This is a genomic window from Agrobacterium sp. CNPSo 2736 (assembly GCF_004005385.1).
Taxonomy (GTDB): Bacteria; Pseudomonadota; Alphaproteobacteria; order Rhizobiales; family Rhizobiaceae; genus Agrobacterium; species Agrobacterium leguminum.
On sequence record NZ_RZTX01000013.1, the window covers coordinates 1 to 115,343 of the forward strand.

The 115,343-nt window shown below is 61.1% G+C and carries 104 protein-coding genes and 1 tRNA gene (1 of these 105 running past the window's edge); 52 read left to right on the forward strand and 53 right to left on the reverse strand.

Going from position 1 to position 115,343, the window contains the following annotated elements; translation table 11 throughout:
• Positions 1-2 precede the first annotated feature (2 nt).
• Positions 3-857: an RNA methyltransferase gene (locus tag EM858_RS19230; protein WP_127757655.1), complete on the reverse strand. Its 855-nt coding sequence runs from the start codon at positions 855-857 to the stop codon at positions 3-5.
• Complete coding sequence (locus EM858_RS19235) at positions 847-1,239, reverse strand: hypothetical protein (protein WP_035228055.1); 393 nt, start codon at positions 1,237-1,239, stop codon at positions 847-849. Before EM858_RS19235 ends, EM858_RS19230 begins: the two co-directional genes overlap by 11 nt.
• Positions 1,240-1,277: 38 nt before the next feature.
• Here EM858_RS19235 and EM858_RS19240 point away from each other — a divergent pair, with 38 nt between their 5' ends.
• The 3 genes from EM858_RS19240 to rpoH all read left to right on the forward strand — a co-directional run bounded on the left by EM858_RS19240 (position 1,278) and on the right by rpoH (position 4,468).
• Positions 1,278-2,300 (forward strand): RluA family pseudouridine synthase, encoded by a 1,023-nt coding sequence (locus tag EM858_RS19240; protein WP_127757656.1) that lies wholly within the window; start codon positions 1,278-1,280, stop codon positions 2,298-2,300.
• Between the two features lie 274 nt (positions 2,301-2,574).
• Complete coding sequence (locus EM858_RS19245; RefSeq protein WP_127757657.1) at positions 2,575-3,399, forward strand: class I SAM-dependent methyltransferase; 825 nt, start codon at positions 2,575-2,577, stop codon at positions 3,397-3,399.
• Between the two features lie 166 nt (positions 3,400-3,565).
• On the forward strand, positions 3,566-4,468 hold the full coding sequence (gene rpoH, locus EM858_RS19250) for an RNA polymerase sigma factor RpoH (RefSeq protein WP_003522581.1): 903 nt from the start codon (positions 3,566-3,568) through the stop codon (positions 4,466-4,468).
• Positions 4,469-4,909: 441 nt separating this feature from the next.
• On the opposite strand, the gene EM858_RS19260 is transcribed toward rpoH, so the two are convergent.
• Together EM858_RS19260 and EM858_RS19265 are read right to left on the reverse strand one after the other, a co-directional pair.
• Complete coding sequence (locus EM858_RS19260; protein WP_164865489.1) at positions 4,910-7,204, reverse strand: hypothetical protein; 2,295 nt, start codon at positions 7,202-7,204, stop codon at positions 4,910-4,912.
• A gap of 70 nt (positions 7,205-7,274) precedes the next feature.
• The gene (locus tag EM858_RS19265; RefSeq protein ID WP_065114076.1) at positions 7,275-8,573 is read right to left on the reverse strand and encodes an adenylosuccinate synthase; all 1,299 of its coding nucleotides are present in this window, start codon (positions 8,571-8,573) and stop codon (positions 7,275-7,277) included.
• Positions 8,574-8,813: 240 nt separating this feature from the next.
• Here EM858_RS19265 and EM858_RS19270 point away from each other — a divergent pair, with 240 nt between their 5' ends.
• Complete coding sequence (locus EM858_RS19270) at positions 8,814-9,701, forward strand: DMT family transporter (RefSeq protein ID WP_164865490.1); 888 nt, start codon at positions 8,814-8,816, stop codon at positions 9,699-9,701.
• Between the two features lie 52 nt (positions 9,702-9,753).
• On the opposite strand, the gene EM858_RS19275 is transcribed toward EM858_RS19270, so the two are convergent.
• Positions 9,754-10,287, reverse strand: coding sequence for a transglutaminase-like cysteine peptidase (locus tag EM858_RS19275; RefSeq protein ID WP_080850964.1), 534 nt, complete (start codon positions 10,285-10,287; stop codon positions 9,754-9,756).
• Positions 10,288-10,947: 660 nt separating this feature from the next.
• On the opposite strand from EM858_RS19275, the gene EM858_RS19285 reads away from it, so the two are divergent.
• Entirely contained in the window at positions 10,948-11,532 is a 585-nt protein-coding gene (locus tag EM858_RS19285; protein ID WP_003522586.1) for a transglycosylase SLT domain-containing protein, read from the forward strand.
• A 189-nt stretch (positions 11,533-11,721) separates the two neighbouring features.
• Here the strand turns inward: EM858_RS19285 and EM858_RS19290 are convergent, their stop codons facing one another.
• The 5 genes from EM858_RS19290 to EM858_RS19310 form a co-directional block, all read right to left on the reverse strand.
• A complete protein-coding gene (locus EM858_RS19290; protein WP_127757661.1) occupies positions 11,722-12,336 on the reverse strand; it encodes an alpha/beta hydrolase in 615 nt (204 codons plus the stop codon).
• Between the two features lie 242 nt (positions 12,337-12,578).
• On the reverse strand, positions 12,579-13,523 hold the full coding sequence (locus EM858_RS19295) for a VOC family protein (RefSeq protein ID WP_127757662.1): 945 nt from the start codon (positions 13,521-13,523) through the stop codon (positions 12,579-12,581).
• A gap of 163 nt (positions 13,524-13,686) precedes the next feature.
• On the reverse strand, positions 13,687-14,763 hold the full coding sequence (locus EM858_RS19300) for a DUF2218 domain-containing protein (RefSeq protein ID WP_127757663.1): 1,077 nt from the start codon (positions 14,761-14,763) through the stop codon (positions 13,687-13,689).
• A gap of 71 nt (positions 14,764-14,834) precedes the next feature.
• Positions 14,835-15,548: a uracil-DNA glycosylase gene (gene ung, locus EM858_RS19305; RefSeq protein WP_127757664.1), complete on the reverse strand. Its 714-nt coding sequence runs from the start codon at positions 15,546-15,548 to the stop codon at positions 14,835-14,837.
• An 18-nt stretch (positions 15,549-15,566) separates the two neighbouring features.
• Positions 15,567-15,962 carry a VOC family protein gene (locus tag EM858_RS19310; protein WP_080815914.1) on the reverse strand — a complete coding sequence of 132 codons (396 nt, stop codon included), beginning with the start codon at positions 15,960-15,962 and terminating at the stop codon, positions 15,567-15,569.
• Between the two features lie 257 nt (positions 15,963-16,219).
• On the opposite strand from EM858_RS19310, the gene EM858_RS19315 reads away from it, so the two are divergent.
• On the forward strand, positions 16,220-16,576 hold the full coding sequence (locus EM858_RS19315) for a YbaN family protein (RefSeq protein ID WP_059754575.1): 357 nt from the start codon (positions 16,220-16,222) through the stop codon (positions 16,574-16,576).
• 16 nt (positions 16,577-16,592) lie between these two features.
• On the opposite strand, the gene EM858_RS19320 is transcribed toward EM858_RS19315, so the two are convergent.
• Genes EM858_RS19320 through EM858_RS19330 form a run of 3 tightly spaced genes read right to left on the reverse strand, consistent with a single transcriptional unit; the run spans position 16,593 to position 19,350 of the window.
• Positions 16,593-17,375: a heme ABC transporter ATP-binding protein gene (locus EM858_RS19320; RefSeq protein WP_080815912.1), complete on the reverse strand. Its 783-nt coding sequence runs from the start codon at positions 17,373-17,375 to the stop codon at positions 16,593-16,595.
• On the reverse strand, positions 17,372-18,460 hold the full coding sequence (locus tag EM858_RS19325; RefSeq protein ID WP_127757665.1) for an iron ABC transporter permease: 1,089 nt from the start codon (positions 18,458-18,460) through the stop codon (positions 17,372-17,374). Before EM858_RS19325 ends, EM858_RS19320 begins: the two co-directional genes overlap by 4 nt.
• On the reverse strand, positions 18,457-19,350 hold the full coding sequence (locus EM858_RS19330) for a hemin ABC transporter substrate-binding protein (protein WP_080818616.1): 894 nt from the start codon (positions 19,348-19,350) through the stop codon (positions 18,457-18,459). The genes EM858_RS19325 and EM858_RS19330 overlap by 4 nt, the downstream gene beginning before the upstream one ends.
• A 187-nt stretch (positions 19,351-19,537) precedes the next feature.
• On the opposite strand from EM858_RS19330, the gene EM858_RS19335 reads away from it, so the two are divergent.
• The 4 genes from EM858_RS19335 to purU all read left to right on the forward strand — a co-directional run bounded on the left by EM858_RS19335 (position 19,538) and on the right by purU (position 22,463).
• Positions 19,538-19,885 carry an antibiotic biosynthesis monooxygenase gene (locus EM858_RS19335; RefSeq protein WP_003522597.1) on the forward strand — a complete coding sequence of 116 codons (348 nt, stop codon included), beginning with the start codon at positions 19,538-19,540 and terminating at the stop codon, positions 19,883-19,885.
• Between the two features lie 9 nt (positions 19,886-19,894).
• A complete protein-coding gene (gene hutX, locus EM858_RS19340) occupies positions 19,895-20,419 on the forward strand; it encodes a heme utilization cystosolic carrier protein HutX (protein WP_127757666.1) in 525 nt (174 codons plus the stop codon).
• Between the two features lie 176 nt (positions 20,420-20,595).
• On the forward strand, positions 20,596-21,372 hold the full coding sequence (locus EM858_RS19345) for a YbaY family lipoprotein (RefSeq protein ID WP_127757667.1): 777 nt from the start codon (positions 20,596-20,598) through the stop codon (positions 21,370-21,372).
• 206 nt (positions 21,373-21,578) lie between these two features.
• Entirely contained in the window at positions 21,579-22,463 is an 885-nt protein-coding gene (gene purU / locus EM858_RS19355) for a formyltetrahydrofolate deformylase (protein ID WP_035259300.1), read from the forward strand.
• Between the two features lie 27 nt (positions 22,464-22,490).
• Here purU and EM858_RS19360 read toward each other — a convergent pair whose 3' ends face one another.
• On the reverse strand, positions 22,491-23,882 hold the full coding sequence (locus EM858_RS19360) for a sensor histidine kinase (protein WP_127757668.1): 1,392 nt from the start codon (positions 23,880-23,882) through the stop codon (positions 22,491-22,493).
• The gene (locus tag EM858_RS19365; RefSeq protein ID WP_127757669.1) at positions 23,879-24,559 is read right to left on the reverse strand and encodes a response regulator transcription factor; all 681 of its coding nucleotides are present in this window, start codon (positions 24,557-24,559) and stop codon (positions 23,879-23,881) included. The genes EM858_RS19360 and EM858_RS19365 overlap by 4 nt, the downstream gene beginning before the upstream one ends.
• A gap of 82 nt (positions 24,560-24,641) precedes the next feature.
• On the opposite strand from EM858_RS19365, the gene EM858_RS19370 reads away from it, so the two are divergent.
• From EM858_RS19370 to dps, 10 genes are all read left to right on the forward strand, one after another.
• Positions 24,642-25,709: an ABC transporter substrate-binding protein gene (locus EM858_RS19370; RefSeq protein ID WP_233284711.1), complete on the forward strand. Its 1,068-nt coding sequence runs from the start codon at positions 24,642-24,644 to the stop codon at positions 25,707-25,709.
• A gap of 423 nt (positions 25,710-26,132) precedes the next feature.
• Positions 26,133-27,077 carry a tripartite tricarboxylate transporter substrate binding protein gene (locus EM858_RS19375; protein ID WP_078051664.1) on the forward strand — a complete coding sequence of 315 codons (945 nt, stop codon included), beginning with the start codon at positions 26,133-26,135 and terminating at the stop codon, positions 27,075-27,077.
• Positions 27,074-27,568, forward strand: a complete 495-nt coding sequence (locus EM858_RS19380) for a tripartite tricarboxylate transporter TctB family protein (protein WP_003491894.1) — start codon at positions 27,074-27,076, stop codon at positions 27,566-27,568. The genes EM858_RS19375 and EM858_RS19380 overlap by 4 nt, the downstream gene beginning before the upstream one ends.
• Before the next feature lie 106 nt (positions 27,569-27,674).
• On the forward strand, positions 27,675-29,192 hold the full coding sequence (locus EM858_RS19385; RefSeq protein ID WP_020809148.1) for a tripartite tricarboxylate transporter permease: 1,518 nt from the start codon (positions 27,675-27,677) through the stop codon (positions 29,190-29,192).
• Positions 29,193-29,319: 127 nt separating this feature from the next.
• Positions 29,320-29,577: a hypothetical protein gene (locus EM858_RS19390; protein WP_003522606.1), complete on the forward strand. Its 258-nt coding sequence runs from the start codon at positions 29,320-29,322 to the stop codon at positions 29,575-29,577.
• Positions 29,578-29,871: 294 nt separating this feature from the next.
• Entirely contained in the window at positions 29,872-30,807 is a 936-nt protein-coding gene (locus EM858_RS19395; RefSeq protein WP_127757670.1) for a siderophore ABC transporter substrate-binding protein, read from the forward strand.
• Between the two features lie 76 nt (positions 30,808-30,883).
• The gene (locus tag EM858_RS19400) at positions 30,884-31,849 is read left to right on the forward strand and encodes an ABC transporter permease (RefSeq protein ID WP_080815896.1); all 966 of its coding nucleotides are present in this window, start codon (positions 30,884-30,886) and stop codon (positions 31,847-31,849) included.
• Complete coding sequence (locus EM858_RS19405) at positions 31,842-32,810, forward strand: iron chelate uptake ABC transporter family permease subunit (protein WP_127757671.1); 969 nt, start codon at positions 31,842-31,844, stop codon at positions 32,808-32,810. The genes EM858_RS19400 and EM858_RS19405 overlap by 8 nt, the downstream gene beginning before the upstream one ends.
• Positions 32,807-33,565 (forward strand): ABC transporter ATP-binding protein, encoded by a 759-nt coding sequence (locus EM858_RS19410; protein WP_080815891.1) that lies wholly within the window; start codon positions 32,807-32,809, stop codon positions 33,563-33,565. Before EM858_RS19405 ends, EM858_RS19410 begins: the two co-directional genes overlap by 4 nt.
• Before the next feature lie 122 nt (positions 33,566-33,687).
• A complete protein-coding gene (gene dps, locus EM858_RS19415) occupies positions 33,688-34,176 on the forward strand; it encodes a DNA starvation/stationary phase protection protein Dps (RefSeq protein ID WP_003522611.1) in 489 nt (162 codons plus the stop codon).
• Positions 34,177-34,254: 78 nt separating this feature from the next.
• On the opposite strand, the gene EM858_RS19420 is transcribed toward dps, so the two are convergent.
• Positions 34,255-34,476: a hypothetical protein gene (locus tag EM858_RS19420; RefSeq protein WP_003522612.1), complete on the reverse strand. Its 222-nt coding sequence runs from the start codon at positions 34,474-34,476 to the stop codon at positions 34,255-34,257.
• 384 nt (positions 34,477-34,860) lie between these two features.
• Between EM858_RS19420 and EM858_RS19430 the strand changes: the two genes are divergently transcribed.
• Positions 34,861-34,935, forward strand: a tRNA-Gly gene (locus EM858_RS19430).
• Between the two features lie 137 nt (positions 34,936-35,072).
• On the opposite strand, the gene EM858_RS19435 is transcribed toward EM858_RS19430, so the two are convergent.
• Complete coding sequence (locus EM858_RS19435; RefSeq protein ID WP_127757673.1) at positions 35,073-35,906, reverse strand: aldo/keto reductase; 834 nt, start codon at positions 35,904-35,906, stop codon at positions 35,073-35,075.
• 61 nt (positions 35,907-35,967) lie between these two features.
• Positions 35,968-37,149 (reverse strand): MFS transporter, encoded by a 1,182-nt coding sequence (locus tag EM858_RS19440; RefSeq protein ID WP_127757674.1) that lies wholly within the window; start codon positions 37,147-37,149, stop codon positions 35,968-35,970.
• Positions 37,150-37,310: 161 nt separating this feature from the next.
• Here EM858_RS19440 and EM858_RS19445 point away from each other — a divergent pair, with 161 nt between their 5' ends.
• Positions 37,311-38,210: a LysR family transcriptional regulator gene (locus tag EM858_RS19445; protein ID WP_127757675.1), complete on the forward strand. Its 900-nt coding sequence runs from the start codon at positions 37,311-37,313 to the stop codon at positions 38,208-38,210.
• A gap of 9 nt (positions 38,211-38,219) precedes the next feature.
• Here the strand turns inward: EM858_RS19445 and EM858_RS19450 are convergent, their stop codons facing one another.
• Positions 38,220-39,119: a LysR family transcriptional regulator gene (locus EM858_RS19450; protein WP_003522616.1), complete on the reverse strand. Its 900-nt coding sequence runs from the start codon at positions 39,117-39,119 to the stop codon at positions 38,220-38,222.
• A gap of 247 nt (positions 39,120-39,366) precedes the next feature.
• Here EM858_RS19450 and EM858_RS19455 point away from each other — a divergent pair, with 247 nt between their 5' ends.
• The 4 genes from EM858_RS19455 to EM858_RS19470 all read left to right on the forward strand — a co-directional run bounded on the left by EM858_RS19455 (position 39,367) and on the right by EM858_RS19470 (position 45,227).
• Positions 39,367-40,173: an alpha/beta hydrolase gene (locus EM858_RS19455; protein ID WP_080815883.1), complete on the forward strand. Its 807-nt coding sequence runs from the start codon at positions 39,367-39,369 to the stop codon at positions 40,171-40,173.
• Between the two features lie 56 nt (positions 40,174-40,229).
• On the forward strand, positions 40,230-41,417 hold the full coding sequence (locus tag EM858_RS19460; RefSeq protein ID WP_127757676.1) for an efflux RND transporter periplasmic adaptor subunit: 1,188 nt from the start codon (positions 40,230-40,232) through the stop codon (positions 41,415-41,417).
• Between the two features lie 130 nt (positions 41,418-41,547).
• Positions 41,548-44,742, forward strand: coding sequence for a multidrug efflux RND transporter permease subunit (locus tag EM858_RS19465; protein WP_127757677.1), 3,195 nt, complete (start codon positions 41,548-41,550; stop codon positions 44,740-44,742).
• A 290-nt stretch (positions 44,743-45,032) separates the two neighbouring features.
• Positions 45,033-45,227 carry a hypothetical protein gene (locus EM858_RS19470; RefSeq protein WP_003522620.1) on the forward strand — a complete coding sequence of 65 codons (195 nt, stop codon included), beginning with the start codon at positions 45,033-45,035 and terminating at the stop codon, positions 45,225-45,227.
• Positions 45,228-45,285: 58 nt separating this feature from the next.
• Here EM858_RS19470 and EM858_RS19475 read toward each other — a convergent pair whose 3' ends face one another.
• Positions 45,286-46,131 (reverse strand): endonuclease/exonuclease/phosphatase family protein, encoded by an 846-nt coding sequence (locus tag EM858_RS19475; RefSeq protein ID WP_080815877.1) that lies wholly within the window; start codon positions 46,129-46,131, stop codon positions 45,286-45,288.
• Between the two features lie 49 nt (positions 46,132-46,180).
• A complete protein-coding gene (locus tag EM858_RS19480; RefSeq protein ID WP_127757747.1) occupies positions 46,181-47,641 on the reverse strand; it encodes a phosphatidylserine/phosphatidylglycerophosphate/cardiolipin synthase family protein in 1,461 nt (486 codons plus the stop codon).
• Between the two features lie 225 nt (positions 47,642-47,866).
• Between EM858_RS19480 and pdxY the strand changes: the two genes are divergently transcribed.
• Both pdxY and EM858_RS19490 read left to right on the forward strand, forming a co-directional pair.
• The gene (pdxY, locus tag EM858_RS19485; protein ID WP_065655569.1) at positions 47,867-48,742 is read left to right on the forward strand and encodes a pyridoxal kinase PdxY; all 876 of its coding nucleotides are present in this window, start codon (positions 47,867-47,869) and stop codon (positions 48,740-48,742) included.
• 175 nt (positions 48,743-48,917) lie between these two features.
• Positions 48,918-49,559, forward strand: a complete 642-nt coding sequence (locus EM858_RS19490) for a carbonic anhydrase (protein WP_006312112.1) — start codon at positions 48,918-48,920, stop codon at positions 49,557-49,559.
• Positions 49,560-49,715: 156 nt separating this feature from the next.
• On the opposite strand, the gene EM858_RS19495 is transcribed toward EM858_RS19490, so the two are convergent.
• Positions 49,716-50,531, reverse strand: coding sequence for a lytic transglycosylase domain-containing protein (locus tag EM858_RS19495; protein WP_080815871.1), 816 nt, complete (start codon positions 50,529-50,531; stop codon positions 49,716-49,718).
• A gap of 214 nt (positions 50,532-50,745) precedes the next feature.
• Entirely contained in the window at positions 50,746-51,780 is a 1,035-nt protein-coding gene (locus EM858_RS19500) for an aspartate-semialdehyde dehydrogenase (protein WP_003522626.1), read from the reverse strand.
• 508 nt (positions 51,781-52,288) lie between these two features.
• On the opposite strand from EM858_RS19500, the gene EM858_RS19510 reads away from it, so the two are divergent.
• The 3 genes from EM858_RS19510 (at position 52,289) to EM858_RS19520 (ending at position 57,409) form a co-directional block, all read left to right on the forward strand.
• Positions 52,289-54,172, forward strand: coding sequence for an MFS transporter (locus tag EM858_RS19510; RefSeq protein ID WP_164865491.1), 1,884 nt, complete (start codon positions 52,289-52,291; stop codon positions 54,170-54,172).
• Between the two features lie 197 nt (positions 54,173-54,369).
• Complete coding sequence (locus tag EM858_RS19515) at positions 54,370-55,944, forward strand: Re/Si-specific NAD(P)(+) transhydrogenase subunit alpha (RefSeq protein WP_127757678.1); 1,575 nt, start codon at positions 54,370-54,372, stop codon at positions 55,942-55,944.
• Positions 55,945-55,963: 19 nt separating this feature from the next.
• Positions 55,964-57,409: an NAD(P)(+) transhydrogenase (Re/Si-specific) subunit beta gene (locus tag EM858_RS19520; RefSeq protein ID WP_080815868.1), complete on the forward strand. Its 1,446-nt coding sequence runs from the start codon at positions 55,964-55,966 to the stop codon at positions 57,407-57,409.
• A gap of 272 nt (positions 57,410-57,681) precedes the next feature.
• On the opposite strand, the gene rutF is transcribed toward EM858_RS19520, so the two are convergent.
• The 7 genes from rutF to EM858_RS19555 form a co-directional block, all read right to left on the reverse strand.
• Entirely contained in the window at positions 57,682-58,206 is a 525-nt protein-coding gene (gene rutF, locus EM858_RS19525) for an NADH-dependent FMN reductase RutF (protein WP_080789835.1), read from the reverse strand.
• 26 nt (positions 58,207-58,232) lie between these two features.
• Complete coding sequence (locus EM858_RS19530; RefSeq protein WP_020810327.1) at positions 58,233-58,823, reverse strand: malonic semialdehyde reductase; 591 nt, start codon at positions 58,821-58,823, stop codon at positions 58,233-58,235.
• A gap of 16 nt (positions 58,824-58,839) precedes the next feature.
• The gene (gene rutD / locus EM858_RS19535; RefSeq protein WP_164865492.1) at positions 58,840-59,631 is read right to left on the reverse strand and encodes a pyrimidine utilization protein D; all 792 of its coding nucleotides are present in this window, start codon (positions 59,629-59,631) and stop codon (positions 58,840-58,842) included.
• A gap of 13 nt (positions 59,632-59,644) precedes the next feature.
• Positions 59,645-60,031 (reverse strand): pyrimidine utilization protein C, encoded by a 387-nt coding sequence (gene rutC, locus EM858_RS19540; RefSeq protein ID WP_003492069.1) that lies wholly within the window; start codon positions 60,029-60,031, stop codon positions 59,645-59,647.
• A 25-nt stretch (positions 60,032-60,056) separates the two neighbouring features.
• Positions 60,057-60,797 (reverse strand): pyrimidine utilization protein B, encoded by a 741-nt coding sequence (rutB, locus tag EM858_RS19545; protein ID WP_003492071.1) that lies wholly within the window; start codon positions 60,795-60,797, stop codon positions 60,057-60,059.
• Positions 60,794-61,885 carry a pyrimidine utilization protein A gene (gene rutA, locus EM858_RS19550; protein WP_127757679.1) on the reverse strand — a complete coding sequence of 364 codons (1,092 nt, stop codon included), beginning with the start codon at positions 61,883-61,885 and terminating at the stop codon, positions 60,794-60,796. The genes rutB and rutA overlap by 4 nt, the downstream gene beginning before the upstream one ends.
• Before the next feature lie 461 nt (positions 61,886-62,346).
• A complete protein-coding gene (locus EM858_RS19555; protein WP_127757680.1) occupies positions 62,347-62,958 on the reverse strand; it encodes a biliverdin-producing heme oxygenase in 612 nt (203 codons plus the stop codon).
• A gap of 306 nt (positions 62,959-63,264) precedes the next feature.
• On the opposite strand from EM858_RS19555, the gene EM858_RS19560 reads away from it, so the two are divergent.
• From EM858_RS19560 to EM858_RS19600, 9 genes are all read left to right on the forward strand, one after another.
• A complete protein-coding gene (locus tag EM858_RS19560; protein ID WP_020810166.1) occupies positions 63,265-64,149 on the forward strand; it encodes a dihydrodipicolinate synthase family protein in 885 nt (294 codons plus the stop codon).
• Between the two features lie 21 nt (positions 64,150-64,170).
• A complete protein-coding gene (locus EM858_RS19565) occupies positions 64,171-64,827 on the forward strand; it encodes a GntR family transcriptional regulator (protein WP_020810165.1) in 657 nt (218 codons plus the stop codon).
• Between the two features lie 105 nt (positions 64,828-64,932).
• Entirely contained in the window at positions 64,933-66,264 is a 1,332-nt protein-coding gene (locus EM858_RS19570; protein WP_065114123.1) for a sugar ABC transporter substrate-binding protein, read from the forward strand.
• Positions 66,264-67,202 (forward strand): sugar ABC transporter permease, encoded by a 939-nt coding sequence (locus EM858_RS19575; protein ID WP_127757681.1) that lies wholly within the window; start codon positions 66,264-66,266, stop codon positions 67,200-67,202. Before EM858_RS19570 ends, EM858_RS19575 begins: the two co-directional genes overlap by 1 nt.
• A gap of 14 nt (positions 67,203-67,216) precedes the next feature.
• Complete coding sequence (locus EM858_RS19580) at positions 67,217-68,038, forward strand: carbohydrate ABC transporter permease (RefSeq protein ID WP_170985890.1); 822 nt, start codon at positions 67,217-67,219, stop codon at positions 68,036-68,038.
• A 27-nt stretch (positions 68,039-68,065) separates the two neighbouring features.
• On the forward strand, positions 68,066-69,124 hold the full coding sequence (gene ugpC, locus EM858_RS19585; protein WP_127757682.1) for a sn-glycerol-3-phosphate ABC transporter ATP-binding protein UgpC: 1,059 nt from the start codon (positions 68,066-68,068) through the stop codon (positions 69,122-69,124).
• A 20-nt stretch (positions 69,125-69,144) separates the two neighbouring features.
• The gene (locus tag EM858_RS19590) at positions 69,145-70,104 is read left to right on the forward strand and encodes a sugar kinase (protein ID WP_127757683.1); all 960 of its coding nucleotides are present in this window, start codon (positions 69,145-69,147) and stop codon (positions 70,102-70,104) included.
• A gap of 143 nt (positions 70,105-70,247) precedes the next feature.
• On the forward strand, positions 70,248-71,306 hold the full coding sequence (locus tag EM858_RS19595) for a P1 family peptidase (protein ID WP_127757684.1): 1,059 nt from the start codon (positions 70,248-70,250) through the stop codon (positions 71,304-71,306).
• 20 nt (positions 71,307-71,326) lie between these two features.
• Positions 71,327-72,193: a D-amino-acid transaminase gene (locus tag EM858_RS19600; RefSeq protein ID WP_065114128.1), complete on the forward strand. Its 867-nt coding sequence runs from the start codon at positions 71,327-71,329 to the stop codon at positions 72,191-72,193.
• A 65-nt stretch (positions 72,194-72,258) separates the two neighbouring features.
• On the opposite strand, the gene EM858_RS19605 is transcribed toward EM858_RS19600, so the two are convergent.
• The 7 genes from EM858_RS19605 to EM858_RS19635 all read right to left on the reverse strand — a co-directional run bounded on the left by EM858_RS19605 (position 72,259) and on the right by EM858_RS19635 (position 80,054).
• Positions 72,259-73,155, reverse strand: coding sequence for a LysR substrate-binding domain-containing protein (locus EM858_RS19605; RefSeq protein ID WP_127757685.1), 897 nt, complete (start codon positions 73,153-73,155; stop codon positions 72,259-72,261).
• An 87-nt stretch (positions 73,156-73,242) separates the two neighbouring features.
• Positions 73,243-74,754, reverse strand: a complete 1,512-nt coding sequence (locus tag EM858_RS19610) for a serine hydrolase domain-containing protein (RefSeq protein WP_127757686.1) — start codon at positions 74,752-74,754, stop codon at positions 73,243-73,245.
• Between the two features lie 218 nt (positions 74,755-74,972).
• Positions 74,973-75,713 carry an ABC transporter ATP-binding protein gene (locus EM858_RS19615; protein ID WP_127757687.1) on the reverse strand — a complete coding sequence of 247 codons (741 nt, stop codon included), beginning with the start codon at positions 75,711-75,713 and terminating at the stop codon, positions 74,973-74,975.
• Complete coding sequence (locus EM858_RS19620) at positions 75,710-76,540, reverse strand: ABC transporter ATP-binding protein (RefSeq protein WP_004433197.1); 831 nt, start codon at positions 76,538-76,540, stop codon at positions 75,710-75,712. The genes EM858_RS19615 and EM858_RS19620 overlap by 4 nt, the downstream gene beginning before the upstream one ends.
• A 3-nt stretch (positions 76,541-76,543) precedes the next feature.
• On the reverse strand, positions 76,544-77,446 hold the full coding sequence (nikC, locus tag EM858_RS19625; RefSeq protein WP_004433196.1) for a nickel transporter permease: 903 nt from the start codon (positions 77,444-77,446) through the stop codon (positions 76,544-76,546).
• Positions 77,443-78,456, reverse strand: coding sequence for an ABC transporter permease (locus EM858_RS19630; protein ID WP_164865497.1), 1,014 nt, complete (start codon positions 78,454-78,456; stop codon positions 77,443-77,445). Before EM858_RS19630 ends, nikC begins: the two co-directional genes overlap by 4 nt.
• Positions 78,457-78,458: 2 nt before the next feature.
• Positions 78,459-80,054, reverse strand: coding sequence for an ABC transporter substrate-binding protein (locus EM858_RS19635; protein WP_127757689.1), 1,596 nt, complete (start codon positions 80,052-80,054; stop codon positions 78,459-78,461).
• Positions 80,055-80,289: 235 nt separating this feature from the next.
• On the opposite strand from EM858_RS19635, the gene EM858_RS19640 reads away from it, so the two are divergent.
• Positions 80,290-81,330: a dipeptidase gene (locus EM858_RS19640; protein ID WP_127757690.1), complete on the forward strand. Its 1,041-nt coding sequence runs from the start codon at positions 80,290-80,292 to the stop codon at positions 81,328-81,330.
• A 55-nt stretch (positions 81,331-81,385) separates the two neighbouring features.
• Here the strand turns inward: EM858_RS19640 and EM858_RS19645 are convergent, their stop codons facing one another.
• Positions 81,386-81,679 carry a hypothetical protein gene (locus EM858_RS19645; protein ID WP_127757691.1) on the reverse strand — a complete coding sequence of 98 codons (294 nt, stop codon included), beginning with the start codon at positions 81,677-81,679 and terminating at the stop codon, positions 81,386-81,388.
• A 275-nt stretch (positions 81,680-81,954) separates the two neighbouring features.
• Between EM858_RS19645 and mprF the strand changes: the two genes are divergently transcribed.
• The 3 genes from mprF (at position 81,955) to EM858_RS19660 (ending at position 87,487) form a co-directional block, all read left to right on the forward strand.
• Positions 81,955-84,555, forward strand: a complete 2,601-nt coding sequence (gene mprF / locus EM858_RS19650) for a bifunctional lysylphosphatidylglycerol flippase/synthetase MprF (RefSeq protein WP_059755123.1) — start codon at positions 81,955-81,957, stop codon at positions 84,553-84,555.
• 11 nt (positions 84,556-84,566) lie between these two features.
• Entirely contained in the window at positions 84,567-85,937 is a 1,371-nt protein-coding gene (locus EM858_RS19655; protein ID WP_127757750.1) for a virulence factor family protein, read from the forward strand.
• 221 nt (positions 85,938-86,158) lie between these two features.
• Entirely contained in the window at positions 86,159-87,487 is a 1,329-nt protein-coding gene (locus tag EM858_RS19660; RefSeq protein WP_127757692.1) for a telomere resolvase, read from the forward strand.
• 99 nt (positions 87,488-87,586) lie between these two features.
• Here the strand turns inward: EM858_RS19660 and EM858_RS19665 are convergent, their stop codons facing one another.
• The 7 genes from EM858_RS19665 to graD all read right to left on the reverse strand — a co-directional run bounded on the left by EM858_RS19665 (position 87,587) and on the right by graD (position 94,268).
• Positions 87,587-88,873, reverse strand: coding sequence for an aromatic acid/H+ symport family MFS transporter (locus EM858_RS19665; protein ID WP_162935813.1), 1,287 nt, complete (start codon positions 88,871-88,873; stop codon positions 87,587-87,589).
• 219 nt (positions 88,874-89,092) lie between these two features.
• A complete protein-coding gene (locus tag EM858_RS19670) occupies positions 89,093-89,431 on the reverse strand; it encodes a YciI family protein (RefSeq protein WP_080815835.1) in 339 nt (112 codons plus the stop codon).
• On the reverse strand, positions 89,428-90,315 hold the full coding sequence (gene graB / locus EM858_RS19675; RefSeq protein WP_127757693.1) for a hydroxyquinol 1,2-dioxygenase: 888 nt from the start codon (positions 90,313-90,315) through the stop codon (positions 89,428-89,430). The genes EM858_RS19670 and graB overlap by 4 nt, the downstream gene beginning before the upstream one ends.
• Positions 90,316-90,330: 15 nt before the next feature.
• Positions 90,331-91,386, reverse strand: coding sequence for a maleylacetate reductase (graC, locus tag EM858_RS19680; RefSeq protein ID WP_127757694.1), 1,056 nt, complete (start codon positions 91,384-91,386; stop codon positions 90,331-90,333).
• Between the two features lie 3 nt (positions 91,387-91,389).
• On the reverse strand, positions 91,390-92,373 hold the full coding sequence (gene tsdA / locus EM858_RS19685; protein ID WP_080815830.1) for a gamma-resorcylate decarboxylase: 984 nt from the start codon (positions 92,371-92,373) through the stop codon (positions 91,390-91,392).
• Between the two features lie 46 nt (positions 92,374-92,419).
• Positions 92,420-93,649 (reverse strand): FADH(2)-dependent resorcinol hydroxylase oxygenase component, encoded by a 1,230-nt coding sequence (gene graA / locus EM858_RS19690; RefSeq protein WP_127757695.1) that lies wholly within the window; start codon positions 93,647-93,649, stop codon positions 92,420-92,422.
• A gap of 79 nt (positions 93,650-93,728) precedes the next feature.
• The gene (gene graD / locus EM858_RS19695) at positions 93,729-94,268 is read right to left on the reverse strand and encodes an FADH(2)-dependent resorcinol hydroxylase reductase component (protein ID WP_127757696.1); all 540 of its coding nucleotides are present in this window, start codon (positions 94,266-94,268) and stop codon (positions 93,729-93,731) included.
• Positions 94,269-94,474: 206 nt separating this feature from the next.
• Between graD and EM858_RS19700 the strand changes: the two genes are divergently transcribed.
• Together EM858_RS19700 and EM858_RS19705 are read left to right on the forward strand one after the other, a co-directional pair.
• Entirely contained in the window at positions 94,475-94,906 is a 432-nt protein-coding gene (locus EM858_RS19700; RefSeq protein WP_004433168.1) for a MarR family transcriptional regulator, read from the forward strand.
• Between the two features lie 132 nt (positions 94,907-95,038).
• Positions 95,039-95,428, forward strand: coding sequence for a hypothetical protein (locus tag EM858_RS19705; protein ID WP_020810134.1), 390 nt, complete (start codon positions 95,039-95,041; stop codon positions 95,426-95,428).
• A 132-nt stretch (positions 95,429-95,560) separates the two neighbouring features.
• Here the strand turns inward: EM858_RS19705 and EM858_RS19710 are convergent, their stop codons facing one another.
• The 7 genes from EM858_RS19710 to EM858_RS19740 all read right to left on the reverse strand — a co-directional run bounded on the left by EM858_RS19710 (position 95,561) and on the right by EM858_RS19740 (position 104,419).
• The gene (locus EM858_RS19710) at positions 95,561-96,190 is read right to left on the reverse strand and encodes an outer membrane protein (protein WP_127757697.1); all 630 of its coding nucleotides are present in this window, start codon (positions 96,188-96,190) and stop codon (positions 95,561-95,563) included.
• 253 nt (positions 96,191-96,443) lie between these two features.
• A complete protein-coding gene (locus tag EM858_RS19715; protein WP_183232578.1) occupies positions 96,444-97,838 on the reverse strand; it encodes a HAMP domain-containing sensor histidine kinase in 1,395 nt (464 codons plus the stop codon).
• Between the two features lie 35 nt (positions 97,839-97,873).
• Positions 97,874-98,548 (reverse strand): response regulator transcription factor, encoded by a 675-nt coding sequence (locus EM858_RS19720; RefSeq protein WP_080815821.1) that lies wholly within the window; start codon positions 98,546-98,548, stop codon positions 97,874-97,876.
• Between the two features lie 344 nt (positions 98,549-98,892).
• Positions 98,893-99,954 (reverse strand): ABC transporter ATP-binding protein, encoded by a 1,062-nt coding sequence (locus EM858_RS19725; RefSeq protein ID WP_127757699.1) that lies wholly within the window; start codon positions 99,952-99,954, stop codon positions 98,893-98,895.
• Positions 99,951-102,182: an iron ABC transporter permease gene (locus EM858_RS19730; protein WP_127757700.1), complete on the reverse strand. Its 2,232-nt coding sequence runs from the start codon at positions 102,180-102,182 to the stop codon at positions 99,951-99,953. The genes EM858_RS19725 and EM858_RS19730 overlap by 4 nt, the downstream gene beginning before the upstream one ends.
• A 98-nt stretch (positions 102,183-102,280) precedes the next feature.
• Positions 102,281-103,306, reverse strand: a complete 1,026-nt coding sequence (locus EM858_RS19735; RefSeq protein WP_003503939.1) for an ABC transporter substrate-binding protein — start codon at positions 103,304-103,306, stop codon at positions 102,281-102,283.
• Between the two features lie 114 nt (positions 103,307-103,420).
• Entirely contained in the window at positions 103,421-104,419 is a 999-nt protein-coding gene (locus EM858_RS19740) for an ABC transporter substrate-binding protein (RefSeq protein WP_127757751.1), read from the reverse strand.
• 238 nt (positions 104,420-104,657) lie between these two features.
• Between EM858_RS19740 and EM858_RS19745 the strand changes: the two genes are divergently transcribed.
• Both EM858_RS19745 and EM858_RS19750 read left to right on the forward strand, forming a co-directional pair.
• On the forward strand, positions 104,658-105,392 hold the full coding sequence (locus EM858_RS19745; protein WP_080856758.1) for a response regulator transcription factor: 735 nt from the start codon (positions 104,658-104,660) through the stop codon (positions 105,390-105,392).
• Positions 105,389-107,494 (forward strand): ATP-binding protein, encoded by a 2,106-nt coding sequence (locus tag EM858_RS19750; protein ID WP_127757701.1) that lies wholly within the window; start codon positions 105,389-105,391, stop codon positions 107,492-107,494. Before EM858_RS19745 ends, EM858_RS19750 begins: the two co-directional genes overlap by 4 nt.
• On the opposite strand, the gene EM858_RS19755 is transcribed toward EM858_RS19750, so the two are convergent.
• Positions 107,491-108,825: an aspartate aminotransferase family protein gene (locus tag EM858_RS19755; RefSeq protein ID WP_080815810.1), complete on the reverse strand. Its 1,335-nt coding sequence runs from the start codon at positions 108,823-108,825 to the stop codon at positions 107,491-107,493. The genes EM858_RS19750 and EM858_RS19755 overlap by 4 nt on opposite strands.
• A gap of 103 nt (positions 108,826-108,928) precedes the next feature.
• Here EM858_RS19755 and EM858_RS19760 point away from each other — a divergent pair, with 103 nt between their 5' ends.
• The 4 genes from EM858_RS19760 to EM858_RS19775 form a co-directional block, all read left to right on the forward strand.
• Complete coding sequence (locus EM858_RS19760; RefSeq protein ID WP_127757702.1) at positions 108,929-109,777, forward strand: LysR family transcriptional regulator; 849 nt, start codon at positions 108,929-108,931, stop codon at positions 109,775-109,777.
• Between the two features lie 497 nt (positions 109,778-110,274).
• Positions 110,275-110,637 (forward strand): DUF6527 family protein, encoded by a 363-nt coding sequence (locus EM858_RS19765; RefSeq protein ID WP_245483026.1) that lies wholly within the window; start codon positions 110,275-110,277, stop codon positions 110,635-110,637.
• A gap of 180 nt (positions 110,638-110,817) precedes the next feature.
• Entirely contained in the window at positions 110,818-113,472 is a 2,655-nt protein-coding gene (locus EM858_RS19770; RefSeq protein WP_127757704.1) for a PD-(D/E)XK nuclease family protein, read from the forward strand.
• On the forward strand, positions 113,472-115,343 hold the 5' portion of the coding sequence (locus tag EM858_RS19775; protein ID WP_127757705.1) for a UvrD-helicase domain-containing protein. 1,527 nt of this gene lie beyond the right edge of the window; 1,872 of the gene's 3,399 nt are visible here — the first part of the coding sequence; it begins with the start codon at positions 113,472-113,474; its stop codon lies off the right edge, out of view. Before EM858_RS19770 ends, EM858_RS19775 begins: the two co-directional genes overlap by 1 nt.

Consider the following 115,343-nt stretch of genomic DNA (forward strand, 5'->3'; position numbering starts at 1 on the left):
CCCTAAACCCGCCCCATAACCCCCGCCATCTGATAAAGCGCCAGCCCCGAAGCCGTCCCCGCATTCAGGCTATCCAGCTGCGGCGACTGCGCAATCCGCGCCGTATGGAACCGCGAGAGCACCGATTGCGGCAACCCCTCGCCTTCCGTGCCAATCACCAGCGCCATGAGCTCGGACCGGGGAATATCGCGGATCTCGGTCTCGCCACCCGGCGAAAGGCTCCAGATAGCAAAACCGGCCTCGGAAAGCCGCTCCAGCATCTCCACCGCCCCGCCGCCGCGATGCCAGGGAACCGAAAGCACCGAGCCGACGGAAACGCGCAGCGCCTTGCGATAAAGCGGATCGCATGAGGTCTCGTCCAGCAACACCGCATCGGCATAAAACGCCGCCGCATTGCGGAACATCGCCCCCAGATTATCGTGATTGGAAATGCCGCAGCCGACAAGCACCAGCGACGAGGCGGGAAGTGCCGCCGTCATCTCTTCCAGTCCGCGATCCTGAACCCGTCGCCCAAGCGCCAGAATGCCGCGATGCAGGTGGAACCCGACGATGCCATCCAGCACCGGCGCTTCCGCCACATAAACCGGCACATCCGGCGGGAAATCGGCAAGGATATCCGCGACGCCCGAAAGCCGGTTTCTGAGGATGAGGATGCTCTCGGCCGCAAAGGCGGCGCCCGCTTTATGGGCGGCGGCCAGCATGCGCAGCACCACCGTGCCTTCCGCAATGAAGCGGCCCTGCCGCCCGGTCAGGTCGCGCTCGCGAATATCGCGAAAGGCGGCGATGCGCGGATCGGCCGGATCTTCGACCGGGATCAATGCTCGCCCGTCCAGCAGCTTATTGGCCTCACTGGCCATCGACCGTCACATCGGCAAGGAACCGGCCGGCCGCGACGTTGAAGACCAGCGCCTTGCGGGTGCCGTTGGCGAGCCGGCCGTAAAACAGCATGTCGCCGCCAGAATAGCTGACATTGTCGATCGTGAAGCCCTGCGGCAGGCTGGCGGTGACGGCCAGTGGTCCGTTGCCGGTGGGAACGGCGAGGTTCGGCGCTTCGCTCTGCGTCTGAACCGCCTTCGACGGCCCCATCGCCTTGTAGACAACCGCACCGAAGACAGCCATAAGGCTGATAAACATCACGGAGCCCGACACGATCTGCAAACGGATCATCTTGCGGCGAACTTTTTCCATGGCCGGATCAAGCGGCTTGTCTTCCTGTTCGTCTTGCTCGATCTGCGTCATCGGGTTCCCTGAAATGCTGATGGATCGGAAAAATAAGAATGAACGACCCCTTTAAACAAGGCGGAGACGCAAGGAAAGTCCTGATTGCCGGGGAAAACGCCGAAGGCCGTCTCGATTCCTGGCTGGCAGGCGAAGTGGGCGGCGACTTCTCCCGCAGCCGGCTGAAAGCGCTGATCGAGCAGGGCGCGGTCTCCATCAACGGCCAGCCGGTGACGGAGCCGAAAAAGAAGGTGCACCCCAAGGACCGCATCGAAATCGTCATGCCCGAGCCGGAAGACCCGGAACCCAAGGGCGAGGACATTCCGCTCGACGTGGAATATGAGGATGAAGACCTGATCGTGCTCGTCAAGCCCGCCGGTCTCGTCGTGCATCCGGGCGCCGGCAACTGGACCGGCACGCTGGTCAACGCCCTCATCCACCATTGCGGCGACAGCCTCTCCGGCATTGGCGGCGTCAGGCGGCCGGGCATCGTGCACCGGCTGGACAAGGAAACCTCCGGCGTCATGGTCGTGGCGAAGAACGACAATGCCCACCGCCATCTCGCCGCGCAATTTGCCGACCATGGCCGCACCGGCCCGCTGGAGCGCGCCTACAAGGCCGTCGTCTGGGGCCGCCCGCGCACCCTGCGCGGCACCATCGACGCCGCACTCGGCCGCAGCGCTGACCGCACCAAACGCGCCGTCAAGCACGAGGATTCGGACGATGCCCGCGAGGCGATCACCCATTACGAGGTGATGGAGCGTTACCATGAGCGGCCGGACGCCACCTGCCTCGCCTCGATGGTGGAATGCCGGCTGGAAACCGGCCGCACCCACCAGATCCGCGTTCACATGGCCCATATCGGCCATCCGCTGATCGGCGATCCCGAATATGGCGCGGCCTTCCGCACCAAGGCGAACCTTCTCGAAGAACCGGCAAAGAGCACCGTCCGCGGCTTTCCGCGCCAGGCCCTGCATGCCTATCTGCTCGCTTTCGAACATCCGCGCACCGGCGAGGTGATGGAATTCGAAACCGACCTGCCGGATGACATGGAAGCGCTGACCGCCGCATTGCGTGGCTGAAAACCTGCACGGCGCGGTCAAAAAAACTGCGCCATGCATTTCGCCGGAAGCCCCGGATAATAAAAAAAGATTAGCGGATAGCGATATTCCGCAGTCGGTCCTTTTTATAGACCGCCCCAATTTCGCTTCAATCGTCACACCTCCTCGGCCCCGCAAAGCCTGAAATCGCCGCCGTTAAATCGTGCCGATTTCAAGCCTGTCAAATAAAACCGCAGGGACGCCATCCGTTCGATCCGCCCCCGAACGGAACCGGCATGATGACGGGATCTATCGCATGAATATCGAAGACCGCCGGTTTATCTTTCAGGAGTTGCGCAGCGTCGAAGGCTATATCGACCCGCCCGATGCGCTCGTCTTCAAGGCGCTGTTGCAGGCCCAGACAAAAAGCGGCCTCCATGGCGGCATGGCGGAAATCGGCGTTTATTACGGCCGCTCCTATTTCCTGCTGCGCAAATTCGCCGGGAGGCAGGAAAAGGTGCTGGGCGTCGATCTCTTCGATCTCGATCCGCCCGAAGATGGCAGCCTCGACCAATATGAACGCCTGATGGAAAACGGCCGTCGGCTGGGTTTCGCCATGGATGAAGAGCTGATCATCAGGGGCGACAGCACGCAGCTGGCGCCCGCCGATATCACCTCCCGCATCGGCCCCGCGCGCTTCTTCAGCATCGATGGCGGCCACAACCTGCACCACGTGCTGGCCGATGCGAAACTGGCGATGGAGGTGATCGCGCCGCATGGCGTTATCGTCTTCGACGACACCTTCAACCCCGCCTGGCCGGAAGTGACGGTCGGCGTCGCCGATTTCCTGCGCACCCACGGCCACAGCCTCGTCTGCTTCGGCATGACGAAATACAAAACCTATGTCTGCCGCCGGGAATTTCACGCGACCTATGCGGACGCGATTGCCGCCGATCCCGATCTGCAGGCGCTTGCCCATGTGGAGACTCAGTTCCTTGGCTCGAAGGTTGTGCGCCTGCACAATCCCATGCGCCGGCGGGTGATGTATGAGCTGATGGTGCGCTCCGGCCTTGGCGGTTTTTCGGAACGAATCTACCGTTCGAAAGTTAAACAGGTCAAAGAAGGTGTCACTGGAACATAACGCATGTGTGAACGCAGCGTTCGCTTGAAACGCGGCGGGCGCGTACATATCTGTCACATGGGTTCGTGCGGGGTCGGTAACGACCCGCAGCTTACGGTGTGCCTCCGGCGGGTCAGTCGTCGATCAAAGAGGGTGCCGTTCCAGACCATAGATAAGGGGGTGCTTTATGGCCCGCAATAGTTTGCCTACGATTACAGCCGGCGAAGCCGGTCTCAATAGATATCTCGACGAAATCCGTAAATTTCCGATGCTGGAGCCGCAGGAAGAATACATGCTTGGCAAGCGTTACGCCGAGCATGGCGACCGCGACGCCGCGCATAAGCTCGTCACCAGCCACCTGCGTCTCGTAGCCAAGATCGCCATGGGTTATCGCGGTTACGGCCTGCCCATCGGCGAAGTCGTCTCCGAAGGCAATGTCGGCCTGATGCAGGCGGTAAAGAAGTTCGATCCGGAACGCGGTTTCCGTCTGGCCACCTATGCCATGTGGTGGATCAAGGCCTCGATCCAGGAATATATCCTGCGCTCCTGGTCGCTGGTGAAGATGGGCACGACCGCCAACCAGAAGCGCCTGTTCTTTAACCTGCGCCGGCTGAAAGGTCGCATCCAGGCAATTGACGATGGCGATCTGAAGCCGGAACACGTCAAGGAAATCGCCACCAAGCTTCAGGTGTCTGAAGAAGAAGTCATCTCGATGAACCGCCGCCTGCATGGCGACGCCTCGCTGAATGCGCCGATCAAGGCGTCCGAAGGCGAGTCCGGGCAATGGCAGGACTGGCTGGTGGACGACCATGACAGCCAGGAAGACGTGCTGATCGAACAGGACGAGCTGGAAACCCGCCGCCGCATGCTGGCGAAAGCCATGGGCGTGCTGAACGACCGCGAACGCCGCATCTTCGAGGCCCGCCGGCTGGCGGAAGATCCGGTAACGCTGGAGGAACTCTCCTCCGAGTTCGACATCAGCCGCGAACGCGTGCGCCAGATCGAAGTCCGCGCCTTCGAGAAGGTGCAGGAAGCGGTGCAGAAGGAAGCGCTGGAAGCTGCGCGCGCCTTGCGCGTGGTGGATGCGTAAAGCATATCCAGCAAAAGTGCGGAGCAGTTTTGCGTCCGTGCCATGGATCATCCTCGGCCCTCGGCCGGGGATTTTTTGTTGGTAAAAGGCTGACGACTGGAAATGGCCTGCCATCCGAGACCGGCGATTGCGCTGGAGAAAAACCGGCAGGAAAAATTCCATGCTTCGGGGGATGCCGCTTACCCCCCTCTGCCCTGCCGGGCATCTCCCCCACAAGGAGGGAGATCGGCAAGACGTTCTACCGCCGTTTCATCCTCGACCGTTGAGTTGGTCGAGACCTCGCGGCATATCGATCTCCCCACCTGTGGGGGAGATGCCCGGCAGGGCAGAGGGGGGTAAGCCACACCCACCAGCACCAACTAACCCACCCATCACCTGCCAACGCAAAAACACCGCCGCAGCCATTTAACAAAAAGGGCGGCCTGAGCCGCCCTTAAATCATCACTGCCCGGTCGCCGGCGTTGCCGCCGCCCATTCGCTAAGCGCCTTGTCAAAGGCGGCGATGCCGTCATTGCCCTTTTGCAGGGTCAGCAGCGCACGCCGGCCGTTGCGGTAGGACACCGGAATATCGATCCAGTTGCGGCTCTTCAGAAGCTCCAGATTGGTCTTCATCGCATCCGGGAAATCGTTGAGCGCGATCATGTGGAAATCGTCGGTGATCTTGGCCGGAACCGCGATCAGCGCGTTGCCGCGATCCTGCTCGGTGCTCTTCATCGCGATGCGCTGGACGCTGTCGATAGCGCCGCCTTCGAAGCCGGGCGAAACCGAGAAGACGATCTCGATCAGATGGCTGGCCGGCAGCGACGGGTCGGTATTGCGCTTGAAGGTGATCAGCGCGCTGAGGCCACGGCCGGGAACGGTGATCTGGCCCTGCACGGTCGGAGAAGGTTTACCGTCACCGTCATTTTCCTGCTGCAGCGACCAGGAAACGCTGCCCTGAATGGCGGTCGGCACCGTCTGGCCCAACACTTCCTCATAAAGGAACATGCGGTCGCCGGCAGCGGCGGCGGGCTGCTGCGCCGGCGGCGTGCCGGCAGGCGTTCCGGCGGGCGCACCGGCATTATTGGCCGGAGCCTCGCCAGCGGGCGGCGGCGCGACATTCTGCTCATAGACCGACTGGCCTTCGGCGGTGACCGGCTGGCCGTTCGCACCGGCGGCAGGTCCCTCGTCACGCTCGGTGCCGTCGGCCAGAAGCCGCTGGGTGAACTTGGTGCCGGTGACGGAGCCGTCATCGCCATGGGTCGGGGTCTGATGGTTGGTCGGGGTTGTCGGCTGCTGCCCCGCGGCGGGCGGCTGCTGGGTCGCCGGCGGTGTCGAGGTCTGCGCCTCACCCGTGCCGTTCGAAGCCGTCTGGCTGGTGCCGCCGTTCTGTGCGGAGCTGACCAGCCCGCCGACCATATCGTTCAGCGCATCGCGGTTCATCCACACGGCATAACCGCCGCCGGCAAGCAGCGCCACGCCGACAAGGGCCAGAACCAGCGACGCATAATTGCGGCGCGGCTTCTTCTTTACCATATAGGCGGGCGTTGCGGCGGCAGCGCCCACGCCATTCGTTTCGCCCGGAGCCTGACGGGTGGACGACGACGCGCCGTCATAACCGATCAGCTCGTCCAGATCGTCCCAGGGCGTGCGTTCCTTGTTATCCTTTGCCGCTGCCTGATCGCCGAAGAGATCGTTATCCGCGCGCGGCAGCGCCGGCGCGTCCTTGGCGGGAATGGCAATATCCGCATCCTGGAAATAGGACGAGAAATCCTCGACCACGGCCGCCTTTTTCGGAGCCTGCTCTTCCGGCTGGCGATGGTCGTCAAAATCGTGCCGACCGCCAAACGCCGGAGCATGCTCCACGGCAGCGGGGCCGAAATGGTCGTCCGCCTCGCGCCGCTCATCCTTTTCGTAAGGGGCGGGCTCGAAACTTACTTCCGGTTCCTGGTAATGCTGCGCGGCATAACCGGCAACGAGCGGACGTTCGTCGGTCTCGTTGCGAACCTCTTCATATTCCTCGGCGGCCGGACGCGCATCGTCGTCCTGCGCTTCATCGAGCTTGCGCCAGTCATCCTCATCCACCGGCTGCGCCCAATGGGAGGGAACGGAATCATCGGCAGCGCCGAGCGCCGTTTCAGGCTCCGGCTGATGAGCCGGCTCTTCGTCCGTCCGTGTGAAATAGGTGCCGACGGCTTCGTCGGAAGCGTGTGCCGGGGCGGGAGCGGCATGAACCGTTTCCGGCGCATCATAAAGCTCTTCCGGCTCGCGGTCGCCGTGATGCTGCTCCTCATGGGCAGCGGCGTCAGCGTGCCGGAGCTCTTCCTCTTCGGCCGCGTCTTCGTAAGCCGGCTCCGATTGCGCGGGTTCAGCGGATGCCGGCTCTTCGTAGACCGGCTCGTGCCGCGCCTCTTCCCGGTCGGCATCCTCCGCCGGCTCGGCGGCGCGGGCCTCGTCTTCGTCGGCAGCATCCTGCTGGTAATAGGATGCCGCCGTCTCTTCCGCAGCGGGAGAGACAGCGTCATCATCCTCCAGCGCCGGAAGCGCCTCGGCATATTCGCTGTCCACCTCGGCAATGGCGGCGTCCAGCTTGGCGATCTGCCGGCGCAACAATTCTTCCGGCGGACGTGGCTTCATATTCTCGAGTTGGCGCACAACCGCACTGCGCGCCTTGTCGTAAACCTTCGCCCGGTTTTCGGGAGTATTGTTCGCCAAGCCATCCACGGCCTTGCGAATGACTGCTACAAAATCCGCCATAAGCACTTTCTCGTCGTGACCGGCGACGTACCGGCCCGATATGGTTTATGAATCTAGATCGCCGAGGACATTAGTCCTCAAACGGATCAGTCACAAGTATGGTGTCGTCACGCTCCGGACTTGTCGACAGAAGTGCGACAGGCGCCCCGATCAATTCCTCGACCTGACGGACATATTTGATTGCCTGAGCAGGCAAATCCGCCCATTTTCGGGCACCGACGGTCGATTCCTTCCAGCCTTCCAGCGTGATGTAGATCGGCTCGACGCGCGCCTGGGCGCCCTGGCTGGCCGGAAGATGGTCGATTTCCTGCCCGTCAAGCTTGTAGCCGACGCAGATTTTCAGCTCGTCGAGACCATCCAGGACATCAAGCTTGGTGAGCGCGATGCCGGTAATACCGTTGGTGGCGACCGACTGGCGCACCAGTGCAGCATCGAACCAGCCGCAGCGGCGCTTGCGGCCGGTGACGGTGCCGAATTCATGACCCTTTTCGCCCAGGAACTGGCCGATCTCGTCATTCAGCTCCGTCGGGAACGGACCTTCGCCGACGCGGGTGGTGTAAGCCTTGGTGATGCCGAGAATGTAACCCAGCGAACCCGGACCCATGCCCGAACCGGCGGCGGCCTGGCCGGCAACCGTGTTGGACGAGGTCACATAGGGATAGGTGCCGTGGTCGATATCGAGCAGCGAGCCCTGAGCGCCCTCAAACAGGATGCGCGCACCGGCGCGGCGCTTCTTGTCGAGCAGCAGCCAGACGGTTTCGCTGAACGGCAGGATGCGCTCGGCAATCGAGCCCAGCTCTTCCATGATCGTCTCATGCGAGACTTCGGCCGCGCCGAAACCACGGCGAAGGGCGTTATGATGCGTGAGGATACGGTCAACCTTGGCGGAAAGCGCCTCCATGTCGGCCAGATCCATGACGCGGATGGCGCGGCGGCCAACCTTGTCTTCGTAAGCCGGGCCGATGCCGCGACGGGTGGTGCCGATCTTGGTGCCGCTGTTGGAGGCAGCGTCTTCGCGCATGCCGTCCAGCTCGCGGTGCAGAGAAAGAATAAGCGTGGCATTGTCGGCGATACGCAGGTTTTCCGGCGTAACCTTGACGCCCTGCGCTTCCAGACGGCCGATTTCGGCGATCAGCGCATGCGGATCAACCACGACGCCATTGCCGATGACGGCAAGCTTGCCGGGACGCACGACGCCGGATGGCAGAAGCGAAAGCTTGTAGCTGATGCCATCGATGACAAGCGTATGGCCGGCATTATGGCCGCCCTGATACCGCACGACGACATCTGCCCGCTCGGACAGCCAGTCGACAATCTTGCCTTTGCCTTCGTCGCCCCATTGCGAGCCGACCACCACAACATTCGTCATTTCTTGCTTTCCTGCTCATGGCGCTTGCGCGCCCGATAACCCGATGGGAAACCCAAACCCGCGAATGTATACTGTGTTGTTTTACGGAAAGCGACCCTGTTTCTTATGGAGAATTTTGCTTTTTCCGTGACAAGGCGCGGATTTCCCGCATTATCTCGCCCCATGGGGGCCAGGCGCGGGCGCAAGACCGCCATTCACCCCTTAGCCGTTTTCCGCCCCGTGAAGAAGCGAAACATCAGCGTGTCCTCCAAAGCCTATATCGCCCTCATCATCGCCACGCTCTGCTGGGGCGGCAACACCGTTGCCGGCAAGCTCGCCGTCGGCCACATCAGCCCCATGGCCTTCACCTTCCTGCGCTGGGTCTTCGCCGTCGCCATCATCTTCGCCATTTCCGTGCCGCAGCTGATCAAGGACTGGCCGGTGGTGAAAAAGCGCCTGCCCTATTTCTTCGTGCTCGGCAGCGTCGGTTACACCGCCTTCAACGTGTTTCTCTACACGGCCCTGCAGCACACCTCGGCCATCAACGCCGCCGTCATTCAGGCCGGCATTCCCATGGTCATCTTCGTCCTGAACTTCATCCTGTTCCGCACCCGCGTGCTGTTCGGCCAGATCGTCGGCTTCTGTCTCACCATATCAGGCGTGGCGCTGCTCGCCTCGCACGGCGACCCGGTCTCGCTGCTGCAGCTGGAAATGAATGTCGGCGACGCCGTCATGCTGCTCGCCGTGCTGGTCTATGCCATCTACACCGTCATCCTGCGCTGGAAACCGGCCGTCGACTGGCGCACGCTGATGGCCATCCCCGCTTTCTTCGCCCTCATCACCTCGGTGCCGCTGGTCTTCTGGGAAGTGTCGCGCGACAGCGTCGTCTGGCCGGATCAGAAGGGCTGGGTGCTGGTGGTCTATGCCGCCATTTTTGCGTCGCTCATCGCGCAGATCCTCTACATCAAGGGCGTGGAGCAGATTGGCGCCAACCGCGCCGGCCTCTTCATCAACCTCGTGCCCGTCTTCGGCACCCTGCTATCGGTTATCGTGCTAAGCGAGACGCTGCATACCTATCAGATCGTCGCTCTCATCATGGCGCTGGCGGGCATTGCCGTCGCGGAACGAAAAAAATCGCCGGCTTCCTGAACCAACAGGATCAGGAAAACCGGCGCAGTCTGGCAGGCATGAAAAGATGGGCTTAAAGCGCGGTTTCGCGCTCAGCCGGAGAAAAGACGGCATTGCCGAGGACGATATCGCCCTTATCGGTGGTGACGATCAGCACTTTTTCGAGCGATCCATCATTGTTCAGCGAAAAGGCAAGGCGCAGCGCGCTGGAAGACCAGCCGGCGCCGGCAAGGGCCGTGCGCTTGATGGCGGCGCAGTCACCGCAATCGCCAAGGCTCAACGACGGCGTTGCCGGAACATCAGTTGCAAAACCGGAAAAATAATCGTCGAGCGCGCCCATGGTGGCGTTCACATCGCGGTTGACGCGCAGCAGTTCCTCGCGGCGCTCACCGGTCAGCGGCGCGGCGATGGTGGAGACGCATTGGCCGGCGGAAAGAACGCAGCCATCGAAACCGCCCGGCGCGGAAACACCGATCTGCGTCACCGCAGACTTCTCGACGGCGGCAAAACCGCGGGCAAAACCGGCAGCGCCAGCCGCGTCGGCATGATTGGACATGGAAGCAACGGCAATTCCGCAGATGGCGGCAGCAATAATCTTCTTCAGCATTTCATACCCCGTTTTGCGATCCGCCGGCTTGTGCCGGTCTCGATTTCTGTTTGTGGAGCGCCTCTTGAAGGGCCGCTCCCCGTCTGTGATCCCACAATGGCACAGCACTGTTTTCAGCCGCTTTAAGCCGATTGCTACAATTTTATCGGTTTTCATTTTTGTACAGCGGACGCTTTCTTTCGAATATGCGCCGATACCGTCACCGCGAATTCCGCGGCAACGTTGGCAAGCGATATAGGGGCCGCATCGCTGCGGGGTATCAAAGGGTATTGCAGGGTTTGCAGACGATGCGGCCCCGGCTTGAAACATATGACCCGCCCGCCCAACCGGTTCCTGTTTGGAGGATGGGCACATGCCGGCCGCCTCAACCGTGACATCGGGAAACTCCCCGGTTTCGGCCGCCTGCCCCGCCCACCTTGCGCCGCGCGCACGCCTGATGACCGGAATGGGCCAAGTATAGCCGGGCCGGCGGGACCGTGGACGCGCGGGGATGAACGCCTCTTAAAAAAGGCGCCCGGGAGGCGGTTTCGCCCCATCCCGGCCACAGGAATTTTCAGCGGGTTAACAGGGCCTTGATCGACGGCATTTGAATTAACCTTGTCTTAAAACCCGACGTTAATGGTTAGCAATTTAAGAATAGCGGAACGAAAGGGTTCCGTTATGCGTGGCGTATTTGCCGTTGTTTTTCTGATGCTCGTTCTGGCCGGCTGCGCCACCGCACCGTCGCAGGTGACCAATGCCTGTGCGATTTTCGAGCAGCGGAACGGCATCTTCAACAACTGGCGGCGCGATGCGAAAGCAGCCGAGCGCGAATTCGGCGTGCCCGTGCCTGTCATGATGGCGACGATCTATACCGAATCCGCCTTCCGCCCCTATGCGCGCCCGCCGCGCACCAAGCTTCTCGGTTTCATTCCCTGGACACGCCAGTCGAGCGCGTATGGTTATGCACAGGCGCTGGACGGCACATGGAGCGTTTACCAGCGTGAAACCGGCCGCTGGTCGGCAAGCCGCACCGATTTCACCGACGCCATCCACTTCGTCGGCTGGTATCACGCCAAGAGCCGGCGCGAAAACGGCATTTCGCTGAACGACCCCTATAATCTCTACCTCGCTTATTATTCCGGCCATGCCGGTTATGCGAAGGGCAGCTGGCGCAACAATTCCGCGGTCCAGAAGGCCGCCCGCCGCTCCGCCAACATGGCGCTGCGTTACGAGGCGCAGTTGCAGCAATGCGGATATCGCTGAGGCGGGTGCAGGTCGATTTAACCTGCCTGCGGCGAAGAATTGCTTGACGGCACATCACCCACACTCCGTCACCCCGGACTAGATCCGGGGTCCAGTGCGATCAAGTCCTTGATCGCGAAAGACCCTTTTCACGGCGCAGACGCGCCGTGGCTGGATACCGGCTCGAGGCCGGCATGACGGAAGACAGCATCACTCCCCGTAAACCGAGAGAAATTCCCGCACGGCATCGATCTCGCTGGAGCGAATTTCATGCCCGCCCGGATGCCATACCGTCTCCACGGTTCCACCCTGCGCCTGAAGGTTCTTTTCCAGCGCCTGCGTCAACGGCACCGGGCAGATTGGATCCCGCTCTCCCGCCGTGATCAACACCCGGCGTGTGGGTTTTGCCGGGGAAATCTTCGGCTCGAACGGGATAAGCGGATGCATCAGCACTGCGGCATCGAAAAGCTCGGGTTGTTCGACCAGCACATTGGCGAGAATATTCGCGCCATTTGAAAAGCCGAGACCGATGATTGGTCCGGACTGGTAATGCTCGCGGTTTGCCTTGACGAAATCCGCCAGCTTCGCGGTTGCCCGGGCAAGATCGACCATGTCGTAAACGCCCTCGCCCGTGCGCCGGAAGAAACGCGCCGCGCCATGTTCGGAAACATCGCCGACGGGTGAGAGGACGGTGGCCTGCGGCAAAATACGGGAGCCAAAGTCGAAGAACTGGTTCTCATCGCCACCCGTGCCGTGCAGCACCAGGAAAAGCGGCGCGCCGGCGGCACCGGCGCGGGATTTGTGGAAATAGGTGTCCTTGTTCATCGGATAATCCTTTCTGGAAGGAGAGGTTTAACGGCTTCCGCACGGCTTCTTCAGCCATGTGGAGCGAGCGGGTGCCGCCTGCTTCTTCTCCCCGTTCGGGGAGAAGGTCGCGGCAGCGGGATGAGGGGGCAAGGGTCGTGAAATTCGGCAACGTTGCCCCCTCATCCGACCCTTCGGGCCACCTTCTCCCCAAACGAGGAGAAGAAAGACGCGGCAATGTCCTGCCAAACGCTATCGAGAGGTTAAGCCCCCTTTTCGTCCCCCAGCGGCTCCAGATGCTCTTCCAGCACGGAGCGCAGATGCGCGTGCTGGCTCGGCAGCTTCAGCGCCTCGCCGAGATGGGCGGTGTCCTCGTCGCGGTCGAAACCGGGTTCGTTGGTGGCCACTTCGAACAGCACGCCGCCCGGCGTGCGGAAATAGATCGCCCAGAAATAATCGCGGTCGATCACCGGTGTCACCTGATAGCCGGTATCCATCAGCGCCTTGCGCACCTCCAGCTGCTTTTCACGGTTTTCGACCGCAAAGGCGATGTGGTGCACGGACCCCGCGCCCAGCCGCGCGCCAGAAATATTCGGCATGGTTTCGATGTCGATGAAGTCGGCGCCGTTGCCGCCGGGAATGCCGAGGCGCAGAACGCCGTCCTGACGATCCACTTCCTGATAGCCCATGAATTTCAAAAGCTCGGCCGTCGCACCTTCATCGCGAAGACGCAGCGAAGCACCCTGAAAACCATGGATCGCCTGATCCGCGCCGACGCCATTGCCGATCCATTGCGCACGGTTGTCGTCCCTGACCTCGACCAGCGCGAAACCGTCGCCATCGGGACCCGCGAAATGCAGGCGCTTGTTGCCGAAGGCTTCATCGGCCTTCAACCCGTCCACGTCGGCCTTGGAAAGGCGGTCCTGCCAGTAGCCGAGCGATCCTTCCGGAACGGAAAACAGCGTCGTGCCCACTTCGCCGGTGCCGGGACGGCCGCGGGCGATATGCGGGAACGGAAAATAGGTCATGACGGAGCCGGGCGTGCCGACTTCATCGCCATAATAGAGATGATAGACGTCAGGCGCGTCGAAATTGACCGTCTTCTTCACCCGGCGCAGGCCGAGCGTATCGGTGAAAAAACTGTTGTTCTGGCGCGCGCTCGCCGCCATGGACGTGACGTGGTGCAGGCCCTTGATCTGGTTGAGCATGATAAACCCCTTTTGCCTGGCAGGCCTCACGGTTGGGGCCTGCCCTGTTCATGGCGTAAAGATGGGGTAACAGCGCTCTCAGGCATAGAGTGGACAACGGGAACGGATTGTTCCCGAATGATGAACGATAAAACCGACTGTTCAACGAGCCCGATAAGGCAGTTTAATGATCGTCGGCGACGCCCAAAGTCCAGTAGCCGACGGCGCGCAGCGATGCTTTCGGGAAAGCAATCTCGTCGGTGAGGAAGGATTTTGCCGCCCTCGCCTCGGATTTTTCGCAGGCGACAAAGACATGCAGGCCGTCATGATCCGCGCTCCAGGCGTGGTCACGCAACGCCTTCTCGATGAGACCGGATGTGCCGGCGGGCTTGCCGCGGCGATAAAGCCATGTCCACTCGACATTTGCCGCGCAGACGATCTCCTGCCGCTCGGCTTCATCGTCGATCTCGGCATAGACGCTGAGCTTTTTCCGGGCCGGCATTTCGGCTGCCATGCGCAGCATCACCGGCAGCGCCGTCTCGTCACCGGCAAAGACATAACGCTCGGCTTCCGGGCAGACGCCGCTCGGGCCGATGATGCCGAGAACATCGCCGGGCTTCGCCGTCGCGCCGAAGGTCGCGCCCGGCATGTGGTCGCCCTCATGCATGACGAAGTCGATATCGACTTCACCGCGCGCGATATCGCCGGACCGGATGGTGTAGACACGCCGTGTGAGAAGATCGTCGCCCGCCGGCCAGACGATGGCGCCGGTGGGCGCAAGATAAGGCCAGACCGGCGCGCGGGCCTGATCCGGCACCAGAAGCAGGCGCACATGCATGCCGCCGGAGAGCAGCCTTTCGATGCCGCTTTCGACGGAAACCACCAGCCGGCGCATATGCGGCGTCAGATTATAGGCGCGGGCAACCTTGCCGACGAAGAGATTGGGCAGCTCACGCTGCTGCGCGCCATGGCCGCTCCAGCGAAAATCCAGCCCCGTCTCGCCGGAGAATTCGACGATATGCTCGGCCACCATGGCCTTTACCGACATCAATATATGTTCGGAAATGCAGCTCACCCTTGCGGCGAAACGGCCGCCCTCGGCGCTGAAGCTGCCATGGCCGTATTCCGTCTTGAACCGCACGGTAGCACCTTCGCGTTCCATCTCCATATGCTCGGAAAAATGATCCTCGAAAGCATCGACGATCGACAGCGGATCGGGCAGCGAGACGGAGGTTTCGGCAGACAGGAGAGACACGGGCATAATCCTTCACTTCATAGTCCGGTTATCTTTAATCCCGACAACCGCAAAGCGTAAAGATATTTTATGAGTGTCTAGAGAAGGTTTTTGTCGCTTCCCACCGTTTCCGGCAATTGCCAGTCGATCGGATCGCGGCCATGGGAGACGAGAAAGGCGTTTGCCTTGGAAAAATGGCCATTGCCAAAAAAGCCGTTATGGGCCGAAAGCGGGGACGGATGCGGCGAGCGCAGCACGAGGTGCTTGCGCTGATCCACGAAGGCCGCCTTCTTCTGGGCATAGGAACCCCAGAGCAGGAAGACGACATGGTCGCATTCGTTGTTGACGGCGCGGATGACGGCGTCGGTGAACTTTTCCCAGCCCTGCCCCTGATGCGAGGCGGCGCGGGATTCTTCCACCGTCAGCACGCTGTTGAGCAGAAGCACGCCCTGTTTCGCCCAGCTTTCCAGAAAACCGTGACCCACCGGGCGAATGCCGAGATCGCTCTGCAATTCCTTGTAGATATTGACGAGCGAAGGCGGAATGCGCACGCCGGGCTGGACGGAAAAGCACAGCCCATGCGCCTGACCGAGCCCGTGATAGGGGTCCTGGCCTAAAATGACGACCTTGACCTCATCGAGAGGCGTGAGATCCAGCGCCCGGAAATATTCCGCACCCCTGGGGAAGATGCGCTTGCCGGCGGTCTTTTCGGCAAGCAGGAACTCTTTCAGCTTGATCATGTAGGGGCTGGCGAACTCACCGGAAAGAACGCGTTTCCAGCTATCCTCGAGTTTCACGCCTGCCTCTGCCATGCCCGCCTCCATCAGAGCTTATTTGAACCGGTTGCCGCGTTGCAGCACTTCGATCTTGTAACCGTCCGGATCGCAGATGAAAAAGTATTTCGCGAAAGGCTGGCCCTTATAATCGGCTTCGATGATTTTTCCGGGGGAAAGGCCGATCTCGGTGAAGCGCTGGTGCTCGCCATCCACATCGGCCACGCTGACCGCGAGGTGACCATAGCCGTCGCCCAGCGCATAGGGCACTTCGCGACCCCGGTTGACGGTCAGTTCCAGCTCGAAATCGCCCTCGGCATTGCTGAGATAGATCAGCGTGAAGTTTTCGAACTCGGCGCGTTCCGCAACCTCAAGCCCGAAAGCCTGCCTGTAAAATTCCACCGAACGCTTTTCGTCCAGCACCCGGACCATCGAGTGGATCAGCTTGGCCATGGTGTTTTCCTTCTTCTTCTTAAGCTTTGACGGCCCGGTTATGCTCCGGGCATCGCGGCCCAAGGGGATAAAGACTGCGTGCTTCGCTTTCAACCCTAAAGGCACTCTGCGACAGGACGTAACGGCCCGATCACGGCAAATGTGATGGCAAAAACCTCTTAGTTTTTCCGGTGCGGTTGGGACCTGCGGCAACGAGACCGCAGGGTTTTGGCTCTGCCGCTCTATCCTGAGTGGTGAACTCATGATACCGGCTAGGCATGCGCCTTTTATACCTCTGTCTTGGCTGGCTTATGGTCGCGACCGGCATTGTCGGCGCGTTTCTTCCCGTTTTGCCCACCACACCGTTCCTGCTTCTGGCGCTCTGGTGTTTTTCCCGCTCCTCGCCAAAACTCGAGGCATGGCTGCTGGCCCACCCCAGATTCGGCCCTTCGCTGCGGCGATGGCGCGAACGCGGCGCAATCGCCCGCAACGCCAAGGTCGCAGCGCTTTCTGCCATGTCCGTCAGTTACGCGGCTTTCTGGTTTCTGAGCGAGCCGCCGCCGCTGCGGGCCGCCATCGTCGCCGCCGTCATGCTCGGCTCGGCGCTCTTCATCGCCACCCGTCCGGAAAGCTGAGGCGAAGGACAGGTCCTTAACGGTGGCGCGACTGCGGCAACACGTAAGGAATATGCCGCGCCGGCAGCCGGCCGACGACACCGCCGATGCCATAGACCCTTGCAATCGTCTCGTCGCTGATCGTTTCCAGCGAGGGGCCGCTCGCCGTCACCCGGCCGCCATGCATGACGATAAGTTGATCGGCAAATTCCGCCGCAAGGTTGAGATCGTGCAGGATGGCGAGCACCAGCCCGCCGCCGCTTGCAAAGTCGCGCGCCGTTTCCAGCACGGCGATCTGGTGGCCGATATCGAGACTTGCGGTGGGCTCGTCGAGGAAGAGCGCGCGGGCCTCGCCATTTTCCATCGGGTTCGGCACCTGTGCCAGCGCCCGGGCAAACTGCACCCGCTGCTGTTCGCCGCCGGAGAGCATGTTGTAGGACCGCTGCTCGAAACCGCGCAGCCCGGCCCTGGCGAGCGCGCGGCGGGCCTGCTCTTCCGGCGCGCGGGAGCCTTGTGCAACAGCCCCCATCCGCACGATTTCGAGCGCGGTGAAGGGAAAAGCAAGCTGGGTGCTCTGCGGCAGCACGGCCCTGAGACGGGCGAGCTGGACCGGCGTGAAGGCCGGCAGGTCAATGTCGTTATAGGTCACCGAACCGCCCTCGGCGCGCATCTCGCCCGAGAGAACCTTCATCAACGTGGATTTGCCCGCACCGTTGGGGCCAATGATGACATTGACCTTGCCGGGCTTCAGATCGACGCTGACCGCATCGAGAAGCCGGCGGCCGGAGCGGATGAGGGTGAGGTTTTCGGCCCGGATCATGACATGTTCCGCATGGAAAAGCCGCCGCGTCCCAATAGGAGAAAAAGGAAGACGGGCGCACCGATGAGCGCCGTGACGACGCCGATGGGCAGTTCCGCCGGTGACGCGACGGTGCGGGCGAAACTATCGGCCAGAAGCAGAAGCGCCGCCCCGCCAAGTGCGGAGGCCGGCAGCAGGAAGCGGTGCGACGGGCCGATGGCGAGCCGCAGAAGATGCGGCACGACGATGCCGACAAAACCGATGGAACCGGCCGCCGCCACGCTTGCCCCGCAGGCGGCGGCAACGGCCAGAATGACGATCCGCTTCAGCCGCTGCACCGGAATGCCCATGTGAAAGGCGGCGGCATCGCCGAGAATGAGCGCATCCAGCCCGCGGGCAACGAAGGGAATGATGGCGAGCACGATGATGATGAAGGGCAAGGTGGCGAACACCTTGGCGGGCGTGGCCCCGCCGAGCGAACCGAGCGACCAGAAGGTAATGTCGCGCAACGCCCGGTCATCGGCCATGAAAATCATCAGCCCCATCAGCGCAGCGCTGATCGCCGCCACCGCAATGCCGGCCAGAATGAGCGTGGTGGTGGAGGTGGCGCCATCCTTCGTCGCGATCAGGTAAAGCACCCAGGTGTTCAGCAACCCGCCGAAAAACGCCATCAGCGGCAGAAAATGCGGGCCGAAAAACACGGCGACGATGGCAAGCGCACCTTCCCCGAGAGAAATGGCCGCGACCGCGAACAGAGCCGCACCCGAGGTGACGCCGACAATGCCGGGATCGGCCAGCGGATTGCGGAAGAGTCCCTGCATCATCGCCCCCGAAACGGCAAGCCCCGCGCCGATCAACATGCCGAGCGCCGTACGCGGCAGGCGCACCGCCTCGAGAATGACCCTGTCGCGCGCATCGAGCTGATCCGCGCCGCCGGTGAAATAAGCCCAGAGTTCGGACATGCCGACGCCCGTGGGTCCGCTGACCAGCGACACGCCACAGGCAAACAGCAGGATGCCGACGAGCACGGCGAGGGTGACGACCCCCTGGCGAGATCTGTCGCCCGCAACCCTGCCTTCAGCGGAACTCAAGGCAGCAAGGCTCACGGCTTCACCACCTCAGGATAGAGCTTGGCTGCCAGCTCGCGGCCCGCAGCGGGCGTGCGCGGGCCAAAACCGATGAGATAAAGCCCATCCATGCTGATGAGCGCCTTGCTGGCGGCGGCCGGCGTGGACTGGAAGGCCGGCAGCGCGAAAATCTCTTCCGCCTTGGCGGCATGGTCGCCGCGCGCCATGGTCAGCACCAGATCGGGTGCTGCGGCAATGACCGCCTCATCTGTCAGCGGCTTGTAACCATTGATCTCCTGCGCCGCATTGATGCCGCCCGCCATTTCGATGATCGCGGCCGCTTCGGTATCCTTGCCCGCCGCCATGATGCGGCCGCCGGCGGTGGAAAGCACGAAGAGAACCCGCTTCCTGCCCTTTTCCGGCACGGCCGAAACATCCTTGGCTAGCGCATCGAGGTCGGCCCTGGTCTCGGCAGCCAGCGCCTTCGCCTTGTCCGAAAGACCGACCGCCGCGCCGACATCCTCGATCTTTTTGGGGATGGCGTCGCCGCTCGGCGGCGTATCGACGGTGACGAAAGGCACGGCGCTTGCCTTCAGGATGGCGATGACATCGGCCGGGCCGGACCCGTCTTCGGAGAGGATGAGATCGGGCTTCTGCGACAGAATGCCTTCGGACGAGAGCGCCCGCATGTAACCGATATCCGGCTTGGCAAATGCATCGGCCGGATAGCTGCTGGTGCTGTCACGCGCAACGACGCGGTCTCCTGCGCCCAGCGCATAAAGGATTTCGGTGACCGTACCACCCACCGCGACGATGCGTTTCGCTTCCGGATTGCCCTTGTCCGAAGCCATGGCGGCAGGTGCGGCAAAGGCGATTGCGGCGGGCACGAGGGCGGCGAAAACGAAGGAACGAAGGCGGGAATTCAACATGGCGCTATCCTGAAACACGACCCGGCGCGGCTTAGCCCGCGTCATTTAATCTTGAGTTCTTTACACATGTTTATGGGCGGCGCAATCGATAAGTGGAGTAAATTTGTTCGCTTTGTCGTGAACCCCTTTCCAACCTCCCTGCGGCTGGATATCCTGACTCAAACTGGAAACTTAAAGGGAGAATTTCATGTTTATCGCAATGAACCGCTTTCGTGTCGTGCCGGGTTATGAGGAAACCTTCGAATCCATCTGGCGCGAGCGCAAATCGCATCTGAGCGAATTGCCGGGTTACATCGAATTTCACATGCTGAAAGGCCCGAAGGCGGATGACCACACGCTTTATGCCTCGCACACCGTCTGGGCCACCAAGGACGATTTCCTCGCCTGGACGAAATCCGAACAGTTCCGCGCCGCCCACGCCAAGGCCGGCGAAAACCGCGGCAAGGTGGAATATCTCTCCGGCCCGCATTTCGAAGGCTTCGACGTCATCATCCATGAAGACAAGAATGGCGAACGCCGTTCGATTGCCGCCTGAGGCCGCCCGATGAGCATTGCAGCCCAAAAGACCGACGACGACAGGCAGGCCCGCGCCGCCGCTGCGCTCGCCGAAAAGCCTGACGGCATCGTGGAGGCCATCGCCGCCAAGGCCGAGGTGACGCCGGCCGAAATTCTGGCGATCCTGCCGGAAGGCGCCGCCGTTTCCGCTGCCGCCGACCGCTTCGACGCCATCTGGAACGAGATGCGCGGCTGGGGCGAAGTCCTGATGATCGTGCAGACCGGCGATATCGTGTTCGAAGTGCCGGGCCACCTGCCGGAAGGCAGCGAAAGCCACGGCTGGTTCAACATCCACGGCGACAGCCCCATCGGCGGTCACATCAAGAAGGACAATTGCGCCGGCATCACCTTCGTCGACCGCGGCTTCCACGGCCGCCGCTCCTGTTCCGTCTGGTTCATGAACGCCGCGGGCAGCGCCATGTTCAAGATTTTCGTCCGCCGCGACGAGAACAAGGAACTGCTGGCCGGGCAGCTGGCGAAGTTCGAAGCGCTGCGGGACGGTTTCCGCGCCTGAGACCGGTGGGGGGGCTGCCTGCTGCCTCCCCACTGCTTTCAAAATCGCACGCGTCATCATTCGCCCGGGACCTCTCCGGCTCACGCGTGAGAAAACAACCACCGGTTCATCGCCCGTTCAGTGCCGTTTTTTATCATCCGCTGAAATTTGATCGGCACCAGCACGGAGCAAGCACCATGACCGACCGCCAACCTCTTCTTTCTCGTCGCAGTTTCGCCGGGCTTGTCGCGCTTGCGCCGCTTTTTGCGGCGGGCGGCGCGGCTGCCGCACCGGCAAGCCTGCGCGGCAGCGTTTCCTATCGCGAACGCATCGCCTTGCCGCCGGGCGCGACCGTCACCGTGCGCCTGATCGACGTTTCGCTGGCGGATGCGCCGTCGCAGACGATTGCCGAAACCACCATCCGCCCGCGTGGCCAGGTGCCCGTGCCCTTCGTGCTGCGTTATGATGACCGCGACATCCGTGGCCGCCGCTCCTATGCGCTGAGCGCCGAAATCCGCGACCGCGACCGGCTACTCTTCACCACAACCCGCCGTTATTCGGTGCTGACCGGCGGTCGCGACGATACCGATCTGGTACTGGAGCGCGTCGGCGCGGGTCCGGGCCGGCCGGAGCCGGAAGCCGGTATCGACGGGCGCTGGCTGGTACAGGACATCCGTGGAGAGCGGGTTCGCGGCCGCCGACAGGCGACGCTGGAAATTACCCGCGAGGGCCGCGTTTCGGGCAATGCCGGCTGCAACGGCATCGGCGGCGAGGTGAAGATCAACCGTAACCGTATCGATTTCGGCCGGATGATTTCCACCCAGATGGCCTGCGCGCCTGACATCATGCGCCAGGAACGGCAGTTCATCGAAGCGCTGGAAGGCGCCCGCTCCTTCAGGCTTGAGCCGCGCCGCGGCACGCTGGAACTGCTCGACGGCCGCGGCCGCACGGCGATGCGCCTGCGCCGCGCCTGAGGCCGGCAACGGCACTGCTGAAACAGCCGACGCCGCCGTGCTGGCCATGGAACATTCCATGTCGCTTCCGGCACGGCGCGCTGCCCTTTCCCGCCCTATGACTTTGGCTACATCGCCTTGGCGCTTTGCTCCGCTGCCAAGCTGCGCTATGGAACGCGCCGAACTGCGCCGGCTGATGCCGGCGCGACGTCTTTGAGGGAAAACGAATGACATCCTATGTTCTGACCGTAGCCTGCAAATCGACCCGTGGCATTGTGGCCGCGATTTCCGGTTATCTGGCGGAAAAAGGCTGCAACATCGTCGACAGTTCGCAGTTCGACGACCTCGAGACCGGCAAGTTCTTCATGCGCGTCTCCTTCATCTCCGAAGAAGGCGCCACCCTTGAGGCCATCACCGACGGCTTCAAGCCGGTGGCGGAAAAATTCGGCATGGAGGCGGATATCTATCCGGACGGTCAGCGCATGAAGACGCTTTTGATGGTCTCCCGTTTCGGCCATTGCCTCAACGACCTGCTCTATCGCTGGAAGATCGGCGCATTGCCGATCGACATCGTCGGTGTCGTCTCCAACCATTTCGATTACCAGAAGGTCGTCGTCAACCACGACATTCCCTTCCACCACATCAGGGTGACGAAGGAGAATAAACCCAAAGCCGAAGCCCAGCTGATGGACCTGATCGAGACCAGCGGCACGGAGCTCGTGGTACTGGCGCGCTACATGCAGGTTCTGTCCGACGACATGTGCCGGAAGATGTCTGGCAAAATCATCAATATCCACCATTCCTTCCTGCCCTCCTTCAAGGGCGCCAACCCTTACAAGCAGGCCTATGAGCGCGGTGTGAAGCTGATTGGCGCAACGGCCCATTACGTCACCGCCGACCTCGACGAGGGCCCGATCATCGAGCAGGACACGGTGCGCATCACCCACGCCCAGAGCGCCGACGATTATGTCTCGCTTGGCCGCGATGTGGAAAGCCAGGTGCTGGCCCGCGCCATCCACGCCCATATCCACCACCGCACCTTCATCAACGGCAACCGCACCGTCGTCTTCCCGCCAAGCCCGGGAAGTTATGCTTCCGAGCGGATGGGGTAAGCACCGGCAGTCTGGGCGACATTATCCTTAAGCGTCCCCCCGCCCACCAAACACCACCCGCGCCCTCAGCCCACGCCCTTCCACGCCATCCTCCAGCGTCAGCCGCCCGCCGAACAGCCCGGCTATCTCTTCGATGATGGCAAGGCCGAGGCCGGCGCCGGGGGCGGCGTTGGCTTCGCCGCGGGCAAAGCGCTGGCGCACCATGGCGCGTTTTTCCGGGGGAATGCCGGGGCCGTTATCCTCCACTTCCAGCCAGACCTCGCCCGCCTGCCTGCCGACGCGGACGGTGACTTCCGCGCCGCGACCGGCATAATTGATGGCATTGGAAACGAGATTGCCGATCAGTTCGCCGATCAGGAGCGGCTCGGCGGCAATGGCAACCTCGCCCTCGCCTTCGAAACCGAGATCGATGCCGGCCTCCGCCGCCCGCGGCACGAAATCGGCCGTCACATTCTGCGCAACGGCCACAAGATCGATCGCGGAAAAATCATGTTTTTCGCTGGAGCCAGCGGCATCGATATTGGCCATGCGCAGCAGCTGGGCGAGGATATGTTCGGCATGGGCCACCGAAGCGCCACCCTTCAGCGCCGCCGCCTGCGCTTCCTCAAGGCTCGCGGCGCGGGCGGAAAGCGCTAGCTGGGTGCTGATGATGGCAAGCGGCGTGCGCAGCTGATGGCTGGCATTGCCGGTGAAATGCCGGAGCGCGTCGAGCGCCGATTGCAGCCGCACCATGAAGGAATTGACCGTCTCCACCAGATTCTCCACCTCCACCGGCACGGATTGGCGGATGGGGTGCAGGTCGTTCGGGCTGCGCTCGGCAATCGCTTCGCTGAGCCGGTAAAGCGGTCTGAGCGAAATCGTCACCGCGATCCAGACGATGATCGCCGCCCCCACGATCATCAACAGCAGGCGCAGCGCAGAGCGCAGGATGATCGCCTGCGCCAGCTGGCTGCGGGCAATGGTGGTTTCGGCAACCGTTACGGAAAAGGGCACGGAATTGATGCCCGTGGAAGCGAAACGCCTGATCGCAGCGATGCGGATCGGCTCGTCGCGGAACACGGCATCGCGATAGGCAGGGATATCGCCCGCCGGGTTCTCCACCGTCGGCAGGTTCTGGTAGCCGGTCAGGAATTGCCCGTTCGGCCCGTCGACACGGTAAAACACCCGGTCCTGTGCGGCCGATGTCAGCATTTCCAGCGCCACATAGGGAATGTCGACTTCCAGCGAGCCGTCCTCGGCCACCACCACCCGCTCGGCAATGGCAAGTGCGGAACCGGAAAGCACCCGGTCGGAGACGACATTGGCGGTATTGACCGCCTCGCGCCATGTATCGGTCAGCGCAACGCAGCCGATAATGGCGGTGGAGATGAGAAGCCAGCCTAAAAGTCGCCGCCTGAGCGAATAGGCGGCCTGTCTCATTCAGCCATCTCCGGCAGCTTTTCGAGATAATAACCGATGCCGCGCGCAGTCTTCACCGTCAGCCCGTGGGGCGCGAGCCGCTTGCGCAGGCGGCTTACATATTGCTCGATGGCATTGGCGGAAATATCGTCGTCGAAGCCGGTCAGCGACTGCACGATGGCTTCCTTGGCAACGACCTTGCCGGCACGCATGAACAGCACTTCCAGCAGCGCCACCTCGCGCGCCGGAATATCGAGCGGACGCCCATCCGCCGAAAAGGTGCGGGAATTGAGATCGAACAGTACCTTGCCGAAACTCAGCGCCGAGGAGCGCAGGCCGGCATTGCGGCGCAGCAGCACCCGCACCCTTGCCTCGAATTCGGTAATGTCGAACGGCTTGATCATGTAGTCGTCGGCGCCGAGATCGAGCCCCTTGACCTTTTCCTCCGGCGTGCCGCGCGCCGTCAGGATCAGCACCGCCGCCTTGTCCTGGCGCGAACGCATGGAGCGCAGCACCTCGATGCCGTCCATTTCCGGCAGGTTGAGATCGAGAATGACCAGATCGAAACTTTCCGCTGCAATCGCCGCATCGGCGGAAGCGCCATCGGACACCACATCCACCGCATAACCGGTGCCGCGCAGCAGCGCCGACAATCCCTCCGACAGCACCTGATTGTCCTCGACCAGCAAAATACGCAAATCTTCCCTCCCACAGCATTGCCGAGTTTAACCAGACCCTTACCGCTTGTGAATGGCCCGCGCCTGCTGCATGATCTTTTCCATGCGTATCTGCCTTCTTCTCTGTCTCTGTCTTTGCATGGCCTCGCCGGCGCTTGCGCAAGTCGCCATCTTTCCGGCACCCTCCGGCAAGGCGGATGCCGAAACGCTGGTGGTCTATTCCTCGCTGGATGAACCGCTGGCGACGCCGATGATCGAGGGTTTCCAGAAGGCCAACCCCGATATCGCCGTCCATTATGAGGATATGCTGACCGGCGAAATCTACGACCGCATCGTGAAGGAAACCGACGCCGGCAAAAAAACCGCCGATTTCGCCTTTTCCTCTGCCATGGATTTGCAGGTGAAGCTGAGCAATGACGGTTATGCCCAGCGCTCGGATCTCGCCATGAGCGCCCGCTGGCCCGCCTGGGCCAACTGGCGCAACACCGCTTACGCGTTGACCTTCGAGCCGGCGGTTTTCGTTTATCACAAGCCGAGCTTCACCACCGAAGAACCGCCAGCCAGCCGCGCCGAATTCGTCGATTATCTCGAACGCCACGCCAGGCAAGTGCATGGCCGCATCGCAACTTACGACATCGAACGCTCCGGCGTCGGCTTCCTGTTCATGTCGCGCGATCAGGAGCAGTTCGGCGATATATGGAACGTCATCAAGGCGATGGGCGCGGCGGGCGTGAAGGTCTACTCCACCTCCTCGGCCATTCTGGAGCGCGTTTCCGACGGACGCTTCGTGCTCGGCTACAATATTCTCGGCTCCTATGCGGCCGACTGGGCCTCGCGCCACCCCGATGTCGGCATCGTGCTGCCAAAAGACTATACCGTCGTCATGTCGCGTATCGGACTGGTGCCGGAAGCCGCCGCCAACCCGGCGCTCGGCCGCCGTTATCTGGAATTCTTCATGTCGAAGGAGGGCCAGACGATCATGGCCCGGCAGCTGCAGATACCCGCCGTCAGTCCGGAAGTGGCGGGCGAAAACACCGCCAACACCATGCAGGCCATCCACGGCGCGCAATTGCGCCCCGTGCCCGTCAGCCCCGGCCTGATGGTCTATCTGGATCAGGTGAAACGCAGCCGCCTGATTGAGCGCTGGAATGAGGCGTTGCGCTCGCAGTAGTTTCCCCCCTCATTCCTGTGCTTGTCACAGGAATCTAGCCAGACCAAGTCCTTGGGCTGAAAGGACTCTTCTCGCCGCGCAGACGCGCGTCGGCTGGATTCCTGTGACAGGCACAGGAATGAGGGTGTGGAGCAAGCTTCAAAGGCGCAAAACAAAGCCATCCCACACGCCACAGTAGACGTCCGATACAAATTAATAGAGAGTAAATGCGCAAGGACTTGCGTAGCGTCAGTTAGATGACAGCTTTCTGTGATGCTCTGCAATTCTTCTTCATTCCGTGGAGGCGGAAGAAGATGCGGGAGGAAATCCAGGATTGCCAAGGCCCCACGCTGAGCATTCAGCGCCGGCGCAGACGCGTCCGAAAAGCCCCCCGCATAAACGAAAAACGACGCCCAAAAAGGGCACCTGAGGAGGGTTTTCCAAGTGAAGCATTTTCTTATCGGCACATTCCTGGCGGGCGTGATCGCGCTTCCGGCGGTTGCAGCGGATTACACCATCATCGCCCCGGCCAATCCCGGCGGCGGCTGGGACCAGACCGCGCGCTCCCTGCAGACCGTGCTGCAGGAAGAAGGCATTTCCAAGAGCGTTCAGGTGCAGAACGTACCGGGCGCCGGCGGCACCATCGGTCTTGCGCAGTTCGCCAGCCAGCAGAAGGGCAACCCGAACGCCCTCATCGTCGGCGGTTACGTGATGGTCGGCGCGATCCTCACCAACAACGCGCCCGTCACGCTTAAGGAAGTAACGCCGATCGCCCGTCTGACCGGCGAATATGAAGCCATCGTCGTTCCGGCATCTTCGCCGCTGAAGACCATTGGCGACCTCATCGACCAGCTCAAGAAGGATCCGGGCAGCGTTTCCTGGGGCGGCGGCTCCGCCGGCGGCACCGACCATATCGCCGTTGGCCTGATCGCCAAGGCGGCCGGCGTCGATCCGACCAAGATCAACTACATCGCTTATTCCGGCGGCGGCGAAGCACTTGCGTCGATCCTCGGTTCGCAGGTGACCGCCGGTATTTCGAGCTACGGCGAATTCGAAAGCCAGGTAAAGGCCGGCACGCTGCGCCTGCTCGCGGTTTCCAGCGAAGAGAAGCTGGAAGGCGTCGATGCGCCGACGCTGAAAGAAAGCGGCCTTGATGTCGTCGTCCAGAACTGGCGCATGGTCGCCGCTCCTCCCGGCCTGACGCCGGAGCAGGAAAAGGCCGTCAATGCCGACATCGAAAAGCTGGTAAAGTCCGCCAAGTGGCAGGAAACCCTGAAGACCAAGAGCTGGATGGACACCTATCTCGCCGGTGACGAATTCAAGGCGCAGCTCGCCAAGGATACCGACGCCACCGCCGCCATCCTCAAAGACATCGGACTGGTAAAATGAGCCAGGGTTCCAACCCTTCGCAGCATCAAAAGCGCCGCCCTGACTGGGCGGCGCTGGCGATCGCCATCTTCCTCGTCATCATCGCCTCGGTGATCTTCTGGGACAGCGCGCGCCTCGCCAGCGTCACCGGCTATTCGCCGGTTGGCCCGGCAACGGTGCCTTATGCTATCGGCTTCTGTCTTATCGGCCTGGCGCTGTGGACAGCCATCGAGGCCTGGCGCGGTGATTTTCCCGAACGCGACAAACAGGAAATCGCCCCGGTTATCTGGGTCGTCGCCGGCCTTGCCGCACAGATGCTGCTGCTGAACATTGCCGGTTTCTCCATCGCCACCGGCCTGCTCTTCGCCTTTACGGCGCGCGCCTTCGGCAAACGCAAGCTCTGGTATTCGATCCCCATCGGCATCGCCCTGAGCTTCTTCATCTGGTTCATCTTCGCGCGGCTGCTGCAGCTTTCACTGCCCGCCGGGCCTCTGGAACGGCTGCTCTTCTAACAGCCATTCCGACCAAAATTCGAGATCACAGGAACAATTGGCGCGCGATGACGCAAAAGCCAGTCGTTCCGCCCGCCCATCGGGTCCACTTGGGGGACATCTGTCCATGAGTACCTTTGAATTCCTGCTGCACGGTCTTGAGGTTGCCGCCCAACCCATGAACCTGCTCTATGCGCTGATCGGCGTCACGCTCGGCACCGCCGTCGGCGTCCTGCCCGGTATCGGCCCTGCGCTGACCGTGGCGCTGCTTCTGCCCGTCACCTACCGGCTCGATCCCGCCGGTTCGCTCATCATGTTCGCCGGCATCTATTATGGCGGCATGTATGGCGGCTCGACCACCTCGATCCTGCTCAACACGCCGGGCGAAAGCGCCTCGATCGTGACTGCGCTCGAAGGCAACAAGATGGCCCGCAAGGGCAGAGGCGGTCCGGCGCTGGCCACCGCCGCCATCGGCTCCTTCGTCGCCGGCCTCATCGCCACCATCGCGCTCGCCTTCATCGCGCCCTATATCGTCAAGCTGGCGCTGGTCTTCGGCCCGCGTGAATATTTCGCGCTGATGGTGCTCGCCTTCGTCACCGTTTCCTCCGCCTTCGGGGACTCGGCGCTGCGCGGCCTTACCTCGCTGTTCATCGGCTTTGCGCTTGCCATCGTCGGCATCGACCAGCTGACCGGCCAGACCCGCATGAGCTTCGGCATTCCCGACCTGCTCGACGGCGTGGAAGTGACGACGCTTGCGGTGGCCATGTTCGCCATCGGCGAAACGCTGTTCATCGTCGCCCAGGGCAGCACCGGCCCGGACAAGGTCGAAGCCGTGAAAGGCTCCGTCTGGATGAGCGCGCAGGACTGGGCACGCTCCTGGAAAGCCTGGCTGCGCGGCACGCTGATCGGCTTCCCCATCGGCGCCATGCCGGCGGGCGGCGCTGAAATCGGCACCTTCCTGTCCTACGCCACCGAAAAGAAGCTGACCAAATATCCGGAAGAATTCGGCCATGGCGCCATCGAAGGTGTGGCCGGTCCGGAAGCCGCCAACAATGCGTCCGCCGCCGGTACGCTGGTTCCGCTCTTGACGCTCGGCCTGCCGACGACGGCGACCGCCGCCATCATGCTCGCCGGCTTCCAGCAATATGGCCTCCAGCCCGGCCCGCTGCTGTTCGCAACCAATCCGCAGCTCGTCTGGGGCCTGATCGCCAGCCTGTTCATCGCCAACCTGATGCTGCTGGTTCTGAACCTGCCGCTCGTCGGCCTGTGGGTGAAGCTGCTGACCATTCCGAAGCCCTGGCTTTATGCCGGCATCCTGCTGTTTGCGACGCTCGGCACCATCGGCGCCAACCCGTCGGTCTTCGAACTCGGCATGCTGCTCGCCTTCGGCATCCTCGGCTATATCATGCGCATCTTCGGTTATCCGATTGCGCCTGCGGTCGTCGGCCTCATCCTCGGCCCGCTTGCGGAACAGCAGCTGCGCCGCGCGCTCGCCATCGGTCAGGGCGATCCGACGGTACTGTTCACCTCGCCGATTGCCGTTGGTCTCTTCATCGTGGCAGCCGCCGCCTTCATCATCCCGCTCATCATGCGTATCCGCGGCCGTGGCGAAGTGCTGACGCAGCTTGCCGCCAACGAGGACTGAGAAACAAAGAACCTCCCAAGGCAACTGGCCCCGTATCTCCGGATGCGGGGCCTTTTTTATTCACGCCAACGGGATGTGTGATGCACGCACGCCCATGATAGAATTGCGCCAACCGCAGGAGAAAGACATGCGCACGATTGCGATCATGATGGTTCTGGCGCTTGCCGGCTGCACCACCGCCCCCGATGTCGAGCCCATTCCCGGCAGCATCACCTATGGCGGACAGCCTCGCACCAAACTCACCAAATCCCCCATCGGCAGCACGCTCAGCAATGAATTCGTGATGGGCGACGGGCGGCTGGCGATCGAGACCTACCGCGTGCAACCGGACCGGTCGCTGAAACTGGAGAGACGCGAAATCGTCGGCGACTGGCCGCCGGATTGATGGAAGATATGGGCCTTGATGTGGTTCCCGCTTCTACCACGACTGACCACTCTTACCGTCATGCCGGATTTGATCCGGCATGACGGATGTCGTGGCTAGGCTGCGTCCTAGGTCCGGCGATCACAACGAGTCTTGCTATGCGCGGCTCCCCTTTCCCGCTCACGGCAATTCAGAACCGTTCTAAAACATAATTTTGATTTCCGCCGACCTTGCCAATAAAGCTGATCGCCAACATCAAGTTAACCCGGTGGGATCGCTTCCGCCGGCCCGGAACATAGTGCAAGGGATATATAAGTGGCCATCAACTTCACCTTCCCCCTTCGGCTGCTGGCAGCAGCGGCCTTCAGCCTTGGCGCAATGACGGCAAGTGCCGAAGAAATGACGATCAAGCATGCGCAGGGCGAGACCGTGCTGAAGGCGGCGCCGAAGAAGGTTCTGGTTCTCGATATTCCCTCGCTCGACAATCTCGATGCGCTCGGCGTCGAGCCCGCCGGTGTCGTCGGCTCCAACCTGCCCACCTATCTGCAGAAATATGCCGACGGCAAATATCTGAAGGTCGGCACGCTGTTTGAGCCCGATTATGAGGCTATCAATGCGGTCGAGGCCGATCTCGTCATCGTCGGCGGCCGTTCGCGGGCGAAATATCCGGACGTTGCGAAGATCACGCCCGCCATCGACATGTCGGTGGATTCCAAGGAATTCATCGGCAGCGTCAAAGCCAACATCACCAAGCTCGGCGATATTTTCGGCAAGCAGGAAGAAGCCAGGAAGCTCGATGCCGCCATCGATGAAAAAGTGGCGAAGCTGAAGGAAATCGCACCCAACTCCGGCACGGCGATGATCCTCGTCACCAATGCCGGCAAGGTCGGCGTTTATGGCCCAAGCTCGCGCACCGGCTGGCTGCACACCGAAATCGGCTTCAAGCCGGTCGCAGCCGACATCGACGACCGCTTCGACCGCGGCGATGTCGTCTCCTTCGAATATCTGGCCGAGGTCAACCCCGAATGGCTGTTCGTGATCGACCGCGACGCCGGCATCGGCCGCGCCACCGATCCCGGCAAGGCGGCAGCCCAGGTGCTGGACAACGAGCTGGTGCACCAGACCAATGCCTGGAAGAAAAAGCAGATCGTCTATCTCGATCCGCAGGCGGCCTATATCGTCAGCAGCGGTTATACGGCGCTCTCCACCCTGCTCGATCAGGTCTACAAGGCCGTCTCCGAGAAGAAATAACCCCTGCCGAACAACATCAGGGCTCCCGATGGCTTGAGGCTACCGGGAGCTTTCGCCTTTTCCGGAAACCGCCAACGTGAAGTCCCTTTCACTGATATCAGCCCTTCTTCTGGCTCTGGTGCTCGCCATCACCAGCCTGTTCGTCGGCGTCAGCAATGTCTCGCTCGCCACGCTCTTTTCGCCTGATACCAGCGCGGACGCGCTGCGCGTGCTGCTCGTCAGCCGCATTCCGCGCACGCTGGCGCTGATATTGGCCGGAAGCTCGATGGCGATTGCCGGGCTCATCATGCAGATGCTGGTGCGTAACCGCTTCGTGGAACCTTCGACGGCGGGCACCACCGAATCCGCCGGCCTTGGCCTGCTCACCATCACCCTGCTGGCGCCGGATACGCCGATCTTCGGCAAGATGCTGGTGGCCGCCGTTTTCGCGCTCGCCGGCACCGCGCTGTTCCTGCGTATCCTGAGGCAGGTGCCGTTGCGCGACGTGCTGCTGGTGCCGCTGATCGGCATCATGCTGGGCGGCGTCATCTCCGCCGTCACCACCTTCTTCGCTTATCGCTTCGACCTTCTACAATCGCTCGGCGCATGGATGACGGGAGATTTTTCCGGGGTGCTACGCGGCCGTTATGAATTGCTGTGGGTCGGCTTCCTTTTCGCCATCGCCGCCTATCTCGCCGCAGACCGCTTCACCGTGGCCGGCATGGGCCGCGACTTCACCACCAATCTCGGCCTCAACTATCGCCGGGTCATGGCGCTCGGCCTCACCATCGTTTCGCTGGTGAGCGCGGTCGTCGTCGTCACCGTCGGCATGATCCCCTTTCTCGGGCTGATCGTGCCGAATGTCGTCAGCCTGATGATCGGCGACAATATGCGCCGCTCGGTGCCCTGGGTGGCGACGCTCGGCGCGGTCTTCGTGCTTTCCTGCGACATCATCGGCCGGACCGTGCGCGCGCCTTACGAAATACCCATCGGAACCGTGGTCGGCGTCATTGGCAGCGCGCTGTTCCTCTATCTCCTGCTGCGGAAACGCCACCATGCGTGAGAGACATCCCGACCGGCGTGCAAAAACCGTTCTGCTCGTGCTTGCGGCATTCGCACTCATCTCCATGGCCGCCTTCATGACGCTGGGCGCCAAGGGCAGCTGGAGCTTCGTGCTGCCGTTTCGCGGCATCAAGCTTCTGTCGCTGCTGCTGGTGGCCTATGCCATCGCGGTCTCCACCGTGCTGTTCCAGACGGTCACCAACAACCGCATCCTCACCCCTTCGGTGATGGGTTTCGATTCGCTTTACGTGTTGATGCAGACCGGGCTGATCTTCGTCTTCGGCTCGGCAACCGTCGTCCTGATCGATCCGCAGCTGAAGTTTCTCACGGAGACCGCGCTGCTCGTCGCCTTTTCCGCCCTGCTCTATCGCTGGCTTTTCGTCGGCGCGGAACGCAGCCTGCATCTTCTGGTGCTGGTGGGCATCGTCTTCGGCGTCTTCTTCCGCAGCCTCTCGGGCTTCATGCAGCGCGTGCTCGACCCCAATGAATATACGGTGCTGCAGGATGTGCTGTTCGCCAGCTTCAATTCCATCGATCCGACGCTTCTTGCCGTCTCCGCCGCCATCGTCGGCGTGGTGACCATCATCGGGCTCAGGCTCATGCACACGCTCGACGTTCTCTCGCTCGGCCGCGCAACGGCCATCAGCCTCGGGGTCGAATATAAGCGCAAGGTCACCATCATCCTCGTGCTGGTCTCCGTGCTGGTCGCCGTCTCCACGGCGCTCGTCGGCCCGGTCATGTTCTTCGGCCTGCTGGTCGCAGCCCTTGCCCATTATCTCACCGGCAACGGCAAACACGCCTATGTGTTGCCGGCGGCGATCCTCATCGCCGTGATCTGCCTCGTCGGCGGTCAGGTGGTGCTGGAGCGGGTCTTCGCCTTCGATACGGCGCTCTCGATCATCATCGAATTTCTGGGCGGTATCGTCTTTATCGGTCTTATTCTGAAGCGGGGTGCGCGATGATCATCGCCAGTCAGATCAGCAAATCCTATGGCGACAGCCTCGTCGTCGATGGCGTCTCCGTCTCCATTCCGGCAGGCGGCGTCACCTCCATCATCGGGCCGAACGGTGCTGGAAAATCGACGCTGCTTTCCATCGTCGCAAGGCTGATGTCGATGGATGCCGGAACCGTGACGGTGGACGGTCTGGATGTCACGAAAACCCCTTCCGATACGCTGGCCAAGCGGCTCTCCATATTGCGGCAGGACAACCACATCTCCTCGCGCCTGACAGTGCGCGATCTCGTCGGTTTCGGCCGGTACCCCTATTCCAAGGGCCGCCCCACCATCGAGGACAAGGTCCATATCGACCGGGCGCTGGAATATCTCAATCTCGAAACCCTTGCCGGCCGGTTTCTGGACGAGCTTTCCGGTGGCCAGCGCCAGCGCGCCTTCGTGGCCATGGTGCTGTGCCAGGATACCGATTACGTGCTGCTCGACGAGCCGCTCAACAATCTCGACATGAAACACGCTTCCAGCATGATGAAGATCATGCGCAAGGCAGCTGACGAGCTGAAGAAGACCGTGGTTCTGGTGCTGCACGACATCAACTTCGCCTCCTGGTATTCCGACACCATCATCGCCATGCGCGAGGGCCGCATCTGCCATCAGGGGCCGGCGGAAGAGATCATCCGGCCGGACGTCCTCAAGGACATCTATGACATGCCGATCCGCGTCAATGAGATAGACGGCCGGCGCATCTGCCTGTTTTACGAATGACATGATGATTGTGCAGGATTTTCGCTGTCATGTTGCCTAACATGGAACAGGGCCTCAGGCCCGGACGTTAAACGACGGACTTTTCCAAAGCGGCATTCCGTCCGCAACTTCAGGAGACATCGATGAAGACGCACAAGACGAAGAACGACCTGCCTTCCAACGCCAAGTCGACCGTGATCGGCATTCTCAACGAATCGCTGGCCTCGGTTATCGACCTTGCGCTCATCACCAAGCAGGCGCACTGGAACCTCAAGGGCCCGCAATTCATCGCCGTGCATGAACTTCTCGACACTTTCCGCACCCAGCTCGACAATCATGGCGACACGATTGCCGAACGTGTGGTCCAGCTTGGCGGCACGGCGCTCGGCAGCCTGCAATCGGTCTCTTCGACGACGAAGCTCAAGGCGTATCCGACCGATATCTACAAGATCCACGACCATCTCGACGAACTGATCGAGCGTTATGGCGAGGTCGCGAACATGATCCGCAAGGCGATCGACGATTCCGACGAGGCGGGCGACCCGACGACGGCGGACATCTTCACCGCCGCCTCGCGCGATCTCGACAAGTCGCTCTGGTTCCTTGAAGCGCATGTGCAGGAAAAGAGCTGAACCGGAAGCGGCTCCCGCCACAACACACACGAAAGCGCCCGAGATGCTCGGGCGCTTTTTTATTGTCATGTGGCGCAATCAGTGCCGACGTAAAACCGCAAGACCGATATCGCGCAACATCTCATGGTCGAGAATGCCGCGCTGGGCGCTACGGATCAAAACCGCCGCGCACTCATTGGCAACATGGCTGCTGCGGTCTTGAAAACATTCGAAACATACGCCATCGAAAATAGTCTGCAGATCGGTGATCTGCTCCGGCGACAATTGTGCGCCAACCCGTTCAAAAGCTGCGTACGACAAGGCTCATCCTCCCGATGATGATATGCCAAGTATCGTTCCCAATATCGTTTCGATTTTTCTTGTGGACAGGGAATTTGTACACCCGAACGAATCACTTGTCGAATCAGATTTTAACCAAATGTAAATAGGTTATTTCCTGGCCTTCCCGCCGGCCGCCACCCCAGGACAGGGAGATAAAAACCAGCTGAAACAATATCTTCAGCGGAAATTCCCTGCGCTTCAGCCCGCGATGGCCGCCAGATTTCGGATAAATCCGCACACAGGCGGATTTCCACCGAAACCGCAAAAGAAACTGTTGCATTCCAAAAACGATTGAGCGATATAGCACCCGTCGCCGCTTGGCGGCCCACGGTTCAGCGAACTACCCCGGACCGGTGGATTTGAGCGGGTGTAGCTCAGGGGTAGAGCACAACCTTGCCAAGGTTGGGGTCGAGGGTTCAAATCCCTTCGCCCGCTCCAAATTTCCAGAACAGCAGATAAATCTTCACTGCACCCGATGTGAGACGCGTCGTTTCCATGGGCTGTGCCGCGCGAAATGCGCGAGGATTCCATGCATGGGGAAACCGGGAAGAGCGCTCCCTTCCCGGTCCTCATTCTCAGGCGGCCTTGTCCCAGACGGGTGCAAGCCCTTCCGGCGAAACGATGCGGCCATCCGGCCTGGCAAGCGCGCGGATCGCCGCCATTTCATCGGCGGAAAGCTCGAAATCGAAGATGGCGAGATTTTCATCGACGCGCGCTTCGCTGACCGTTTTCGACAGTGCGATGACACCCTGCTGCTGCACGAGCCAGCGCAGCACCACCTGCGCCACCGACTTGCCACGGCCTGCGGCGATTTCCTTCAGCACCGGATCGGTGAAGACCTTGCCATCGGCCATGCCGTAATACCCCGTCACAGACATGCCGGCGGCCTTTGCCGCGGCAATGACCACGTCCTGATCGATATAGGGGTGGTATTCGATCTGGTTGGTCACGATCGGGGCGCTGGACAGCTTCACCGCCTCGGCCATCAGCGCCGTGCTGAAATTGGAAACGCCGATATGGCGAACCTTGCCGGCTTGCCTAACCGCGTTCAGCGCGCCGATCTGTTCGGCAAGCGAAACCGCCTCATTCGGCCAATGCAGCAGCAGAAGGTCGACATAATCGGTCTTCAGCTTTTTCAGGCTCTCATCCACGGAGGCGAGGAAGGCCTCGTGCCTGTAGTTCTCGACCCAGACCTTGGTGGTGAGAAACACTTCGCCGCGCGCCACACCCGAAGCAGCAATGGCTTCACCAACTTCCGCTTCGTTGCCGTAGATTTGGGCGGTATCGATATGGCGGAAACCGGCTTTCAGCGCATGGGGAACGATGCGCAGCACATCCGCACCGGGAATACGAAACGTGCCGAAACCCAGTGCCGGGATCGAAGCGCCATTTGCGGTGACATCAAACATATATTTTCTCCTTTGAAGCGGCCCGGCCGACTTGGGAGCGGCCGGGAATTTTACGGAAAGTTCAGGCGGTTTTCAGGGTCAGCGCGGCGCGGCGGTCGAGCGCGCTGCTCCAGAGGGTCAAGAGCAGGGCCACGGCGACGAGAATGGCGCCGACCCACGGGGTTGCGGCAAGACCCATCGGTGATTCTACCACCAGACCGCCAAGCCATGCGCCAATGGCGATGCCGAGGTTGAAGGCGGCGATGTTGAGCGCCGAGGCGACATCGACGGCGCCGGGGCGATGTTCCTTGGCAAGCTGCACCACATAAAGCTGCAGGCCTGGAACATTGGCGAAGGACAGGAAACCGAGCGCGGCAAGCGTGACGAGCGTCAGCACCGGCGAGAAGGCGGTGAAGGAAAAGACGAGCAGTACGATGGCCTGCGCCAGGAAGAGGCCGATCAGCGCCCTTGCCGGGTTATGGTTGGCGATCCTGCCGCCGCCGATATTGCCGGCCGCAATGGCGATGCCGTAAAGCACGAGGATCAGGCTGACGCTCTTTTCCGAAAAGCCGGTGACATCCTGCAGGATCGGCGCAAGGAAGGTGAAGGCGACAAAGGTGCCGCCGTAACCGAGCGTGGTCATGGCGAAAACGATGAGCAGGCGACCGGAGCCAAGAACACGGACCTGATCGAAGAGGCTCGCCGGCGGCGCCTTCTTGAGGGTGTTCGGGAGAAGCGCTGCGATGCCGAAGAAGGCGATGACGCCAAGGGCGGCAACGGCCCAGAAGGTCGCGCGCCAGCCGAAAACCTGCCCGATATAGGTGCCGAGCGGAACGCCGGTGACGATGGCGACCGTGAGCCCCATGAACATCATGGCGATGGCCGAGGCGCGGCGATTTTCCGGCACGAGATCGGCGGCGATGGTGGAGCCGACCGAGAAGAAGACGCCATGGGCGAAGGCGGCGATGACGCGGGCGACAAGCAGCATCTCATAGCTGGGCGACAGGGCCGCCGCGCTGTTGCCGATGATGAACAGGGCCATCAGGCCGAGCAGCAGCGGCTTTCTTTCGATCCTGCCGGTCAGCGCCGTCAGGATCGGCGCACCGAAGGTGACGCCAAGCGCATAAACGCTGACGATGAGGCCGGCAAGCGGCAGGGTAATGTGAAGATCGTTGGCAACCGTCGGCAGAAGGCCGACGATGACGAACTCCGTGGTGCCGATCGCATAGGCCGCGATCGTCAGGGCAAATATGGCCAATGGCATGACGAATACCTCTTCGCCCGGAGCGGGATCGCGGGCGTTCTGGACAGCGACGCCGTCCGGTTGGATCAAATCTATGGACGCAATATGGGCGAAGGGGACTTGCATGATAATCGGTAAGGTCGGATAAATACCTTTGAATTGATTTCACAGGTGGTGCGGCGATGGACAATCGGGCCGGAGAAATGGAAGTCTTCGTGGCGGCGGCTGAACTCGGCAGTTTTTCCGCCGCCGGGCGCAGGCTGAAGCTTTCACCCTCGGCGGTGAGCAAGCTTGTCACCCGTATCGAAGACCGCCTCGGCACTCGGCTGCTTGCCCGCTCCACCCGGCTTGTCACGCTTACACCGGAGGGCGAAGTCTATCTTGCGCGGGCAAGGCGCATTCTCGCCGACATAGCCGAGACCGAGCAGATCGTGGCGAGCGGCGGCAAGGTGGTGCCGCGCGGCCTTTTGCGCGTCAACGCCACGCTGGGCTTCGGCGAACGTTATCTCCTGCCGCTTGCGCCGGAATTTTTGTCGCTTTATCCGGAAATCGAGTTGGATATCTCGCTGACCGACGGCGTCATCAGCCTGATCGAGGAACGCACCGATATCGCCATCCGCTCGGGCGCGATGGGAGATTCATCCCTGAAGGCGAGAAAGCTTAAAGAGGTGCGCCGGGTCATCGTCGCCTCCCCCGCCTATATCGAACGACACGGCATGCCGGAAAAACCGCAGGACCTGGCGCGGCACAATTGCTTCAGCTTCAATTTCAGCCGCAGCCTCAACGAATGGCCGTTTCGCAACCCCGGCTCTGCGGAAGTCTACCGACTGCCCGTAACGGGCAACGTCTCGGTCAACAGTGGCATGGCCATGCGAAGGCTCTGCCTGACGGGCCTGGGGCTGGGAAGGGTCGGCGAATTTCATATCGAGCCGGACATCGAGGCGGGCCTGCTCGTGCCGGTGCTGGAAGACTATAATGCCGAGGAGATGGAAGTGATCCACGCGGTTTATGCCGGTCACGAACATCTGGCTGCCCGCGTTCGCGCCTTCATCGATTTTGTCGCAGCAAGGGTCGGGCGGTGACTGGTCGCCTCACACCAGACCGTGCACCAGCTTGGCCAGCCAGTCGACAAAAACGCGGACCTTGTTGGTCACGTGCCGGGTCTGCGGATAGACCACATAGATCGGCATGGCCTCGCGCCGCCATTCGGAAAGCACCGGCACCAGCTCGCCCCGCGAAAGCGCATCCTTCACCATGAAGACGGGAAGCTGCACGATGCCCATGCCGGCCAGCGCCGCATTGAGATAGGTGCGGCTGTCATTGACCGAGACAACGTAATTCGGGGTCAACTCGACGCTGCGCACGCCATTGTCGAAGGAGGCCGGCATGATCTGGCCGGTGGTGGCATTGAGGTAGCCCACCGAATAATGCTCCTTCTCCAGATCCTCCGGTTCTTGCGGCATGCCGAAATTTTCGATGTAGGATGGCGAGGCGAATGTCTCGAACCGGAGTTCGCCCACTTTACGGGCAATCAGCGACTGATCGCGCAGCACGCCGACCCGCAGCGCGCAGTCGACATTCTCCGCGATATAATCGACCAGACGGTCGCCGACACCGAGATCGAGACGGATTTGCGGATAACGCTGGTAAAATTCGCAAAGATGTGGGATAACCACCAGGTCCGCGAAGACACCGGCCATTTCCACCCGCAACCGGCCGGAGGGCTGCACCTGCGCGCTGGACATGCTGCCGTCAAGTTCTTCGATTTCCGATAAAATCTGTGAGGCCCGCTCATAATAGAGAGCGCCGTCCGTTGTCAGCATCACCCGGCGCGTGGTGCGGTTAAGAAGTGTGGTGTGCAAATGCGCCTCCAGCGCCTGCACCATATTGGTGACCGTGGTTTTCGGCATGTTCAGCGCGGTGGCGGCGCGGCTGAAATTGCCGGTTTCCACGACACGCGTAAAAACCCGCATGGCGGAGAGCTGATCCATTCACTGCCTCGGAGATATGATTATCCGTGATTTCGGAATAGTGTTTTCAAATTTGCATGCTTGATCGTTTCGATCCGAACAATAATATGGATTTCAGATTTTGCAATATGATCCGTCTCGAGCATGTCGCGCAAAAGTGCGCGGCGGTTTTGCGGTGACGACATGCGGCAAGGTAAAGACTTAAAGCGCAGGTGCTATCCAGAAGATCGCAACACGCTTTAAGTGGTGGCGCAAAGGATCTGGGTTCATGAACGCGCATTGGGAAAATATGGGTAGCGAGACGTCCGCGTCGAAGCTCTCCGTGCGCCGTTATGAAGGTTCCTGCCTCTGCAGCCATCCGCCTGTGGTGCTTTATCTGCGCGGCGGATCGTTTCTGGAACCCGGTCTCGAGCCGGGCGGCAATTGCCCCGAGCTTCCGGTGGCCCGCGCGCTTGCGGAAAGCGGCGCAGTGGTCGTGGAGGCCGACTATAGCAAGCCGTCCGGCAACGAATTTCCGATGGTCATCGACTGCGCCTATGAGGCGCTCGATCATCTGAGCCGGGATCGCAAGCATTATGGCGGCGCGAAATCGCTGCTGTTCGTGGCCGGCGAAGAGGCTGGCGGCAATGTGGCGGCGGGGCTTGCCTTGAAGGCCCGTGACCGCATGCCCGGTAAACTCGCAGGCCAGATTCTTCTGTCGCCCATGATCGACCCGATGATGACGACGGAATCCTTCCGCGACGCGGACAGGATCGGCATGCGTCAGCGCTGGGCCGATGGCTGGAGCCATTACCTTGCCAAGGCGTGCGGGTTTTTCCACCCCTATGCCGCGCCCTGCCAGTGCACGCGGCTGAACCGGGTGGCGCCGGCGCTGATCTTTACCGCCGAGGACGACCCTCTGCGCGACGAAACGGTCGGTTATGCCGACAGGCTCATCGCCTCAGGCGTCTGCGTCCGGCAGCATGTTTTCCCCGCCGGTGTCGGCTGGACGGGGCTTTATCAAGGAGAGGGCGGAGGATGGGTCTCATCCGTCTGTTCGGAGTTCAAGACCTTCGTTGACCAGTTAAAACACTGAAAATTCGCATTTATTTATGAACGACCTGCTCCCGATCGGGGGCGAAGGAGACACCTATGACGCTGAACACAAAGCGCCGGGCCCTGACGGGCGCCGGTATCGGGCTTGCTATGTCCGTTGCAGCCGCAGCACTGTTTTTCGACCTCCCCACCAGCCGCAACGCCACGGCTGCCTCCACGCCTGCCGAAACGCCGGCAATCCCGGTCACCGTCGCCAAGGTGGAAAGCCGCGACGTCATGCGCTGGGAAGAGTTTTCCGGCCGTCTCGAAGCCGTTGACCGGGTGCAGATCCGCTCCCGCGTCGCCGGCCAGATCAAGGCCGTGCATTTCCGCGAAGGCGCGCTGGTGAAGGAAGGCGATCCTCTCTTCACCATCGATCCCGCCCCCTATCAGGCCGCCGTTGCCGGCGCTGAGGGCCAGGTCGCTTCGGCTGAAGCCAAGGTCAGCCTTGCCAAAACGGAACTCGACCGTGGCCGCAGGCTTTCCGACAATCGCACCATCTCCCAGAGCGATCTCGACCAGCGTCAAAGCTCGTTTGCGGATGCCGAAGCCCAGCTTCGCGCCGCCCGCGCCGCACTGACCACGGCGCAGCTCGATCTTGGTTACACCGAAATCCTCGCCCCGGTTTCCGGCCGCGTCGGCCGCATCGAAATCACCGCCGGTAACCTCGTCGCCGCCGGCTCGACCTCGCCGGCGCTGACGACTCTGGTATCGGTCAACCCGATCTATGCCAGCTTCAACGCCAGCGAAGGCGTCGTGGCCAAGGCGCTTGCCGAACTGCCGCAGACGGATGGCGCCCTGCCCGCCCTCGAGCAGATCCCCGTGGAAATCGGTACGCTTTCGGATGAAGGCACGCCGATCAAGGGCACGCTGCACCTGATCGACAACCAGGTGGATTCGGCAAGCGGCACCATCGGTGTCCGCGCCGTCTTCGAAAATCCGGACGGCAGGCTCATCCCCGGCCAGTTCGTGCGGGTGCGCATGGGTGAACCGAAGCCGGAAAACCGCATCGTCATCAGCGACCGCGCCATCGGCACGGATCAGGACAAGCGCTTCGTCTTCGTGGTCGATGCCGAAAACAAGGTGAGCTACCGCCAGATCAAGCCGGGCGCACCGGCCGATGGCCAGCGCATCATCGAAAGCGGCCTTGCCGCCGGTGATACGATCGTCGTCAACGGCCTGCAGCGCATTCGCCCCGGCGCCACCATCGCACCGCAGGCGGAAGACAAGGTTGCCTCGCAGTAACCCGCCTCTTTGATCAGTAAGCGTCCCGCCTCCCGCGAGACGCCCCTTCAGACAGAACCGGCCTTCACCGGCGGCAGGATTGCCGCCGGAACGGCCTTCGCATTCCCAAAGACCCGGAGAGGGACTGGATATGAATATTTCCAGATTTTTTGTCGACCGGCCGGTATTCGCCGGCGTGTTGTCGATCCTGATTGTGGTGGCAGGCCTTCTCGGCATGCGCGCCCTGCCGATTTCGGAATATCCCGAAGTCGTTCCGCCATCCGTCGTCGTGCGCGCCACCTATCCCGGTGCGAACCCGACCGTTATTGCCGAAACCGTCGCGACACCGCTGGAAGAACAGATCAACGGCGTCGAGGACATGCTCTACATGGGCAGCCAGGCAACCTCTGACGGCGTGCTGACGCTGACCGTCACCTTCAAGCTGGGCACCGACCCTGACAAGGCGCAGCAGCTGGTGCAGAACCGCGTGTCGCAGGCCGAACCGCGCCTGCCGGCGGAAGTCCGCGCGCTCGGCATCACCACCGTCAAGAGCTCGCCCGACTTCATCATGGTCGTCAACCTCGTCTCGAAGACCGACGCCTATGACATCACCTATCTGCGCAACTATGCGACGCTGAACGTCAAGGATCGCCTTGCCCGCATCGAAGGTGTTGGCCAGGTGCAGGTCTTTGGCGCAGGCGACTATTCCATGCGCGTCTGGCTCGATCCGCAGAAGGTGGCCGAGCATGATCTGGCCGCCAGCGACGTCTCCGACGCCATCCGCCAGCAGAACGTGCAGGCCGCAGCCGGCGTCATCGGCGCTTCGCCAAGCCCGAATGGCGTCGACCTGCAGCTCAACGTCAATGCCCAGGGCCGTCTGACGACGCCGGAGGAATTCGGCAACATCATCGTCAAGAGCGGCGCCAATGGCGAAATCACCCGCCTGCGTGACGTCGCTCGCATCGAGCTTGGTGCAGCCGATTACACGCTGCGCTCGCTGCTCGACGGCGAACCCGCCGTGGCTGTCGCCGTGCTTCAGGCTCCGGGCTCCAACGCCATCGAAATCGCCGACAATGTCCGCGCCACGATGGACAATCTGCAGCTGGCAATGCCTGACGGTGTGAAATACGAGATCGTCTACGATACGACGAAATTCGTGCGCTCCTCCATCGAGAAGGTCGTTGACACACTCCTCGAGGCCGTTGGCCTCGTGGTGCTTGTCGTCATCCTGTTCCTGCAGACCTGGCGCGCTTCGATCATTCCGCTGATCGCCGTTCCGGTCTCGATCATCGGCACCTTCGCTGTTATGTATGCCTTCGGCTTCTCCATCAACGCCTTGACCCTGTTCGGCCTTGTGCTGGCCATCGGCATCGTGGTGGATGACGCGATCGTGGTCGTCGAAAATGTCGAGCGAAACATTGAAAACGGGCTCTCACCGCGTGACGCCACCTATAAGGCCATGCGGGAAGTGTCCGGCCCGATCATCGCCATCGCGCTGGTTCTGGTCGCCGTCTTTGTGCCGCTCGCCTTCATCTCCGGCCTGTCCGGGCAGTTCTACCGGCAGTTCGCGCTGACGATCGCCATCTCCACCGTCATTTCGGCGATCAACTCGCTGACGCTGTCGCCCGCCCTTGCGGCCCTGCTGCTGAAGGAACACGGCGCGCCGAAAGACTGGCTGACCCGCTTCATGGACAAAATCCTCGGCTGGTTCTTCCGCGGCTTCAACCGTGCCTTCGGCGCCGCGTCGAACGGCTACGGCAAGACCGTCGGCGGGCTGGTGACGCGCAAGAGCCTTGTCATGATCGTCTATATGGCGCTGGTGGCCGCCACCTACGGCATGTTCACGACAGTGCCGAGCGGCTTCGTGCCGGCGCAGGACAAGCAGTACCTGATCGGTTTTGCCCAGCTTCCTGATGGCGCAACGCTTGACCGCACGGAAAACGTCATCAAGCGCATGAGCGACATCGCCCTGGAAACCCCGGGCGTGAGCCATGCCATCGCATTCCCCGGCCTGTCGATCAACGGCTTCACCATTGGCTCCAATTCCGGCATCGTCTTTGCGGTTCTCGACGACTTCGAAAAGCGCAAGACGCCGGAACTGTCAGGCAATGCCATCGCCATGCAGCTGAACCAGAAATATGCGGGCATTCAGGATGCCTTCATCGCCATGTTCCCGCCGCCGCCGGTGAACGGTCTCGGCCAGACGGGCGGCTTCAAGCTGCAGATCGAAGACCGCGCCGGCTACGGCTACCAGACGCTCGATGAAGCAACCAAAGCGGTGATCGGCAAGGCCTATCAGACGCCGGAGCTGGCGGGCATCTTCTCCAGCTACCAGATCAACGTGCCGCAGCTCTTCGCTGATCTCGACCGTGCCAAGGCCGAGCAGCTGGGTGTCTCCGTCAGCGACGTCTTCCAGACGCTGCAGATTTATCTCGGCTCGCTTTATGTCAACGACTTCAATGCCTTCGGGCGGACATACAGCGTTCGGGTGCAGGCAGATTCGCAGTTCCGCGCCCATGCGGAAGATATCGGCCGCCTGAAGGTTCGCTCCGCAACCGGCCAGATGATCCCGCTTTCGACGCTGCTGAAGGTGGATGCGACGACAGGACCGGAGCGCACCAACCGTTATAACGGCTTCCTTGCGGCCGATATCAACGGTGGTCCTGCACCGGGCTTCTCGTCTGGACAGGCACAGGCGGCCATGGAGAAAATCCTCGCTGAAACCCTGCCTGCGGGCGTGGACTATGAGTGGACGGACCTGACCTACCAGCAGATCCTCGCCGGCAATTCCAGCATCGTGGTTTTCCCGCTGGCGCTGCTGCTCGTCTATCTCGTGCTCGCTGCGCAATATGAAAGCCTCACTTTGCCGATCGCGATCATCCTGATCGTCCCGCTCGGTGTACTTGCGGCCCTCACAGGCGTCTGGCTGACAGGAGGGGACAACAACATCTTTACGCAGATCGGCCTTGTCGTCCTTGTGGGTCTTTCGGCGAAGAACGCGATCCTGATCGTGGAATTCGCCCGGGAGCTGGAATTTGAAGGACGAACGCCTCTTCAGGCGGCCATCGAGGCAAGCCGGCTTCGCCTTCGCCCGATCCTGATGACCTCGCTCGCCTTCATCATGGGCGTGGTGCCGCTGGTCATCTCCACCGGTGCGGGTGCTGAAATGCGCGCCGCCATGGGTGTGGCGGTGTTCTCCGGCATGATCGGCGTGACGTTCTTCGGCATCTTCATGACACCGGTTTTCTATGTGCTGGTGCGCAAACTGGCGGGCAACCGCCCGCTCATCCAGCACAAGCAGGAAGAACCGGCCAATTCGGACTACAAGCTCGAAAAGGCCGGCTGAGACCGCACTCCCATCCACCGCCACCTTCGAAGCAAGCCCGCCGCGCATCATCAGATGCGCGGCGTTTTTATGGCTGGAAATGTCTATGCGGCTCTACTGAAATAGAATCAGTTTCAAATGCTTAAGCGGGAAAATCGCCTATATTGTTCCGCATTGAACCTGTCAAAAATCAATATATCCGCACCAACTCGACGGAGCGGCAAGAAACGATGCTATTTTATGCTTTGTATTTTGTGGTAAATTCTCAAGAACAGGGTGATTCGGACTAAATGATTTAGTTCAGGGGCTGCATGATGGAGCAGGAATACGAAAACTGGGCAACGACCGTTGCCTATTCGATAGTGATGCATGAAGGTCTGGATCTGGCGCTTTCCGCGCAGAACCTGGACAGAAGCAAGACCAGAAACAACCGTGAGCGGCTGATGGAAGCCATTCGCACATCGTTGCTGGAAGCCCGTTCGCGCAGCCATCTGACGGCAGCGTAACGACTTCCCACTTGCCTGGGTCCGCTCTCCTGCTTGCGGCATCTCATCCGCAGCGGGATCAGGCCGGAAGCAGGTCGGTCCGCACCGCGGCCTTCAGCGGCAGATGATCCGAGGCGATGCGCGCCAGCGCGCTGTCATGCGCCTCCACCTGCTCGATCAGTCCTTCACGATTGGCGATGATCCTGTCGAGCGCCAGCACCGGCAGGTTGGAGGGAAAACTCGGCACCGCCGGCGGCAAAGCGCCAAAAGCATCCCGGAACGTATTGAGCGACGACCCGTTGCCGAGACGCCATTCGTTCAGGTCTCCCATCAGGATGGTCGCACATTCATTGCGTGCCTCCAGAAGGCCGATCAGTGCTTTCGCCTGCTGGGCGCGGGAATGCCGCAGCAGGCCGAAATGGGCGGCAATGACCCGCAGCGTGCCGCCGCTTTTCAGATCCAGCTCCACGACGAGCGCGCCGCGCGGCTCCAGCCCCGGCAATTTCAGCGTATGCACATCCCTCACCGCCCCTTCCTTGAACAGCACGACATTGCCGTGCCAGCCATGCGCCTTCACGCCGGCCTGCACGGGCACGGGAATGAGGCCGCTTTCCCGCTCCAGCCGGGCAAGATCGAGCAGGCCGGTACGCTCGCCGAAACGGCTGTCCGCCTCCTGAAGCGCGATGATATCAGCGCCGATTTCCTGAATGACGCGGCTGGTGCGATCAGGGTCGAACTTGCGGTCGCGGCCGACGCATTTATGCACATTGTAGGAGGCGATGACGGGGAAGGAATGGTCTTTGGTCGCTGGCGCCGCATTCTGGCGCTGGCGGCGGTCGCGCAGCGACTGCATGACGAAGGCGGACAGGCTGGTGTTTTTCGTCAAGGCCGTTTTTTCATCATCCAGCAAACCGTTCTTTTTCACGCGTCGATGCCTCCGGTTTCGCGCAGCGTCCTGCCGGACGCACCGCACTCTAAAGATAAGGCGAAGCGAGCCACAGGACACGCTCCACAAAACGGACAACGAATGGCCGCGCATTCAGTTCGCTGAGCCGCACGGGCAAGGCGGTTGCCCTTGCATCCCGGATGCGCTCGCCGATTGTCGCGGCGAATTCCTCATCCATAACTTCGAGATCGATCTCAAAGTTCAACCGCAGCGAACGCGGATCGAGATTGGAAGAGCCAATGTAGCTCCAGCGCCCGTCGATCACCAGAAGCTTGGAATGATTGAAAGCCCCCGTCGCCCGCCAGATGCGGCAGTAATTCTTCAGCATCTGGTCGAACTGCGCCGTCATCGCCCTGTCCACAAGCACCAGATTGTTGCTTTTCGGCACGATGATATCCACCACGACTCCCCGCCTTGCTGCGGTTATGAGCGCCGAAATAAGCTCCCGATCGGGGAGAAAATAGGGCGACATGATGAGAATGGAGGAGCGCGCGACGGAAAACGCGCCCATCAGCATCTTGTGACTGGTCTCGATGCTCTTGTCCGGCCCGGAGGAGCAGACGCGGGCAACGATCTGCGAACCCGGCACGGCATCGGGAACGGCGATATCCCAGACCGGCGCATCCAGAAGCTCGCCCGTCGTGAACCGCCAGTCCTCCGCCGCAATGGAGAAAAAATCCGAAACCACCGGCCCGGTGGTCTTGAAATGCGTGTCGTGCGACTGGCTTTCGCCGCCGAACTCAAGGGTGAACCCCTCGCGGATATTCATGCCGCCGCTGAACGCGATGCGCCCGTCCACCACGAGGATCTTGCGGTGGGTACGCAGATTGGCATAGGGCAGCCGCAGCCCCATGATGACGTTGCCATTGAAGACATCGCAGACGATGCCCTTTTCCCTAAGCGTCGGCAGGATGCTCGGCACGGAATAACGCGCACCCACCGCATCCACCAGCACCCGCACCTCCACGCCGCGAAACTTCGCCCTTTCGAGTGCGGCGACAAAGCGGGCGCCGATCCGGTCATTGTCGAAAATATATGTTTCGAGAATGATCGACCGCTTCGCCTCGTCGATAGCCTCCAGCATGGCGGCATAGGCGGCATCCCCCGTAACCAGCGGCTCGATGCCGTTGCCGGTCGTCAGCGCATGGCGCGTCACCCGGTCGCCCAGCGTCTTCATCGCCTCGAAACGCCGTCCGAACCGCGTGGCGATCAATTCGCCGCTGGCATCCAGACGCGCCACGCGATCCATGATCTCGTCCTGCATGAAGGACCGCTGCTGCGTGATGTTGGACCGGCGAATGCGGTTGATGCCGGCAATGGCATAGATGACCGCGCCGACGATGGGCGACAGCACGATGACGCCGACCCAACCGAGCGCGGAGCGAACCTCCTCCTTCGTCATCGTGGCATGCACGGCCGCCACGGTTCCCATCAAAATCGAGAGAACGGCAAGAATATGCGGCCAATAGGCAATGACGAGATCGAGCATGGTACAACTATAAAGTACTTCGGCAATCTCGCAATGACAGGCGGGCAGCGCTGGCAGAGACAAAGAACCTGACCGCGCCATGCTTTTGCGGGACAGACCCTTGCGGGATTAACGGTGGAAACCGGCCTTGCGATATGTCATGAGAGCGCATCTTGATCTTTGGGCAGTGGCAAGGCGGGGTGCACTTGCGGGCTTTCTGCCTCGTTTGAAAGCAAGAAGGCCGTGATGCAGGAAAATACACAGGGCGCCGTCATCGTCATTTCCAGCCATGTCATGCGTGGTTCCGTCGGCAATCGCGCCGCAGTCTTTGCGCTGGAGACACTCGGTTATCCCGTCTGGGCGGTGCCCACCATCGTCATGCCCTGGCATCCCGGCCACGGCCCTTCCACCCGGATGCGCTTTCAGGACGACGATTTCGACAAGGCCATGACCGACCTCGAAAACGCCAAATGGATCGGCGAGGTCAAGGCTGTTCTGACCGGTTATTTCGGCAGTGCCGCGCAGGTGCGCTCCGTCGCAAGGCTGATCCGCAATCTGAAGGAAAAGAACCCGGCGCTGATCTACGCCTGCGACCCGGTCATGGGCGATCTGGGCGGGCTTTACATTCCGCTCGAGACCGCAGAAGCCATCCGCGATCACCTCATTCCGCTTGCCACCGTCGCCACGCCGAACCGTTATGAACTGGCCTGGATGAGTGGCGCGGAACTCGAGACCAACAATGCCATCATGGATGCCGCACTTGCGCTGGGCCCGCCGAAAATGCTGGTTACCTCGGCCGTGCCGATGATGACGGGCGGCACCGGCAATCTTTATCTCAGCGGCCGCCACGCGCTGCTTGCCGAACATCGCGCCATTGAGAATGCGCCGAACGGGCTTGGCGATCTGATGTCGGCGCTGTTCCTCGCCCGCCTGCTGGAAGGCATGGACGACGAAAAGGCGCTGCAGCTCGCAACCGCCAGCGTGTTCGAAATTCTGGCCCGCACCAAAAAACGCGAGATGAACGAACTGACGCTGGAGACGGACTCTTCGAGCCTCTCCACACCCATGGCCATGGTGCAGATGCGTCATCTCTTGCATCCTTCGCGCAGCAAGCGCAAATAGCGGCTAGAGCATTTCCAGGAAAAGTGGCCCTCGGTTTTCCGTCCGGAAATGCGGCAAACAAGGAGTTGGAGCGATTTCGCGGTTCGAAGAAAAGCGAAAATGCTCCAAAGGATTGGTCTTCAACGCACCGGGTTCTTCTCTTGATCTCGGTCCAACCACAACGGTACTGCGATAGATGAAAGATTTTCCGGAAACCCTTCTCAACGGCTACAAGAACTTCATGAGCGGCCGCTATGTCGACGAGCGCGAAAGATACCGCGTTCTGGCCGACACCGGACAGAAGCCGCAGACCCTGTTCATTGCCTGTTGTGACTCCCGCTCCGCGCCGGAAACGATTTTCGACTGCGGACCGGGAGAGCTTTTCGTCGTCCGCAACGTCGCCAACATGGTGCCGCCCTTCGAGCCGGACGGGCAGTACCACGCCACCTCTGCCGCCATCGAATATGCCGTTCAGGTTCTGAAGGTGAAGGATATCGTCGTCATGGGCCACGGCCGCTGCGGCGGCATTCAGGCAGCACTCGATCCCAATCTCGAGCCGCTGTCGCCGGGCGATTTCATCGGCAAATGGATGAACATGGTCAAGTCGGCCGCCGAGCAGATCCAGAGCAACGATGTCATGACCGCCTCCGAGCGCCAGACAGCGCTGGAACGGGTTTCCATCCGCAACTCCATCGCCAATCTGCGCGGCTTCCCCTTCGTCAAGGCGCAGGAAACCGCCGGCAAGGTGAAGTTGCACGGCGCATGGTTCGATATTTCGACTGGCGAATTGTGGGTGATGGACAGCAAAACGGGCGATTTTCGTCGCCCGGATCTGTGATTTTCAAATCCTCGTCACCCCGGACTTGATCCGGGGTCCAGCGCGATCAAGTCCTTGATCGAGAAAGACTTTCTCCACGGCGCAGACGCGCCGTGGCTGGATACCGGATCAAGTCCGGCATGACGGAAGCGAAATTTTAGCCCGTGAAAAGCGACCTTATTGGCCGTCAATCGCCTTGCCGATGAAGGCGATGGCCTGCTGGTAGACGCTTGCGGCGTTCCAGCCCTGGATGGCGGCGTAGTTCGCCTGTCCCTGCTGATAACCGGCGCCGCGCTGCCAGCCATGGCCGACAAGGAAGTTTGCCGTGGAAGCCAGCGCATCGGCGCGCGAACCGACGAGATCGATACGGCCGTCGCGGTCGAAATCAACGCCGTAACGCACGACGTTCAGCGGCAGGAACTGCGTCTGGCCGATTTCACCATGGGCAGCACCCTTGGCGTTGACGTTCAGCGAACCGCTGCCGACGAGCTTGAGGGCCGCATAAAGCTGCTCGGTGAAATAATCCGAACGACGGCAATCGAAGGAGAGCGTCGCCACGGCGGAAAGCGTGTGCTGGTTGCCCATGAAGCCGCCAAAGCCGGTTTCCATGCCCCAGATGGCGAGCAGCGGACCGGCCGGCACGCCATAGGCGCGCTCGATGGAAGCAAAGAGAGAAGCGTTGTTCTTCTTCATGGTCTTGCCGCGCGAAATGATCGTCTGACCGCCGCGCTTCTGCATGAATTGTTCGAAGGAGAGCTTGAAGCTGTGCTGGCCGCGGTCTGCGCGGATCGTCGCCTGGTTGTAGGAGACGCCGGAGAAAGCACGGTCGAGCACCGAGGCGCTGACGCCGCGGCCCGCCGCTTCCTGCTTGAAGGCGCCGACCCAGGCATCGAAGCCCGCCGAAGTGTTGCCGCATTGCGCGGCCATAACCGGCGTCGCTGCCAGAACCGAAACCATGGCCGCACCAGCCAGAATTACCTTCATTGCCCGCATCAAAATCTGCCTTCGATATCCTTTGGGGAATTTTTCCCGAGAACCAAACCGTCAATACTGTATGATTCAGGTGCCAAATTGCTTTTTGGCGGCCTAAATTGCCTTTCGGCAGCAAGGCCTGCAAATAAACTGGCCGTGATCGTCGCCAATTATGAAACCCGCCTGCCCCACACAGAACAGACGGGTTATACTTAACGAACCTTAAAAAATGGTATCAGGCAGCCGCCTTGCGGGGCTTGATGAAACCACGATTGATCAAGAGTTCGGCGATCTGGACGGCGTTGAGAGCCGCACCCTTGCGCAGATTGTCGGAAACAACCCACAGGTTGAGGCCGTTTTCGACCGTCGCGTCTTCGCGGATGCGCGAGATATAGGTCGCGTCCTCACCGGCGGATTCGACCGGAGTGATGTAGCCGCCGTTTTCGCGCTTGTCGATGACGAGGCAACCCGGCGCTTCGCGCAGGATATCGCGCGCCTGATCGGCGGTGATCTCGTTTTCGAACTCGATATTGACCGATTCCGAATGGCCGATGAAGACAGGAACGCGCACAGCCGTGCAGGTTACCTTGATCTTTGGATCGAGCATCTTCTTGGTTTCGGCCAGAACCTTCCACTCTTCCTTGGTGTAGCCGTCTTCCATGAAGACGTCGATATGCGGAATGACGTTGAAGGCGATACGCTTGGTGAACTTCTTGGCTTCGACCGGATCGGCCACGAAGACGGCGCGGGTCTGCTGGAACAGCTCGTCCATGCCTTCCTTGCCGGCGCCGGAAACCGACTGATAGGTGGAGACGACGACGCGCTTGATCTTGGCGAAGTCATGCAGCGGCTTCAGCGCGACGACGAGCTGCGCCGTGGAGCAATTGGGATTGGCGATGATATTCTTCTTGGTGAAGCCCGCAACCGCATCGGCATTGACTTCCGGAACGATCAGCGGAACGTCCTGGTCGTAGCGCCATGCGGAAGAGTTGTCGATGACGACGCAGCCCTGCTGGCCGATCTTCGGCGACCACTTCTTGGAAACATCGCCGCCGGCCGACATCAGGCAAATATCCGTGTCGGAAAAATCGTAGTTCTCGAGGTTCGAGACCTTCAGCGTGCGGTCGCCATAGGAGACTTCCGTGCCCTGCGAGCGGGCGGAAGCGAGCGGCACGACTTCATCGGCGGGGAAACCGCGTTCGGCCAGGATATTGAGCATTTCGCGACCGACGTTGCCGGTGGCGCCTGCAATTGCAACTTTGAAACCCATGATCAAGCTCTCTTTCTGTCTCTCCTCTTTTTGGTGAGGTGGGAACCCGCATCGCATTGCGGCTTCCTCGATCCCCAGCCAAACCGGGGAGAGAGCGGTGGCCAGAGACGTTAGACGGTTTTAATCGTCGTTTTGGCCGTAATTCGGGTAGAATGAGAAAGGCGCGGATCATCGCCGGCCAATTGTGCCGGTCCTTCCATGACGAACATGTCTGCAACATGCATGCGCAAGGTGATGCTCCTTCTTCGCGAGAAGCTATTAGAAGGTTTCTCGGTTGTGTCAAGAAAAAAGGCGCGTTTGGAGATGCCTTGCGCAAGACGCCAAATCGGCCTCGCGACATTTTCGGGACGTCTTGCATTAGACTAAAGTCATAATCCGAAAGCATCGCTCTTATTGCAGTTAATTTTCTGTCACTCTGACACTCCGCGCATTGCACCCTTATGGGGAGTCCGGAGGAGAGAGATGGGCTCCGCAATGCGCCGAATGGGACATCTGTGGAGGACAGACAATGGCAAATGTTGCAGCCGTGAGCGGCGCCGCCCGTCCAATGACGGGTGAAGAGAAGAAGGTGATCTTCGCCTCTTCTCTCGGAACAGTCTTCGAATGGTACGATTTTTATCTATACGGCTCGCTCGCGATCTATATCGGCGCGAACTTCTTCAGCCAATATCCGGAAACGACACGCAACATCTTTGCGCTTTTGGCCTTCGCCGCCGGCTTCCTCGTGCGCCCCTTCGGCGCGCTGGTATTCGGCCGTCTGGGCGACATTGTCGGCCGCAAATATACCTTCCTCATCACCATCCTCATCATGGGCGTTTCGACCTTCCTCGTCGGCGTCCTGCCCGGCGCATCGCAGATCGGCATTGCCGCTCCGATCATCCTGATCGCGCTGCGCATGCTGCAGGGCCTGGCGCTCGGCGGTGAATATGGCGGTGCTGCAACCTACGTCGCCGAACACGCACCGAACGGCCGCAGGGGCTATTACACCTCGTGGATCCAGACGACGGCGACGCTCGGCCTGTTCCTGTCGCTGGTGGTCATTCTCGGCGTGCAGTTCGCACTCGGCAAGGAAGCCTTCGCCGCCTGGGGCTGGCGCATTCCCTTCCTCGTCTCCGTTCTGCTGCTCGGCGTATCGGTCTGGATTCGTCTGAAAATGAACGAATCTCCGGCCTTCAAGAAAATGAAGGAAGAAGGCAAGACATCCAAGGCGCCGCTCAGCGAAGCCTTCGGCCAGTGGAAAAACGCCAAGATCGCGCTCATCGCGCTTGTCGGCGCCGTCATCGGCCAGGCCGTTGTCTGGTATACGGGCCAGTTCTACGCGCTGTTCTTCCTGCAGAGCATTCTGAAGGTCGACGGCCAGTCCGCCAACATCATGGTGGCGGCGGCACTCATCCTCGGCACCAGCTTCTTCGTCATCTTCGGCTGGCTTTCCGACAAGATCGGCCGCAAGCCGATCATCATGGCCGGTCTCATCCTTGCCATGCTGACCTACTTCCCGCTGTTCAAGGCACTGACATGGGCCGGCAACCCGGCGCTTGCGCAAGCCCAGTCTAGCGTTCGCGCCACCGTGACCGCAGCCCCCGGCGACTGCAAGTTCCAGTTCAACCCGACCGGTACGGCGAAGTTCACCACATCCTGCGATATCGCCACCTCGTTCCTGACGCGCAACTCCGTTCCCTATGACGTGGTTGCAGGAGCAGCCGGCCAGCCGGCCAGCATCAAGATCGGCGATGCGACCATCGCCAGCTACGACGCGGCCGCCGCCGGCGCAGATGCGGCAGCCAAGGACAAGGCCTTCCAGAAGCAGGTCAACATGGCGCTTCACGATGGCGGCTACCCGCTGGTGCGCGGCGCGGCACAGGTGCCGGACGCGAAACTGGATGCCTTCATTGCCGCAAACCCTGAGCTTAACCTCAATGCGGAGGCCGTTCGCGCTGCCGACAAGAAGGTGGTCGCGACCGACAAGCTGGTGGCGGACAAGCTGCTGACACCGGCAGAAGCCGCTGGTGCCGCGGAAATGGCCGTCTACACCGTAGCCGGCGGCGGCACCTTCTCCATGGTGGCCGATCCGGCCGCCGTGAACTGGGTCGTCATCATCGCGGTCCTGACCGTCCTCGTCATCTACGTAACGATGGTCTACGGCCCGATCGCGGCGCTTCTGGTCGAACTGTTCCCGACCCGCATCCGCTACTCCGGCATGTCGCTGCCATACCACATCGGTAACGGCTGGTTCGGCGGCCTTCTGCCCGCCACCGCCTTTGCGATGAGTGCGGCGAAGGGCGACATCTATTACGGCCTCTGGTACCCGATCATCTTCGCAGGCATCACGCTGATCGTCGGCCTGCTGTTCCTGCCGGAAACCAAGGATCGCGATATCCACGCCATGGATTGAGCCATACCCTGTTTGACATTTTCGGAACCCGGCGCTTCAGCGCCGGGTTCTTTTATTGCGCGGTACGTCCGCATATCGAACAAGACTGTCGCAGCGGGCTGTCATTCCGTCGCAGGCAAGACAAAATCAATATGGAGACAAAGCCCCCCTGAATAGGCTATGACCCCCCTATATTATCAGGCAGAGGGAGAGCCATTTTGAGAATCGGGACACCTAAGGAATTATATGAGGGCGAGGCGCGCGTCGGCATGACGCCCGACAGCGCCCAGGCATTGCAGAAACTCGGATATGATTGCATTCTTGAAACCGGTGCAGGCAAGGCGGCGGGTTTTTCCGACGACGCCTATCGCGCAGCCGGTGTGACGATCGTCGACAGCGCCGATGCGCTTTACGCCGGTTCCGACATCATCGCCAAGGTTCGTCCGCCGGAAACGTCGGAGATTGATCGCCTGTCTTCGGACAAGACGCTGATCTCGTTCTTCTATCCCGCCCAGAACAAGGATCTTCTGGAGCAGGCGAAGGAAAAGGGCGCGAATGTCATCGCCATGGACATGGTGCCGCGCATTTCCCGCGCCCAGAAAATGGACGCGCTGTCCTCCATGGCCAATATCGCCGGTTATCGTGCGGTGATCGAGGCCGGCAATAATTTCGGCCGCTTCTTCACCGGTCAGGTCACCGCCGCCGGCAAGGTGCCGCCCGCCAAGGTCCTGGTCATCGGCGCAGGCGTTGCCGGTCTTGCCGCCATCGGCACGGCCACATCGCTCGGCGCCATCACCTATGCCTTCGACGTTCGCCCTGAGGTGGCCGAACAGATCGAATCCATGGGCGCGGAATTCGTCTATCTCGATTTCGCCGATCAGCAGCAGGACGGCGCCGCCACCGGCGGTTACGCCGCTCCCTCCTCGCCGGAATTCCGCGAGAAGCAGCTCGAAAAATTCCGCGAACTCGCACCGCAGATCGATATCGTCATCACCACGGCGCTCATTCCGGGCCGCGACGCCCCGAAACTGTGGCTCGCCGACATGGTGGCGATGATGAAGCCGGGTTCGGTCATCATCGACCTCGCCGCCGAACGCGGCGGCAACTGCGACCTCACGGTTCCCGACAGCCGTGTCGTCTCAGACAATGGCGTCATCGTCATCGGCTATACGGATTTCCCGAGCCGCATGGCGACACAGGCCTCGACGCTCTATTCCACCAACATCCGCCACATGATGACCGACCTGACGCCCGCAAAGGACGGCAAGCCGGTTCACAACATGGAAGACGACGTCATCCGCGGTGCGACGGTCACCTATCAGGGTGAAATTACTTATCCCCCGCCGCCGCCGAAAATTCAGGCGATTGCCGCGCAGAAGCCGAAGGAAAGAGCAAAAGAACTCACGCCTGAGGAAAAGCACGCCAAGGAACATGCGGACTTCAAGGCGCAGACGAAAAGCCAGGTCGGCCTGCTCGCCATCGGCACGGCGATCCTGCTTCTGGTGGGCGCTTTCGCGCCGGCAAGCTTCATGAGCCACTTCATCGTCTTCGTGCTGGCCTGCTTCGTCGGTTTCCAGGTCATCTGGAATGTCAGCCACTCGCTGCACACGCCGCTGATGGCGGTGACGAACGCGATTTCCGGCATCGTCATCATCGGCGCATTGCTGCAGATCGGTTCCGGCAACTGGCTGGTGGTGATCCTCGCCTCGCTTTCCGTCCTGATCGCGACGATCAACATCGTCGGCGGTTTCCTCGTGACACGGCGCATGCTCGCCATGTTCCAGAAGTCCTGAGCCGTGTAGGGGACACTTTATGACCATTGGTATCGTTTCCGCGGCCTATGTTGCCGCAGCCGTTCTTTTCATCCTTTCTCTCGGCGGTCTTTCCGGACAGGAAAGCGCCAAACGCGCCGTCTGGTACGGCATTGTCGGCATGGGTCTCGCCATCGTCGCCACCGTCTTCGGCCCTGAGATCAGCAAGGGCGTCGGGCAGTGGCTCGTGGTGCTGCTGATGCTGGCGGGCGGCTCCGTTCTCGGCTACTTCGTCGCAAGCCGCGTGCAGATGACCGAAATGCCGCAGCTTGTTGCAGCCCTTCACTCCTTCGTCGGCCTCGCCGCCGTCTTCATCGGCTTCAACGCCCATATCGAGGAAGCGCATGTCGCCTCGCTCGATGAGACCGCGCGTTCGTTGCTGACGGGCTTTTCCGCCATTCTCGCCCACAAGACGCCGGTTGAACTGGCGATCATGAAGGTCGAGGTCTTCCTTGGCGTCTTCATCGGCGCGGTCACCTTCACCGGCTCCGTCGTCGCCTTCGGCAAGCTCGCCGGCAAGGTGGACGGCAAGGCGAAGAAGTTGCCCGGCGGACATGTCCTCAATGCCGGCGCTGCGATCCTGTCGCTCGTGCTGCTCATCATGTATTGCAACGGCGCTGGCGCGTGGACACTGGTGCTGATGACGCTTGCCGCCTTCTTCATCGGTTATCACCTGATCATGGGCATCGGCGGCGCCGACATGCCTGTCGTCGTTTCGATGCTGAATAGCTATTCGGGCTGGGCGGCCGCCGCCATCGGCTTCACGCTCGGCAACGATCTCCTGATCGTCACCGGCGCGCTGGTCGGCTCCTCGGGTGCCATCCTCTCCTACATCATGTGCAAAGCGATGAACCGCTCCTTCATCTCGGTCATCCTCGGCGGCTTCGGCGGCACGACGGGTCCGGCGATGGAAATCGAGGGCGAGCAGGTGGCGATCGACGCCGAAGGCGTGGCGGCCGCGCTGAATGACGCCGACAGCGTCATCATCGTTCCCGGCTACGGCATGGCGGTGGCGCAGGCGCAGGCGGCGGTCTCCGAACTGACCCGCAAGCTGCGCGCCGACGGCAAGACCGTGCGCTTCGCCATCCACCCGGTCGCAGGCCGTCTTCCCGGCCACATGAACGTGCTCTTGGCCGAAGCCAAGGTGCCCTACGACATCGTGCTGGAAATGGACGAGATAAACGAGGACTTCCCCAATACCGACGTCGTCATCGTCATCGGCTCCAACGACATCGTCAATCCGGCCGCCCAGGACGATCCGAACTCACCCATTGCCGGCATGCCGGTTCTGGAAGTGTGGAAGTCCAAACTGGTCATCGTCTCCAAGCGCGGCCAGGGAACGGGTTACTCCGGTATCGAGAACCCGCTGTTCTACAAGGACAATACCCGCATGTTCTACGGCGACGCCAAGAAGTCGATCAACGATCTTCTGCCGTTGATCAAGTAAATGAAAAAGGCGTTTCCGGGAGGCCGGAAACGCCTTCGAATTTCCGAGAAACGACGATACGTTTCGTCCGTCATGCCGGACTTGATCCGGCATCCAGCCACGGCGCGTCTGCGCCGTGAAAAGAGTCTTACGCGATCAAGGACTTGATCACGCTGGACCCCGGATCAAGTCCGGGGTGACGGTGTGCGGATGCTACGGCCGCGCCAAACGGAGCCGTTCTGCGGGACTTTGTCGATAGGCTGCCGCCACTTCGAACTTTCAAAAGATCGCGCTCAAAGCACCCGGTAACGCCGGTTGAAATACATCAGCGCCTCATCGCCCGCATTGATCTTCATATCCACAACCTCGCAGATCAGAATATCATGCGTGCCGCCGTCATGCGCCTCGCGGATGCGGCAGTCGAAAGACACAAGCGCGTCCTCCAGAACCGGCGCGCCGGTTTCAAGCACACCCCAGCTCCCGGCGGCGAAACGTTCCTCCGCCGGCGTCTTGCCGCCGAAAAGCGTGCTCAGCACCTCGTGATGGGCGGCCAGCGTGTTGACGCAGACGACGCCATTGGCCTTCACCACCCTGTAGGCGGAAGAATTGCGGTTGAGGCAGATAAGAAGCGTGGGCGGATTGTCGGAAACGCTGCAAACCGCCGTCGCGGCAAAGCCCGCACGGCCTGCCGCCCCGTCCGTGGTGACGATATTGACCGCCGCACCGAGCCGCGCCATGGCGTTTCTATAATCGAGGCTGCGTTGCTGTGCAGTCTTCGTCTCCATTTCCGCTTCCTTTTCAAGAGACATCATCTGCATCTAACCCATCCTTCCTTAACAGGCCATCAAGCCAGCACACAGGCGTCTTCGAAGCCAAGGCGGGGCAACCGTCCGAAAAGCTTCGACGGATCGCCATAGCCCAGATTGATCAGGAAATTGGACTTCCACGTCGTGCCTGCGAAAAACGCCGTATCCACCTTGCCCTTGTCGAAACCGGACATTGCCCCGGTATCCAGTCCCAGCGAGCGGGCTGCTAGGATGAGATAACCCGCCTGCAGCGTGGCGTTGCGAAAGGCCGTCTCCTCGGCCACGGCCGGGCTGGAGGTGAACCACGAACGGGCATCGGCATGCGGAAACAGCATCGGCAGTTTCTCGTAAAATTCGCGATCAATGGCGGCGATCACGGTGACGGGTGCCGCCATGGTCTTTTCAAGATTGCCCGACGAAAGCGCCGGCCGCAGTTTTTCTTTCGCTTCCTGGCTGCGCACGAACACGAAACGCCCCGGCGAGCAATTGGCCGAGGTCGGACCCATCTTCGTCAGATCGTAAAGCTCTCTCAGCGTCTCGTCGCCGACCGGCTTGTCAGCCCAGCCATTATGGGTGCGGGCCGCGGTGAAAAGTGCTGCAAGTGCCTTGTCGTCGAGTGCTGTCGTCATTGTCCTAAAAATCCCGTCAGAATGTTCGTGTTGCCGGTAGCAGAAACTGCAAAAGCCGAGCGTTGAAAAGGTCAGCTTCGGTAATATTGACCGCATGCGCCCCGAAATCGAGAAGGCAGAGTTCGCCCTGCGGCAAACCCTCAACGAGACGTATGGAGCGGGTGTAGGGCACCAGAAGATCGTCTTTCGTGCCCACCACCAGAACCGGATTGCCGATCTCGCCGAGGCGACTATCGACGTCAAAGGCCCTCAGCGCCGCGATGCGCCGAAGCACATTCGCCCTGCCCTGAAAATGCGCGACGCCATGGGCATCGTCCCGCGCCAGCCGCTCCTGATGTTCCGACATCCACGCGGCCGGATAAAGAAACAGCGGCTGGGCTTTCACGAAAGCCTCGACGCCGGATTTCTCCAGAAGCTCGATCCGCACATCGAAGCAGCGCCCGGAATGCGGATCGGCCTTGCTCCATGCATTGATGAGAACGAGCCTGTCGATGAGACCGGGTTGGCGCAGCGCGATATCGAGTCCGATCAGACCGCCAAGCGCATGACCCATGAAGTGGAATTTCTCGAGGTTCAGCGCCGAAGCGATTTCCAGCACATCATCCGCCATCGCCGATATGCCGCCCTCCAGCGGCACCTCGCCGCCGGTCCTGCCGGTTCCGCGATGGTCGTAAGTGACGATCCGGAAATGATCGGAAAGAGCTTCGATCTGCGGCGCCCAATAGGCGCCCGATCCGCCCAATCCCGATGACAGCAGGATTGTGGGCGCCTCAGGATCAGTCCGGCCATGAACCTCGAAATGCATCATCTGCCGTTTCGCCCTATTTGCCGATATGGGCGACGGTGGCGATTTCCACCAGCGCGTCAGGCTTTACGAGGCCGCACTGGATACAATAACGCGCCGGCTTGTCGCCGGGGAAATATTCGGCATAGACCGTGTTAACGGCCTGATAATTCGCCCAGTCGGTGATGAAGATATGGTTCATCGTCACGTCCTCCATCGTGCCGCCGGCGGTTTCGATGACGGACTTGATGGTTTCCAGAACATGACGGGTCTGCGCGCTGGCATCGCCCACATGCACGACATTATTGTCCTTGTCGAAAGGCAGCGTACCGGAAACATAAACCACGCCATCGGCAAGGGTTCCCGGCGAAAAGGGAGCGATGGGTTTGCTGGTGCCGGCGGGCACAACGATCTTCTTCGGCATTTCGTTCTCCTCTTGTGGTTGGATATCAAGCGCTGACGGGTGCGGCCTGCGAGATGACGCCGCAGAAATCATTGACGGTGGCGACCCAGCCGAAAAATTTCTCGACATTGTAGACCGTCGCCTGCTGGATATAGTCCGGGCCCAGATGATGCGTGGCATCCTCCAGCATCACCCCGAAATATTCGAGATGGAAGGCATCGCGCAGCGAGCTTTCCACGCAGACATTGGTGGCGATGCCGACAAAGACCAGATTGCGGATGCCGCGGGCGCGCAGAACGCTGTCCATATTGGTATTGAAGAAACCGCTGTAACGCGTCTTCGGCACCAGAATATCGCCGGGCTGCGGCTGCAGCTCATCGACAATGGCATAATCCCACGTGCCCTTTGCCAGAAGCTGGCCCTGCAACTCCGGCCTTTTGCGCATGGTCTTCAGGGCGTTGGACTTGTGCCAGTTGGGCGAACCCGGGCCGCCCGCCTCGACATAGTCCTTGTCCCAGCCATTCTGGAAATAAATGACCTGAACGCCCGCCGCCCGTGCGGCATCCAGCGTCTTCTTGATGTTGGCGATGGTGCCCTTGGCCCCGGAAATATCGAAACCGGCGAGATCGACATAACCGCCCTCGGTCGAATAGGCGTTCTGCATGTCGACCACGACAACGGCGGTCTCGCTGGGTTTCAGGGTGATCGGCTCCGGCCGGGCGGGAAGCGTCACGCTTTCCGAACGGCTTTCCGGCCCCTTGTAACCCGCCACGACGGCTTCACTCATTCCGCAGCCTCCAGTGCAGCCTGAACATGCGCGCGGCTCTTCATCAGCGGCTGCACATATTTGCCGAATTTCTCGACGCCTTCGAGGAAGTCGTCGAAGGTCAGCATCACGCCGCCCGTTCCCGGCACTTCGCTCATCTCGTCCAGCATGGCCGCCACTTCCTCATAGGAGCCGATCAGCGTTCCCATGTTGATGTTGACCGCCGAGACGGGATTGGACATGTGCCGGACATTGGTGTCGGAGCCGGATTTGGTATCGACAGCGCTTTGCAGGCCGAGCCACTTGATCGCATCCTCATCCGCACCGGCCTTGTAGTGCTCCCATTTCGCCCAGGCATCCTCGGATTTTTCCTCGGCAAGCACCATCGTCAGCACGACGGATTTAACCTCGCGGCCGGTCTTTTCCGTTGCCGCCAGCAGCCGCTCATTGGTGGGGGCGAAAGCTTTCGGCGTATTGACGCCGACGCCGAAGCAGAAGCTGTAATCGGCGAACTTGGCCGAAAACGCCATGCCGGAATTGGAGGAGCCGGCGCAGATGAGTTTGACGTCGCCCTGCGGCACCGGCTTCATGCGGCAATCGTCCATCTGGAAGAACTTGCCCTTGTAGTCCGACTGGCCCTCGGTCAGCAATTCCTTGAGGACTGTCGTATATTCGCCGAGATATTCGTAGCGGTCGCCGAAATAATCGTCGCCCGGCCAAAGGCCCATCTGGCTATATTCCGGACGCTGCCAGCCGGTAATAAGATTGATGCCGAAACGGCCGCCGGAAATGGAATCGATGGTCGTCGCCATGCGAGCGACGATGGCCGGTGGCATGACCAGCGTGGCGGCCGTGCCGAACAGCTTGATCTTGGAGGTGACGGCGGCAAGGCCCGCCATCAGCGTGAAGGATTCCAGATTATAGTCCCAGAACTCGGTCTTGCCGCCAAAGCCGCGCAGCTTGATCATCGACAGCGCGAAGTCGAAACCATATTGCTCCGCCTTCAAGGTGATGGCCTTGTTCAGGTCGAAGCTCGGTTTGTATTGCGGCGCGTTTTCTGACAGCAGCCAACCATTGTTCCCGATCGGGATAAAAACACCAACTTCCATCTTGCTGTTCCCTTTTTTGCATCAGGTGTCTCCTGACTTGGCAAAAGAGTAGCAGGTTCTGTGCCAGACCAAATAAAATAATTTTATCAAATGGATAAAATTTTGGAGGCGAATTATTTTTACCAAAAGATAAAAATTTTATCATTCGATAAAATTATTTGCCTGTTTATTCGGCAAATATCGAACGCAATCTGTGGGGAATGGGTGGCTCTTACATCGGTCTTGGAGCACTGAACGGCATTCGAAGACCTCTCTTCCGTCATGCCGGCCTCGAGCCGGCATCCAGCCACGGCGCGTCCGCGCCGTGAGAGGAGCCTTTCGCGATCAAGGACTTGATCGCACTGGACCCCGGATCAAGTCCGGGGTGACGGCGCAGGGATTTTACGACTCAATCGAACACACACGTGCAACGGGGCACGTCTGCGCGATGAGAACAACAATCGCAAAGCTATGCTGAAATCTCAGACGAGGCGCTGCTGCGCATAGGCATGCACAGCCCGGAAAGCGGCTTCCGCACCGGCGATGACCCGCTCTTCTTCTTCGACCGTCAGCGAAATTTCATCGAGCGCGGCGGTAAAGGTGCGCCAGTGCAGGCCGCGTCCTTCCGGAGCACCGGCCAGATGGCGTGCGCCGAATTCTTCATTCAGACCAAGCTTGGCAGCATCTTTCAGCAGGAAAGCAGCGCCGAGATTGGAGCCTTCGACCACATAAAGCCAACCCATGGCCTCCGGCAGATCGAACGGCGTTTCACCGGTAAAGCGCGGCTCGGCCGTTTCGGGAATGGAAAGGCCGAGATCGGCAAGGTCCTGCTCGATCATGGAGAGACGGCGGCGTCCCTTGAGATCGGGAAGCAGGCCATCGAGCGTCGAATTGGAAAAGAAGACATCGAGGTCACGATGGAAAAGATATTGCGTTTCCACGAATTTGCCGAAGTTGTCCCGGCTCTCGAACGGCTTCGATGCCATGATGAAGGCATCGAGATCGCCATGCGCGCCGCGCGTCGCAGCTTTCAGGCGCTTGACGCGGCTCTGCTCAATGTCTGCTACAGGCGCTGACGGCTCCGCAATGGTCATGATGATGGTCCCTTTATCCCTAATATTCAGATTGCTGATAAAAATCTTTACTCCAACAGTCAAATTTTATTTTCGCATTTATCCGCTCGCCCTGCAAAGAGCATAAGCCCGCTGTCGCCACGGTAAAGCAGCCCCCCTGCCCCTGTACAACCCTTCCATCCCAACGCCTTGCAGCATTGCCGCTCAACACACGACGAAGCGAATTCCCCGATTCCCGTCTTCCGAACAGTCAAGATGCAATTACCTCTTTACAGCTAACATGTCAGAGCGTTATCAATGTGCAATCACCTTCGAGGAGCATCTTACTTGACCCAGAAATTTGGCCTTTCGGCAGCCCTGACCACCCCTTTTAAAAAGGACGGAACGGTCGATATCGACGCCATGATCGCCCATGCCCGACGCTGCCTCGCAAATGGCTGCGACAGCGTGACACTCTTCGGCACCACGGGCGAAGGATGCTCCGTCGGCAGCCGTGAACGGCAGGTCATTCTCTCCCGCTTCATCGAGGCGGGCGTTGCGCCTTCCCGTCTGGTCACCGGCGTTCTGGTGGATTCCATCGAGGACGCGGCCGACCAGTCGGCCGAGGCCCTGAAGGCCGGCGCCCGCAACATTCTGCTTGCTCCGCCCTCCTATTTCAAGAATGTCGGCGATGACGGCCTGTTTGCCTGGTTCTCGGCGGTGTTCGAAAAGATCGGCAAGGGCGCTCGCGATATTCTCGTCTACAACATTCCTTCCGTGACCATGGTGACATTGTCGGTCGAGCTGGTTGGACGGCTGAAAAAGGCATTCCCCGGCATCGTCACCGGCGTCAAGGATTCATCCGGCAACTGGAGCCATACCGAGCGCCTGCTGAAAGAACATGGCGATCTCGCCATCCTGATTGGCGATGAACGCGATCTGGCGAAGGGTGTTCGCCTCGGCGGTCAGGGCGCGATCTCCGGCGTCGCCAATTTCCTGACACAGGAAGTCCGCGCCATGGCCGTTGACGGCAAGGACGACAAGCGCGTCGAAGATCTTGTTGTGGAACTTCTGAAATTCCCGGTTACGCCAGCGGTCAAGGTGCTGGTATCACACACGACAGGAGAAAATATCTGGGCGGATGTACGCGCGCCGCTCGTCGCCATTTCGGCTGAAGACCGGCGGCGGATCGAAGGCGCATTCGACGCGCTGTTTCGCAAACAGGCCGCCTGAACAGACCTTGAAAGGTTGAGCATGGAAGATACCGGCGAACAGACATTGCGGGAACGGGCGTATGAAAGCTTTACGCATCACCTTCTCTCGCGCGACGTTCGCCCGGGGCAGTTCATCTCGCAACGCCGCCTCGTGGAATTGACGGGTCTGCCGCTGGGGGCGATCCGGGAGGCTATTCCACGGCTGGAGGCGGAAGGTCTGATCAAGACCGTGCCGCAGCGGGGGTTGCAGGTCGCCCATATCGACCTCAACCTTATCCGCGAGGCGTTCCAGTTCCGCATCTTTCTCGAAAAGGAGGCCGTGGCGCTCTTTACCCGCTCGGCTTCCGACGAGGCCATCGCCAAGCTCTTAAAACAGCATCGCGATATTGCCGAAGCGGCTGAAAATGGCGGGGAATCCCCGGAACTGGACGAGCATGCGCAGCAGGTGGACTGGGGCATGCACGACGCCTTCATCGATGCGCTCGGCAATTCGATCATCTCAAACGCCTATCGGGTCAATTCCATCAAGATGCGCCTCATCAATCAGGAGCGCTTCCGCATCGCCGGTCACGTGAAATCGGTGATGAAGGAACATCTCGCCATTCTCGAAGCAATCGAGAGGCGATCCGTCGAAGACGCCGTGGAGCGGCTGACCGCCCATATCCGCAACGCAAGGGACAGGGCGCTGGCGGTTTAGGGCAATTCCGGCAGGGACTGAAGAGGGTCCTGCGCCGGGATTGCAGGAAAATAAGCAACAAGCCGGGGTGAGGAGAATTTCCGGCTAATCTGGAGGAGAACTGACATGACGCATTCATTGCTCAACCCCACGCGTCGCGCCTTTCTGGCAGGCACGGCCGCGATTGGCGGCAGCGCGATGCTCGGCATTCGCCCGGCATCGGCGGCGGTGAACTGGAAAAAACACGCCGGCACCACGCTTGAGGTCAATCTCGTCAAAAGCCCGCGCAGCGAAACGCTGATCAAATATCTCGGCGAATTCGAAGAACTGACCGGCATCAAGGTCAATGCCGAGGCAACGCCTGAACAGCAGCAGCGCCAGAAGGTCGTCATCGAGCTTTCCTCCGGCAAGCCGAGCTTCGACGTCGTGCATCTGAGCTATCACGTCCAGAAGCGCCAGTTCGAAAAGGGCAAGTGGCTGGCCGATATCAGCGGCTTCCTCAAGGATCCGTCGCTCACCGATCCGTCGCTCGTCGAAAAGGATTTCGCTGAAGCCGGCATGTTGTTTGCCAAGGATAGCGATGGCGTGCTGCGCTCGCTGCCCTTCTCGGTGGATTACTGGATCGTTTACTGGAACAAGGAACTCTTCGAGGCCAAGGGCCTGAAATACCCTGAAACCTTCGAGGAGCTGGTAACGGCGGCGGAGAAGATCACCGATCCCGCAACCAACACCTATGGTTTCGTCGCCCGCGGCCTGAAGAACGCCAATACCCCGGTCTGGACCTCGCTGATGCTGGGTTATGGCGCAAAGCCCATCGGTGCGGATGGAAAGATCGACACCGAATCCAAGGAAGCGGTGGAAGCGGCAGCGCTTTACCAACGCCTGATGACCAAGGCAGCACCTCCCGGCGTCTCCGGCTTCAACTGGGCGGAAGCGCAATCGGCCTTCCTGCAGGGCAAGATCGGCATGTGGTTCGATGGCGTCGGTTTTGCGCCGCCGATCGAGAACCCGGAAAAATCCCGTGTCGTCGGCAAGGTCGGTTACGGCGTCATGCCGAAAGGCCCGGCAGTTCAGGCCGCCGGCACGTTTGGCGACGGTCTCGGCGTCGTCGAAGCCAGCAGCAAGAAGGAAGCCGCTTATCTCTTCTGCCAATGGGCGATCTCGCATGAAATGGGCGCGCGCCTGTTGCAGGCCGGTGCCGGCGTTCCATTCCGCCAATCCATCCTCGAAGACCAGAAGGTCCGCGAAGGCGTGAAGATGCCGGCCGCCTGGCTGGATGCCGTTGTCGGTTCGGGCAAGGTCTCGCAGCTTGCGCTTCCCGTCATCATTCCGGTGACGGAGTTCCGCGACATCTACGGCGTCGGCCTCACCAACATGATCGGCGGCGCGGACCCGGCGGCTGAACTGAAAAAGGCGACGGAACAGTTCGCACCCGTTCTGGCACGTAGCGAGGGATAATGGCCTCCGTGAGCATCGAAAACACCAAGACAGGCGTCAGTCGTAGACAAGGGAGCAGGCCGGCAAGGCTTGCTCCCAACTACTGGCCCTTCGTCATACCGGCACTTATCGTCATTTCGGCGGTTATCGTTTTTCCATGGGTCTTTACCCTGTGGATGAGCGCGCATCGCTGGACGCTCGGACAGGAGCAGAGCTTTATCGGTTTCGAGAACTACATCCGGCTCGCCGGCGATATCAGGTTCTGGGAATCGCTCTGGCACACGCTGATCTATACCGTGCTGTCGGTCGTCGCCCCACTGTTCCTCGGAACATTGGCGGCGCTGGTTTTCGATGCGCAATTTCCGCTGCGCGGTTTTCTGCGTGGCGTCTTCGTCATGCCGATGATGGCGACCCCGGTCGCCATCGCGCTCGTCTGGACCATGATGTTCCACCCCCAGCTCGGCGTTCTGAACTATCTCCTGTCGCTCATCGGCATCGGACCGCTGGAATGGATATACAACCAGTCGACCGTCATTCCCTCGCTGGTGCTGGTGGAAACCTGGCAGTGGACGCCGCTCGTCATGCTGATCGTGCTCGGCGGGCTGGCCGCAGTGCCGCGCGAACCCTATGAGAGCGCTGAAATCGACGGCGCCAACGCCTGGCAGAAATTCCGTTACCTGACCATGCCGATGATTGCGCCGTTTCTGATGATCGCCGTCATCATCCGCTCCATCGATGCCGTCAAAAGCTTCGACATCATCTATGCGATGACTCAAGGCGGGCCCGGCACGGCGTCTGAAACCATCAACATCTATCTCTATAATACGGCGTTTTCCTATTACGACATCGGTTACGGCTCGGCCATGGCCGTCGTCTTTTTCATCATCATCGTGGCGCTGTCCTTCGTGCTTTTGATGGTGCGCCAGCGCTCGCAGTGGAACGAGATGGAGGATCGCTGATGTCTGGAAAAATCCTGAAACGCAAAAATCTCGACCGCATCGGCCTTTTCTTCGTGGCACTGGTGATGATCTCGCCGGTCATCCTGTTCTTCATCTGGATGATCTCACTCTCGCTGAAATATGAGATCGACAACGGCGCCTATCCGCCGATCCTCATTCCCGAACGTTTCGCCTGGTCGAACTATGTGAAGGTGTTCGAGGAGAATAATTTCTTCCTCTATTTCTGGAACTCGGTGCTCGTCACCGGTGCGGCAACCATTCTGGCGCTCGTCATCGGCGTACCCGCCGGTTACGGCATCGCCCGGCTGAAGGCGGAAAAATCCGCCGTCGTCATCATGATCGCCCGCATGACGCCGGGCCTCTCATTCCTCATTCCGCTGTTCCTGCTGTTCCAATGGCTGAACCTGTTGGGCACACTCTGGCCGCAGATCATCATCCATCTTGTCGTGACGGTGCCGATCGTCGTCTGGATCATGATCGGTTATTTCGAAACCACACCGAAGGAACTGGAAGAGGCGGCAAGCATCGATGGCGCATCCTCCTGGCAGGTGTTCCGGCTGGTGGCGCTGCCGATTGCCAAGCCCGGCATCGTCGTCTCCTTCATCCTCGCGGTCATCTTCTCGTGGAACAACTTCGTCTTCGGCATCGTGCTGGCCAGCCGTGAAACGCGCACCCTGCCGGTCGCGGTCTACAATATGCTGTCCTTCGAACAGGTCAGCTGGGGGCCGCTGGCCGCAGCCGCGCTCATCGTCACGCTGCCGGTGCTGCTGCTCACCATGTTCGCACAGAAACAGATCGTGGCGGGTCTCACCGCCGGCGCCGTCAAGGGCGGCTGAATTCAAATTATAACGGGAACCAAAAACATGGCACCGGTCAATATTCAAAACGTCCAGAAGCGCTTCGGCTCGGTCAACGTCATCCACGGTATCGATATCGACATCAAGGACGGAGAATTCGTCGTCCTCGTCGGCCCTTCCGGCTGCGGTAAGTCCACCCTGCTACGCATGATCGCCGGGCTGGAGGAACTGAGCGACGGCGAAATCCACATCGGCGCGCGCGAGGTGAGCCACCTGCCCGCCCGTGACCGCGATATCGCCATGGTCTTCCAGAACTACGCGCTTTATCCGCATATGACGGTCAAGGACAATATGGGCTTCGCGCTGAAGCTGAAGAAGGTCAGCGCCGACGAAACCAGGGCCAAGGTCGACAGGGCCGCCGCCATTCTGGGACTGGAAAAGCTTCTGGACCGTTATCCGCGCCAGCTTTCCGGCGGCCAGCGCCAGCGTGTCGCCATGGGCCGCGCGCTGGTGCGCGATCCGCAGGTTTTCCTGTTTGACGAGCCGCTTTCCAACCTCGATGCCAAGCTGCGCGTGCAGATGCGCGGCGAGATCAAGGCCATGCACCAGCGCATCGGCACGACCACCATCTATGTCACCCACGACCAGGTGGAAGCCATGACCATGGCCGACAAGATCGTGGTGCTGCATGATGGCGTCATCGAGCAAATCGGCGCGCCGCTTGAGCTTTACGACAATCCCGCCAATCTCTTCGTTGCCGGTTTCATCGGTTCGCCGGCCATGAACTTCATTCGCGGCCGGGTGGAGGAAGGCGTCTTCCGCACCGCAAAGGGTCTCAGCCTGCCGCTGCCCGCCAATGCCGATATCGGCAAACTGGGCGGCCGCGACCTCGTCTACGGCGTGCGGCCGGAACACATCCGTGCCGCCGAGACCGGCATTGAAGGCCGGGTCGAACTGGTCGAAGGTACCGGCTCGGAAATCTACGCCAAGCTCAATTGCAAGGGCGACGAGATCGCCTGCCTGTTCCGCGAGCGCCTCAATGTCCGCTTCGGCGATACGATCCACATTGCCATCGATCCGGCAACCGTGCATCTGTTCGACAAGGACAGCGGCAAGCGCATCTGAACAGCGCAGGAGCGAAGAGAATGGTAAAGGAAGCGGGCGGCAAGCATGTGCTCTGCGTGGGTGCCGCCGTGCTGGACACCCTGTTCCGTGTGCATGACATGCCGAAGGGCGAAGGCAAGGTCCTGCCCTATGAGATGCTGCAGATCGCCGAAGGCATGGCCTCGAGCGCCGCCTATGCCGTGCATCGCATGGGCGGCCGCGCCAGCCTCTGGGGCGCGGTGGGCGATGACGAAACCGGCACCCGCATCCTGCGCGATCTCGCCGAAAGCGGCATCGATGTTGCGGGCATGACAATCGCCGCCGGCGCGCGCTCGGCCCTGTCGACGATCATCATCGATGACCGGGGAGAACGGCTGATCGTGCCTTTTTACGACCATCGCCTGCATGAGAAAAAACGCTCCTGTACGCCGGCAGATATTGCCCCGTTCGATGCCGTTCTGGTGGATGTGCGCTGGCCGGAACTGGCACTCGATGTGCTCACCGTGGCGCGCGCGCTTGGCAAACCCGCCATTCTGGATGGCGATGTGGCGCCGGTGGAAACGTTGGAGAAGCTTGCGCCCGCCGCAACCCATATCGTCTTTTCCGAACCCGCCGCCGCCCGGCTGACCGGACTTGAAACGGTGAAGGACATGCTGCCGGTACTGCATTCCCGCTACCCGCAGACCTTCATCGCCGTCACCGCCGGCCCGCAAGGTTGCTGGTGGACGGAGGCCGGTGATCCCACGGTGCATTTCCAATCAACGATGCGGGTTCAGGCAGTGGATACGCTGGCGGCGGGCGATATCTTCCACGGCACATTTGCACTGGCGATGGCTGAAGACATGCAAAGCCGCGCGGCCATCCGCCTCTCCTCCGTTGCCGCCGCGCTGAAATGCACCGTCTTCGGCGGCCGCATCGGCGCACCGACGCGCGAAGAGACGGAAGAGGCGATGCGGCAATGGCTGGAGCGTGAAGGCGCAGCCGCGCTGCGCGCCTCCTGAGCGCATCCATTGCCCGCATAAAACTATTCCATTTTTGCGATGCCGTTTCCCGGCGAAGTAGTCTAACGTCAAGTCAGAGCAAAGCTTTTCGCAAGCCGCGCCTGTTCCACCTTGAGCCCGTATTCCGCAAAAGTGATCGCCCGATGCATCAGACGACCCGCCCGAGACTGCGCGATATCGGTTTCCGGCCCGGCCATTTCGAGACCGGCCCGCTCAACGCCATCACCGATGTCGAAGGCGTGACCATCGGCCATTCGACCGTCATCGAAGGCGACACGATCCGCACCGGCGCAACCGCGATCCTTCCGCATGGCGGCAATCTGTTTCAGGACAAGGTGCCCGCCGCCTTCGCCGTCTATAACGGCTTCGGCAAATTTGCCGGCTCCACCCAGATCGAGGAACTCGGCGAACTCGAAACACCAATCATCCTCACCAACACGCTGGCAACCGGTCGAGCCATTGAGGCGATCAACCACCATACGCTGGCACAGCCGGGCAATGAGAAAGTCGTCTCGATCAACGCCGTCGTCGGCGAAACCAACGATTCCCGCCTGAACGACATTCGCGCCGGCCGCCCGACGGTCGAGGAAATCTCGGCCGCACTGCAAACCGCGGCCACAGGCCCCGTGGCCGAGGGCGGCGTGGGTGCCGGAACCGGTACGGTCGCTTTCGGCATGAAAGGCGGCATCGGCACCGCATCCCGCATCGTCAACATCGCCGGAACGACCTATACGCTCGGCATTCTCGTGCAGTCCAATTACGGCGGCCATCTGCTGGTCTGCGGCAAGCCCTATGTCAGCCCTGCCCATAAGGATAAGGACGGCTCGATCGTCATCATTGTCGCCACCGACGCGCCGCTCTCCTCCCGCAACCTGAAGCGTCTGGCGGCCAGAAGCTTCGGCGGGCTGGCGCGCACGGGTGCAGCGCTCAGCAATGGCTCCGGTGACTATGCGCTGGCCTTTTCCACCGATGAGCGGCTGCGCCGCACGCCCGCGCGCCGCAAGGCCGTCGCAGACTATCCGGAACTTTCCAACGATGCGATTTCGCCGCTCTTCGAAGCCGCGATTGAGGCGACGGAGGAAGCGATCCTCAATTCGCTCTGTGCGGCAACAACGACGACGGGCTTCAATGCCGGCACCGGCATGGCCTCCACGGTCGAGGCCATTTCCATCGACGCCCTTAAAACCCTTCTTTCAGCCTGACTTTTCCAGACGGAGTTTTCATGACTAGCCCATCCGGTCGCATCGTTTACGTCAACGGCGAATTCCTGCCCGAAGCGGACGCCCGCCTCTCCATCTTCGACCGCGGTTTCCTGTTTGGCGACGGCATTTATGAAGTTACCTCCGTTCTGGAAGGCAAGCTGATCGACAGCGACCTGCACATGGCCCGGCTGGAGCGCAGCGCCCGCGAAATCGACGTGCCGCTGCCGGTCACCACGAAAGAGATCGTCGAGGCAGAACGCCGGCTGATTGCCGACAACAACCTCGTCGAAGGCATGATCTACCTGCAGCTGACGCGTGGTGCCGAAGACCGCAATTTCCTGTTCTCCGCCGATCTGAAGCCGACGCTGGTCATGTTCACCCAGGCCAAGAAGCTGATCGGCACCCCGGTCGAAGAAGCCGGCATCGCCGTCAAATCCGTTCCCGACCAGCGCTGGGAGCGCCGCGATATCAAGACCGTCTGCCTTTTGCCGCAGGTCATGGCCAAACGCATCGCCAAGGCCGAAGGCTGCGACGAGGCGTGGATGATCGAGGATGGTTTCGTCACCGAAGGCGCGTCCTCGACTGCCTATATCGTCACCGCCGACAAGAAGATCATCACCCGCGGCAACAGCAACAAGACCCTGCCCGGCTGCACCCGTCTTGCCGCCCTGCAGCTGGCCAAGGAAGCCGGCTTTACACTGGAAGAACGCCCCTTCACGCTGGAAGAGGCGCTGAATGCCGACGAGGCCTGCCTGACCAGCGCCTCTAACTTCGTGGTTTCGGTCACGAAGATCGACGGCAAGCCGGTCGGTAACGGCAAGCCCGGCCCGATGGTGAGCCGCCTGCGCGCGCTCTACCTCGAAAACGCCCGCCGCACGGCCATCTGATCGAAAGCGTTTTGTTTGTCGCATTTCCGGATGGAAAACTGGGGGCCACCTTTCCCGGAAATGCTCTAACCTTCGAGAACCGCCCAGATGCGCTCAACCACGGGCCGGCGGTTCTCCTTGGAACGATAAAGCCTGATATCGACGGCAATATCGAAACTTGAATCAGCGGCGCGCACCAGAGCGCCGCTATCCAGCTCGTGCCGCATCAGGCTTTCCGGCACCCAGGCGACACCCCAGCCGGCCATCGCCATGGCTTTCAGCCCGACCGACATGCTGCCTTCATGCACCCGCTCGAATTGCGGCAACCGCGCGCTCAGGAGATCGCGCAGCAACGGACCGAAGAACGAGGCCTTTTCATAATCCAGATAGGCAAAGGGTTTTCGCGCATTTTCCACCAGCGCATGCAGCGGTGAACCATCTTTCGCCGGCGCGGAAACCGGAATGATGTTTTCCGCACCAAGCACACGGAATTCGAAGGTCTGCGCATCGAGCAGCATCGGCACTTCGGGATGGGCATAGGTCAGCAGAAAATCGCTCTGCCCGTCCACCAGCGAATTGAGGTTTTCCTCCATGCTGCCGGAATCCGGTCGCAGAACCGAAAACAGCGGCCCGGCCTTCTCGTTCACCCGTTTCAGCCAGTCGGGAAAGAAGGTGAAGGACAGGGTATGCAGCGCCGTCAACCGAACGGTTCTTGCATCGGCTCCCTCTTCCTGCAGCAGGGTGCGCCGTGCATGATAGAGCTGTTTCAGCGTCTCCTGCGCCACCGGCACGAATTTCACCCCGGCCTCGGTGAGCCGCGACGGATAGGAAGCGCGGTCGACCAGCGTCGCCCCCACCCAGGCTTCCAGCTGCTTGATACGTCGGCTGAAGGCGGATTGCGTCACATGCCGCTCATCCGCCGCCTTCGAGAAATTGAGCGTTCCGGCCAGCGCCAGGAAATCCTCAAGCCATTTGACTTCCAAGGGCCTGTTCTCCCACAAAGATGTTGTCCCGGCCTGCCGGGAACACGGGTCTTTATTAGGAGCATTCAGGCGTCTTTGAAATCCCCTTTACCGCGCGCGGGAATATTCGATCATCCGCGCCCGGCTGGACACCAGCTCGATCCGGTCGTCACCCAGCCGGTTGAGGCAGACGCGCTTCGTCCAAGGCCCATCGATGAGCGTGAAAAGGAAACGGCCATTGCCGAGCGCCTTCAAGGGCATGCTGCGGCGTGTAGGGCCGATGCCCATCGTGAGTGAGGAACCGCTGATGATAAATTCCGCACCCTCATCCGAGCGCCACAAGCCCGAAAGATCGTCCGGCACGACATGCTGGCCGACTGGCAGGAAGCGGCGGGCGGCGCGGCCGGCCTCACCGACAATGGCGGCACCGTCCAGCCTGAGACGCATCGGAGAGGATGCGGAACGGGAGGAGACCCAGCCATCGACATCTTCATAAAGCGTGTCGTCACCATCGATAAAGGTGGATGTGCTGCCCTTGATCTCCAGCCACCACGGCCCACTTTCGGTGACATAGAGGCCTTCCGGCAGGCTGGCGGCGGGTTTGGGCAAAGGCAGGCCGGTCAAGGCCGCCATGCATTCCAGCGCGATCTTGAAACCATTGGTATCCTCGCGGTTCGACACCACAACGAAGCCAGTGCCGTTTTCCGGATCAAGCAGAAAGTACGTCTTGTAGCCGGGATGCGAACCGCCGTGACCGACAAAACGCCTGTCACCGAGATGCGACCAGCGCAGGCCGAGACCATATTCGCTCATCCGTCCATCGGCGAGCGGCCGCTCAGCCGAAAGCGCGTCGAGAACACCCGAGAAGCTTCCCTCGCCGCGCATCAGACCCTGCAACCAGCGGGTAAGTGCTTCGGCACTGCCGGCAAGACTGCCGGAAGCGGAGATATGCAGGCCGGCAGCCGAAAGCTGCCAGTTGTCTTCGGCCTTCCAGTAACCCGGCACCAGCCCGTCGACTGGATCGTTCCAGACATCCGGCGCCTTCAGAAACACGCCAAAGGGATCGGCAATCTGTGTCTGCACAAAATCATCGAAACGGAAACCGCGACGCTCCAGCGCCGCCTCCACCAGCCGGTAACCGGTATTGGAATAGGACACCTCGCTGCCGGCCGGGAAATTCAGCCGGTTGAGCCGCGACAGATAGTCGAGAAGCGGTCCGGCCTTCGTTTCGGTATAGACCGAAAGGCCAAGCAGCGAGAGGCATTCACGCGTATCCGGCAGGCCACCGCTCATATCCAGCGCCTGCCCCACCGTGACGTCGCGGAGCGGCGGCTGCAACTCCGGCAGATGTTTACCGAGTGGATCGTCAAGGCCGATCAGATCGGAATGCGCGAGCACCATGGCACAGAAGGCATGTTTGGTGACCGAGGCGTACCGGACCACGCTCTGCGGCGTGAAGGGTGCAAAGGTCGAGAGGCTCTCGACACCGCCGGCATGGGCGAAACGGATGCCATCGAGATCAAAACCGATGACCGCCCCGCCCGGCTCATTGTCCGCCCATTGTGAGACGAAGCTTTGCGAAAGGGTTGAAGCGGCGTTCCAGTCGAATTCTTTTGGCATGGCTCGGTCTCGTGTCTTGTCGTCTCGTCTCTACAGAAAGCCTCGGCATCGCCGCTTGTTTCTTCTCCCCGAGGGGGAGAAGGTGGCCCGAAGGGTCGGATGAGGGGGCAACGGTAGAGATTTACGGGAAGCCTGCCCCCTCATCCCGCTGCCGCGGACTTCTCCCCCTCGGGGAGAAGAAACTCGTGGCACCCGCTCGATTTATTGGCAACGTAGACTCAGGCCGGTTCTTCCAGCCGGATACTCAGGCTACGCAACTCTTCCGTATGCGGATGTTTGGTCCGGCCCTCGCGCAGATCGCCGGCACTCAGCTGCTCCACCATGTCGCCATTCAGCATCACGCCAACCTGCGGGCACAGATGCGCAATGACCGCAAGATTGTGGCTGACGAGAATATAGGTGAGGTTGCGCGCCGCGCGCAGGTCCTGCAACAGGTTCAGAATTTCCGCCTGCACCGACACATCGAGCGCCGAAGTCGGCTCATCGAGCAGCAGCACCTGCGGATCGGCGATCAGCGCACGGGCAATCGCCACGCGCTGGCGCTGGCCGCCGGAGAGCTGGTGCGGAAAACGGAAACGCACCGCCTGCGGCAGCGCCACGTCGGACAAGGCCTGCTGGATGCGTTTTTCGATGTTGTCCATGCCGTGCACCAGCGGCAATTCGCTGAGAATACGGTCGATGGTCTGGCGCGGATGCAGCGAGCCATAGGGGTCCTGAAACACCATCTGCACCTGCCGGAAGAATTCCGGCGTGCGCTTCAGCGGTGCGTCCTTGCCGGCAAAGGCGATGCGCCCTTCCCAGCTTTCATTAAGGCCGGCCATGGCGCGCAGGATGGTGGACTTGCCCGAGCCGCTTTCACCGACGATGCCAAAGCTGCCACCCTTTTCCACCGAAAAGGACACGCCCTTCACCACTTCGCGGTCACCGAACTTGATACGGAGATTATCGACGTCGATCATTGGCTGGACCACGCTGCATCACGGTTGAGAACGGGAAGACGCTCGCGCGGATGCGTCAGCGAGGGAATGCAGTTCAAAAGTCCCTTTGTATAGGGATGTTCGGCTTTCAGGAGTTCGGACGCCTTCAGCTCCTCCATCACCCGGCCGGAATACATGACGGCGACGCGGTCGCAGAAATGCGAAACGAGCGGCAGATCGTGGCTGATGAGGATGAGGCCCATGCCGCGTTCCGACACCAGCTCCTCGATAAGCCGCAGGATTTCCGCCTGCACCGTGGCGTCGAGCGCGCTGGTCGGTTCGTCGGCGATCAGGAGTTCCGGATCGGGCGCCAGCATCATGGCGATCATGACGCGCTGGCCCATGCCACCGGAAACCTCATGCGCATAGGACGAGGCGACCTGACGCGGATTGCGGATCTTCACCTGATCAAGCAGGCCGATGGCCGCTTCCATGGCGGCCCGCTTGCTGCCGCCCTTATGGGCACGCCAGGCTTCGGCGATCTGCGCACCCATGGTCTTCACCGGGTTCAGCGAATATTTCGGATCCTGCAGAATGAAACCCGCCCGCTTGCCACGGATCTGGCGCATCTGCCTTTCGCTGGCGGACAGCACGTCGATGCCGTCGAAGGCAAGCTTGTCGGCGCGGATATCCGCATTGGAGGGCAGAAGCTTCATCAGCGCCCGCGCCGTCAGGCTCTTGCCCGAACCGGATTCGCCGACAATGCCGAGCTTTTCAGTGCCGAGCTTCATGGAGACACCGCGCACCGCCTCGAAACGGCTGGTGCGGGTCTGGAAAGCGATCTTCAGATTTTCGATTTCGACCAGCATGACTCAATGTCCCTTCGGGTCGAGAACGTCGCGCAAGCCATCGCCAAGGAAGTTGAAGGCGAGCGAAACAAGGAAGATGGCGATGCCGGGAATGGTGGCGACCCACCATTGTTCGAAGATGAAGCGCTTGGCCGTCGCAATCATCGCGCCCCATTCCGGCGAAGGCGGCTGTGCGCCCATGCCGAGGAAGCCGAGGCTGGCGGCGGTGATGATGATCGAGCTCATGTCGAGCGTGATGCGCACGATAAGGCTTGGCACGCAGAGCGGCGCGATGTGACGCGCAATGATGCGCCAGGCAGAAGCGCCGGTCAGCCTATAAGCCGCGACGAAGTCGCTGCCGCGCACCGTCATGGTCTCGGCGCGGGCAAGGCGCGCATAGGGCGGCCATGCGGTGAGCGCGATGGCGAGAATGGCACTTTCAACGCCGGGCTTCAGTGCCGCGACAAAGGCGAGCGCGAGGATGAGGCGCGGAAAGGCCAGGAACACATCCGTCACCCGCATCAGCACCGTATCGACAATGCCGCCGAAATAACCGGCGATGCAGCCGATGGCGAGGCCGATGGGTGCCACGAGAACGACGACGGCAATGACCATGCCGAGCGTGACGCGGCCGCCGTAAAGAATACGCGAGAGAATGTCACGGCCCAGCTCATCCGTGCCGAACCAGTGTTCGGCGCTGGGGAATGCCAGGCGGTTGCCGAGATTCTGCGTTGCCGGATCATAGGGCGCGAGCAGCGGCGCCAGAAGCGACAGGGCGATGAACAGGACGATGATGGTCAGACCGATCACCGCCAGCGGATTGGACTTGAGGTTGAGCCAGATGCGATACCGGTTTCCCCAGGCAGCCTGTGTGCGGGAATGCGGCGTCTCATCCAGAGCCCAGTTTCTGAAATTAGCTAACATCATCGAACGCGAGGATCCATAACTCTGTAAAGCACGTCTGCAAGCAGGTTGAGGGCGACATAGATGAAGCCGATCAACAGGGTTGCTCCGACGACCGGGTTCATGTCCGCGTTCATGAGCGAGACGGTGAGGTATTGACCAAGGCCCGGCCAGCTGAAGACGGTTTCCGTCACCACGGCGCCTTCGAGAAGGCCGGCATAGGTGAGCGCCAGAACCGTGACGAGCTGCACGGCGACCGTCGGGAAGGCGTGGCCCCAGATCACGGTCATGGCCGAAAGCCCCTTGGCGCGGGCGGTGATGACATATTCACCCTTCAGCGCGTCGATCATGAAGGCGCGCGTCATGCGGGTGATATAGGCCATGCTGAAATAGGCGAGGATGCAGACGGGCTGCACCATATGGGCGATGGCGTCGTAAAAAGCGTCCCAGTCGCCGGCAAGCAGCGTGTCGACCGTCATCAGGCCAGTGACCTGCGTGATCATGCCGTCATAGATGATGTCCTGACGGCCCGGTCCCGGTGCGACGCCAAGCGTGGCGTAAAAGACGAGCAGCGAAATCAGCGCCAGCATGAAGACCGGCACGGAGTGACCGGCAAGGCAGACGACGCGGATCACCTGATCCGTCAGCTTGCCCTGCTTCACGGCGGCCCAGACGCCAAGCGGAATGCCGATCAGCGCAGCAAGGATGAGAGCTGCGGTGGCAAGTTCGAACGTGGCGGGGAAAACGCGCTTGATATCGATCCAGACCGGATTGCGGGTCAGGATCGAGTTGCCGAAATCGCCATGCAGGACTTGCGTGACATAGTGGAAGAACTGCACGACCAGCGGCTGGTCGAGGCCCATTTCGGCCCGCACCCGCACGATGACGTCTTCGGGCGCGTTGTCGCCGACCGCCGCGATGACGGGATCGACGGGCATGACGCGCCCGATCATGAAGGTGATGACCATCAAACCGAACAGCGTCAGGAGGACGCTGCTCAGCATCGACGATATGCTTTTAACGCGCTTGTTCAATGTCACGCTTTCTTCGCATCGTGGTAGGAATTGCCCTCGGAGAGAACGCCGAGTTCGAAGCCGGAAACGCCCTTGCGGAAGGCTGCCGTCTTCGTGGTCTGGAACATGAACACGAACGGGCTGTTTTCCATGTGCTCGCGCTGCAGGGCTTCATAAAGCTCCACGCGCTTGGCCGGGTCCTTCTCGTCACGGGCGGCTTCCGCCTTGGCGGCGAAGTCGTCGTTCCTGAAGCGCGAACGCCACAGGAAGGGCTTCGACTTGGCGTCGTCGCCATTGTCCTTGTTGATGTTGAAGACATCGGCGTTGGAATGCGGATCGAAATAATCCGTGCCCCATGCGGAAAGCGCCATCTGGTGTTCGCGGGCGCGCATCTTGGTCAGAACCTGACGGTTTTCAGCCGATTGCAGACGCACCTTGATGCCGATATCGGCAAGGTTGGCCTGAATGGCCTGCGCCAGATCCGGGTAAGGCTGGGCGGAATAGTGGTCCATGCTGATCTCGAAACCGTCGGCAAGGCCGGCTTCGGCCATCAAAGCCTTGGCCTTTTCGACATCGCGCTGGTAGGGCGTGTCGTTGACCGCACCCGGGAAACCTTCCGGCTCGAAGCTCTGGTGAACCTTGTGCGTCAGCGACACCAGGTTTTCCTGCATGCCCTTATAGTCCAGCGCCCACTTGATCGCCTGCCAGACCTGCGGCTTGGCAAGGTTCTCATTGCCCTGGTTGAGAGAGATCAGCACCAGCGAGGCGATGGACTTGCGCTCCAGCTCGATATTGGCGTCGTCCTTGACGGTACGCAGCTGCTCCGAGGTCAGGTCGCGGGCGATGTCGATATCGCCCTTCTGCAGCATCAGCAGCTGGGAAGACGGATCGGTGACGTGGCGCAGCACGATACGCTTGATATTGCCCTTGTAAGGACCGTTCGGGTTGACGGTGAGTGCGACGCTTTCGCTCGGCTTCCAGGCCTGCAGCATGAAATCGCCGGAACCGGCGCTGTTCTTCTGCAGCCAGCCATTGCCGAGGTCTTCGCCCGACGTATTGGCAAGAACCGCCTTCTTTTCAACGATCGCGCCGATATTGGCGGAGAGGCAATAAAGCAGGAAGGAGATGGCGGTCGGCTTTGCCGTCGTCAGCTTCACCGTCTTGTCGTCGGCGGCAACGATGGTCGTCTCGGCATTCTCAGGCGTGAAGCCGAACTGACTGATGATGAAGGCCGGGCTCTTGTTCATCTTGATGGCGCGCTGCAGCGAGAAGGCGACGTCTTCCGCGGTCACTTTCTCACCGCTCGCGAAGGTCGCTTCGTCACCGATCACGAAGGTGAAGACCTTGCTGTCCGCATCGGCTTCCCAGGATTTCGCGATAACCGGATCAACCTTGGTGGAATCCTCGCGGTTGGCGCGCACCAGCTTCTGATACATGTTGGAGATGATTTCACCGCCGACGGCCTCGAAACCTTCATGCGGGTCAAGGCTCGTCATATTGTCCAGCTGCTGCGCGACGACAAGAATGTCCTTCGGTGTCGCGGCAAATGCCGGAATGCGCGCATAGGACAGGAACGGAACGGCAGCGCCGGCAATCAACAGGTTGCGTCTTGAAATCATCGAAAATCCCCTTTCGGACCTTATTTTTCGGAAAACGGTGGGTTTGCCCCAATCCAGTCATTTTTTTTATGTTTTCCCGCGATTAACACGAGCAAACGAGGCCCGACCAATTCCAAATTTGGCAGAGCCTATGCACGGATTGCATTTGCTCCCGCCTTGACCTTTCCTCTACCAATTCTCAAAAGTCTGAATAGGCGCGCATCCGCGCCCTCCCCCTATCCGAAGGTGAATGACCATGACCGATGAAAAAACCGTACCCGTCTTCGACGGCCACAACGACGTGCTTCTGCGGTTATGGCGGTCGGGCAATGCCTCTCCCGAGACCCTGCTCATCGAAGGTGACACGGTTGGCCACATCGACCTGCCACGCGCCAGGAAGGGTGGGCTGGCCGGCGGCCTCTGCGCCATCTACGTGCCGTCGCCAAGCATGGAGAAGGACGCCAACGGCGATTTTTCGACACCGGCAGAAGCCGACGCGCTGAAGGCGACGCTCTCCATGGCCGGCCTGCTGTTCCGCGCCGAGAAACAATCCGCCGGCGCACTGAAGGTTTGCCGCACCGCCGCCGATATCCGCAGCGCCATGGCAGAGGGCGCTTTTGCCTCGGTCTTCCATATCGAGGGCGCGGAAGCGATCGGCGCTGATCTGGATGCGCTGCACGTGCTCCACGAAGCGGGCCTTCGCACGCTCGGGCCGGTCTGGAGCCGCCCGAACATCTTCGCTTATGGCGTTCCCTTCCGTTTCCCCTCGGCGCCGGATATCGGCCCCGGCCTCACGGATGCCGGCAAGCGGCTGATAAAGACCTGCAACGAACTGAAGATCATGGTCGACCTGTCGCACATGAACGAGCAAGGTTTCTGGGACATTGCCGGGATTTCCGACGCGCCGCTGGTGGCTTCGCATTCCAACGCCTATGCGCTGTGCAATCACAGCCGCAACCTGACGGACCGGCAGCTTGACGCCATCCGCGACACGGGCGGCCTCGCAGGCATCAATTTCGGCGTTCTGTTCCTGCGTCAGGATGGCGTGAAGAACCCGGATACTGATCTGGGCGAACTCGTCCGCCACGTGGACTATATCGTCAACCGCATCGGCATCGATCACGTCGCACTCGGTTCGGATTTCGACGGCACCACCATTCCCGCCGCCATGAAGGACGCAGCCGATCTGCAATTGCTGGTCGAAGCCCTGCGCAAGGGTGGTTATGACGACGAGGCGCTTGCCAAAATCTGCCACGGCAACTGGATCCGTGTGCTGGAAAAAACCTGGGGCGCGTGAGGCATATTGCAATTTATCTCCGGCGCAAAGCGCCGGAGATGTGAGCGGCAGGCCCTTAAGCCTTTGCCGCTTTTTTCCTGCCGGTCGCCCGGAAAGCCAGAAGCCCGGCTACGACACCGATCATCGCCCATTTCATCGGCAGCACATCCGCCGTCTCGCTGCGGATCGGCAATACGGTCACGGTGCCCGGACGGGATTCATAACCCATCTGCCCTTTCGCCTTGGCCTCCGCGATCTGTTGCGGCGAAACGACCCATTCGGCGCCGCGCATCTTATCCACCGCCATGTATCCGCCGCCCGCCACGAGGGCGACGACGAGCGAAACGACTATTCTTGTGGGCGTGTTCATTGGCATCTCCTTCAATCGAAAGGAGCGTGTAATCGCATCAAACGACACCACCAAGCAACCACAACGGTCAATTTGGCGTCATTCGGAACAATCCCGTCAATCATGCATTCCATAGTTGCATTTTCGACCCAAAATCCGGTGAAATTCACGCATGATCGGACATAAACTTCACATCGACACTTCATGCTTTTCTGCTAATCACATTTCCTCAACCGAAACGAATTAGCGACACAATCCTGTGGTTGGCCAACAGGAACTGGCGCTGGGCAAAGTAAATGGCAGACAAGAGCGAAATTACACAAACCGATGTTACGGAATCTGCGGTTGAAAGCTTTTTTGCCAGAAACCGCCCCTACCTGACCGCGATCGCCATTACGCTGGTCTTCGTGATGATGACTTTCGCCATCTATCACCTGACCTCAGAAGTCCGCTATGACGACGTCATCGATGCGCTGACGCAGACCTCGGCCTCGGCGGTGCTGCTCGCCATCGTATTTACCGCGCTCAGCTTTCTGGCGCTGATATTCTACGACGCCAATGCCATCGAATATATCGGCCGCAAGCTGCCCTTTCCGCCCATGGCGGCAACTGCGTTTGCGGCCTATGCCATTGGCAATACTGCCGGTTTCGGCCCCTTGAGCGGTGGCGCCATCCGCTTTCGCGCCTATTCCCGGCTGGGTCTGTCACCCGGCGAAATCGCCCGCGTCATCGCCTTCGTCACGCTGTCCTTCGGGCTTGGGCTGCTTTCGGTCAGCGCCATCTCCACCTTCATCGTCGCACCGCGCATCGCCGCCATCATCGGCGTCGATGCCGCTATTCTCAGGGGTGCAGCGCTTGCCATAATCGCGGTTCTCGTGGTGGCGGCCTATGTCGGGCGCAACGGGCGCGCCATCCGGCTCGGCGCATGGCGTCTTCGTCTCCCGGACAGCCGGACATCGTCACGCCAGTTCCTCGTCTCCGCCTTCGATATCGCCGCCTCCGCTTCGGTGCTTTATGTCCTGCTGCCCGACACGCATCTCGGCTGGCCGACATTTTTCGCCATCTACGCCACCGCCGTCGGCCTCGGCGTCCTCAGCCATGTGCCCGCCGGTCTCGGCGTCTTCGAAACCGTCATGGTTGCGGGGCTTGGCAACGCCATCAGCGTCGACCAGCTTCTCGGAAGCCTCGTTCTCTACCGCGTGATCTATCACGTGCTGCCGCTGGTGGTGGCCATTCTGGTGATGCTCGTCTCGGAGATGAAGCAGTTCGCGGCAAAGCCTGTTGTTTCCGATATCAGCCAGCTTGCCGTGCGGCTCGCGCCGCCGCTGCTATCGACCTTCGCGATGATCCTTGGCACCATGCTGATCTTCTCGAGTGTGACACCGACACCGGACAGCAATCTGGATTTCCTCTCCAATTTCGTGCCGCTTCCCATAGTCGAGGCGGCGCATTTTCTGACGAGCATTCTCGGCCTCGTGCTTGTCGTCGCCTCGCGCGGCCTCGGGCAGCGGCTGGACGGCGCCTGGTGGATTGCGCTGGTCGCCGCCTCGCTGGCGCTGGTCCTCTCGCTCCTCAAGGCCATTGCCGTGTTCGAAGCCGCCATTCTCGGCGTCTTCATCGCGGCCCTTTCCGTCAATATGCGCAGCTTCAACCGCCATGCCTCGCTGGTGAAGCAGGCGCTGGGCCCAAGCTGGCTCGCCGCCATGGCCGTCATCATTGCGGGCGCGGCGACAATCCTGCTCTTCGTCTATCGCGATACGGATTACAGCCAGACATTATGGTGGCAGTTCGAATTCTCCGAGGAAGCGCCGCGCGGATTGCGCGCCCTTCTCGGCCTCGTGCTCGCCTCCTCCACCATCGCCATCTTCAGCCTGATGCGGCCGGTGGCCTTCAGGCCGGACGCCATCAAGGCCGACGACGTCACGAGTGCGACCGGCATCGTCATGACACAGGATGCGGCCGACGCCAATCTGGTGCGCATGGGCGACAAGCATGTGATGTTCTCCGAAAGCGGCAACGCCTTCATCATGTATGGGATTCAGGGCCGCTCATGGATCGCCTTCGCCGATCCGGTCGGCGATGAGGATGATTTTCCGGATCTCGTCTGGCAATTCGTGGAAGCCGCCCGCGCCGCCGGCGCGCGCGCCGCCTTTTATCAGATTTCGCCTTTCCTCCTCTCCCATTGCGCCGATGCCGGCCTGCGTGCCTTCAAGCTCGGCGAACTGGCATTGGTCGATCTCACCGCATTCGAACTGAAGGGCGGCAAGCTCGCCAATCTTCGCCAGTCGCTGAGCCGCGGCGCGCGCGACGGACTGACCTTCGAGGTGGTCGAGCAAGCGCAGGTGGCGGATATTCTGGATGAGCTGAAACAGGTCTCCGACGGCTGGCTCGCCCACCACAACACCCGGGAAAAGCGCTTCTCTCTTGGCGCTTTCGAGCCGGATTACATCCTGTCGCAACCCGTCGCCGTGCTGCGCAAGGATGGAAAGATCACCGCCTTCGCCAATCTGATGGTGACGGACACGAAAAAGGAAGCCACCGTCGACCTCATGCGGTTTTCGCCGGATGCCCCGCGCGGCTCGATGGATTTTCTCTTCGTCAGCATCATGCAATATCTGCGCGAGGCGGGCTATGAGAGCTTCAATCTCGGCATGGCCCCCATGTCCGGCATGTCGAAGCGCGACGCCGCCCCCGTCTGGGACCGCATCGGCAGCACGCTGTTCGAACACGGCGAACGGTTCTACAACTTCAAGGGACTTCGCGCCTTCAAGGCGAAGTTCCACCCGAAATGGGAACCGCGTTACCTTGCCGTGCAGAACGGCGCAGACGCCGCTCTGGCGCTGATGGATGCGACGGTTCTCATCAGCGGCGGCGTCAGAGGAGTGATCGGAAAATGAGAAAATCCAGCATGCTGAAAGCGGTTCTTGCCGCCTCCGCCCTGTTCGCCTCCCCCTTGTTTGTTTCTGGCGCCGTTTTTGCGCAGGACAAGCCCGCTTACGAGACCGGCATGATCCCCGCCGGACACATCATGGTGCCGGATGGCGATATCCTCGCCAGCGTCTTCCTGATTTCCGATGCGGACGGATGGACGGCCGCCGATGAAACCCGCGCCAGGGCGCTGGTGGAAAAGGGCGCAGCCGTGGTCGGCATCGACTTCAGGGAATATCTGAAGGCGCTCGAGGCCGATGACGACGAGTGCATCTATATGATCTCGGACATCGAGTCGCTCTCGCAGCAGATTCAGCGCACCGCCGGCACGAGCAGCTATCGTCAGCCCATCCTCACCGGCATCGGCAAGGGCGGAACGCTGGCGCTGGCGATGATTGCGCAGAGCCCCGTCTCCACCGTCCGGGAAGCCATCGCCGTCGACCCCAAGGCCGGCCTGCCGCTCGAGAAAATCCTCTGCACCCCCGCCACCAAGGACAAGGCGGATGGCGAAACGGTCTATGGCCTGACCGACGGCCCACTACCCGCCCCCGTCAGCGTGCTGTTCACGCCTGCCGCGGATCAGAAGGGCCGCGACCACGTCAATGCGCTCGTCAAGCTGCATCCCGATATCGACGTGACGGATGTGGATGACAAGGCGGACGAGGTTCTGACCCAGACCCTGTCCGACCAGATCGACGCCGCAGGCGACACGGACAGCCCGCTCGGCCTGCCGATCAAGGTTCTGGAAACCAGCCCGGTGATGGACACCATGGCGGTGATCTATTCCGGCGACGGCGGCTGGCGCGATCTCGACGAGGAAGTGGGCGGCGCCTTCCAGAAGGAAGGCATACCCGTCATCGGCGTCGATTCGCTCCGCTATTTCTGGAAGGAAAAGAAACCGCAGGAGGTCGCCACAGATCTCGGCCGCATCATCGACACCTATCGCAAGGAATGGAAAGTCCGCAATGTGGTGTTGATCGGCTATTCCTTCGGTGCCGATATTCTTCCCGCCACCTATAATCTGCTGCCGGACCGCGACAAGTCCCATGTCGTGCAACTGACCCTGATGGGACTTTCGACCGAGGTGGATTTCGAGATTTCCGTCGAAGGCTGGCTTGGCGTTGCCGGTGAAGGCAAGGGCGGCAAGACGGTGGATGACATCGCCAAGATCGATCCAAAGCTGGTGCAATGCATCTATGGCACGGAAGAAGAAGATGAAGACCCCTGCCCCGGCCTGAAAGCCAAGGGCGTGGAAGCGGTCGGCATCGAGGGCGGCCACCATTTTGATGAGGACTATGAGGGGCTGGCCAAGCGTATCGTGACCTCGCTGAAGACCCGGCTGCCGAAATAGCCTGCATCACCACAGGCCGATATTCCGCATCTCGGATAATCTTTGACGGCGAATGCATCGCCGATGCTTCTTCGCGTCGCGGCCGTGCTTGCGGAATCGCTTAAACTATTATTCAAAAGAAACCGGCCTGCAGTGGATGTTCATCACATTTCCGCAACCGTGCTGCTGTTGATCGCCAACCATGGATTTTATATTTCCGGACGGGTTCAGGGAGCCGCCGCATGCCCGCTTCAAAGCGAAAGACGAAAACACCAGTCCTCGTGGAACGCATCGATCATTTCGTCGGCCAGGTCAAAGAGGCGATGAAGAGCGATGACACGCTGCGCAACAGAAAAATCCGCGATCTGTGGGATGCCGAGGTCCGCTACCATTTCGACAATGGCCGCACCGAAAAGACGCTCGAACTCTACATCATGAAATATCGCAATGCGCTGAAGGACGAGTTCGGCGTCAAGAGCACGCCGCTTGCCATCTGCAACATGAAGAAGCTGCGCGAGCGGCTGAACACCTATATTGCGCGCGCCGACTATACGAAAACCGGCGTGGCGACATCCATCGTCGAAAAAATCGAGCGGGCGGAGTTCAATACCGCCGGTCGCAAGCCGACTGTTCTGCTGCGCATCGCGGATTTCATTTCGGCGATGAACGGCATGGGAACGAAAGAAGAGATGCAGACCCTGTGGAATGCTGAAATCAGCACCATGAAGGGCAGAGCCCAGACCACGATCATCTCCTACATCACCAAATATCGCAACGCCATCCGCGAGGCCTTCGGCGACGACCATCCGATGCTGAAGATCGCCACCGGCGATGCCGCGATGTATGACGATGCGCGCCGGGTGAAGATGGAGAAGATCGCCAGAAAGCACGGCGCGCTGATCACCTTCGAAAATTACCGGCAGGTTCTGAAGATTTGCGCGGACTGTCTTTTGTCCGCCGATCCCCTGATGATCGGCATCGGTCTGATCGGCATGACCGGGCGCCGTCCCTACGAGGTCTTCACCCAGGCGGAATTTTCACCTGCCCCCTATGGCAAGGGTGTTTCCAAATGGAGCCTCCTGTTCAACGGCCAGGCCAAGACGAAACAGGGCGAAGGAACGAAATTCGGGATTACCTATGAAATCCCGGTGCTTGCCCGCTCGGAAACCATTCTGGCCGCCTATAGGCGCCTGCGCGAAAGCGGACAGGGAAAATTGTGGCATGGCATGTCGATCGACGATTTTTCGTCGGAAACCCGCCTGCTGCTCCGGGACACGGTTTTTAACCTGTTCGAGGATCTCTGGCCGAAGGAAGAGCTTCCCAAGCCCTATGGCCTGCGGCACCTCTATGCCGAGGTGGCCTTTCACAATTTCGCGCCGCCGCATGTGACCAAGAACAGCTACTTCGCCGCCATTCTCGGACATAACAACAACGACCTCGAAACCTCGCTGTCCTATATGACCTATACGCTGCCGGAAGATCGCGACGATGCGCTGGCACGGGCCAAGCGCGTCAACGAACGGACGTTGCAGCAGATGGCGACAATCGCGCCGGTTTCCCGCAAGGCATGATGCGTTAAAGTCATTTTCCGGGCGTAAAACCGCTCGGCAGCTTTACCGGAAATGCTCCGGCCGCGGATTTCAGTCCTCCGCGGCCGGCCGTTTCATTCATCAAACCCGCGCGTCACCGGAGGTGCGGTAAAGCAGCGTCAATACCGTCAGCATCAGCCCCACAAGTGCGACCGAGCCGAAAATGTAGAAATTCCACTCGGGCGCCAGACCCCGCTGCAGCACGAGGCCGCCAATCATCGGGCCGGCAATGCCGCCGAGCCGCCCGACCGCCAGCGAGAAGCCGAGACCCGTGCCGCGAATATGAACGGGGTAGAGCCGTCCCACCAGAACATTGGCGAGAATCTGCGTGCCGATGGTGCCCGCACCCGCAAGGGCGACGAAGGCATAAAGAAGCGGACCCTTGTTCACCGTCAGGGCGAAGATCGAGGCGGCGCCGATGGCAAACAGGATCGCCACGACCACCTTGACGTTGCCCTTGTCCGCAAACCGCCCGCCGATGAGAATGCCGATCGCAGCCCCGACATTGAGCATGACGGAAAAGCTGAGCGCTGAACTGATGTCATAACCCATCTTGTTCATGATGGTGGGCAGCCAGTTGACCATGCCGAAGGTGAGAAGCAGCGAGCAGAAGTGGATGCCCCAGGCATTCAGCGTCGAGAGCAGCCGGCCTTCCGAGAACAGCGCGCCGACGCCGCCCTTTTGAATTTTCGCATGCGGCACGATGCGTTGCAGACCGTAGCTGTCGCAAATGCCGTCAGCCTCCGCCTGCCGGCCCTTGCTTGCCAGCCATTCCGGCGATTCCGGCAGGAACCGCATGAAGATCGGCAGAAGAATAAGCGGCAGGCCGCCGATCAGCATCAAGGGCCGCCAGCCATAGGTCTCCAGAAGAAGGATGCCCATGACGCCGGAAATGATGCCGCCGATAAGATAACCGAGGAACGACAGGGAGTTGGCCTGCGCCCTGCGATGCGGCGGCGAAAATTCCAGCACCAGCGCGGTGACCGTCGGCAACAGTGCGCCAAGCCCGAGACCGGCGAAGAAGCGCGTGATTTCGAAGGCGAGAAAGTTCGGCGTCATGGCCGAGGCGATCATCATCGCCGAAAAGCCGGCGAGGCTGAGAAGAACCACCTTCCGGCGGCCGATGCGGTCGGCCATGGTGCCGGCAAAAAGCGCCCCCAGCAACATGCCCACCAGCGTCAGCGCGGCGGCACGCCCAACCATGGCCGGGTTGAGCGCCCATGCGCTTTCTTTCAAGAGTGCCGGTGCGACGGCGCCGTAAACGACCAGATCGTAACCGTCAAACATGATCATCAGGCCGCATGTCGCGATAACGCCGGCCGGGTTCTTCGTCCGCGCTGACGCGGCGCTCAGATAATTCGTGGACATGTTCCTCCCTTTCACGCATGAACGCGCCATCCGGTATGGATAAGCGTCTCCCGTTCCTGCGATATCCTCCGTGAGTGCCCGGCGTGCTCCACACTGATATGTGCCCTGCTCCTGTCAAGCACATATCGCCAGCATCACCCGCCTTCGATTAAATGTTGCATTTGCAAAAATTGCAAATGAAATATTAACAAATGCCAGGCGCACCGCGCCGACGAAATTTTAGCCAGGCCCCAGCCCGGAAATCGTCGACAGCGTCGGCGTCCAGCTCAAAATATGAATGCGGTTATAAACACCGTGAATGACGAATGGATCGGCATCGCTGAAGGCGATGACGTCTTCGATGGAGCGCGCCTGCGCAATAATGAGGGCGGCGGATGGGCCTTCGGCAATCGCGCTCATCGGGCCGGAGACAAGAATCCTGAACCCTTCGGCCATCGCCTCGCCATTGCGCAGATGGGCCTTGTGAGCCTCTATCTGCGCCGCCCGTTGCGCGGCCGCGGCAGGATCGCTTTCGGCGAAACGCACGTAAAGCCGGGTTCGGTCGCTCCCGCCGCTCATCGGGCGAGCACGAAATCGTGGTTCACCGACCAGAACCAGTCGCCGATGAAACCCAGGTCCCGCGCCTTCTGCGCATCTTCCACCCGCTGGAAATCGGCGAGCAGACTTTCTTTTACCCCGAAGACCGCATCCGAACGGATATAGGGATCGTCGGGATCGAAGATATGAGTAACGAGCGTAGTGAAGCCTTCGGCCGAAACGATATAGTGCAGATGCGCCGGCCGGTAGGGATGACGCCCCATGGCGCGCAGCAGCTGCCCGACCGGACCGTCATCCGGGATCGGATAATATTTCGGCTTGGCGGCCCGGAACCAGTAGCGCCCGTCCTCGCCGGTGATGAAGACGCCCCGCAGGTTGAAATCGGGCTGGATGCCCTTCTGCTGCACGTCATAAAAGCCTTCGTCATTGGCCTGCCAGACATCGATACGCGCGCCGGCGACCGGCGCGCCGTCTGTATCGAGAATACGGCCGGTGACCACCATATCCTCACCCTTGCCATCGAGGCAGATATTCGCACCCATCGGCATTTCCGGTGCATCCGCGACATGGAAGGGGCCGAGAACGGTCGATTCCGACGCGCCGCTCGGCTTGCGATGGTTGATGGCGTCGACCAGCATGGAGACGCCGAGAATATCGGAAAACAGGATCCATTCCTGCCGCCATTCATTGCAGATCTGGCCGACCTCGGTGAGAAAATGAATGGCCTTCATCCACTCCTCCTCGGTCGGTTCGATTTCCTTCACCGCCTCGTGCAGCTTGCGCGTCACCACCGCCATGATTTCCTTCAGACGCGGATCGTCACAGTCGCGCATCCGCGCGATCACGGTTTCAGCCGAACGCTCCTCAACGAAGTAGCCGTCATCATTGCTTATCTTCATATCCATCGTCTCCTCCTCCCATCACTCCGGCCGCGCGCCCTCGAAGGCGCGTTGCAAAAGGTCGCGGATCGCAGTTTTTTCAATTGGCCGCGGGCACCAGTAAGGATTGGCCGTTGCAAGCTCCGCCATGCGGTCGAGATCGCCCGCCCGGACCCCGAGAGCCGAAAGGCTCGACGGCGCGCCAAGCCGGGCGGCAAAATCGTAGAGCCCTGCCCCGGCCCTGCCGCCTACAAGAGCGGCAAGCGGCGCAAGCAGATCCGGCACCGCCTGTTCCACATAGGCGATGGTGTGCGGCAGAAGCACCGCATGGGTTTCCGCGTGCGGCAGATCGAGACTGCCGCCCAGCGTATGGCAAAGCTTGTGATGCAGCGACATGCCGACGGCGCCAAGCACCGTGCCGCACAACCACGCACCATAAAGCGCGGTCTCGCGTGCCTTTACATCCTGCGGCCCAGCCTTCACGCCGGGAAGCGCCTCGATCATCGCCCGCAGCCCCTCAATCGCCATCAGGCTGGCGATGGGATTACGGTCCTGCGCGTAAAGCGCCTCCGCCGCATGCGCCATGGCGTTCAGCCCGCTCGTCATGCTTATGGCGACCGGCAACCCAAGCGTCAGTTCCGCATCGTAAATCACCACTTCCGGCAGGATTTCCGGCCCGCGCATGGTGGTCTTCACCCCGTTTTCCGTCTGGCCGAGAATGGACGTCACCTCGGAGCCGGCATAGGTGGTCGGAATGACGATCTGCGCCGCATCGGTACGCAGCGCAATGGCCTTGCCGAGACCGGTGGTGGAGCCGCCGCCGAGCGCCACAACGCAATCCGCACTGGCGGCGCGATAGGCTTCGACCGCGTTTTTCGTCACCTCGACCGGCGTATGCATGGCCGCATCGCAGAAGACACCCACGGCAAGCCGGCCGAGCCGGCCGGCAAGCGCCTCCGCGTCGCCCTTCTGCTGCGGCGTGGAAAGCACCAGCGCCCGCGACAGGCCGAGGCGGCGGATTTCCTCCGCCACGCCCGCCGAGCTGCCCGCGCCGAAGACGATGCGGGCGGGAGCGGCCATATAGACGAAGGGCTGCATGGTTCAGCGCCCGTCGAGCTTGAACAGGCGGCGCGCATTGGTGCGGCCGATCTTTACCCGGTCCGCCTCGGCGATGGTCGTCGCGTTGAACCAGTCGGAGGCATGGTCGATATTCTCGAAGGGCCAGTCCGTGGAAAACAGGATGCGATCCGCACCGATTTCCAGAATGGCGTCGATCAGCGTCTGGGTGCGGAAATTGCCCGAGGTGGTGATGTGGAAATTCTCGTTGAAATAATCCACGAAACGGCGCTTGGCCGGATAACGCGGCGGCAGCTTCACCCAGGCATTGCGGTGGTCGATACGCCACATCATGTAGGGCAGGCCTTCGCCCATATGGCCGAGAATGATGTTGAGACGCGGATGCTCATCGAACAGGCCGGACGCCATCAGACGCAATGCGTGCACAGCCGTTTCCTGCGCAAAAGCCCAGGTGGGGCCGAGCAGCCAGGGATGGCCGTCATAGATGCGCGAATCCTGCGGCAGCGGGTTGCGCGGATGCAGGTAGAAGGGCACGTCGAGCTTTTCCACCTCGCCCCAGAAGGGGCGATATTGCGGCAGGTCGTAATAAAGCGGCGTCTGGCCATCACCCTCCTGGCTGAAACCGTTGACGAGCGCGCCGACGAAACCGAGATCGTTGACGCAGCGCTGAAGCTCCTCAGTCGCCGCGTCAGGGTCCTGCAATGGCAGGGCTGCGAAGGCGAGGAAACGATCCGGCCGCCGGGCGCATTCTTCGGCGAGAACGTCATTGGCGCGGCGCGCGATCTCGATCGCCTTCTTCCTGTCGGGAATGGCCTGCACCGCCGGCGCATTCAGCGACAGGATCATGGTTTCGATGCCATGCGCATCCATCAGCTTCAGGCGCGTATCCTGAATGTCGAGCAGGCGGTGCTGCAGTTCCTTCCAGTAGTCGCCGGGTACGAACCCGGCCGAATCCTGAAGCGTTTCAGGGATTGCGAAATGCTCCTCGAGAGCGACCTTGCCTTGCATGTTATTTCCTCCGAATTCACTCTTTGATTTGCCGTCTGAGAGGCGATCAATATTGGCCCTTGGGTTCCAGCCCGAGCATGCTCTGGCCGATCATGGTGCCCACGGCGTCCCAGTTCATGCTGATATGACGGCCGACCGCATTCGCATCCCGCCACGCCCGCTGCACCGGGTTGGAAAGGTCGAGCCCGACGCCGCCGGTGGAATCGTTGAGCGCCTGCACGGCGCGCAGGGCGAGAGACACCGCAAAGGACTGGCCGCGACGACTGAGAAGGCGGTCATCCACCGTAAACTCCGCTCGGCCTTCGATCCTTGCCTGCGAGAGCGCCTGTGCCCGGGCAACATCGCGCAGCAATATTTCGCAAGCCGCATCCACGCTCGCCGCTGCTTCCGCAACGCGCAGCTGGATGGTCGGAAATTCGGCCATGCGATTATTGCCGCCCGCCACCGCACCGCGCGTCACCCGGCCGCCGACGTGATCGACATAAGCGGCAAGCGCGCCTCTGGCCGCACCGACGCCTGCCGCCGCGAGACAGGAAGGAATGCCGGTCAGAAGCGGCATGTTGAACAGGCCTTCCTCCGCATAATAATGCCCGCCGGGCGTCTTTCCGCTGGTCGCGTCCGGAAAGGTCAGAACCCGGTGTTCGGGAACGACGACATCGTCGAGAACGAGCGTCTTGGACCCCGTGCCGGCCAGTCCCACCACGTGCCAGGTGTCTTCAATCACATATTGCCCGGCGGGAACGAGCAGGAAGGCCGGAACCGGCTTGCCCTCGCCCTGCGGCGGCAAAATGGCGGCGCAGAGGGACCATTGCGCGTTTTCGCAGCCCGAGGCGAAGGCCCATTTGCCGCTCAGGCGATAACCGCCATCGGCGAGCTCCGCCATCTTCACCGGCGCATAGGAACCGCACAGCAGCGCATCGGGGTTTTCACCCCAGACATCGGCCTGCGCCTCTTCCGGAAACATCGCCAGCAGCCATTGATGGGCCGACAGCAGGCCGGCGACCCAGCCGGTCGACGCACAGGCGGCCGAAAGCTCGATATTGGCCTCGACCAGCTCGGCGAAATCTCCGCCCTTGCCGCCGAAGGCGCGGGGTTTGACGATATCGAAATAACCGATGCCGCGCAGCGCCTCGATGTGGCTGGCCGGAACGCGCCGGGCCTCTTCCGTCTGTTTGGCGCTCGCCCGGAAAAGATCGGCTATGCCGGTAACGCGGCTTGCGAGGCGGGCACGCGGGTTCGTTTGCGCCGGCAGCGGCGCATGGCTCATATCGTTCATGATTGTCTCCTTCCGGACTTTACTGGCCGGATGTTGCTGGCCGGAGGTTATCCCGCCGGGATTATCTGGGCGGCAATGATCAGGCGGGCAGGCTCGCGGGGCTTGCGGCGCAATATTGGGCGTTTTCGTAAAGCAGCGGCCGTGTCGTCTCGCTGACATCGGCCGAAACAACCTGCCCAATGAAGACGGTGTGGGTTCCGTAAGGCATGGCCGCAACCCGGCGGCAGGCGATGGCGGCATGGGCCGTGGGCAGATAGAGAACGCCATTGTCGTGGCGCTGCCATTGACCATCTCGGAAACGCTCTTCCGGCGACACCTTGCCGCTAAAGGCATCCGACAGGGCAATCTGATCCTGCGTCAGCACATTGACGATGAAATCTGGCCGGCACAGCAGCAGTTCATGCAGCAGGGTGCGATTGTTCAGGCAAACCAGCAGGGACGGCGGCTCCATCGAAACCGAGGTGACGGCCGTTACCGTCATGCCGTGATCGCGCTGATCACCGGAAGCACGGGCCGTGATAACCGTCACAGTCGCCGGGAAACGGCGCATCGTCGAACGGAAATTCTGACCGACGCCTTCAGGCGCAAGGCTGCTCAGGCCAAACAATGCTGATGTCATGAGATCCTCCCAAATCCTGCATTCTTATTTATTTGCATTTGCAATGTTTGTCAATGCAAATGTTTTTCGTCATTTTTTGTGAAGGGGAGAACGCCGCATTCCCCCGTCTTATGGGGCGAAGCTATTGAAACGGATGGATTGTGCCGGTACAGCCGATAGGCGCACATCAGCATCTGCGCAGATGGTTCTCAAACGGGGATTTGCTCGTGTCCTATCAATTCACCGATTCGGTACCCTACCTGCTCAACTGGGTGGGCGTTCGGCTTGGCGAGCGCTTTTCCGTAAGACTGGCCTCCTATGACATCACCCTGCCGATGTATCGCGTGCTGGCGACGCTGCGGCAGCAGGAGAGCAAGACGCTGACCGAGCTTTCGGACATGGTGTCGGTGGAGATTTCCACGCTGTCCCGCCTCGTGGGGCTGATGGTCCGGCGTAACCTCGTCAGCCGCGAACGGCCGCTCGACAATGCGCGCATCGTGCGCATCACCCTCACCCCGAAGGGCGAGGAACTGGCCGATGAACTCATGCCCATCGCCGCCATGTTCGAAAAAACCGCGATCGAGGGCCTCGATCCGGCTGAAGTGAAGCTCTTCAAAAGCATCCTGCGCCACATCGGCCGCAACATTGCCGGCCTCTGACGCCGATAGCCGGCAAACTAGCTCTCGAGCTGTAACCGACCGGAATCACCGCCCGCCCGACAATCTTCCGTGCAATGTACTTGCAATAACCGGTTCCTATCCCTGCGAACGTCACCGCAGAAAGGAATTTCCATGTCCAACAGATCGTCCCTTGCAGTCCCGGCAGCAATCTTCCTTATCGCCGGCGCATCGATACTGCTCACGGCCTGCGCCTCGACTGTCATGAAAAGCTATATCGGCGCACCCATCACCAGCGTGATGCTGGACTATGGGCCGCCGGACAATATCTACAGTCTGGGTCCCGGCCAGCAGGCCTATCAATGGCGGAAAAACAAGACGCAGGCTGTCGCCGGATCGTCGAGTGGCGAGGTGCGGACAACACGGCGTGGCGAACGTTACGAAGTGTCCGAAACGCCGGCTTATATCGAGCGCATCGACTGCTTCTACACCTTCTACACCCGCAATTCCGGGGCCGAATGGTATGTTACGAGCTTCCGGCAACCTTCGCTCGAATGCGAATGACCGATCCGGGTTTCAAATTTCGGTCCGGTTCCGCATGTTTTGCGCCCCGCCCCTTTTCACCGCCGCTTCCAAGCCGAAAGCGGCGGCGTTCTTTTGAGAATTCTCCCTGGAATCTGTCATGGGAAGGGCCGATCAGAAGCGATAATTCAGGCCGGCCTTGATGACATGATCGCTGACATCGGTTTTCGATTTGCCGCTGGCGGTCGTCGTGGCCACATTTCCGGTGCTCACATAATTATATTCGAACTTCGCCGACAGGCCGCCGCCGAAACTCTGTTCGACGCCTGCCCCGACCAGATAGCCCTGTTTCCAGCCATCGGGACCTGTCACGCCGTTTCCGTCCTTGAACTTTGTCGTGGTCAGGCCGGCGGTGCCGTAAACCAGCGTCTGGTCGAGCGCCACGCCGGCCTTCATCTTGGCCGCGCCCCGGAAACGCTCCCGCAAACGACCGTTCGGCACACGCGCCTCATTCCCGAGATAGGACCCTTCGAGTTCCGCACCGACCACGCCGGAACCGAACTGGAAGTTATAACCGGCCTGAACACCCCCCGTCAGGCCGCGGCCGCTGGCCAACGGGTTGAATTTCGGGGAAGCGACGCCACCATGCACACCCACATAGGCCCCGCCCCAGGAGAAGGCCGGCGGACTGCCATAATCGAAGGATTGCTGCGTATTGTAGTTGGTGAGATCGGCGGAATGGGCATTGCCTGCAACCGCGACGGCGATGGTCACGGCGACAAGCGATTTCTTGACGATCGACATGAATGACTCCAGACGAAACCGATGCGCCATCTTCTGGCGCAGCCAAGTTTCAGTTCGCGTTGAAGAACCGGAAACCGGCTCCCGTTTGTCTGCTGCGCCGACCGACATGACGTGCGGATGCGTTCAGCAGATAAGGGGATTTTCCCCGCGAGAATTACGCCTGCATTGCATGGAACGAATTTTATTCGAAATTATTTATTTAAATAAATAAGTTAGGTAAATTTCCTTAACCAAATCGTAAGAAATTTCATTATCACAACGCGGTCGTAGTGCCTTTCGAACCTATCGATCGAATTTCGAGCCGGACACAAAAGCCGGGATTGAGATCGACGAACAAAACACGGCCGCAATGAAGCTCCGCCGCCTTCTGGACCAGATTTAACCCAAGGCCTGCTCCGGGCGAGTTCGTGTTGATGCGGTGAAACGGCTCGAATACTTGCGCGCGCTCCGGGACAGCTATGCCCGGCCCTTCATCGCAGACCTCGATGGCCCCCGCCGGATCGACCCGGATCGCAATTGCGCCCTTGCCGCCGGCATGGTCTATCGCGTTGCGCACAAGATTGACGACCGCCATCTCGATAATCGACGTCTGCACCGTGAAGACGACTTCGCCCTCGCCTGGCTCGAAATCGAATTCATATCCGGCATCCATCGCAATCGGGGCGAGGTCGGTCGCGATACGCTCGACAAGCTTGTTGAGATCGCGCGGCTCCGCCGGCAGTTTCACCGCACCCACCGCCTGCATCTCCAGCAGCTGATGGGCAACGCGCGTCAAGCGGTCGATATCGGCCCTGATCTGACGGCTCAGCGCGTCATCGGGCAAGAGGTCGGCTCTGGTGCGTACGATTGCGATCGGCGTCCTCAGCTCATGCGCCGCATCGGCAAGAAAGCGGTTGCGACGATTATATCCGTCATCGAGCCTCGACAGCGCGACGTTGAAGGCATCCACCAGCGGGATGATTTCAAGGGGAACTTTCGAACGGTCGATACGCTCGGACCGGTTCTCGAAATCGATGGACTGCGCCTGTTTGACGGTTTCCATCAGCCCGCTCAAAGAGCGGCCGACCGCCCGCGGGGTCACGAGCAGTGTCGCGATACCTGTCAGGATCAGCATGGGCACGACGGCGATGAGAATGATGAAGCCCAGCGCCGGTAGCACGGTCAGCCAGCGGATGGAGCCCTCGGCATCCTTTTCCAGATCCAGCTGAACATTGACCCAGATACTCAGCCCGTCATTGGGAATTCCTTCCTCCGTCCCGGCAATGAACTGAAGCCGCCCGGCGGCTGTATCGCGGTTTTCAACGGTCGCGCGGAGCGTTCCGGCCGCCTCCAGACGCGCACGGTCAAAACTCCGGGGAAACACCGCCGACAGGGCGGGCGGCGGGACCGCGCCATATTGAAAGACGGGGGCATCGGCATCGCGCACCACAAACCAGAGATTCGGATAGCGCCGTTTCAGCTCCGCCAGCTCCGGCGTCGCCGAGAGTTGCGGCCTGCCCTGTTCGTCCTTCGTCACGCTCTCCGCGACGATGCGGGCAGCCTCTTCATTCGCACCTTCGAGCCGCGGATCGATGATCCATATCCAGCCGATGAGAAGGATGACAAAAAGGACGAGCAGGAACGCCTGCAATGCGAAAAGGCGCTTCATCAGCCCCCATCGCAGGGATCGATTGCGCTCCTGTCTCATGTCTTCAACCGGATGAGATAACCGATATTGCGCACGGCTCTTATTTCCACCGTGGCTTCAGCCTGGGCCAGCTTCTTCCTGATACGGGAAATATGCGCATCGAGAGCGTTGGACTCGATCTCGTCATCGAGCGTATAGACCGCCTCGATCAGGTTCGACCGCGTAACGATGCGGTTCGGACGCCGCATCAGCGCCTCCAGCACCAGATATTCCCGACGCCGCAACTCGATGATTGAGCCGGCAATGCTGACCTCATTGCTGCGCGGATCGATGCTCAGATTTCCGAAATGCGCATATTTGTCGGAAAGAGAAGGGCCGCGTCTATGGAGAGCCCTGAGGCGGGCGAGCAGCTCCTCGATTGCAAAGGGCTTGGCAAGATAATCATCCGCTCCGGCATCCAGCCCGTCGACGCGGTGATCGACACTTCCAAGCGCCGTCAGAACAAGGATCGGCACGGAATGCCTGCTCCGGCGAAGCGAAGCCACCAGGTTCAGCCCCTCGCCATCGGGAAGACGGCGATCGAGGACCAGAACATCGTAAGACCCGTCCCGCGCAAGGGCGTCAGCATCGCTGATGGTGCTGACATGATCGGCAAGCACATCGCGCCGGCGCAGGGCTTCAAGAAGCGCGCGCGCCATTTCGGGTTCATCCTCAAGAAGCAAGATTCGCAATGACTTCCCCCAGAGATGGATTCTTGCCATCCCCACCACTGGTCGAAAAATGTTGCAGCTACATTGCAGGAGGGCGGGCAGACAATTCGTCTTCTACCACCTTACAGCACATAATCCGACGGCATTGCGTGCGTTTCCTGTACCCGTGTCTCGCATAAAACCGGTCAAGCTCACGCTGCTGCGGCTTCTCACCGACGGATCGGCGATGCGGTCGCCGCACGTAATACCCATGCGGCGATCTACGATGCGCTTCGTCCGGCAAAGGATATTTGAGACCGGCGTTCCCGACAGAGGCAGAACAAATCCGCCTCCGTCGCGACAGGAATGCGGGATCGGCAGCGGCCTCAAGCCTGAATCAAGGCAATGCCCCGGTTCTTGAACCCCAGCGTCACATCGCTCGCCGCCGGCAGGCTGGTCTCCACGGCATGGTCGACGATGAAAAGCGTACCGATATCGGTTTCCACCTCATATTCGACGTGACCGCCGAGATAGGCACTGTGCAGCACCCGTCCGGCAAGCCCCGGCCCGCCCGGTTGTCCGATGGAAATCGAGCCGGGGCGGACCGCAAGCTCTGCGGGACCCGGCCGGGCGTTGCGGGCCGCGACCCGATGATCGATTCCCCCGACGCGGATCAGCGCATCGGCGCCCTCAACGCCAATGACCTCGCAACCGACGACATTCGCCTCGCCCATGAAATCGGCGATGAAGGCGGAGGCCGGGGCCTCGTAAAGGTCGCGTGGCGCACCCGACTGGGCGATTTCGCCGTCCTTCATCACGATGATCCGGTCGGAAACAGCGAGCGCCTCATCCTGATCATGCGTCACGTAAACCGCGGTGAAACCCAGTCGCTGCTGCAATTCGCGGATTTCGGTGCGGACCCGGCGGCGAAGGCGGGCATCGAGATTGGAAAGCGGCTCGTCCAGCAGCAGCACCTGGGGCTCGAGCACCAGAGCGCGCGCGACCGCGACGCGCTGCTGCTGGCCGCCGGAAAGTTCGGCAGGCAGGCGATGCCCCATGCCGGCAAGACCGACGAGCTTCAGCCCCTCTTCCGCTTTCTCCCGCGCATCCGCCTTACGCAGCCCGGAGGATTGCAGGCCATAGGCGACATTGTCGAGCGCCGTCATGTGCGGGAAAAGCGCATAGGACTGGAAGACCATCGAGACATCGCGCTCATTGGCGGGCAGCATGGTCACATCCTTGTCGCCGATGAGGATGCGGCCGGAGGTCGGATGTTCAAGACCCGCCAGCATGCGCAGCGTCGTCGTCTTGCCGCAGCCGGAGGGACCGAGCAGGGTTACCAGCGTGCCGGGCTCGATGGTGAGCGACAGGTCGGGAATGGCGGTGAAGGCGCCGAAGGTCTTGCGGACATTCTGAAAGGTGACGGAGCCGGGCTTTACGGAAATCATGCGGTTTTCTCCTGAGCGAGAGGAACGGAGGAAGCGGAGGGCAGGCCGGCGACGCGGTTTTCGCGCCGTAGGCGTCGCTCGCCGACAATGAGCTGGAAGCCTGTGATGACGGTGATCATGACCACGATCAGCATGGAGGAATAAGCAATCGCCACCCCATATTCGCCGTTCTCGACAAGGCCTACGATATAGGAGGTCGCCATGTTGTATTCGGCGCTGACGAGGAAGATGACGGCGCTGATGGAGGTGATGGCGCGCACGAAGGAATAGACCAGCGCGGCAGTGATCGCGGGCCTCAAGAGCGGCAGGATGACCTTGCGGATGGTGCGGAAACTATTGGCCCTCAGCGTCAGCGAGGCCTCGTCGAGGCTCTTGTCCAGCTGGCTCATCGCCGCAATGCCGCCGCGCACGCCGACCGGCATGTTGCGGAACACGAAGCAGGCGATCAGGATCAGCGCCGAGCCTGTCATTTCCACCGGCGGCAGGTTGAAGGCCATGATATAGCTGACGCCGATGACCGTGCCGGGAATGGCAAAGCTCATCATCAGCGCGAATTCGAAGAGGTTTCGTCCGGCAAATTTCTGCCGCACGATGATATAGGCGGTCAAAAGACCGACGGCGGCGGTCAGCGGTGCCGAAACCAGTGCGATCTTCATGGTCGTCCAGAACGAGTTCCAGGCCACGCCGGTCCAGGCAATCGAGCCATTGGAGAAGCTAATGGAAAAGGCGCGGACGTAGTGGTCTAGGGTCAGGGAATTGTCGAGACCCCATGTCTTCACGAAACCGCCCACAAGGATCATGCCATAAACGACGATGGTGAAGACCATCCACGGCACCACGACGGCGTGAACGCCGATGGAAAGGCCGCGCGGCAGGGCGATATGCGCGCCGCTGTCGCCCTTGCCCGTCACCGTCGCAAAATTCTTGCCTGCCAGCCAGAAACGCTGGGCAAGGAAGGCCGAAAGCGTGAAGCACAGCAGGATGATCGCCAGAACTGCGGCGCGCGACGGATCGTTCTGCGAACCGACCACGGCGAAGAAGATTTCCGTCGACAGCACGCCATGCGTGCCGCCAAGCACCAGCGGATTGCCGAAATCCGCCATGCTCTCGATAAAGCCGATGAGGAAGGCATTGGCGAGACCGGGTTTCATCAGTGGCAGCGATACCCGCCAGAAGGTGCGCCAGCGGTCGGCGCGCAGCGTCTGCGAGGCTTCTTCCATCGACGGGCTGACACCTTCGACCACGCCGATCAGCACCAGAAACGAAATGGGCGTGAAGGAAAGGACCTGCGCGATCCAGATGCCGGTCATGCCATAAAGCCAGCGGCCCGGCTCGATGCCGAAGAGATAGGAAAGCCACTCAGTGACGACACCGGCGCGACCGAAAAGCAGCGTCAGGGCAAGGCCGATGACGAAAGGCGGTGTGATGATCGGCAGAACCGTCAGAAGCCGCAGGCCCTTCTTGAAGGGAAAGCGCGTGCGGGTGGCGATCAGCGCAAAGCCAAGACCGAGCACGGTCGAACCAAAGGCCGTCATCAGCGCCAGAAACAGCGTCCGCCAGGCAACGCCGCAACGCTCTTCGCCGGCCACGCAGCCAAGGCTCCAGATGCCGGGATCCTGAATATTGCGGATGAAGCCATCGGCATTGAAGGAGCCGTCGAAATCCTGAACGGAGGCGACCAGCATGCTACCGATCGGATAAAAGACAAAAACCGTGACGAGGAAAACCAGAACGGAAATGGCGCCGACGACGAAGGCGTCGCCTTTCATGACGCCGCGCTCGGCAAGGCCGAAGGCGAAAAGCAGCACGAAGACGAACGACATGACGACGGCCCCTGCCCCCATGGAGGGCTGGCCATCGGCAAGCATGCCGAGGAGGTTTTCGCTCACCGTCCAGCTCCAGCCGGTAAAGCCGATGGCCAGCCCCTGCAAGGCGAGGAAAACGAGCCCGGCAGCGCCGATGACGGCAAGCAGCCCGCCGCGCCGCATCGGATCACGGATGGACCGGACAAGGCATGCGGCGAGGAAAAAGACAACGACGCCGACCAGCCATGGTTTTCCATAGGACAATATTTGCAGCACACCGGGCGCATTGCTGGCGGAAGAGAAAAAGCCGGACAGCCAGCGGAAGCTGAAAAAGCCGCCTTCGATGCGATACCAGGGGAGAAGAATGAGGGCAAAAGCCCCGAGCGCCAGGACGATGTCCAGCCTGCGATTGCCACGTGTCATGGCCGACCTCGCTTGTTTCATGCCGATGAAAGAGTGGCGGACACCCCGGCTTAAAAAGCCGGGATGCCTGTCGCCGGAGTTAAGATCAGTGGTTCAGATCAGTTCGCGACAGCACCGACCTCGCGGTCCCAGCGTTCCAGCAGCGCCTTGCGCTTGGCCGGGTCGCCATAGGTCTTGAAGTCGTAGTCGATGAGCTTGATGTCCTCGAACTTCGGTGCTTCCTTCGGCACTTCCGCTGTCTTGTTGGAGGGAAGCTGGAAGGACTTGGCGTCCTTCATGCGCGACTGCACTTCCGGCTTCAGCGCCCAGTCGTACCAGGTCTTCGCATTGTCGAGGTTGCGTGCGCCCTTGATGATCGACATGGAGCCGATTTCATAACCTGTACCTTCGCAGGGCGCGATGGACTTGACCGGGAAGCCTTCCGCCGTCTGCGCCACCGCATCATGCATGAAGACGATACCGAGCGCCGTTTCGCCGCGCGCCGCCGCCTTGACCGGTGCCGAGCCGGACTTGGTATATTGCGAGATATTGGCGTTGAGCTTCTTCAGATAATCAATCGCCTGATCCTCGCCCATGATCTGCACCAGTGACGCGAGCGCCGTATAGGCGGTGCCGGACGAATTCGGATTGGCGATCTGGATTTCGCCCTTCAGTTCCGGCGCCAGCAGGTCGGCCCAGCACTTCGGCTCCTTGTAACCCTTCGACTTGAAGATTTCCGTGTTGTAGCCCCAGCCCAGCGCACCGGCATAAACGCCGACAGTCCTGTAACCCGTGCTTTCGGCCTGCTTCACGGCCCAGTCCTGCAACTGGTCGAGCATCGGCGACTTGTATTCCAGCGTCAGGTTTTCCGAGGCCGCCTGCATATGCGGATCGCCGGTGCCGGCCCACCAGATATCGGTCTTCGGGTTGCGGGCTTCCGCGCGCACCTTGGCATAGGTCTCGCCCGAAGACAGGCGCACCATATTGACCTTGATGTCGTGCGACTTTTCAAAATCGCCCTTCATCTGTTCGCAGATGACGACATCGGCCGAGCAGATGAGGTTCAGTTCGCCCGCCGCCTGCGCGGAAACGGCGCTGAGTGCCGTGCCGGCAAAAAGCAGGGTGGAAAGTATCGTCAGTCGCATGGTTATCCTCCTGTAGCTTGCGTCTGAATTCTTGGGCCGCGCGCAGACATGGCGCTGCCGGTCGCGGCACTTTGCGGCGCGCGCGCTGTCTTTTTCGGGATGTTGGTTTTGGCCCTACTGGGTCTGGGTCGGGTGGATTTCGCTGTCGAAGCGGCTCAATAACCGACTTCGCTCTTCCGGCTGTCCGAAGGTGGCGAAGTCATAATCCACCATCTTGATCATCGATATGTCAGGCGCCGTCAGCGGCAATGTCGCCCGGGCGTTGGAAGGCACCTGATTCTGGCCGGCCGCGGCCCCTGTTGCCTGCCCTTCCGGGCTCAGCGCAAATTCCACGAAATCCTGCGCAAGGGCCGCGTTGCGATTGCCCTTGACGATGCTGACAGCCCCGATTTCATAACCGGTGCCCTCGCACGGCGCGACGATCACCAGCGGAAAACCTTCGATCTTCTGGGTCACGGCATCGTGCATGAAGGAAATACCGATCATGATCTCGCCCCGCGCCGCCGCCTTCACCGGTGCAGCACCAACCTTGGTATAGCTCACGACGTTCTGGTTGAGCTTCGCCATGAACCCGAAAGCTTCCTCTTCGCCAAAAAGCTGGACGAGGGTGGCCAGCATGGTGAAGGCCGTGCCTGAATAGTTAGGATTGCCGGTCAGGATATGGCCGCGATAGACATCCTTCGCCAGATCCTTCCAGCAGATCGGCGCCGGCAGATTGTTCTTCGCGAGCAGTTCCGAATTATAGGCGAAGCCCAGCGCGCCGGCATAAATTCCCGCAGACCGCGATCCCGACATCACCGAGAAATTCTGCGCCCAGGGCAGCAAATCCTGCTGGTGGGCGGGCCGGTATTCATCCAGCAACCCTTCAGAACCCGCCTGCAAATGGGTATCGCCAGTACCGCCCCACCAGACATCGACAGTGGGATGGGATCGTTCGGCACGAATCTGGTCGAGGATTTCGCCGGTGCTCTTGCGCACCATCGAAATCTCGAGACCGGCCCTGGCTTCAAACGCCCGCTGCATGGTCAAGCACCAAGCCTCGTCGACGCCGCAAAGGACGTTCAACTTCGGCTCGGCCATGCCATGCCCTGCGCCGCACAGCCATAGGGCCATGCTCGCCGCAAGTGCGGTCAATGCTTTCAATTAAGCCTCCCTGCCCGGAACCTCCCCGTTCCAGTCTCCACCTACAGCATGTCACATCCTGTCCGCACCGCAATCGAAGAATGGTTACCAATCTTTCACCGCACCGCCGAAGAAGATTACAGATATTACAATTATGACAGGGGAGATAACCAGCGAGCCTTTGAAGATCGTCGCCGCCGCGCCTATGATGATGGCGGGAGGAAGTGCAGTGCTAAATCAGAAGGTTCGCATTCTGATCGTCGAGGACGATCCGGATATGGCCGAGCTCATCTCGGACCTCATCGAGGCGGAGGGCTGGCTGCCCACCTGCGCGCGCTCCGCCGAGGAGGCGGACGAGATATTGGCAAGGGACAGGATGCAGCTTGTGCTCGTCGATCACAATCTGCCGGGAACGTCCGGACGCACCTTCGCCCAGCGGCTGCGCAGCCAGATCGACATCGGCATTGTCATGGTCACCGCCGCCGGCAGCGCCGCCGACCGGGTTCTCGGGCTTGAGACCGCAGCCGACGATTATGTGGTCAAGCCCTTCGAACCCATCGAACTCACGGCCCGGATCAAAGCCGTACTGCGCCGGACGATCCCTTCGCTGAAACAGGAAAAGGACAGCGATCATGGGCGCGGGGCGCTTCGCCTCGGCGATTGGGCAATCGATCTCGATGCCCGCCGCGCCGTCTGCCTCGCGGACCGCAGCCGTACGCTGACCACCGCCGAATTCGCGCTTCTGGAAATACTGGCGGAAACACCCAACCAGCCCGTCAGCCGCTCCCAGATTCTCGACAGGCTGGGTTCGGAGAGCGACCGCTACATCGACAGAAATGTCGATGTGCTGGTGCTGCGGCTCAGACGCAAGATCGAGATCAATCCTGATCTGCCGCGCCATATCAAGACGCGGCGCGGCAAGGGTTATGTTCTGCACACCGATGAGGGCGAGCTTTCCCCGTGATCAGCCGCTCCTTCCTTTCCTCCATCGCCTTTCGCCTGCCCTTTGCGATCGTCTTTACCTGCCTCCTCGTCTTCAGCCTTTCCGCCATCGCCATTTACGGCCTGCAGCGGGCCCGCGATGAAATGGCGGCCTATGGGTTGCAGGCCTTTTCCAGTCTCGCCAAGGCGTCGCTGGTCTCGCGGCAGGTCTCCGATCTCGTCTCCAGCGCACCGTTCCTGATGAATGCCGCCTCGCCCTATCGCGTTTCCAGCGAAAGCCGCTCGGTGGTCCAGCAGGTCGATATCTTGCTCGAAATGACAGGACCGGACAGCGGCGAGCGGATCACCCGTGGCTTTGCCAGCGAACGCATCGTCGAACTCCTCCAGATCATCCGGGAACAGACGCTCGATCTTGCGAAGGATGCCGATGCGGCACAGGGCCACAAGGCGGAAGCGGCAGCGGCGCTCGGCGAAATCGCCACAGGTCAGGGCATCCTCGATCCGGAACTGCGCCGGCGAATGAACGGCATCGTACAGGCCGCATCCGCATCCGACAGCCTCTTTCAGCTTGGCGAACTGCGCCGCCGCTACGTGGCGGAAACAACGGCGCGCCAGCAGGGCTATCCCGGCGAGCGCCTGCCCGCGGCCGAACTACAGCCCTATGAGCGGGTCTTCGAAGCCCAGAGCCGTTACCTTCTGGAAATGTTCGCGATCCGCGCCTCGGTCTCCCGCCTTCACACCGTCTCGCGCGATCTTTCCCATGTGACCGAGACCCAGGGCGATGCGGTTGCGCGCAGCCTGAACGAAGACCTGATTTCGACCTCTGATGCTCTCAACCGGCTGCTGATCATTGTCGCCGTCGCCTCGCTTCTGGTTCTCATCGTGGCGATCTTCTCGATCCGCTCGGTGATGCGTGTCTCGCGCGGGATCGTGACGCTCTCCAACGGCATGAATGCCCTCGCCAAGGGCGATAAGGATGTCGGCCCGCCCTCCTATACCGGTCCCGAGACGGAGTTGATCCGGCTGCTCGATGCGTTTCGCGCCTTCCATGACAGCGTCGACCGCGTCTCGCGCCTCAGGCGCACGGCCGAAGCGGCAGCCCGCACCATCCGCTCGACCTTCCGCACCATGAATGAGGGAATTGCGCTCTTCGATCCGGCCGGCCGGCCCATCACCATGAACCGCCGCATCATCGAACTCGTCGGACGCTCCGGCTCGTCGCGAAAACTGCCGCTTCGGAGGTTTGTCGAACCGATCCCGGAAATCGACCCGGCTCTGCTGCCCTTCGATGCTGAGCCGGGGGAATTGCTCGACCGCGCGGTCCTGCGCCATCGCACCGACGATCAGCGGGTGATCGAAGTATCGATGTCACGCCAGCCGGATGGCGGCATCGTGCTGCTCGCCCGCGATGTGACCGCTCTCGATCGTCAGGAAGCGGAAGCCGTCAAAGCCCAGAGGCTTGATGGCATCATGCGCATGACCCATCAGGTCAGCCATGAGGTGGGCAACATGATCGGCATCATCACCGGCAGTCTCGGTCTTCTGGAACGGGAAGCCGGTTTCAACGATCGCCAGAAGCGGCATATCGCCCGCATCCGCAAGGCGGCGGATCGCGGCCGCTCTCTGGCCAGCAGCATGCTCACCATCGGCAGCCAGCAGCCGATTCATCCAAGCGTCATCAATGTCGCAAGCCTGCTGCGCGGCATGGCCGATATTCTCGAAATCGCCGTCGGCCCCAAATGCCGGATCGCGCTCGATATCGATGACGATCTTCCCTCGATACCGCTGGACCCGGCCCTTTTCGAACAATCCATCCTCAATCTCTGCCTGAACGCCGCAGCCGCCATGCCCGATGGCGGCCTGATTTCAATCGAGGCCGCTTCGGGCAAAGATACGCTGGTGATCGCCGTCACCGACGAGGGCGTCGGCATGACGCCGGAGGCCGTGGACAAGGCCTTCGAGCCCTATTTCACCACGCGGGGTGACCATGGCGGTGCGGGTCTCGGCCTCGCCATGGTCTACGGGTTCGTGCGCCAGAGCGGCGGCGAAGCGCATATCAGTTCCAGACCCGGCGAAGGCGCAAGGGTTGAACTGACGTTTCCGGCAAATGCCGGCCACACCTAGCGGGCAAGCTGCGCGGATTCGATCGAATCCGCCAGTATCTCCAGCCCAAGGTCGATTTCCGAATCCGATACCGTCAGCGCCGGCGCAATGCGGAAGACGCCGCCCATGCCGGGCAGCTTGACGATGTTCATGCTGAGGCCGCGCAACATCGCCTCCTGCATGATGCGCGCACCGAGTTCGAAACCCGGAGCTTTCGTATGCCGGTCAGCGACGACTTCAAGTCCGAGCAGAAGCCCGCGCCCGCGCACATCTCCAACGCATTCGAACCGCTGCTGCAGCGAGAGCAGCCCCTCCTTCAAACGGTTTCCGCGGGCAATCGCCTGTTCCACCAGCCCATCACGCGCCACCACATCGAGAACCGTTACGCCGACAGCCGCCGGCAGGGGATCGGAAACATGGGTCGTATAGAACAGGAAGCCCCTCTCGAAGGCCTTTTGCTCGATCTCGGCGCTCGTCATTACCGCCGCAAGCGGCAGGCCGGCGCCGAGCGTCTTCGACAGCGTCATGATATCGGGCGTCACCCCATCGCGCTGGAAGGCGAACATATGCCCGGTCCGGCCGACGCCGGTCTGGGCTTCATCGAGGATGAGCAGCATGCCGCGCTCCTCGCACTTTTTCTTTAGCGCAGCGAGATAACCGACCGGCAGTTCGAGGATACCGCCGCTCGACAGGATCGGCTCGGCAATGAAGGCGGCGAGATTGCCGGTCGACTGGCGATCGATCAGTTCGAAGGCATCGTCGAGTTCCGCCTGCCAGTCATTCGATCCATCGGGGTTCTTGAAGCGCGGACGATAGGCATTCGGCGCGGGAATAACGAGTGAGCCGGCCGTGGCCGGGCCATAACCCCTGCGGCCGGCGCTATAGGTGGCGGAGGCCGCAGCGCCGGTCATGCCGTGCCAGCTCTGCGCAAAAGCGACGATCTCATGCCCGCCGGTCACGAGCTTCGCCATGCGGATCGCCGCCTCGTTGGATTCAGCCCCTGTGGTCAGCAATTGCACGCGATCGAGACCCGGCGCGAGCGCCGCCAGCCGCGCCGCCAAGTCAACGACCGGGCGGGACAACATGCCGGAAAAGAGATGCGCGACCGATGCCATCTGCCGGTTGACGGTGGCGACGATATCCGGATGGGTATGCCCGAGCAAAGCGCTCATCTGGCCGGAGGTGAAATCGAGAATGGCGCGCCCATCCGCATCATAGACGAAACTTCCCTCGGCCCGTTCGACGATGATCTCCTCGAAGGCCGGTCCGTAGCGGGTCAGATGTTTATTGGCAGCCTCCCAGAAAGCCGGTTCGTCATTGAGAGAGGCGAAATTCTGCGCAAGCTTGTCCATGGCACGTTCCCCAAAAATTTATCTTACCGAAACATAACAACCCATTGCCACCTCAGTCCAATCGATAGTATTTTACTCAGATATCGATAATTTTGATATCGCCATGCTCGACCTTACCCTGCTGAAGAACTTTATCATTGTCGCTCGCGCTGGCTCCATCAGCGTCGCCGCCGCGCAGATCGGGCGCACCCAATCCGCGCTCAGCACCCAGATGCAGCGGCTGGAAGAGCTGGTCGGCCATACCCTGCTGCAGCGAACGGGTTCCGGAGTGCGCGTAACCGCGGCGGGCGAGAAGCTGCTTGCCCACGCCAGCGCCCTGCTTGCCCGGCATGATGAAATCCTTGCCGATATGGGCGAGGCGACGCTGCAGGGAACCGTGAGCCTTGGTTGCCCTGAAGATTATTCCATCGCCTTCCTGCCGGAACTGCTGAGAGGCTTCTTCGGCACCTACCCGAAAGTCGATCTGCGCATGGTCTGCGCGCCCACGACGGAATTGCGTCCCCTCCTGCAGCGCCGCCAGATCGACATGGCGCTGGTTTCGCAATCCGATCCGGATCACCGCGACGTGCTCCGCAGGGAAAGCTTCGTCTGGGTGGCGGACAGGCCGGAGCCGGATCTCATCACCAAGGATGTGCTGCCGCTGGCACTCTCCGCGCCCGTGACGCTCGATCATCGCGCAGCCTGCGACGCCATGCAAAGCGCAAATCGCCGCTACCGCATCGCCTTCGCCAGCAACAGCCTTTCCGGCCTCATCGCAATCGCGCGCTCCGGCCTTGCCATCAGCGTTCTGACGCGAACCGCAGTTCCACCAGACCTTCATATTATCGAAAGCGGATTGCCGCCCCTACCAACGATCGGCATTGCGATTGAGTTCGCCGATCCGCAGACTTCTACGGCAGCCATAGCGCTTGGGGATCACATCAGGGCTTTTCTTCCTGATCTTAGTTTTTAACCCGAAGCGACCTGTTGGTGCGCAAATCCCGCTTTTCCGCGATCTCAAGCGTTAAGAGTTGGAAGATTTGGCCGGCCATGCGTGTTTGACGGTGTATCCTGCTTTCCTAGGCCTTTAAACAGCAAAACCCCGTCGCTAGTGCGACGGGGTTTTGAGATTTGGTTGCGGGGGCTCGCAACCACCGATTCCTGCGGCTAGTCGAACAACACATTCCACCGCCCGCAGCAAAGACGGGATAGCCGCGAACTTCGAACTGGCACCCAGTGGATTGTTTTTAGACCACAGCATCGATGAGGCTAGGAGGTCATACTCGACCCGAATTGTTGTCATAGGTCCTCTCCTGGACTAATCATCCCCCGGAAAATGCAGTCGATTTCGTGAGGCAAGCGAATTCGGTGGGCATTGGTCCTGCAATGAAGCTATTAAGAATTGGAGCAACTGATTCACTCCGGTAGAATATTCCCGAACGCCTGCAGGCCGGTGTCCTTTACGTTTCGATGGACTATGCGACGTCGGCCCACAGTTGTTGCTGCGGCTGCGGCGAGGAGGTGATCGTCCCCTTCACGCCGACGGACTGGAAGATGACATTCGATGGCGAAACCATCTCGCTTCGTCCGTCGATCGGCAATTGGACACTGAAGTGCCGGTCACACTATGTGATCGACCGAAGCAAGGTGATCGAAGCAGGCCCGTGGAGTGAAGAGCAGATCGCAGCCGAACGGCGTCGAGATCGCGCCGCCAAGGCTCGCTTCTATGAGCAGCCACCAAAGGTCGAGCCTCCTGCCAATCCCGCTCCAGCGAAGCACCAACGCAGCATCTGGCAACGGATCTCGGCATGGGTAATCGGACCTAAACAATAAACCTGTGAGTTACATCGCGACGCAAGCATATCGCGTCAAAGTGTACTTTCAATCGGTCGCTTATACCTCATAAGTAAGACCGCGCGAGCCTGAAAAGGCGGGAGGTCCGCGCGGTCCGACAGTACAGCAAATCCAACCGGGAACAAACCGCGACGGGATTCGGCCAGGAAAGGAAACACCATGACCACCGCAAGTCGGTCAACACTTGTCGTCCATGGCCGCCTCGCTATGCGGGAAGCCCGGCTTGCGGCGGCGCGTGACAGTCGTCACGGCCTCCAGATCATGTCTTTTGAGCAAGCGGCTGTGCGGCTTGCCGGCGGTTTCGCCCGGCCGATTGACGAGGAAAGTCTGCGTGCGGCGATTCAGGCGGTTTTGCTAGCAACGCCGATGGGCGAGCTCGAAAGCATCAAGATGCTGCCAGGTATGATTGGCGCTGCCGCAGACACGCTTTACAAGGCATGGCGGGCAGGCATCGATCTCGCAGCTCGGGCAGGTGACCACCCGCGTCTCGCCGCCATCGCTGGACTGGAGGCCGCGGTCCTTGCTCAATTTCCGGAAGGAATGATGCGCCCAGTCGACATTGTCGCCGTTGCCAGCAGCCGTGTTGCTCACGCACCGGCGATTTTCGGCGACATCGAGATCGTCGGGCTGACGGAACTGTCTCCGTGCTGGCGTCCGCTGGTCAAGCAGCTTGCCGATCGCATCCCGGTGCGATGGACGGCCGGCCCCCGCTCAATCCCAGCCTGGCTGGGCGATTGCGGCGTCACGGTCGTCCAGGGCAGGACCGAAGGGCCGGGCGTCCATTCCATTAGTTGCGCGACCGCCTACCACGAAGCCATCGAGGCCATCCGCTGGGCGCGTGCCTTGCTCGCCTCGGGCATCCCCCCCTCCCAGATCGCCATCGCGACGGCGTCTCCCGCCGACTATGACGACCATTTCCTGGCGCTGCGCGGCGACGCCAATATCGACCTGCATTTCGTCCATGGCCTGCGGGCAGTCTCGACGCACGAGGGACAGGCGGCCGCGGCACTTGCCGACATCGTCGTGCGCGGGCTGTCGCAATCACGTCTGCGCCGCCTTGCTGCGCTGTGTCGAGAATCGGCGCCGCTGTCTGGGCTTCCAGACGGGTGGCCGCGAGTCCTGCCGAGCGATGCGCCGTTGTCGACATCTGCTGCGTGGAAACGTCTGCTCGCGCGTCTCAGGCCGGAGGACTGGCCCGATGGCACGGATCACGTACCGGCGTTGCGGGCGGCTGTTGAAATGTTGGCAAAGGGACCGGACGCCGCGCAGGAGATCGGCGAGGCATTCCTCAAAGGCCGGGCGCTGTCCATCTGGCGCAAGGCGCTGCTTGCCGGGCCTGCCGCGTCCGTAGACATCACGCTCGATGCATTGAAGCAAGACGACGGGCTGGAGGCCTGCGTGTCGGTCGGGTGGATGCCGGCAAGCGCGCTTGCCGCATCCCCTCGACGCTTCGTTCGGCTGATCGGGCTCAATTCCTCTCGTTGGCCGCGAGGGATCGCTGAAGACAGGCTGATACCAGATCACGTTATCCCGACTGCAGAGCTTGATCCTCTTCCCGTCAGCCTCGCCGATCGCAGGGATTTCGAAACAATCGTTGCGACCACCTCCAGTGAGGTCGTCCTCTCCCGCGCCCGTCGTGACGGCAACGGACGTCTGCTCGGCCGCAGCCCGTTGTTTGCCGCCTACGGCGATGAAACCTATCTGCGCCGCAACGCAATCCCTGAGCATGCCTTCAGCGAAACCGACCGACTGATGGCTCGGCCGCAGGAGTTTGCCGCTGATCCTCAGGCGATCGGCGCCCGCAGCTGCTGGCAGGACTGGCGCACGGGCGACATCACGCCTCATGATGGCATCATCCGGCCTGATCATCCGCTCATTCTCGCTATCCTCGCGCGGACCCAGTCGGCCAGTTCGCTGAAAACCCTGCTGCGCAGCCCGCTCGGCTTTCTCTGGCGCTACGCCTTCGGCTGGAAGGCGCCGCAAAGCAGCGCCGAGCCTCTCGTGCTTGATGCGCTTGCGGCGGGCAATCTCATTCACCTGGTGCTTGATCGCGCATTGCGAGCTCTCGAAACGGCCGGCGGGCTGGCTTCCGCCAGTGCATTCGCCATCGAGAGAGCCGTGGCCGAGGCTGTGGACGCGGTCGCGGTCGACTGGGAAAGCGAACGCCCCGTACCTCCCAATGTCATATGGGGCCGAACGCTCGCTGACGTGCGCGTTCTGGCTGTTCAGGCGCTTGCCTATGGCGACGCGCATCTGGCGGGCAGCCGTTCCTATGGCGAAGTGCCCTTCGGTGGGTCAGAACCCAAGTCGACGGCAGAGCTACCCTGGGATGCGAGCTTGCCCGTGACAATTCCGGACACCGGGTTTCGCATCGCCGGCTACATCGATCGGCTCGATGTTGCCGGCGACGGAAGCCGTGCGCTCGTTCGCGACTATAAGACTGGAAAGCCTCCCAAAGGCGAAATTCGGCTGAATGGTGGACGCGAACTCCAGCGCTGCCTCTATGCTTTTGCCGTGAAAGCGCTCTTGGGCGACCATGTCGCGATCAGCGCATCACTGCTTTATCCGCGCGAAGCGCTTGACCTTCAGCTCGATGATCCAGAAGCCACGCTGGCAGAGATCATCGGGTATCTCCGGGCGGCGCGAAGTGCGTTCGCGAGCGGCGCCGCTTTGCCAGGTCCTGATACCGGCAGCGATTATGACGATCTTGCGTTCGCCCTGCCGGCCAATGCCAGCGCCACATACTGCAAACGCAAGCAATCCGCCGCGACCGAGCGGCTTGGCGAAGTCGCTCAGGTCTGGGAGGCGGAATAATGAATACCATGCAAAGAATCCTGAAGGATGATGGCGCCCGGCGTAATGCCATCAGCGGACACGACCGTTCGATCCTAGTTGAGGCGGGTGCCGGTTCCGGCAAGACTGCGGTCATGGCGGGGCGTATCGCCGTCATGCTGGCCGAAGGTGTTGCACCGCGCGCCATTGCCGCAGTCACATTCACCGAACTCGCCGCGAGCGAACTCCTTTCCCGCGTCCGGGACTTCGTCACCGATCTCGCCGCAGGTCGTATTGCGCCCGAACTCCGCGTCGGGCTGCCGAACGGTCTATCGCAAGCGCAACGCGATAATCTCATCATAGCGAGCGCGGCCATCGACGAGATCACCTGCTCGACCATCCACGGCTTCTGTCAGCGTTTGATCAAGCCCTACCCGGCTGAAGCGGATATCGATCCCGGCGCCACCGTCATGGACCGCAACCAGGCCGACCTCAACTTTCTCGAAATTGTCGATGACTGGCTCCGAGAACGCTTGTCGGGCGATCAGGGTGGGATACTCGCCGAGATGGTGTTGCACAGTCCTGGCGAGACGGTTGCGCTCATGCACAAGATCGCCGAAGCGCTGCGCCGGCGCAGAAGCCTCCTCGCTCCAGCGGTAACACCGCTGGCCGACCATTTGCAGGTATTTCGCCAGGCGGCCGATGACCTGTCTGCCTTCATGCGGGCTGCCGGCGTCTGCGAGCCGGAGACCGAGGTCTACGCGGCCCGCTTTTCCGAAATGGCTACCCGCCTGCCAACTGCAGCACACGCATCAACCCCTGCAGGTCTCGTCGGACTGTTGGTCTCACGTCCTCATCCCGATCTGTGCACCAAGGCTGGCGGCTTTTCATCCTATCGCAAGAAAGGCAAATGGGCCGCGGCCGCAAAGCAGGCGGGACTTTCCAAGGCCGACGGCGACCAGCTGAATGATGCCGCAGAGGGCCTCTTTGATGCCTGCTGCGCAGCATGGACCGCCCTTCTTGAGGCTGCATCCGGCCAGGTGCTCACGGCGCTGATCGGTGAGGCGCGGCCAATCTTGGAACGCTATCGAGAGCACAAGCGCGCCAGCGCCCAGCTTGATTTCGACGACCTGATCTACGCCGCACGCAATCTGCTACGGGATCACCAGGCGGTACAGCAGGCGCTTGGACAGCGTTACGGCCGCGTCCTCGTCGACGAGTTTCAGGACACAGATCCCCTCCAGGCGGAAATCTTCTGGCGCTTGTGCGGCGATCCCGTCGACGACCCGCACGATTGGACCAGTTTCCGGATTCGCCCCGGCGCGCTCTTCCTTGTCGGCGATCCGAAGCAGGCCATTTATCGTTTTCGCGGCGCGGACGTCGGTGCTTATGTGCAGGCACGTGCGGCCTTCGCGGCACAGGATGCGGACGGCCTGGTGTCTATCTCGACCAATTTCCGCTCTCGCGCCTCGATCCTCACATTCGTCAACGAGCGCTTCGAGGCGATTCTGTCAGCGAATGGACAGCCCGGCTTCACGGCGCTCGATCCGTTCCACAATGATCGCGGCGAAGGCCTGTGCGTCGCCGCCCTCGACATCGCCGTCGCGGACGCAGACGGCAAGGCCAGCGCCGAACAGCAACGTGACGCGGAAGCCGACGCCGTGGCCGAGCTCTGCGCCCGGTTGATCGGCAGCCACCGCATCCTCGACCGAAAAAATGGTGAGGACCGGCCGTGCCAGCCTGGCGATATCGCTCTCCTTGCCCCGACCGGCGCGGACCTGTGGCGCTATGAAGAAGCATTGGAGCGGCGGGGCATTCCGGTGGCGACACAGGCTGGCAAGGGCCTTTTCCGCCGGCAGGAGATTCAGGATCTGATTGCACTGACCCGCGTGCTGGCCGATCGCCGCGACACT

Bases quoted from the DNA above. Each gene is read 5' to 3' on its own strand.
- EM858_RS19730 (WP_127757700.1), bottom strand. From the start codon at position 102,182: ATGACACGTGGCAATCGCAGGCTGGACATCGTCCTGGCGCTCGGGGCT.
- EM858_RS19455 (WP_080815883.1), top strand. From the start codon at position 39,367: ATGAACGCGCATTGGGAAAATATGGGTAGCGAGACGTCCGCGTCGAAG.
- graB (WP_127757693.1), bottom strand. From the start codon at position 90,315: ATGGATATGAAGATAAGCAATGATGACGGCTACTTCGTTGAGGAGCGT.
- EM858_RS19435 (WP_127757673.1), bottom strand. From the start codon at position 35,906: ATGTTTGATGTCACCGCAAATGGCGCTTCGATCCCGGCACTGGGTTTC.
- EM858_RS19330 (WP_080818616.1), bottom strand. From the start codon at position 19,350: ATGTTGAATTCCCGCCTTCGTTCCTTCGTTTTCGCCGCCCTCGTGCCC.
- EM858_RS19740 (WP_127757751.1), bottom strand. From the start codon at position 104,419: ATGGCCCTATGGCTGTGCGGCGCAGGGCATGGCATGGCCGAGCCGAAG.
- ugpC (WP_127757682.1), top strand. From the start codon at position 68,066: ATGGCACCGGTCAATATTCAAAACGTCCAGAAGCGCTTCGGCTCGGTC.
- EM858_RS19565 (WP_020810165.1), top strand. From the start codon at position 64,171: ATGGAAGATACCGGCGAACAGACATTGCGGGAACGGGCGTATGAAAGC.
- rutD (WP_164865492.1), bottom strand. From the start codon at position 59,631: ATGATGCATTTCGAGGTTCATGGCCGGACTGATCCTGAGGCGCCCACA.
- EM858_RS19265 (WP_065114076.1), bottom strand. From the start codon at position 8,573: ATGACGAATGTTGTGGTGGTCGGCTCGCAATGGGGCGACGAAGGCAAA.
- EM858_RS19260 (WP_164865489.1), bottom strand. From the start codon at position 7,204: ATGGCGGATTTTGTAGCAGTCATTCGCAAGGCCGTGGATGGCTTGGCG.
- EM858_RS19490 (WP_006312112.1), top strand. From the start codon at position 48,918: ATGAAAGATTTTCCGGAAACCCTTCTCAACGGCTACAAGAACTTCATG.
- EM858_RS19310 (WP_080815914.1), bottom strand. From the start codon at position 15,962: ATGGCCAAGCTGATCCACTCGATGGTCCGGGTGCTGGACGAAAAGCGT.
- EM858_RS19510 (WP_164865491.1), top strand. From the start codon at position 52,289: ATGGCAAATGTTGCAGCCGTGAGCGGCGCCGCCCGTCCAATGACGGGT.
- graD (WP_127757696.1), bottom strand. From the start codon at position 94,268: ATGACATCAGCATTGTTTGGCCTGAGCAGCCTTGCGCCTGAAGGCGTC.
- EM858_RS19240 (WP_127757656.1), top strand. From the start codon at position 1,278: ATGAACGACCCCTTTAAACAAGGCGGAGACGCAAGGAAAGTCCTGATT.
- EM858_RS19500 (WP_003522626.1), bottom strand. From the start codon at position 51,780: ATGGGTTTCAAAGTTGCAATTGCAGGCGCCACCGGCAACGTCGGTCGC.
- ung (WP_127757664.1), bottom strand. From the start codon at position 15,548: ATGGCAGAGGCAGGCGTGAAACTCGAGGATAGCTGGAAACGCGTTCTT.
- EM858_RS19735 (WP_003503939.1), bottom strand. From the start codon at position 103,306: ATGCGACTGACGATACTTTCCACCCTGCTTTTTGCCGGCACGGCACTC.
- pdxY (WP_065655569.1), top strand. From the start codon at position 47,867: ATGCAGGAAAATACACAGGGCGCCGTCATCGTCATTTCCAGCCATGTC.
- EM858_RS19465 (WP_127757677.1), top strand. From the start codon at position 41,548: ATGAATATTTCCAGATTTTTTGTCGACCGGCCGGTATTCGCCGGCGTG.
- EM858_RS19760 (WP_127757702.1), top strand. From the start codon at position 108,929: ATGCTCGACCTTACCCTGCTGAAGAACTTTATCATTGTCGCTCGCGCT.
- EM858_RS19770 (WP_127757704.1), top strand. From the start codon at position 110,818: ATGACCACCGCAAGTCGGTCAACACTTGTCGTCCATGGCCGCCTCGCT.
- EM858_RS19470 (WP_003522620.1), top strand. From the start codon at position 45,033: ATGATGGAGCAGGAATACGAAAACTGGGCAACGACCGTTGCCTATTCG.
- EM858_RS19520 (WP_080815868.1), top strand. From the start codon at position 55,964: ATGACCATTGGTATCGTTTCCGCGGCCTATGTTGCCGCAGCCGTTCTT.
- EM858_RS19610 (WP_127757686.1), bottom strand. From the start codon at position 74,754: ATGCCAAAAGAATTCGACTGGAACGCCGCTTCAACCCTTTCGCAAAGC.
- EM858_RS19655 (WP_127757750.1), top strand. From the start codon at position 84,567: ATGCTGAAAGCGGTTCTTGCCGCCTCCGCCCTGTTCGCCTCCCCCTTG.
- EM858_RS19495 (WP_080815871.1), bottom strand. From the start codon at position 50,531: ATGCGGGCAATGAAGGTAATTCTGGCTGGTGCGGCCATGGTTTCGGTT.
- EM858_RS19575 (WP_127757681.1), top strand. From the start codon at position 66,264: ATGGCCTCCGTGAGCATCGAAAACACCAAGACAGGCGTCAGTCGTAGA.
- EM858_RS19275 (WP_080850964.1), bottom strand. From the start codon at position 10,287: ATGCTGAAGAAGATTATTGCTGCCGCCATCTGCGGAATTGCCGTTGCT.
- EM858_RS19570 (WP_065114123.1), top strand. From the start codon at position 64,933: ATGACGCATTCATTGCTCAACCCCACGCGTCGCGCCTTTCTGGCAGGC.
- EM858_RS19640 (WP_127757690.1), top strand. From the start codon at position 80,290: ATGACCGATGAAAAAACCGTACCCGTCTTCGACGGCCACAACGACGTG.
- EM858_RS19725 (WP_127757699.1), bottom strand. From the start codon at position 99,954: ATGATTTCCGTAAAGCCCGGCTCCGTCACCTTTCAGAATGTCCGCAAG.
- EM858_RS19245 (WP_127757657.1), top strand. From the start codon at position 2,575: ATGAATATCGAAGACCGCCGGTTTATCTTTCAGGAGTTGCGCAGCGTC.
- EM858_RS19335 (WP_003522597.1), top strand. From the start codon at position 19,538: ATGTTTATCGCAATGAACCGCTTTCGTGTCGTGCCGGGTTATGAGGAA.
- EM858_RS19555 (WP_127757680.1), bottom strand. From the start codon at position 62,958: ATGACCATTGCGGAGCCGTCAGCGCCTGTAGCAGACATTGAGCAGAGC.
- EM858_RS19230 (WP_127757655.1), bottom strand. From the start codon at position 857: ATGGCCAGTGAGGCCAATAAGCTGCTGGACGGGCGAGCATTGATCCCG.
- EM858_RS19635 (WP_127757689.1), bottom strand. From the start codon at position 80,054: ATGATTTCAAGACGCAACCTGTTGATTGCCGGCGCTGCCGTTCCGTTC.
- nikC (WP_004433196.1), bottom strand. From the start codon at position 77,446: ATGATGTTAGCTAATTTCAGAAACTGGGCTCTGGATGAGACGCCGCAT.
- EM858_RS19615 (WP_127757687.1), bottom strand. From the start codon at position 75,713: ATGATCGACGTCGATAATCTCCGTATCAAGTTCGGTGACCGCGAAGTG.
- EM858_RS19445 (WP_127757675.1), top strand. From the start codon at position 37,311: ATGGACAATCGGGCCGGAGAAATGGAAGTCTTCGTGGCGGCGGCTGAA.
- rutC (WP_003492069.1), bottom strand. From the start codon at position 60,031: ATGCCGAAGAAGATCGTTGTGCCCGCCGGCACCAGCAAACCCATCGCT.
- EM858_RS19315 (WP_059754575.1), top strand. From the start codon at position 16,220: ATGCGCCTTTTATACCTCTGTCTTGGCTGGCTTATGGTCGCGACCGGC.
- EM858_RS19765 (WP_245483026.1), top strand. From the start codon at position 110,275: ATGGACTATGCGACGTCGGCCCACAGTTGTTGCTGCGGCTGCGGCGAG.
- EM858_RS19385 (WP_020809148.1), top strand. From the start codon at position 27,675: ATGAGTACCTTTGAATTCCTGCTGCACGGTCTTGAGGTTGCCGCCCAA.
- EM858_RS19360 (WP_127757668.1), bottom strand. From the start codon at position 23,882: ATGAGACAGGCCGCCTATTCGCTCAGGCGGCGACTTTTAGGCTGGCTT.
- EM858_RS19290 (WP_127757661.1), bottom strand. From the start codon at position 12,336: ATGAACAAGGACACCTATTTCCACAAATCCCGCGCCGGTGCCGCCGGC.
- EM858_RS19620 (WP_004433197.1), bottom strand. From the start codon at position 76,540: ATGCTGGTCGAAATCGAAAATCTGAAGATCGCTTTCCAGACCCGCACC.
- EM858_RS19440 (WP_127757674.1), bottom strand. From the start codon at position 37,149: ATGCCATTGGCCATATTTGCCCTGACGATCGCGGCCTATGCGATCGGC.
- graA (WP_127757695.1), bottom strand. From the start codon at position 93,649: ATGAACGATATGAGCCATGCGCCGCTGCCGGCGCAAACGAACCCGCGT.
- EM858_RS19405 (WP_127757671.1), top strand. From the start codon at position 31,842: ATGCGTGAGAGACATCCCGACCGGCGTGCAAAAACCGTTCTGCTCGTG.
- EM858_RS19380 (WP_003491894.1), top strand. From the start codon at position 27,074: ATGAGCCAGGGTTCCAACCCTTCGCAGCATCAAAAGCGCCGCCCTGAC.
- EM858_RS19370 (WP_233284711.1), top strand. From the start codon at position 24,642: ATGCGTATCTGCCTTCTTCTCTGTCTCTGTCTTTGCATGGCCTCGCCG.
- EM858_RS19600 (WP_065114128.1), top strand. From the start codon at position 71,327: ATGACTAGCCCATCCGGTCGCATCGTTTACGTCAACGGCGAATTCCTG.
- EM858_RS19285 (WP_003522586.1), top strand. From the start codon at position 10,948: ATGCGTGGCGTATTTGCCGTTGTTTTTCTGATGCTCGTTCTGGCCGGC.
- EM858_RS19460 (WP_127757676.1), top strand. From the start codon at position 40,230: ATGACGCTGAACACAAAGCGCCGGGCCCTGACGGGCGCCGGTATCGGG.
- EM858_RS19235 (WP_035228055.1), bottom strand. From the start codon at position 1,239: ATGACGCAGATCGAGCAAGACGAACAGGAAGACAAGCCGCTTGATCCG.
- EM858_RS19345 (WP_127757667.1), top strand. From the start codon at position 20,596: ATGACCGACCGCCAACCTCTTCTTTCTCGTCGCAGTTTCGCCGGGCTT.
- EM858_RS19590 (WP_127757683.1), top strand. From the start codon at position 69,145: ATGGTAAAGGAAGCGGGCGGCAAGCATGTGCTCTGCGTGGGTGCCGCC.
- graC (WP_127757694.1), bottom strand. From the start codon at position 91,386: ATGCAGCCCTTCGTCTATATGGCCGCTCCCGCCCGCATCGTCTTCGGC.
- EM858_RS19480 (WP_127757747.1), bottom strand. From the start codon at position 47,641: ATGCTCGATCTCGTCATTGCCTATTGGCCGCATATTCTTGCCGTTCTC.
- EM858_RS19300 (WP_127757663.1), bottom strand. From the start codon at position 14,763: ATGCCCGTGTCTCTCCTGTCTGCCGAAACCTCCGTCTCGCTGCCCGAT.
- EM858_RS19665 (WP_162935813.1), bottom strand. From the start codon at position 88,873: ATGTCCACGAATTATCTGAGCGCCGCGTCAGCGCGGACGAAGAACCCG.
- rutA (WP_127757679.1), bottom strand. From the start codon at position 61,885: ATGGAAGTTGGTGTTTTTATCCCGATCGGGAACAATGGTTGGCTGCTG.
- rutF (WP_080789835.1), bottom strand. From the start codon at position 58,206: ATGCAGATGATGTCTCTTGAAAAGGAAGCGGAAATGGAGACGAAGACT.
- rpoH (WP_003522581.1), top strand. From the start codon at position 3,566: ATGGCCCGCAATAGTTTGCCTACGATTACAGCCGGCGAAGCCGGTCTC.
- EM858_RS19595 (WP_127757684.1), top strand. From the start codon at position 70,248: ATGCATCAGACGACCCGCCCGAGACTGCGCGATATCGGTTTCCGGCCC.
- purU (WP_035259300.1), top strand. From the start codon at position 21,579: ATGACATCCTATGTTCTGACCGTAGCCTGCAAATCGACCCGTGGCATT.
- dps (WP_003522611.1), top strand. From the start codon at position 33,688: ATGAAGACGCACAAGACGAAGAACGACCTGCCTTCCAACGCCAAGTCG.
- EM858_RS19645 (WP_127757691.1), bottom strand. From the start codon at position 81,679: ATGAACACGCCCACAAGAATAGTCGTTTCGCTCGTCGTCGCCCTCGTG.
- EM858_RS19530 (WP_020810327.1), bottom strand. From the start codon at position 58,823: ATGACGACAGCACTCGACGACAAGGCACTTGCAGCACTTTTCACCGCG.
- rutB (WP_003492071.1), bottom strand. From the start codon at position 60,797: ATGAGTGAAGCCGTCGTGGCGGGTTACAAGGGGCCGGAAAGCCGTTCG.
- EM858_RS19710 (WP_127757697.1), bottom strand. From the start codon at position 96,190: ATGTCGATCGTCAAGAAATCGCTTGTCGCCGTGACCATCGCCGTCGCG.
- EM858_RS19295 (WP_127757662.1), bottom strand. From the start codon at position 13,523: ATGCTCAACCAGATCAAGGGCCTGCACCACGTCACGTCCATGGCGGCG.
- EM858_RS19450 (WP_003522616.1), bottom strand. From the start codon at position 39,119: ATGGATCAGCTCTCCGCCATGCGGGTTTTTACGCGTGTCGTGGAAACC.
- EM858_RS19670 (WP_080815835.1), bottom strand. From the start codon at position 89,431: ATGAGCGGCGGGAGCGACCGAACCCGGCTTTACGTGCGTTTCGCCGAA.
- EM858_RS19755 (WP_080815810.1), bottom strand. From the start codon at position 108,825: ATGGACAAGCTTGCGCAGAATTTCGCCTCTCTCAATGACGAACCGGCT.
- EM858_RS19390 (WP_003522606.1), top strand. From the start codon at position 29,320: ATGCGCACGATTGCGATCATGATGGTTCTGGCGCTTGCCGGCTGCACC.
- EM858_RS19660 (WP_127757692.1), top strand. From the start codon at position 86,159: ATGCCCGCTTCAAAGCGAAAGACGAAAACACCAGTCCTCGTGGAACGC.
- EM858_RS19715 (WP_183232578.1), bottom strand. From the start codon at position 97,838: ATGAAGCGCCTTTTCGCATTGCAGGCGTTCCTGCTCGTCCTTTTTGTC.
- EM858_RS19410 (WP_080815891.1), top strand. From the start codon at position 32,807: ATGATCATCGCCAGTCAGATCAGCAAATCCTATGGCGACAGCCTCGTC.
- mprF (WP_059755123.1), top strand. From the start codon at position 81,955: ATGGCAGACAAGAGCGAAATTACACAAACCGATGTTACGGAATCTGCG.
- EM858_RS19705 (WP_020810134.1), top strand. From the start codon at position 95,039: ATGTCCAACAGATCGTCCCTTGCAGTCCCGGCAGCAATCTTCCTTATC.
- hutX (WP_127757666.1), top strand. From the start codon at position 19,895: ATGAGCATTGCAGCCCAAAAGACCGACGACGACAGGCAGGCCCGCGCC.
- EM858_RS19320 (WP_080815912.1), bottom strand. From the start codon at position 17,375: ATGATCCGGGCCGAAAACCTCACCCTCATCCGCTCCGGCCGCCGGCTT.
- tsdA (WP_080815830.1), bottom strand. From the start codon at position 92,373: ATGCAAGGCAAGGTCGCTCTCGAGGAGCATTTCGCAATCCCTGAAACG.